Raw genomic sequence first — 115,343 nt, 5'->3', positions numbered from 1 at the left:
GAGTCCGAAGCTGCAGCCGACTGCGCTGTCGGGCTTCTCGGGAAGGGGCATGGGGGCTACCTCTCTGTGACAGGGGTCGGGCAGATCGGGAGGTGGGCGGCGTCACTCGTTGACCAGGGCGGTCCCGCCGGAGAACTGGGCCAGGCGGAAGACGACGAACTCGGCCGGCTTGACCGGTGCGACGCCGATCTCGCAGAGCACCTGCCCCAGGTCGATGGCCTCGGCAGGGTTCGTCTCGTCGTCGCACTTGACGTAGAACGACTCGTCCGGAGTGCTGCCGAACAGGGCGCCCTTCCTCCACTCGTTGACCAGGAAGGCGCCGACGTCGCGGCGGAGGCGGGCCCACAGCGCCCGGTCGTTGGGCTCGAAGACCGACCACTGGGTGCCGTTGAGGATCGACTCCTCCAGGTAGTTGAACAGCCGCCGGACGTTGAGGTAGCGCCACGCCGGGTCGGAGGACAGCGTGCGGGCGCCCCAGACCCGGATGCCACGGCCGGGGAAGGTGCGCAGGCAGTTGATGCCGACCGGGTTCAGCAGGTCGTGCTCGTTCTTCGTGATCTGCACCTCGAGGGAGAGCGCGCCGCGGATCACCTCGTTGGCGGGGGCCTTGTGCACGCCCCGGGTGTCGTCGTTGCGACCCCATATCCCGGCCATGTGGCCGCTGGGCGGCATGAACATGCTGGCGCCGCTGGCCGGGTTCATGACCTTCACCCAGGGCCAGTAGAGCGCGGCGAACTTGGAGTCGTAGCCGGCGTCCTCGATGCGCCAGTCCTTGATCTGCTGGGCGTTGAGCGCCGGCGGCGGGTCGAGGATGGCCATCCGGTCACCCATCAGCTCGCAGTGGGTGATCATCTGCAGCTGGACGGCCTTGACCGCCTCGAGGTCCAGGGCCCCCTGCTGGTAGGCGCTCATCAGGTCGGGGACGCAGAGCATCGTGATCTCGTCGATGGCCTCCAGGCCGCCGAACCCGGTGCGCTCGGCGACGTCGCCGACGTAGTCGTCCGGGGACAGCCGGGGTGAGGGGACGGAGGCCGGCGACGGTGGCGCCGGAGGTGGGGTCAACGTCGCCGTGGTCCCGGACGCCGGCCGCTCGAGCTGCCCGGTGGAGGCCTCCTCCAGCTTGATCAGCTTGGACGCGGCGTTGACCATCGTGGCCACGTTGGTCCTGCCCCGGCCGGTCGTGGCCCGGTCGTACTCCTCCTTGACCTCGCCGTTCTGCCGGACGACGAGCTTGAACATCTCCTCGCTCGGCGCGTCGCCGCCGGGGTCGGCGACCTCGACGGTGAGTTCACCGGGCCGGGAGCCGCCGTCCAGGGCGATCACCCGGTAGCCGCCGAGAGCCGCCTGCGGGGCCTGCGGGAGGGCCGCCTGCTGGCGCGGGCCGCTGCCGTTGCCCCGCGCGTGGCCGTTCGACGAGCCGTCCTCACCGATCCGGACGACGTAGCAGTTGCCGCCGCCGTTCTGGAAGTAGGCGTAGACGCTGTGCGCCAGGTACGAACCGTCGACGAAGTCACCGAAGGTCGTCGTGAACTGGTTCCAGTTCGTCACCAGCGTGGCTTCGTTGAACGGTCCCTTGGCGGCCAGGCCCACGAAGGCGGCCACCGCCGTGCCGACGCCCTCGATCGGCCGGGACCCCGACTGCGCCTCTTCGATGTAGACGCCCGGGGACAGATACGTGGGCATGCCCGCCTCCTGCTCGCGTGTGGCTGGTGCAAGGAGCGTGGCGCGGCCACGGTCTGCTGGGCAGGAGCGAGTGGACGCCCACCGGGGCACGGCGACCTGCGCTTACGGGCACGGGCAGTGGGGGCAGGCCGGGTCACCTTTCGAAGCCTTGGTCATGAGACCTGCGCAGGCGGCTGAGGATGTCGATCCGAACCCGCCCCGGGGCGTCGAGGCGTCCGGCTACTTGGTCCCTGCCGTGATCGCGACGACCTTCTGCGCCAGCTCCTGGAGCCGCTTGTCCGGGATCTTGAGTTGCTCCAACACGAAGTTGACGCCTTGCTTCTCGCGGACGTCCTTCTCCGTGCGGCCGCGAGCGACTCCGCCGCCGGTAACGCCTCGCACCCGAATGCCCGCGCGCGAGAAGCCCTCGAGCCTACGATCGATCCCATCCACCAGCAATTGAGCAGGCACCTCGACGCCATCCCTGCCCAGGTCGGGACTCAACCGCTCAAGGTCCTGCCCCGGTTGCCCCAAGTGCTCGGATCCCTCGAACTTCCGCTTCGCCCGGTACTCCAAGTCCTCTTCACTGTGGTTGGCCAGAACGGCCCGTCTGGCCTGCAAATACTGGGCGTTGGTCGCGTCACTTGGATCGACGGAAGGGTGTTCTTTCGCCACCAAGTCGTCGATGGCTTCGGAGCGCGCTTCCTTCTTGTCTGCGGCGCTCGCCTTGTCCCAGGGCTCCCGCACTCGAGACAGCTCCCGCTTCGCACCACCGGACTTGCTCTCCAGGATCTCGAGCACGCGGATGAAGGGCCCGATCTTGTCGGTTCCCAAGATGGCCTTGACGCCATCCCCGAGGTCAGCGCCGCTCGCCTTGACCCGATGGGCTGCGAGTACTTGAGGAAGTGGCGAGTCCCCGGGAGTCTTCGGCTTGCCGATGTCGGCGACGCTTCCAGCTGAGGCATTCTCAGCCGCTGTCTCCGTGACGGCGTGGGCAAGCGCAAGTTCCTCGAGGATCTGCCCCTTGGCTTGCTCCACCCGCGTCTTTGCGAAGATCCGCTCGATGGCCTTGACGTCAAGGCCGAGCGCTGTCAACTCCGACGCTGGTGGGGCCGCGAGATCCAAGGCCGCTTTGCCGGTGTCCTTGCTGCCCTTGGGATTGACCTTGCCCAGGACCTTCCACACCCGCCCCTCGGCAACGACCTCCAGCGAAGACATGCGGTACCGCAGGCGAACGGCCGTCATCAACGGTCGGATCAATGACTGAGGCACGGCCCGCCCAGGCAGCCTGTCGATCACCTTGCTGGCCGTCGTCAATCCTGCCTCGAGCCGCTTCCTCTTGTCCGCCTCGATCTGTTCCGGCGTCTTCTCCTTGATGCCCAGCGTCTTCTTGACCTTGCTGGTCAGCTTCTTGGCGGCGCCCTTGGCCTTCGCCTTGAGCGACCCCAGGAACCGCTTGCCGTAGTGCACGGCCTTGCCGATCACCCAGTCGATGGCCTTGTTGACCGGCTTCTGCACCGTCTCGATGATCTTCTTGATCTTCTCGGAGATCCCGCCGAGGCCCAGCAGCGAGGCGAGGAACCCGATGATGACCGGCAGCATCTTGGCCATCGTCTGCTCGATCTTCGACGCGACCGCACCCACGCCTCCGCCGGCGATCGACTCGACCGAGTCGAGGACCGCGTCGACGAACTCCTTGATCTGGTCGGCCTTCTCCACGAAGAACATGACGACGTCGTAGATCATCTTGCAGGCCTTGATGAAGGCGCCGGCCGGGTTGAGCATCGAGATCAGCCAGGTGATCCCGGCCTTGACGATCTGGGTGACCACCATGTCCTGGATCTGGGTGAGCACCATCTCCTTGAGGTCGCCGACCTTCTCCAGGACGACCTTCCACAGCCCACCCAGGCCCTCGGTCATGAACAGCTTGACGACCTCGAGCCCGCTCTCGATCTTGCCCATCACGCCGGCGCCGATCTTCGCCACGATCCGGGAGCGGACATTGGCCCAGGTGAGGCCGAAGATCGACCCGACGAGCTTGAGGACGCCCTTGAGGTCGAAGGTGTCGGGCAGCTCGATGCCGCCCGCGGCCAGCGCTCCGAACAGCCAGGCCTGCAGACCCTTCTTCAGGTGCTCCCAGATGTTGGACGCGAAGGCCTGGATGCCGCCCTTCACCGCGTTGACGAAGTTCCCGAGGAACCCGATCGGGTCCTTGATGATCTTCCCGACCGCCCCGGCTGCGCGGGCCAGGACGCCCAGCAGCATGTCCTTGAGCTTCAGGACCGTCTGGACGGCGGCCTTGATCGCCCCGACGGCCTTGCCGACCAGCCCCTTGTTCTCCTCCTGCAACTGCTCGATCCGGTCGTCGAGGCCCTTGCGCGACTCGACGTACTTCGACGCCAGGCTGTCGACCAGCGCCTCCTGCTTCGAGGCGACGTCGGAGTCCAGCCGCTCGAACTGGTCGCCGACCGCCGTCGCCGCCTCGGCGCCCACCTTCTGCAGGTCGCCCGGCAGCGTCTTGACGTACGCGGCGATCTCGGCCTTCCCCGCCGCGATGCGGTTCTTCGCGGTGGCCAGCTCGGTGCCGACGATGTCGGCCACCGTGGAGATGACCCCGTCCATCTCCTTCAGGTACAGCTCCCGGCCGGCCACGTAGAACTCGTTGACCTCCGACGGCATGTCGGCGACCTTGTCCTTCAGCCACCGGTAGCCGCCCAGCCAGCCGCCGTACCGGTCCTTCTTGTAGGCCGACATCTTGGCCTCGACGAACGCCTCGAAGGCGGCTCGCGCCCCCTTCTCGCCGTCCTCGAATGCCTTGTCGACCTTGGGGTCGATGCCGTCGAGAGTCTTCTTCACGTCGGCCTCGGTGGCCGCGAAGATCGACTGCACCTTCGCCGAGACCTCCGCCCGCCGCGCCTCGTCCTTCCCCTTCGTCTCGGCCTTGCTCGCCATCACCTGGGACAGCGCGGCCGTCCGCGACCCGTGCATGCCGCCGACGGCCGCCGCGGTCGTCGCGGTGGCCTCGGCGCGGGTCTGGCCGAGGACCGCGGCCTCCTCCTGCCGGAACTGCCCCGGCGCGGTGTCAGCGTGCTGGGCGGCCTCCTGCTTTGCCGCGAGCGCTCCGGTGAACTCCGGCTCGTTGGACCTCGCCAGCTGGTCCTCGGTGACGTCGGCGCCGGCCAGCTCCTGATCCACCTGCTGCTTGCCGGCAGCGAGGTTGAGCTGCTCGGGCGGAGCGGGCTTCGGCACGGCCCCGCCCGCCGGGATGGCGGCGGGCCGGCCGGGGTCCTCCTGCGACAGCGCGCCGACCGGCTTCGGTTCAGCCTTGGAGGTGTCCGGCGCGGCCGACGTGGCGGTCTCGATCTTCTCGGCCGCCTGCGCCTTGTTCCCGCCCACCATGCCCTTCACGTCGTTCTTGACCTCGGCGGCCTTCCCCGACTTCTTGTACTCGGCGGCCTCCTCCAGCGACTTCGGCGACTTGGCCTCGATGGCGGCCTTGACCGCGACGATGAACGCCTTCTTGTCGAACGACCCGGCGGGCTGGGCGTCCATCGTGTCGACCTTGGCGGCCTTGGCCTGGCTGTCGACGTCGTCGGACGGTGCGACCGCGGCGTCCTGGGCCTCCCTGGCCTTGGCGGCGGCCGGGGGGTGCGCCCGCGCCACCGCGGCGGAGCGGGCTGCTGCGCCGGTCACCGCGATGAACGCAGGGTCGGCGGCCGGTGCGGTGTGCGCGGGCGGGACGGGCGGCGCCGAGCGGTCCACCGGGCCGGCCGGGGCCGACGCCGGGCCTGCGGCCGCAGCGGGGGCCGGCGGACGTGGACCGGCCGCCCCCCGGCCGGCAGCGGGGGCCGGCGGCCGGCGCGCACCCTTGGCGAGCGGCGACTTCGCCGGCAGCGGCTTGGGCGGGGGGACGGGACGCTTGTCGGGCACCGCCGCCGGTCCGAAGCCCGTCCGGGTCACGGCCAGCGCTGACGCCGGTGGCTTCTGTGCCGCGCCGTCGATGTCGACCGGCACGCCCACCGCCTTCGCGGCCTCCAGCCCCTTCTCGAGGCGCGGGAGGTCGGGGGTGTCCTTGCGGGCCTCGGCCAGCGCGGCGTCGAGATCCGCGGCGCGCGCGCCTCCGTCGGGTCGCACCTTGGCCGCCAGCAGGGCGTTGACCGCGGCGTTCCCCGCGGACCGCTGCAGGGCGAGCAGCCGGACGGCGCCGGGGCCGCCGGGGTCGGCGGTGCCCACGTCCCGCGCCGCGGGCGGACGCCGGCTGTCCGCCTGGCGCGCGCGCCGGGAGGCGTCGTGCAGGCTGTCGACGATCGCGCGGTCCATGCGTGGCTCCGATGCGGGCGGACGGCCGGGGTTCAGCCGCCCCCGCCCGACTCCTCGTCCTCCTCCGGCGCCTCCTCGCGCTGCACGAACAGCCCCTGCACCGGGGCCTCGCCCTCGTCGGCCTTCTCCTCCTCCGCCGGCGCCTCCTCGCGCTGCAGGGCCGGCGCCGCGGGCGAGGCCACCACCGGAGCGGGAGCCGGCTCGGCCATGACGCGGTCCGCGGTCGCCGCCGCCTCCCGCTCGAACCGGTCTGCCGGGTCGCTCACCCGGATCCCCCCGGGCGCTGGGGTGCCGTCGACCGCCCCCTGCCGCTGCTGCACCACGTGGGTCAGCTCATGGGCCAGGGTGATCCGTCCCGCGGTCGACGACGGGTCGTACCGGTCGCGCTGGAAGACGACGTCCGAGCCGACGGTGTAGGCATGGGCGCCCACCGCCTGCGCGGACTCGTGCGCCCGGCTGTCGGTGTGCACCCGCACCCCGCTGAAGTCGTGCCCCAGCCGGGACTCCATGTCCGCGCGGACGTCGGGTGCCAGCGGTGCGCCGCCGGACCCCACGACGTCGTGCACTGGCGAGCGGTCGTCCTCCAGCAGGGCGCCGGTGGCGCGGTTGCCTGCCGCCCGCTGCAGGCCGAGCACCGTCGGCCCGTCGAGCAGGTCGGGCCTTCCCCCGACGGCCGCCCGCACCAGTGGGCCGGGTAGCGCCCCGTCGAGCCGGGCTGCCTTCGGGCGCAGCGACGGTTCGCCTTCGGTCTCGTGCTCGTGACCGCGCATGGCAGACCTCCTCCGGTGGGTCCGGTGTCGTCCAGCGTCCTCCTCCCCGGGCCGGTCGAGCGGCTCCGGAGGGCGGTCGGTGGAGGCAGCCGGACCTGCCCGATCGGGCACCGGCCCCGGCCCGTCGAGGTCTCAGCGCGGCTGGGGCGCCCAGTCGCCGAACTCGCGGGCCAGCACCAGCCGGCCGAGCTTGCGGTACTCCTGGGTGACGGCGGCGATGACCTCGCCCATGCCCACCCGCCCACCGGCCGCCGCCGCGAGGTAGGCGGCGGTGACCGCCACCGACCGGATGTTCCCGCCGGACAGCTCGAAAGAGCGCGCGCAGAAGTCCAGGTCCAGGTCGTCGCCGCGGGGCAGGGGGGGCGCGAGGCAGCGGTCCCACAGGGCCCGGCGCATGTCCTCGTCGGGCGTCGGGAAGTCGACCACGGCGTCCAGCCGCCGGGTGAAGGCGTCGTCGATGTTGGCGCGCAGGTTGGTGGCCAGCACCGCCAGCCCGTCGAAGGACTCCATCCGCTGCAGCAGGTACGCGCTCTCGATGTTGGCGTACCGGTCGTGCGCGTCGCGGACCTCGCTGCGCTTGCCGAATACGGCGTCCGCCTCGTCGAACAGCAGGACGCCGTTGACCTCGCCGGCCTCCCTGAAGATCCGTTCCAGGTTCTTCTCGGTCTCCCCCACGTACTTGTCGACGACGCCGGCCAGGTCGACGGTGTAGACGTCCAGCCCGAGCTCGGCGGCGATGACCTCGGCGGACATGGTCTTGCCGGTGCCCGAGTCGCCGGCGAACAGCGCGGTGACGCCGTGCCCGCGGCCGCCGCCCCGGCGCATCCGCCACTGCGTGAGCACCAGGTCGCGGTGCCGGGCCCGGCCGGCCAGGTCGTGCAGCTGGGCGAGCACCGACGGCGGCAGGACGAGGTCGGCCCAGCCGACCTGCGGCTCCACCCGGCGGGCCAGCCGGTCCAGCCCAGCCGCGTTCTGCGAGCGGGCGCCGCGGCGCAGGTCCTCGTCGGTCACGGGCCCGCCGTGCAGGACGGCCGCGGTGGTCGCCGCACGCACCGCCCGCTGCACCTGGTCCGGGCCCAGCGCCAGATGGGCGACGACCGGGCCGGGATCGACCTCCCGTCCGGCGCCGTCCAGCTCCCGCCGCCACAGCGCTGCCCGGTCCTCGGGGCCGAGGACGGGCGCGTCCACCAGCAGCGGGACGACGTCACTGCTCGCCGGGTCCCACACCGCCGTGCCCACCAGCAGGACCGGCACCGGCAGCGCGGTCAGCCGGCGCAGCACCGACGGAGCGGCGGACAACGCCTCGACCGGACCGGCCACCAGACCGCTGCCGGTGAGCAGGGCCTCCCGGCCGGCCAGGGTGACCAGCCGGAGCGGGTCGGCCTCCGCGGCGGTCCGGGTCAGGTCGAGGACCAGCGCCGGCCGGTCCGCGGCGGCCAGCGCGGCGGACGCGACGGGGCGGCCCGAGCCACCCCGGCTCTCCCGCAGGTGGACCAGCCGGATGCCGCTGCGGAGGGCGGCGCCCACCCGGTGCGCCACCGGGTCCGCGTACGGCGCGGTGTCAGCCAGCACCGGGGCCAGGTCGGGATCGGGGGTGTCGTCACCGAGCAGGTGCCCGGTCACCCGGTCGGGGACCCGGAGCGCCCTGGTGAGGAACGGCCGGTCGGCGTCCTCGACGTGCAGCAGCCCCACGTCGACGAGCGGGGCGCCGGGCAGCAGCCGGGCCCGCGCTCCCGCCGAGGCGGGGAGGACGCCGGCTAGCTCCAGGGCCAGGCCGGTGCTGGCCCGCCGCCGGGTCACGTCGTCGTTGAGGTAGCCGTAGAACCGCTCGAAGCGGGCGTCGAGGTCGGGCGCCAGGGCGGCGAGCAGCAGGTCGACGTCCAGCGGGCCGAGCGCGGCGGCGCGGGCCAGCCGGCGCAGCCGGGGCGCGCGCCCCGCGGCCTCCGCCCCGTCAGCGGCCGCCTCCAGGACCGCCCGCGGACCGGTGTCGACGGCCGGCGCGGGGGCGGCCGGGCGGAGCAGCGCGTCCACGGTCTCGTCGGAGAGGTACAGACCGCGGAAGGGGTCGTCGGGTGCCGGGTCGGCGGCGCGGCGGACGGCGACCAGCTCCCGGATGCGGTCCTCGAGCAGCCGCGCGCGGCCGAGCAGGTAGGCCAGCCCGGGGTCGGTCACCGGGGAGCCCACGGGGGTGCTCACCGGGCGGGTCCGCCGCGTCGGCGCGCCGCCGGGCGCGGCCGGCCGGGGACCGGCCCGCCGGCCGGCGGGTCCGCCGTCCCGTCCCCGTCCCCGGCCGGCGGGGGCACCGGGCGACCCTGCCGGACCTCCCGGGGCGGCCAGGGCGCGGTGCCGCCGAGCGAGACGCGGGGCGGCTCGGTGACCGGTGGGCCGACCTCCCGGCGCTGGCCGGTGTCGGTCGGCACGCTGACCACGATGTCCAGGGACGGCTTGAGCTCGCCGCCGAGGGCCGACCAGACGTCGGCGAAGGAGCGGTCCTCCGGCGGCGGCAGCGCGACGCTGACCGGGACGGGCAGGCCGAGTGCGGCCAGGGGCCCGGCGAGCAGGTCGGCCGGGACGGCGTCGTGGCGTAGGAAGCAGGTGAGCAGCCCGGACAGCAGCCGGTGCTCGTCCACCGGACGCTGGGTCCAGGCGGTGATCAGATAGGACAGCTTGAAGTGCCGGGGCGGGAGGCGGCGGGCCACCACCCGCCCGTCGTCCCCGAACTCGTTGATCATCCCCCGCTCGCGGCGCCGCAGGTCCTCGCGGATGTCGTAGAGGTAGACGTCGACGGTCGGCCCGTTGCGGCGGCCGGCCCAGTCCTTGGTCGGGGCGTCGAACACTACCTCCGCGTCGGCGCCCTCCAGCCCGTCACGCAGGATGAGCGCGCGCAGCGCCGAGTCCACCTCGTGGATCACAGCGCGACCCTCCCGGGCGCCGTCGAGAACCGGCAGCGTCCCGGGTCCCGCCGTTCGTGCACCGGGCCCTGCCCCCGAGGGCACCGGCCGCCCTGCTGAGGGCGGCCGGTGCCCGGGCGGGTCCTCAGATGAGCCCTTCGCGCAGCGCGTAGGCCACGGCGTGCGACCGGTTGCGCAGCTGCAGTCGGCTGGTGACGTCGTGCAGGGTGTTCTTGACCGTGCGCTCGCTGTAGCACAGCAGCGCGGCGATCTCGGCGGTGTCGTGGCCGTCGGCGACCAGCCGCAGGACCTGCGTCTCCCGCTCGGACAACCCGGTGAAGGCGATGCCCCGGGGCGTGAGGACCTGCCGCTGCAGCCGCCCGACCTGGTCCAGCAGCCGGGCGAGCAGGTCGGCCGGGACCTCGCCCTCACCCGCGGCGACCCGGACGACCACCCGGGCCAGCGCCTCGGGTGTGGCCTCGACCCGGCGGAGCAGGCCGGAGGCGCCCGCCTCGGCCGCCGCCGCGACCGCCGCGTCGTCGAGCGCCCCGGCGACCAGGACGGTGCGCGGAACGCCGCCGCGCTGCACCGCCCGCAGCACCCGCAGGCTCTCGGCGTCCACGACGTCGGTGACGATGACCGCCACCCGGGCGCGGTCGAGATCGGCCTCCTCGACGATGCATATCTCCGGGCGCGGCCGCAGCTGGCTGACCACCCCCGCCTGCGAGATGGGGTCGCCGGCGTACACGTATGTCGGGATGCGTTCGGGCATCTTCCCTGTCCTCCCCCTTCCCCCGCCCGTCGCGAGGGCTGTCCGCACTCTCGGGACGGCGGTCCACAACGGCTCAACAGGAGGTCAACGGCGGCAGTGGGACGGCCGGTCCGTCACGGAGGGCGGTGCATTCGACACGCTGCGCTGCCCTTGACTCAGGACCCGGTCCCGGGCTGGCCGCTGGACAGCCGGATCAGCTGACCGCCCAGGAGGACGAAGAAGCTCAGCACCGTGGCGGCGGTCGCCGCCCCGGCTGCGGCGGTCCCGCTCGCCGCGACCGGCACCACGACGTCGATGGTCCGGGGCACCCGCACCGGCACGCAGACGGCCTCCAGCGGGTACCGGCCCACCCCGAGGCCGGCGAGCCGGACCTCGGCCGAGTAGCTGCCGTCCCGGCGGGCCGTCGGCGTCGCGACCACCTCGCCGTCGATCAGCAGCTGGACGGGCGCTCCCGCCGGGCAACCGGAACCCCGCAGCGTCACCAGCCCGTCGGGCACCGGGGTCCCCTGCACGTCCAACGCCGCCGGGTCCACCGGTTCGGGCTCCACGGGGGCCTCGGGGTCGGCTGCCCACCAGAGGTGCCCGACGGCGTTCTCACCGACCCGGCCGTCGGGCAGGGTCACGGTCGCGCTGACGACGTCCGGGCCGACCGTGTCGCGCCGGTAGGTCCAGCTCGCCCGCCCGTCCTCCCCCGTCGTCACCGTGCCGGTCTGCTCGGGCTGCCCGTCCATGGTCGTGCGGACGGCGACCGCGAGCCCGGGCGCCGGCTCGTCCCCCAACCGCACCGTCACGGTCGCCGTGAAGTCCGTGCCGACCTCGGTCGAGGCGCCGGCCGGCCCGACCTCGAGGGTCAGGCCGGGCACCTGCTGCCAGAAGTGGACGATCGCTGCGCGGCCGGACCGTTCGCCGACCCTCACCTCGGCCAGCACGGTGTCGGTGCCGGCGACCGCCCGGGTGAAGGTCGCCGACGTCTGCCCGTCGGCCCCGGTCGCGCCCTGCTGCTCCACCACCGGCCCCGCGGCGTCGGGCGCGACGACGTCGGACATCGTCGCCCGCACGATGACCTGGGCGTCCTCGACCGGCCGTTGACCGTCGGTGACCAGCACCGTGGCGGTGAAGGGGCTGCCGGTCGTGCTCGTCGTCCCCGCCGGGGTGATGGAGACCTGCAGACCTCCGGTCTCGACCCAGAAGTGCTCCGCGGTCGCGCGCCCCGTCCGCTCGCCGGCGGTGACGACGACGTCGATCCGGTCGGTCCCCGCAGCGTCGCGGCGGTAGGCGGCCGACGCGGTGCCCGACGGGCCCGTCTGCAGGGTCAGCGTGACCGGGGGCTGGTCGGCCGTCGTCACCTGCAGCTCCACCCGGGCGTCCGCGACCGGGGCGCCGGCGGTGTCCCGGACGGTCACGGTGGGCTCGAACGTGCTGCCCACCGGGCTGGTCGTCCCGGCCGGGGCGATGCCCACCTGCAGTGCGCAGTCCTCCCAGACGTGCGGCAGCGGGGCCGACTCGACCGGCGTGCCCCGCACCTCCGCCGTGGCGACCAGGGTCTCCCGCCCGGCGGCCGTTCCCTGGTGGGGCAGCGTCACGTGCCCGTCGGCGTCCGTCGTGCCGCGGAACTCCTGCGGGGCGCCCTCCGCCGGCGTGACGACGAGCCGGACCGGTGCCTGCGCCACCGGCTCCTCCTCGTCGGTGACCGTGACCGTGGGGCTGTACGTCGAACCGGTGCAGGTGGTGACCCCGGCAGGTGCGACGACGACCGCCGGCGGGACGACGGCCGCCCACCGGTGCCGGATCGCGCCGGCGGTGAACTCCAGACCCGATCCGCCGCTGAGGACCGCCGTGACCGTGTCCTCACCCTCGCGGTCCCGGCTGTAGGACGCGGTCCAGCTGCCGTCGGCGCCGTCGTCGCGGAAGGTCAGCGGCCCCCCGGGCCCGGCGACCGAGAAGACGACCGCGCCGGTGACGCCGCTGGGTGCGACCGTGGCCGTGAGGACGACCGTCTCGCCCGTCTTCGACGTCTCGGTGTCCTGGCTCAGCACGACCGTCGGCCGCACCCAGGCGTGGCCGACCTCCGCCGAGGAGTACCGGCGCCCGTTGACGGTGACCTCCGCGGTGATCTGGTCGACCCCCTCGGCCCGGCCGGTGTAGGTGCCGCGCACGGCCGGCAGGCCGCCGGTCCGGTCGACCGTTGCGCCGGCGTTCGCCCCGGCGACCCGGAAGCCCACGTCCCCGGTCCGGGTGCCGGTGACCCGGGCGGTGACCGTGTGCGTGTCACCCACGAGGGACCGGCCCGGGGACTGCTCGAGGACGACGACCGGGGTCGCCCAGCCCTGCGACCCGACATCCGATGGGAAGCTCCCGAACCGCTCGGTCACGAGCGTGGCCCGGATCCGGTCGGTGCCGGGGAACCGTCCGGTGTAGGTGGCCTCGAAGCCGTCCTCGCTGTCCTGGACCTCCAGCGGGCCCCGGTGCGGTCCCTCGAGCACCTCGATCTCCACGGCGCCGCCGAGGGCACCGTCCGGCAGCGCCACGCGGACGGTGGCGGTGTCCCCGAGGTCGGCCGCGCCGCCCCCGGCGGTCAGCTGCACCCGTGGCGCGGTCCAGGTGTGCGTTGCGGTCGCCGGGGTGGCGCCCACCTGGTCGGTCCAGATGACCGTGACGGTGTCCTCACCGGTGCGGGTCCCGGTGTAGCGCACCGTGAACGGGGAGGACTCTCCGGAGATCTCCGGCTGGACGCCGGCGTTCGCACCACCGACCGTGACGCTGGGCCGCCCTCCGCCCCGCCCCTCGCCGCCGGTGACCGTGAGGGTCAGCTCCAGCGGCGTGCCGACCAGCGAGCTGCCCCCTCCAGGACCCAGGAGGACCGTCGGCGGGGGCAGCTGGTCCCAGACGTGCTCGACCGAGTTCCTCGCCTGCCCCACAAGGCGGTCGTCATCGGTCCAGGTGGCGGTGATGGTGTCGGTCCCCGCTGCCTCACCGATGTACTCCGCAGTGACGGACTGGCCGCGCGGCGGCAGCTCCCCGGCACCCAGGATCCGTCGTGGACCGTTGACCCCGGTGACGTCGATGACCCAGTACCCCTCGCCGCCACCGCTCCCGCCGGTGACCGAGGCGGTCACGGTCGCCGTCGACCCGACGATCGATCGGTCAGCCGGACTCACGGTCACCGAGACGACCGCCGGTGGTGGTGCCCGTCGGGTCCAGGCGTGCCGGAGCTCGTCGGATGGTCGCTGGCGTCCCTCGACCCAGGTCGCGACGATGCGGTCCACTCCCTCGACCTCCCCGCTGTAGCTGACCGTCAACGGGTTGGCGCTGGAATCGCTGAGCGTCTGCGCGTTCGGGCCCTCGACCGCGACGATCCAATGGCCGTCGGAACCGGTGTTGTCGGCACTGGCCGTGAGCGTGACCGTCTGGCCGACCTCGGAGGTCTCGGAGTCCTGGACCAGTTGAACCGTGACAGGAGGGGCCAGCGCCGTGACGGTCGTCGAGCCGGGTTCGTTGCCCTCGGCCGTGGCCGTGATCGTGTGCTCGCCGGGCACCTCGACGGCGAAGGTCACCTCGTAGCGGTAGGCGACCAGTAGGTCGGGATCACCGGAGCCGTCCACGTACTCGCCCTCGGCTGACGCATCGGTCTCGCTCTGTGTGCCACCCGGCCCGGTCAGCCGGAAGTCCATCGGCGGCGTCGGCGGCGGTGTGTTGGGGTTGGGAACCGGGATCCGTCCGGTGACCGTGGTCCTGCCGGGAGCCTGGAACGACGGCGGGTCGGCCGACACCGTGATCGTCTCCTGGGCAGTTGCTGGCACGACGAGCGACGGGCTCGCGACGAGACTCGCCACGAAAGCCACGACCAGGAGTGCCCAGCGCCGTGCCCCGCCGCGCGGCCGGCTGGCATCTCGCACTCCACGACTGCCCGTCCGTGCGCGGACTGACGGCCGATCTCTCCCCAGGATCACCGAAGCGACTCTGCCGGTCGTGGCCCGATGCACGCATGACAGGCAGGGCCTCCGTGCAGACCCCGCGCACTGCCCGTTCGGGCACGATTCGCGCGCGGGTGGGCGAGGTCGTCACCGGACCGCCCGGACCGCGCTGCTGCGGTCCTATCGTCCGGCCGGGGGTGAGGGACGATGGCGGACCCCGTGGTGAGCGTGGCGCCGGCCCGGGTCGTGGTGGAGCCCGGCGGGCAGGCCCCCGTGACGGTGACGGTGCGCAACACCGGCCAGCTGGTGGAGGGCTTCCACCTCACGGTGCACGGCGCCGCCGCCGAGTGGGCGGAGGTCGTCGCGACCGGGGAGACCGAGCCCGGGCAACAGGACGTGGTGCGGGTCTACCCCGGCAAAGAGGGCACGGCCACGGTCGTCTTCGCCGCTCCCCCGGTGTCCGCCGGCCTCACTGGAGAGGTGCCGTTCTGCGTCCTCGCCCAGTCGGTCGTCGACGCCTCCTCCTCCGCCGCGGCCGAGGGGGACCTGGAGATCGGCCGCGTCGACGGGCTCACTGCGTCGATCACCCCGGTCACCTCCAGCGGCCGGTGGTCCGGGCGGCACACGGTCAAGATCAGCAACTGGGGCAACGCCCCGGCGACCCTGCGACTGACCGCCTCGGACCCCGACGAGGCCCTCGGCTTCCTGGTGCACCCCGAGCACCTGCGGCTGCCGGTGGGCGCCTCCGCGGTGGCCGCGCTCCGGGTGCGGTCCCGCCGGCCGTTCCTCCGCGGCACCCCGGTCCGCCTGCCCTTCCGGGTCGTGGCCGAGCCGGACCCCACGGCGGGGGCCCCAGGCACCGCGCTCCGGGCTGCCGGGCCACCCGTGGCCGTACCCACCGTCTCCGACCCCGGCCGGCCGGTCCTCGACGGCGCACTGGACCAGAGGCCCGTGCTCTCGAAGTCGATGGTCCTGGCTGCCGCGCTCGCGGTCATGGGGGCAGCGGCCGGGGTGGTCATGCTGGTCACGGCCGACACCGCCCCCGCCGCCGAGCGGGAAGTGGACACGGCAGCGCCCGTCCCGCGGGAGCTCACCGCCGAGACGGCCGGTGACACGTCGATCGTGCTGGCGTGGGCTCAGCTCCCCGTGCAGGTCGACGACATCAGGGTGTTCCGCGTCAAGCCCGGGACCGAAGGGCAACCGATCCCGGTCCTGCAGCACGACGAGACGATCCCGGGCGACCGGCGCGAACACATGGTCGAGAAGCTGAAGCCCGCCACGCGGTACTGCTTCCAGATCGTCGCCGTGCGCGGGGAGAAACAGAGCCTGCGCTCGGAGGCCGTCTGCCAGAGCACCGCCGAGTCGCCGGCCGCGGCCACGACCCCAGGGAACTCCGGGACGGCGACCACCTCACCACCGGCCGAGACGTCGCCGAGCAGCAGCGGGTCGAGCGGCTCGGAGACGAGCGCGCCGACCACCGGCTCCGAGGGCAGCACGACCACGACCGACACCGGCTCACCGTCGACCGACTCCGCCACGACCACGCCCGGGACCGTCGCCCCCGGCGGCGGCCAGGGCGGGGCCACTCCGACACCGACCCCCACGAGCACCGGGCCGGAGGACTTCGGCGAGAGCTGGGTGGTCGGCCGGCTGGTCGTGCCCGGGACCCCGACCGAGCAGGTCGAGGAGCGCGAGGCAGAGCTCACCGCGGCCCTCGCCGCGGCCGGGCGGACGGACCTGGCAGTCGGCCGACTGGACAGCGACCTGTACGAGGGCCTGGGAGTCCAGCCGGGCTGGGTGCTCGTATACGTCGGGAAGTTCGACTCCCGGGAGGCAGCGGAGTCGGCGTGCCCCGATCTCGGCTTGAAGCCCTCGGCGTGCCAACCGCGCCAGCCGGGGAAGCCCAAGGACTCCGAGTGAGCCGGCTCGACAGCTCCGATCGCTCAGTGCGGCGGGCGGCCCCACGGGACGATGTCGCTGATCGCCACCAGGTCCGTGCCGCCGGCCTCGGCGGGGTGGACGTCGACGACGTCGACGAGCAGGACGTCGGTGCTGACCGGCCTGGGCAGCGGCAGGACCTGGGTCGAGGCCACGTCCTGCAGCGGGATCTCCTGACAGGTCCCGTTCGAGGACCGCACCTCGAGGACCTTGGGCCGGTTCTGCAGAGGGCGTCCGTCCCCGTCGGGGAGCCCGGCCCGGATGTGGAGTTCGCGGACGTCGGCGACCCCGCCGCCGAACTCCAGCAGGAGCCGCTGAGCGGTCCGCTGTTCCCCGCTGCAGACGGCGGGGGGCGGGCCCCCCGTCCAGCTGGTCGCCCACGAGGTCTCCGGGTCGCCGTCGACGGCGCGGCCCGGCTCGAAGTCGCGGACGGGCTCCGCTCCCGCCGGGTCCAAGGCCGCGCTGACGTCGGGCACCGGCTGCAGCGTGTCGTGGAAGTCGTACCAGCGGCCCCGAGCCCAGCCGAGCGGATCGGCGTTCACCGCCCACACCGCGGCGGCCACCAGCCCCAGGGCCAGCACTGCGGCCACGCCCCGGAACACCCGGTAGCGGGTCGGCAGGCTGCGCCGGTAGGCCCGCAGCGCCCGGCGCTCGGCCGGGGTGCGGTGGCCGCCGGCCCATCGGCGCCACCACGGGAGCCGGGGCCGTCGGGCCTGGGAGGCCCAGCCGCCGGCGGCGCTCGGTGGGTCGAACTCCAGGGCGCACTTCCGGCAGAACCGGCGCTCGGGCGGGTTGTCCGTGCCGCACCGGGGGCAGCCGCCCGGTCCGGGGACGCTGGTGGCGCGGGGTGCCGGGACGGGCGGTGTGGACCGCACCGGGCCGGCGGACCCACCTCGCCCGGAGGGAGCCGGGGCGGTCGCCGCGGTGGCCTGCAGGGCCGCCCTCCCCTCGGCGGTGGACGCCGTCCGGTCCGATGCCGGTGCGACGCCGACCGGCCGAACTCCCCGACCGCCCTCGATGGCGTCCCAGTCCAGGTACGCCCCGCAGGAGGGACAGAACTCGGCGTCCCGGTCGGCGGGCTGACCGCAGTCCTGGCAGACCGTCGCCTCCATCGCCCACCCCCGGGGTGCCGTCGCTGCTCCGGCATCGTGGCGCACCCGCGCGAGGGCCAACCAGGACCTTTCGGGCAGAGTCGGGCGGCGGCCCGGTGACCGCCGCGCCGACCGCCTGCGAGTCGTGCGGCACCACACAGGAGCCGGCATCGCAGTTCTGCTCGGCCTGCGGGGCCTACCTCGGCTGGGCCGTCGCGACACCGGCGCCCCGGGCACCGGAGCCCCCACCGCCTCCTCCGGTCCCGGTCACCGCACCGCCACCTCCCCCAGCGGCACCTCCCCCAGCGCCGTTCCCGCCCGCACCTCCCCCAGCGCCACCGGCACCGTCGGCGTCCCCGGCCGGCGCCGGCCCTCCGGAGCGCGCCCGCGACCTCGTCGGCGACACCCTGGCCCGGGTCGCGGCGACCGAGCGGCTCGCCCGCGAGCAGTCGCGCCCCGACCTCGCCCTGCGCCTGCGCACGGCGCGCGAGCGGCTGACCGGACTGACCGTCCCGGTCGTCGTCGTCGGCGAGTTCAAGCGGGGCAAGAGCACCCTGGTCAACGCGCTGCTGCGCAGGTCGGTGTGCCCGGTCGATGCCGACGTCGTCACCGCCGTACCCACCGTCGTCCGGCACGGCGACGTCGGCGGCGCGACCGCCGTGTTCGAACCCGACCGCGACACGGCGGAGACGGACGGGCTCCCGCCGCCCCCGCGCACCCGGGAACTGGCACTGGAGGACGTCGCCGACGCCGTCTCCGAGCTCGGGCACCGGTCCGGGCAGGAGCGTCCGGTCTCGGTCGAGGTGCGGCTCCCCCACCCCCTGCTGCGCTCCGGGCTCGCGCTGGTCGACACCCCCGGCGTCGGCGGGCTGGACTCCGCACACGGCGTGCTCACCCTCGGCGCGCTGGACCGGGCCGACGGCGTCCTGTTCGTCACCGACGCCACCCAGGAGCTCACCGCCCCGGAGATGCAGTTCCTGCGGATGGTCCTGCAGCGCTGCCCGGACGCGGCCTGCGTGATCACCAAGACCGACCTGCACGCGTCCTGGCGGCGCATCGCCGAGCTCGACGAGGGCCACCTGGCCCGGGCGGGTCTCCGCCTGCCGGTGATGGGCGTCTCCTCCCTCCTGCGTCTCCAGCCGGTGCAGGACGCCGCCCTGACCGAGGAGTCGGGCTTCCGGCCGGTGGTGCGCTTCCTCGCCGAGCGGGTGGCGGCCGGCACCCGGCGGGCGGTCGACGCCGCCGCCGTCGACGTCCGGTTCGTCGCCGCGCAGCTCGGCCGCCAGGTGGAGGCCGAGCGCCAGGTGGTCACCCGACCGGCGGAGGGGGAACGGGTCGTCGAGCAGCTCACCACCGCCCGGGCCCGCACCGAGCGCCTCGCCGCGCCCGGCGCCGGGTGGCAGCAGGCCCTGTCCGACCGGGTGCAGGACCTGGTGGCCGACGTCGACCACGAGCTGCAGGACCGGATGCGGACGGTGACCAGGGCGATGGAGGAGGTCGTCGACCGCGGCGACCCCAAGGACAGCTGGCCCGACGTGGAGGCCTGGCTCCGCCGGGAGGTCGCCGCGGCCGTGGTCGCCACCTACGACACCATGCGGACGAGGGCCGAGGACGTGGTCAGCGAGATGGCGTCCTACTTCGACGCCGAGGCGGGCGCCCCCGTCGACCTGGTGCAGGCCGTCCCGACCGGCCACAGCGAGGACGTCGAGCTCGGCGCGCTGGGCCCGCTCGGCCCCGGAGGCCGGCTGGCGACGACGCTGGTGGCGGTCCGCTCCGGGACCCTGCTGCCGATGACCCTGATGGCCGCGGCCGGCCACGTCCCGATCGCGCTCAGCAGCCTGGCCGTGCTCTCCGTGCTGGGTCCGATCAGCCTGGCCCTCTTCGGCGTGGTGAGCTGGAAGGTGGTCCGCAACGAGCGGGCCCGGCAGCTGACCCAGCGCCGCCAGCTGGCCAAGGCGGCTGCCCGGGCGTACCTCGAGGAGGTCTCCTTCCGGGTCGGCAAGGACTGCCGGGACTCCCTCCGGCACCTGCAACGCCGGCTACGCGACGAGTTCCAGGACCGGGCCGCCGCGATGCACCGCTCCTCACTGGCCACCCTGGCCGCCGCCCAGGGAGCCACCGGTCTGGACGACGTCCAGCGCCGGGACCGGGCGAGGACCCTCGACCGGCAGTCCGCAGACCTGCGCCGGCTCCAGGCCGAGCTGTCCGTGGCCGCCGCGGCGGCGCCCCAGCGGGCGGCCCGCCGTGGCTGAGCGGCTGATCACCGAGGTCGACGCGTTGCTCCGGGCGGCCGAGCAGGCGGCGACCACGCCGGACGCGGCGGCGTCGCTCGCCGAGGCGCGGAGCCGGCTGGGCGGCCCGCTGCGGCTGGCCATCGCGGGCAAGGTGAAGGCCGGGAAGTCGACACTGCTGAACGCCCTGCTCAGCGAGGACCTCGCGCCCACCGACGCCGGTGAGTGCACCAGGATCGTCACCTGGTACCACCGCGCGGACCAGCCCCAGGCGGTCGTCCACCCGCACCAGGGGCAGCCCCGATCGCGGCCGTTCGACCGGACCGGCGGCGCGCTCGAGGTCGACCTGGGCGGCCTGTCCGCGGCCGAGGTGGACCACCTGGAGATCGGCTGGCCGACACAGCGGCTGACCGACCTCACCCTCATCGACACCCCCGGACTGGCCTCGCTGTCGACCGACCTGTCCGCCGAGACCTACCGCGCGCTCACCGTCGACGACGACCGGCCCGCGCAGGCCGACGCGGTGCTGTACCTGCTGCGGCACGCGCACGCCAGCGACATCCGGTTCCTGGAGGCCTTCCACGACGACGAGCTGGCGCACGGGACGCCGATGAACGCCGTCGGCGTGCTCGCCCGCGCCGACGAGATCGGCTCGTGCACGCCCGACGCGATGGAGGTGGCCGCCCGGGTGGGCCGGCGGTACCAGCGAGAGCCGCGGCTGCGCCAGCTGTGCCCGGTCGTCGTGCCGGTGTCCGGACTGCTCGGGCTGGCCGGGGAGACGCTGCGCGAGCAGGAGCACCGGGCGCTGGCCGACCTGGCGGCCGCGCCGCCGCTGCGGGTCGAGGAGCTGCTGCTGACCGCCGACCGGTTCGCCTCCCGCCCGAGCTCCGTGCCGGTCACCGAGCTGGACCGGCGGCACCTGCTCGACCGGCTCGGCATCTTCGGGGTGCGGCTGGCCGTCGACCTGCTGCGCAGCGGCCGGGTGCGGACGGCGCAGGAGCTGGCGGCCGAGCTGGTGACCCGCAGCGGTCTGACCCGTCTGCGGGAGGTGCTGCTGGTCCAGTTCCGTCGCCGGGCGCAGGTCCTCAAGGCCCGGTCGGCGCTGGCCGCGCTGACCGCCGTCCTCGGCAGCGGCGCCGTGGACGGTGCTGCTCCGCTGCGCGCCCGGGCCGAGGAGGTGGTCGCCGGGGCGCACGCGTTCGTGGAGGTCCGGCTGCTCAACCAGCTGGAGTCCGGTGAACTGCAGCTCCCCGAGGCGCGTGCGGACGAGCTCGCGCGGCTGCTGGGCGCGCTGGGCCACGACCCGGCCACCCGGCTGGACCTGCCGCCGGACTCGCCACCGGAGGACCTGCGCCGGGCGGGCACCGAGGCCCTCGCCCGGTGGCGCCGGCTCGCCGGGCACCCGCTGTCCGACCGCTCGTTGCAGCTGGCCGCCGCGGTGGCCGCGCGCACCGTGGAGGGGCTGCTGGCCGAGCTGCCCCGCTGAGGGAGGTCAGTCCGGCGCGGACGGCCCGTCCGGGTCGAGCCCCGCGAGGGCGTCCACCGACGACCCGGTGCCGGACCCGCCGGGCAGCCCGTCGGCTCCGGTGGCCGGTGAGAGGACCGAGGGGGTCGCCGGGCCCAGGGTGCCCAGGTCCATCTCGGCGCCGTCCACGACGCCGTCCCGGTCGGTGTCGATGCTGCGCAGGTCGCTGCCCAGCGCGTACTCCCAGTCGTCGGAGACCCCGTCGACGTCGGTGTCGGCCTCGTCGCGGTCGCTGCCCAGCTGGGACTCGATGAGGTCGGAGAGCCCGTCGTCGTCGACGTCGGCGGTCGCGGCCCCGCCGAACCCGGCGGCCACGACCTCGTCGGAGAGCCGGTGGGTCCCAGCGTCGGTGCCCTCGGCGACCTCCACGGCGTCCGCGGTCCCGTCCTGGTCGGTGTCGTCGCGGAGGGGGTCGGTGTGCGACCGGGTCGTCTCGTACAGGTCGTCGAGGTCGTCGTCGTCGCTGTCCCGGTCGTCCGGGTCCGTGCCCAGGAGCAGCTCGAACTCGGTGGTCAGGCCGTCGGCGTCGGGGTCGACGGGTTCGCTGAGCGGCTGGACCACCGGCATCTCGAAGGCGCCGACCTCACCGCGGGGGGTGGCGGTCTCGAGCCCCGGGATGGTGGCGGCGTAGTTGAACCGGTCGCCCGCGGGCGCGATCTTCACGCCGTCGCGTGGGTTGGCGGCCTCGACGACCGTGCCGTCGCCGAGGCTGATCGCGACGTGTGCCCGGCTGGGCCGCCCGCCGCCGGGGGTGGGCTTCTCCGAGAAGCTGAACAGCAGCGCCCCGCGGGTGTGCAGCGCCTGCTCGACGTCGGTCTCCGCGCCCTGGCCGGCGAGCTTCAGGTACTGGTTGTACGAGCCGTCCCCGATCTCCACGCCCGCCTGGTGGGCGGCCCACTCGGTGAGCTCCGAGCAGTCGAAGGTGGCCGGGTCCGGGGTGTCGAGGTCGCGAACCTCGGAGCCGAAGACGTAGCTGTCGCCGACCTGGTCGAGGGCGGCCTGCACGAAGCTGTCCACCGCTGAACCGCCGGCGGCGTCGCCCTGGGTGGCGGCGGCCGTAGCGGCCGCCGGGAGGGTCCCGGAGGCGGCTCCGGAGTCGACGGCGACGGCTGCGGCCCTGGCCTCCTCGAGGAAGCGGGCGTACCGGGGGTCGTCGCCGTGGGTCACCGACCACGGCCGGAGCTTCGTCCCGCCGCCGGAGATCTCGTACGCCGCCCGGGCGTTCACCACGGGGTCGTAGAGGGCATCGCCCCACCGGTCGGGGCGTACGCCCGGCGAGACGTTGATCTGCCACAGCCCGCGGGAGTCCTCGGGGCCAGCCGCGTTCGCCCGGGGGTCGCCGCCGGACTCGGCGAGTGCGATGGCGGTGAAGGTCACCGCCTGCTCCGGGGAGAACCCGCCCTGCAGGGCGACGGCGTAGATCTGGGCCGGCGTCAGCTTCGCCACCGCGGGCTCCTGGGCGCCTCCTCGACCCGATCGGCGGGGTGCTCGGTCAGCATCACGAAGTTCGGCTCCGTGCCGGCCGGCTGGTCACCGGCTGCTGTCGCGTCGGCACCGGAGCGGTCGTCGGCGTCGTCCCCCGCCCGGTCCTCCGCCAGGTCCTCCGCCGCGTCCTCGTCGTCCTCCTCGTCGCCACCGGGCGTCGGGCTGAGGTAGCCGGCGGCGAAGCCGAGGACGGCGCCGCCGATGAGCAACGTCGCCCACAGCTCGGGCTCCGGGGAGGCCACGTTCATGGCCGACAACGTGAAGGTGAGCAGGAAGCCCAGCCCCAGGCCGGGGGCGGCCATCGCCGTCCCCCGGAGCCACCGGTCTTGCGACAGCCGGCCGGCGGCCAGCCGCCAGATGACGCCGGCGAGCAGGAGCAGGGTCAGGCCGCCGACCGCCATCCCGAAGACGCGGTACACGGAGTCGGCGTTGCCGGCTATCTCTGCCTGCAGCCGCACGGCTTCGCTCATCGGTGCACCGTCGGCGTCCAGGAGGGTGATCCGTGACGGCAGCAGCCCGCTCGCCTGCTCCGCCAGCCCGAGCAGCCGGAGGTCGAACACACGCTTCTGCTCGTCCCCTGGTGGCACCAGCAGGTCGATCTGCGTCGTGTAGGCGAAGAAGGTCAGGCCGAGGACACGACCCTCCAACTGCACGTACGGCACGGTGACCGGGTCCTTGCTGGTGTTCTGTACCGCCAGCGCGACCTCCACCGGTCGGGAGGCGTCCAGCTTCACGGGTTGTCCGCCGTTCAGGCGGTCGACGTTCTGCCCGTCGAGGGTCGCCGTCCAGGTTCCGACGCCGTCGTGGAGGTCGGCCGCCCCGACAGGGCCGGAGTTGCCGAGCAGGAGGCCACCCGCGACCACCAGCACGACCAGCAGCCGGGGCACGACCCGGGCGGTGGCCGTCGGGGCTGCGGCGAGGGGTCGACGTGAGAGCTGGATGCGCATGGGGACCCCAGGAGCGACGGGTGGGCCGACGTCGTCAGGCTGTCGCCGCCGGGGGCCGCGGTCAATGTCCGTGCGGGCACACCTGAGCGCCCCGTCGTCCGGGCCGCTACCTGGTCTGGACCGGGCGCCTGGACTGCCGGACGGCCGCCTGGAGCAGGGCGAGCAGGCCGCCCGCCGTCGCAGTGAGGACGAGGACGGCCACCAGGACCACCCAGCCCACGTCCCGGTGGAACACCGCCCACGACGCCAGGACGAGCGCGAACCCCAGGACGGCGCCGACGCCTGCCGTCCCGGCGACGTCGACCCCCCGGGCGCGGCGCCGGCGTCGGACGTTGCGGAGCAGCGACTCGGTGTAGGCGGCGGCGAACAACGCCAGACCCAGCGGCGCCCACTGCGCGACCTCCTTGGCGCGCGGGTCCGGCTGCTGGACGAGCACCGTCCCTCCTCCGGGGGCCGTCCGGCGGACGGGTCCGGCCAGGAACTGGTCGCCCAGGACGTCGACGCCCTTGCTGTCCAGGCTCTCGCGCCAGGGCAGGCCCAGGACGGTCACGTCGGTGCCCGCGGGTTGGGGGCTCGCCAGACTCTCCTCGGTCCGGGGCACCCGGTCCTTGAGCGACGGTCCCCCGAAGGCCACCACGACCGCGAGGAGCAGGAGGCCGGCGACCGCTCCGGCCAGCTGCGCGACCGTGGGCCGTCGGGCGGCGGTGGCCGTCTCCGCGGGACGGGCACGGTCCGGGCGCGGGGACGGCGGCGGGGACGGCGGCTGGGACGGCGGTGGGGACGGGGTGTGGCCGGGCGCCGTCCCGTTCCCCGGGCTCCCTCGGCGGCCCTCGACCGCCCCGGGTCCCGTCGGCAGGACCCCACCGGCGAGCATCGCGGCGCCGAGCGCCACGGCGAGCTTGGGCTGCGTGCTCACGGTGACCGGCCGCCCGAAGGCGTTCCCGAGGCTCTCCGCCACGAGCGGGATCCGCGAGGACCCGCCGACGAGCACGACGGTCCGGACGTCGTCAGGCTGGACGCGGGCGGACTCCAGAGCCCGTTCCATGCACCGGACCGTGCGCTCCACCGACGGCCGGACCATGTCCTCGAACTCGGCCCTGGTCACCCGCACCGAGGTCGGCGCGGCGCCCGGGAGAGACACCGGGACGGACGCCTCGCTGTCGGTGGACAGTGCCTCCTTGGCCTCGGTGCACTCCCTCCGCAGCCGGACCAGCGCGGCGAGCACGGCCCCGTCGTCGGGGTCCAGGTCCGCGGCCGCGCCGTCCAGGGACCGCAGGACGTGCCGGAACACGATGTCGTCGAAGTCGACGCCGCCCAGCTGCTCCACGCCCTCCGGGGCACCGAGCAGCCGGAACTCCGTGGCGGTCTTGCGCAGCACGGCCGCGTCGAAGGTCCCGCCACCCAGGTCGTACACCGCCACGACGTCACCGACGTCGGCCCGCTCGGTCGACGAGTAGTGGACAGCGGCGGCCGCCGGCTCGGTGAGGGTGCTGACCGTCCCGACCCCGGCCATCCGGACCGCCTCCAGCAGCTGGCCCCGGCGGTGGTCCCCCCAGTTGGCCGGGTGGGTGAGCGCGATCCGCTCCGGCGGGCGGCCCTGCCTGCGCTGCACCTCCGACGTCACCGTCCGCAGCAGCTCGGCGGTCAGCTGCTCGGCGGTGAGCTCCCGGCCCCCCAGCAGGAACGGGACCCGGTCGCCCAGCCGGCGCTTGAACTCCCGCTCCATCCGCTCGGGCTGCACCGCACCGCGGCGGGCGGCGGCGTCGCCGACCAGCAGCTCGCCGTCCTCCCGGACGAACACCGCCGAGGGGATCTGTGGTGCGTGGTCGCCCAGCTGTACGACCTCTGCCCGGCCGCCCTCCTCGACGGCCGCCGCGGTGTACGTGGTCCCGAGGTCGATGCCGAGCCGGTACGCCATGTCAGCTCCCTCGACGCCGACCGGGCAGCTCCCGTGCACTGGGTCGTCCCGGCGAGGGACACGGCGGAGCCTGCACGTCCGCCGAACGGGGTCCCCGTCCCGAGTCTGGGAGGTCGCGCGGACGGGAGCAAGGGTCCAGCCCCGCCGGGTCGACGCGACCGGCACCGCGCGAGGTGGCGCTACAGCTGGGGCTCTCCGCGTCGTCCCATCGCCCCGGTTCCACTGGCCCCGGCGACCCCCGGCGCGTTCGCCGGTAGCCCGGGGAGGGACCCCCATGTCGCTCACCGGGCGAGTCCTCCCGGAGGGTAGGCCCGCGCGTCGCGGACAGGGTCACCGCCCCCAGCGCGGACCGCGGGTGGCGCACGTGGCCACCAGGCCGCCGGTGATGTGCGGCTCCAACCGCTCCGCGACGGCTGCCTGCCGCATCCGCGCCGCGGCACGGGTGTCGACGAGGAACCGGGCGATCACCGCCCCACGTCGGCTCGCTGGCCGGGCTCCGCCATCGTCTCGAGACCGCCCTCGCTCAGCCAGCTCACCTGCCGGGCGCGTGCGGCCGCGCTCGCCGCCTGCCGCAGCGCGGCACGGACCGTGTCGGAGACCCCGGTGGTGTCCAGTCCATGCTGCGCCCGGGCCAGCAGCTCGTCGTCCAGGTCGATCAGACGCTTGGTCATCGACGCGTCCCCCTGCACCTGTACCGACGTCGCCAGGAGTACGTGCCGGCGCTGCGGTGCGGTCCGGCGGCGGGCCGGACCCCAGGTGGGGACGGCATCCGGGGCTGGTCACCGCTGGAGGGCCGCCCAGAACGCCTCCCGGACCCCGCCGGCGCCCCACGCGTTGGGCTCGATGAGGTTGCAGAACCACAGGTCCCGCTCGGCGGGCCGCGCCTCGCGCCGGGACGGGTCGCCGGCCAGCAGCCCGTGGCCGCGGAAGCGCTCGGCGACCTCCGCGACCGCCGCGCCGTGCTCCGCCGCCGCCCAGCGGAGCGCGTCGTTCAGCTCCGCGATCACCGGCACGGCGTCCGGCCAGGACGGCAGGCCCAGCCGGGCGGCGTCGCCCGTGCCGTCGCTGGGGTCGTACACGGTGCCGACGACGAGCCGGCCGCCCGGACCGAGCGTGCCCGCGACCTCCGGCAGCGCCCGGGCCAGGGCGGTCCGCACCCGGCCGATCACCTCCCGCGCGGCCGCGGTGTCGCCGTACGCCCGGAGCAGGTCGTTGCCGCCGATGGTCAGGGTCACGAGTGTGGGGCGGACCCGCAGCGCCGCGAGCCCGGGCAGCTGGACGTCCAGCAGGCTGCGGGTGGTCGCGCCGTCGGTGGCCAGCAGGGTGAACCCCGTGTCCGGGTCGGCGGTGCGCAGGTCGCGGCCCCGCCACTCCGGGAAGTCGTCGTCGCGGTTGGCGTACAGCAGGCTGGCCCCGCCGCGGCCCGGGCCCCCGGAGTAGTCGTCGATGGAGATGGAGTCGCCGAGCGCGACGTAGTGGGCCGGGGAGTCCGCCATGCGGCCATCGTCGCGCCGGCGCCGCCGGAGCGCCCCCGGTCGGGGGATCCCCCAGCCGGTCACCGCTGCCGGAGCGGCTGCAGGTCGAGCGCGGACAGCCGCTCGGGATCGGCGAGCAGGTCGATGGCGGTGACGACGCCCTCCTCGACGGTGAATGCGAAGACCACCTGCGGGCTGCCGCGCAGCGACCACACCGCGCCCGGGCTGCCGTCGACGAGCACGAGCCGGGCGGCGCGCGCCCGGCCGGAGAGGAACTCCGCGACCGCGCTCGCCCCGCGTACCTCGGGAGCGGACCCCATCCGGGCGGCGGCGGCGTCGGACCGCAGCACCGCGTCGGGGTGCAGCAGCGCGAGCAGCGCGGTGAAGTCCCCGTTGCGCGACGCGTCGAGGAACGCCGCGACCACCTCCCGGCGGCGCTCGACGGCGTCGGGGAGGTCCGCCCCGCGGACCCGGCGGCGGGCCCGGCTGGCCAGCTGCCGGGCGGCGGCGGGCGAGCGGTCGACGATCGGCGCGATCTCGTCGAAGGGCACGTCGAACAGGTCGTGCAGCACGAAGGCCAACCGCTCGGCGGGCTCGAGCCGGTCCAGGACGACGAGCAGCGCCAGCCCGACGGAGTCGGCCAGCACCGCCTCCTCGGCGGGGTCGCCGACGGCGTGCAGGCGGGCCGGCGGCACGTCGTCCAGGGCGTCCTCGCGCCGGTTGCCCCGGGCCCGCAGCTGGTTGAGCGCCACCCGGGCCACGACCGTGGTCAGCCAGCCGCCGAGGTTCTCCACGTCGTCGGCGCCGGCCCGGCTGACCCGCAGCCAGGCCTCCTGGACGGCGTCCTCCGCCTCGGCGCGCGAGCCCAGCAGGCGGTCGGCCACCGCGGTCAGCCGGTCGCGCTGCTCCTCGAACCGCGCGGCGAGGACGTCGTTCCCGCTCATGTCACATCCCTGCGTCGGCGGGTGTCAGAGAGGTGACAGACCTCCGACCCGACGACCCGAGGAGCACATCATGACCACCGGAGTGCGCACCGTCATCTACCCCGTGAGCGACCTGTCCCGGGCCAAGGCGCTGTTCAGCGCCCTGCTCGGCAGCGAGCCGGTGCTGGACGCGCCGTACTACGTCCAGTACGACGTCGACGGCCAGGCGATCGGCCTGGACCCGAACGGCCACCGCTTCGGGCAGTCCGGCCCGGTCGCCTACTGGCACGTGGACGACGTCGCGACCGGCCTGGCCGCGCTCGTCGAGGCCGGCGCGGAGACCGTCCAGGAGCCCACCGACGTCGGCGGCGGCATGCGCATCGCGGTGGCGCGGGACGCCGACGGCAACCTGATCGGCCTGCGCCCCGCCGGGTGACCCCGCAGCGCCCGGGCCGGGCAGTCGCCGATCCCAGTGCACCTCAAGTCGACCGCAAGCACCCCGGGCCAGGCTCGACGGCATGACCACCACCGCCCGCCCCGCCGTCCCCGCTGCGCCACGGACCGCCGTTCGAGGCCCCCGGGACCTGCTCCGCGACGTCCGCCCCGGTGACCGCTGGCTGGCGGTGGTCGCCCATCCCGACGACGAGTCCTTCGGCTGCGGGTCGGTGCTCGCCGCGGCGGGGGCCCGGGGTGCGGTGGTGACCGTGGCCTGCGCGACCCGCGGCGAGGCGGGCGCCCCGGCCGGACCGGTGGACGCCGGCGACCTCGGGGCGGTGCGCGAGGCCGAGCTGCACCGCGCCGCGGCCCTGCTGGGGGTGGCGCGGGTCGAGCTGCTCGGCTGGCGGGACTCCGGCTTCGACGGCGAGCCGCCGGCCGGTTCGCTGTGCGCGGCGCCCGAGGACGCGGTGGCCGGCGTCCTGGAACGGCTGCTGTGCCACCTGCGGCCGCACGTCACCGTCGTCCTCGACGGCAGCGACGGCCACCGCGACCACCTGCGGATGCGCGCGGCGACGGTGGCCGCCGCCCGGCGGGCGGCCCGCACCGCGCCGCCGACCCGGCTCTACGAGCACTGCCTGCCCAACTCGCTGATGCGCCGCTGGCTGGAGGAGACCAGCGCGCTGCGGGGGGACGACGCCTACCACGGGCTGGACCCCGCCACGTTCGGCCGGCCCGACGCCGAGGTCACCGACGTGCTCGACACCGGGCACGTGCTCGGCTGCCGGGAGGCGGCCATCGCCGAGCACCGCTCCCAGTCCTCACCGTTCGACGGCCTCAGCGACGGCCTGCGCCGGGCCTTCCTCACCACCGACCACCTGGCCCGGGTGCCGCTGCCCACCTCCTGGCCCCCCGACCGGGACGCCGGGGCCTGGTGGGACGTCACCGACGCCCGGTGGCGGACCGGTCAGCGGTAGGGCGAGAAGTCCGGCGGCCGCTTCTCGGCGAAGGCCCGGGCGCCCTCCATGCCCTCCTCGCTGGTGGCGTAGTGCGCCAGCCCGTCGAAGGCCAGGTGCGAGATCCCGCTGAGGTGGTCGGTGTCGGCGTTGAACGAGTGCTTGAGGAACTTGATCGCCGTGGGCGAGTAGGAGCCGATCTTCCGGGCCCAGCCGCGGGCGGTGTCCAGCAGCTGCTCCTTGGGCACGACCTCGTTCACCAGCCCCCACCGCTCGGCGGTGGCCGCGTCGTAGCGGTCGAGCAGGAACCAGATCTGGCGCGCCCGCTTCTCCCCCACCACCCGGGCCAGGTACGCCGAGCCGAAGCCGGCGTCGAAGGACCCGACCCGGGGCCCGGCCTGGGCGAACGTGGCGTGCTCCGCGGCGACGGTCAGGTCGCACAGCACGTGCAAGACGTGCCCGCCGCCGATGGCGATCCCGTTGACCGCGGCGATCACCGGCTTGGGGACGTCCCGGATCATCCGGTGCAGCCGCTCGATCTCGAAGGTGCCCCACTCGGTCTCGCCGTACCCGCCGGTCTCGGCCCGCTCCTTGACGTCGCCCCCGGTGCAGAAGGCCCGGTCACCGGCGGCGGTGAGGATGACGGCCGCGACCCGGCGGTCCGCCCAGGCGTGCTTGAACGCCGAGATCAGCTCGTCGACGGTGCGGCCGCGGAACGAGTTCATCCGGTCCTGCCGGTCGATCGTGATGACCGCGTGGTTGTCCTCCTCCACCTCGTACCGGATGTCGGTGAACTCCTCGAGCCTCATCGGCGGGTGCCCTCCTGGTCGTCGTCCCCGGGCCGTCGCCGGCCCCTGGTGCGGCCCGGCGGACCGGGCACCCTGCGAGTATGTCGCCTGGTTGACGGGCGTCAACGGCGAGTGGCAGGCTCCGCCCGTGCCCGCCCGCCGCTGCCTGGTCACGGGCGCGGGGCGCGGGATCGGCGCCGCCGTCGCGCACCGGTTGTCCGCCGAGGGCCACCTCGTCGCGCTCACCGCCCGCAGCGTCGACGAGCTCACCGCACTGGCCGGCCGGCTGCCCGGACCCACGCTGGTCGTCCCGGCCGACCTCACCGACCCCGCCGCCGCGGACCCGGTGATCTCCCGGGTGGAGCAGGAGTGGGGCGGCCCGGTCGAGGTGCTGGTGCTCAACGCCGGCGCCGGGACGTCGGCGCCGCTGGCCCGGACCACCGACGAGGACTGGGCCCGGATGCTGGAGCTCAACCTCACCGCGCCGTTCCGGCTGCTGCGCCGCGCGCTGCCGGGCATGGTCGAGCACGGGTGGGGGCGGGTGGTCGCCGTCGCGTCGATCGCCGCCAAGCGGGGCGACCCCTACGTCAGCGCGTACACCGCGAGCAAGCACGGGCTGCTCGGGCTGGTCCGGTCCGCAGCCGCGGAGGTCGCCGCCACCGGCGTCACGGTCAACGCCGTCTGCCCGGGCTACGTGGACACCCCGATGACCGCGGGCACCGTGGCCGCCATCAGCGCCGCCACCGGACGGACCGAGCAGCAGGCGCGGGAGACCCTGGCCCGCCGCCAGCCGATCGGGCGGCTGATCGACCCGGAGGAGGTCGCCGACGCGGTGCTGCTGTGCGTGCGCAGCGCGGCGATCACCGGACAGGGACTCAACGTCGACGGAGGAGCGGTGCAGTCATGAGCAGTGCGGAACGGGTCAACCCGGGCGACCTGGCCCGGCCGGCCGGCTTCAGCCACGCCGTCGTCGCCGGCCCGGGTCGCACCGTCTTCCTGGCCGGCCAGACCTCGATGGACGCCGAGGGGCGGATCGTCGGCGAGGGCGTCGTGGCGCAGTTCGAGCAGGCGCTGGGCAACCTGCTCACCGCGCTGCGAGCGGCCGGCGGCGAGCCGGCGCACCTGGCCACGCTGACCGTCTACGCCGTCGACCTCGCCGACTACAAGGCCCACGCCCGGGAGATCGGGGGCGTGTGGCGGCGGCTGGTCGGCACCGACTACCCGGCCATGGCCGGGATCGGCATCGCCCGGCTCTGGGACGACGAGGCGCTCGTGGAGGTGCAGGGCATCGCGGTCCTGCCCGACTGAGGCGGGGAGGTCAGGCCCCGATCAGCCGGCGGGCGTGCTCGTGCGCGGGCTCCTCCAGACCGCCGCGGAGCCCGGCGAACAGGTCGGCGGCGCGGGCGCCGTTCCAGTCGGCCGGCAGCAGGTCCAGCGGCAGCGCCGGGTCGGCGTAGGGCAGCCGCCGCCAGTCGGTGAGCAGCCGGACGTAGTCGACGAAGGCCTGCTCCGGGTCGGCGCCGACGCGGCGCACCCGGTCGCGCACCGGCTCCTGGCGGTCCAGGAACTCCGCGTACCGGGCGTGCACCGCGTCCAGGTCCCACCAGCGGGCCACGTTCTCGCGGACGTCGCCGAGGGCCAGCCGCGCGTCGCGGAACAGCTCCACGTAGCCGGCCAGGTCCCGCCGCGCGAGCACCTCGGCGGCCTCGTCGGCCAGGTGCCCCGGCGCCACCCACACCCCCGGGGCGACCGTGCCGAAGCCCAGCCGGGTCAGCTGCGACCGCAGCTGGTGCCGCTTGTCCCGCTCGGACTCGGGCACCGAGAACACCACCAGCAGCCAGCCGTCGGCGTCCTCGGCCCGCCGACGGCCGAAGATCCGCGCGTCGCCGTCGGCCAGGATCTCCTGGGCCACCCCGGTGAGCGCGTAGCCGGCCACGCCGTCCACCCGCCGCGCGTCCAGCCACCCGCGCCGCTTCAGCCGGGAGATCGACGACCGGACGGCGGACTCCTCGACGCCCAGGGCGGCCATCAGCCGGACGACGGCGGCCACCGACAGCCAGCTGCCGTGCTCGCGGGCGTAGAGGCCGTACAGGGTGACGATCAGCTGCCGGGGCTGCAGCGCCCCGACCGCACCCGCCCCCTCGACACCCGCTTCCCCGACGCCTGCCTCCCGGACCACGGTCACCGGCACACGATAACGACGCTGCGCGGTCGTCCGGACCTCGCGCATGCCGCCTTGTTGACTCTCGTCAGCAGATCGCCATAGTTTCCCGGTGGACGCCGGAGCATCGCGCTGCGGCCCCCTCGGGAGAGGTACCTCGATGACGCAGCGCCCCTCCGCCCCGGGTCTCACCCCGCTGAGCCCCTCGGCCCACCAGGACCCGTTCTGCCGCGACGCGCTCCCGCCGCTGGAGCAGTGGCCGGTGATCGACCTGGGCCCGCTCGACTACGGCGACCGGCTCAACTGCGCCACCGCGCTGCTCGACGGCACCATCGACTCCCTCGGTGCCGACCGGCCCTGCCTGCGGACACCGGACGGGACCGTCTGGAGCTACGGTGACCTCCGCGCGCACGCGAACCGGATCGCCGCCGTCCTGGTCGAGGACCTCGGCCTGGTCCCCGGCAACCGGGTGCTGCTGCGCGGGTTCAACGGGCCCTGGCTGGTCGCCTGCTGGTTCGCCGTCCTCAAGGCCGGCGGCGTCGCCGTCACCACCATGCCGCTGCTGCGCGCCGCGGAGCTGGCCACCATGGCCGAGATGTGCCGGCCGGCGGTCGCGCTGTGCGACGCCAGGCTGCTCGAGGACCTGCAGCGGGCGGCGGTCCCGGACCTGACCACGGTGGCCTTCGGCGGGACGGCACCCGACGACCTGTGCGTGCGCGCCGCGGGCAAGTCCGACCGGTTCGACGACGTCCGCACCGCCGCCGACGACGTCGCGCTGCTCGCCTTCACCTCCGGGACCACCGGCCGGCCGAAGGCGACCATGCACTTCCACCGGGACGTGCTCGCCATCGCCGACACCTTCTCCGCGCACCTGCTGCGCCCGGTGGCCGACGACGTCTTCACCGGGACCCCGCCGATCGGCTTCACCTTCGGCCTCGGCGGGCTGGTGGTCTTCCCGATGCGCGTCGGCGCCAGCGTGCTGCTGCTGGAGCGGGCGACCCCCGAGCAGCTGGCCGACGCGGTGGCCGAGCACGGGGTGACGGTGCTGGTCACCGCGCCCACGGCGTACAAGGCGGTGCTCGCCGCCGGCCGCGCCGACCGGCTGGCCGGTGTCCGCCGCGCGGTGTCCGCCGGCGAGGCGCTGCCGGCGTCGGTGTGGCGCGACGTGCACGCCGCGACCGGGCTGCGGATCATCGACGGGATCGGCGCCACCGAGATGCTGCACATCTTCATCGCGGCCGCGGACGACGACATCCGCCCCGGCTCGACCGGCCGACCGGTGCCCGGGTACACCGCCGCCGTCCTGGACGACGACGGCCGGCCGGTGCCCGACGGGACGCCGGGACACCTCGCCGTCCGCGGGCCCACCGGCTGCCGCTACCTGTTCGGGGACCGGCAGGAGGTCTACGTCCGGCACGGCTGGAACGTCACCGGCGACACCTACGTGCGCGACGCCGACGGCTACTACCACTACCAGGCACGGACCGACGACATGATCGTCTCCGCCGGGTACAACATCGCCGGCCCGGAGGTGGAGCACGCGCTGCTCGACCACCCGGAGGTCGTCGACTGCGCGGTGGTGGGGGCCCCCGACCCGGACCGCGGGATGATCGTCAAGGCGTTCGTCGTCCTCGCCCCCGGCCGCACCCGCGACGTGACCGCCGAGGAGCTGCAGGACTTCGTCAGGCAGGCCATCGCGCCGTACAAGCGGCCACGCGCGGTGGAGTTCGTCGACGAGCTGCCCCGGACCAGCACCGGCAAGCTGCAGCGCCACAAGCTGCGCTGAACCGAGCCGTTGCCGCCGGTCAGTGCCCGCGGAAGGCCTCCTCCAGCCACCACGCGGGCTCGTCGTCGGCCACCTTCGCGTGCACGAACAGCGGCGCCGAGCGGGGGCCGGCCACCCAGTCCGCCACCGGCGCCAGGTCCTCGACCCGGCGCACGGTGAGCGCATCGAAGCCGTACCCGCGGGCGATCGCGGCCAGGTCGGTGGCCGGGAACCGCACGGTGTCCAGCGGCAGCCCCTCGGGCCCGAAGTGGTGCACCTCGGCGCCGTAGGCCTCGTCGTCGTAGACGACGACCACCATCGGCAGCCCGAGCCGCACGACGGTCTCCAGCTCCGAGGCGCCCATCAGCGCGCCGCCGTCGCCGAGCGCGGCCACCGGCAGCCGGTCCGGGCGGGCCAGCGCCGCGCCGATCGCGGTGGACAGCCCCAGCCCGACGGACTGGAAGGCCTGGGTGAAGCAGAAGCCGAACTCGTCCGGGACGCCGAGGAACGCGCTGGGGTAGCCCATGAAGTTGCCCGAGTCGACGGCCACGACCCGTTCGGCCGGAAGCAGGTCGTCCAGCGCCACGGTCAGCGCCCGCGGGTCGATCCGCTCCGTCCCGCCGAGGGGCCGGAACGGCACGTCGCGCCAGCGCACCCGCTCGCGGAGGGCCTGCGCCACCTCCGCCGTCCGGTACGCCGGTCCGTCCGGGGCGTCGAGCACGGCGGTGACCGCCTCGGCCGTGGCCCGCACGTCCCCGACCACACCGAAGGTCAGGTCCCGGTGCGCGCCCAGCGCGTCGGCGTCCAGGTCGACCTGCACCACGACGGCGTCGTCGGCGATCAGCCGTCCGTGCCGCATCGTCCACATGTTCAGCGCGCAGCCCCAGCCGACGATCAGGTCGGCGCCGCCGATCAGCTCCGCGGCCAGCGGTGAGGCGAAGCCCCCGGACACGTCCAGGGACCACGGGTTGCCGGTGAACAGGCCCTTGGCCACCGCCGAGGTCGCCAGCAGCGCGCCGCAGCCCTCGGCGAGGGACTCCAGCGCGGCTCGGGACCCCGGCCCCCGGGCGCCGCGGCCGGCCACGAACACCGGCCGGCGCGCGGTCCGCAGCGCCTCGGCCAGCCGTGCGACGCCGTCCGGGTCGACCGGGACCGTCGCCGGCGACGGCGCGGGCACGTCCCCGGCCGGCCCCCCGGCGGTCGGTGCGGCTTCCAGCGCCTGCACGTCGAGGGGGAGGTTCAGCAGGACGACCCGCCGCTCCTCCACCGCCGTCCGCACCGCCCCGGCGGCCTGCGCGACCGCGGTGGCCGCGGAGGTGACCCGCACGGGCACCGCCCCGACCGCCTCGGCCAGCGCCGCCTGGTCGACGGAGAAGTTGGACCGTGGCGCGGTGGCCTCGGCGGCCACCACGACCAGCGGCGTCCGGCTCTTCGCCGCCTCGGTGATGCCGGTCAGGGCGTTGGTCAGCCCGACCCCCTGGTGCAGGGTCACCGCGGCCGGCCCGGCGCTCATCCGCGCGTACGCGTCGGCCATCGTCGCGGCGCCGCCCTCGTGCCGGGCGGCCACGAACCGTGCGCCGGCGGCCACCATCGCGTTGGTGACGACGAAGTTGCCCGAGCCCACCACCCCGAAGACGGCGTCGATCCCGCTGCCGACCAGCGCCCGGCCGACGGCGTGCGCGACGGTCATCCGCGCTCGACCAGGGCCAGCACCCGCGACGGGGACCCGGACCCGCTGACGATCGGCAGCGGGCCGGCGATCAGCAGCGCACCGGTCGCCGGCAGCAGCGCGAGGTTCTGCAGCTGCGTGAGCCCGTACTTCCCGCTGCCCATCAGCGCCGCGTGGCAGGGGAACGGCGGGTCGAAGGAGTGGGCGGCGCCCGCGTCGGTGCCGACCGTCTCCACGCCCAGCCCGACGACCGGCGCCTCCTCCGCCAGCCAGCGGGCGCAGGCGGGCGAGACGCCGGGCGTGTGCGGGCCCGCGTCGTCGGCGTTGAGGAACCGCTCCTGGGAGTCCGACCGGACGTCCCAGCCGGTGCGGTAGAGCAGCCAGCCGCCGGCCGGCAGCGGCCCGTGGACGGTCTCCCACTCCCGGACGTGCTCCACCTCGAGCAGGAAGTCGGGGTCCTCGGCGACCTGCGCGGAGAAGTCGAGCACCACCACGGGCGCGACCAGCCGGCGCGCCGGGACCGAGGCGACGTCCTCGCCGTCCCGGCCGGTCACCCAGTGGTTGGGGGCGTCGAAGTGGGTGCCGGTGTGCTCGCCGGTCCGGAAGTCGTTCCAGTACCAGGCCGGGCCGCGGTCGTCGTACCGGCTGAGCTCCGCCAGCTCGAACCTCCCGGTCTGGGCGAACTCGGGCGGCAACTGGATGACCGGGGTCCGGTCCGACAGCGGCGCGGTGAGGTCGACCACCTCGACCGCGCCGCTCGCCAGACCCTCCACGAGCGGGGCCAGGATCGACATGGGGTGCCCTTCGGGACGGCGGGGGGAGACCGGCCGAGCATCCCGGTCCGGCCGCCCGGGCGGAACCCCTGGACAGCTCCTGTCGCGACGTTGACGACCGTCGCGGGAACGGCATAACCTCGGGGCACGCCCACCGGAGCTGGAGGACGGCCCATGCGCATCGCGGTTGTCGGCGGAGGCCCCGGGGGCCTGTACTTCTCCGCCCTGGTCAAGCAGCTCGACCCCACCCACGAGGTGACGGTGTGGGAGCGCAACGCCCCCGACGACACCTTCGGGTTCGGCGTGGTCTTCTCCGACGAGACCCTCGGCGGCATCGAGCACGCCGACCCCGCCGTCTTCGCCGAGGTGCAGCGGCACTTCGCCCGCTGGGACGACATCGACGTCCACTACCGCGGGACGACGACGACCTCGGGCGGGCACGGGTTCGCCGCGATGAGCCGCAAGGAGCTGCTGGGCATCCTGCAGCGCCGGTGCGCCGACCTCGGCGTGACCGTGCACTTCCGCGCCGAGGCCCCGCACCCCGACCAGCTGCGGGCCGGGTACGACCTCGTGCTGGCCGGCGACGGGGCCCGGTCGCAGATCCGCACCACCTACGCCGAGGTGTTCCGCCCGACCCTGGAGACGCGCCGCAGCAAGTACATGTGGCTGGGCACCGACCTGGTCTTCGAGGCGTTCAAGTTCTACGTCGAGGACACCCCGCACGGGGTCATGCAGATCCACGGCTACCCCTACGACCGCACCGGCAGCACGTTCATCGTCGAGATGCACGAGGACGTGTGGCAGCGCGCCTTCGGCGACGTCGCCGCCACCGACCTCCCGCCGGGCGAGAGCGACACCAAGTCCATCGAGCTGGTCGAGCACCTGTTCGCCGACGTCCTCGGCGGCCACCGGGTGTTCGCGAACAACTCGAAGTGGCTGAACTTCCTGTCGCTGCGCAACGAGACCTGGCGGCACGGGAACCTGGTGCTCATCGGCGACGCGGCGCACACCGCGCACTTCTCCATCGGGTCGGGCACCAAGCTCGCCATGGAGGACGCCCTCGCCCTGGCCGCCTGCCTGCACGAGCACCCCGACCTCGACGCCGCGCTCACCGCCTACGAGGCCGAGCGGCGGCCGGTGGTGCTCTCCACCCAGCGCGCCGCGCAGGCCAGCCTGGAGTGGTTCGAGGACATCGCGCACTACGTGCACCAGCCGCCCGAGCAGTTCGCGTTCAACATCGTCACGCGCAGCCGCCGGGTGACCCACGAGAACCTGCGGCTGCGCGACCCCGAGTTCGTGGCCGGCATCGACGCCTGGTTCGCCCGCTCCCAGCCGGTCCCGGTCGACCCCCGCCCGCCGATGTTCCACTCCTTCCGGCTCGGCCCGCTGGAGCTGAAGAACCGGATCGTCGTCTCGGCGATGGACATGTACTCCGCGGACGACGGGCTGCCGACCGACTTCCACCTGGTCCACCTGGGCGGCAAGGCGCTGGGCGGCGCCGGCCTGGTCATGACCGAGATGGTCTGCACCTCACCCGAGGGCCGGATCACCCCGGGCTGCAGCGGGCTCTACACGCCGGAGCAGGAGGCGGCCTGGACCCGCGTCGTCGACTTCGTGCACGGCGCCACCGACGCGAAGATCGGCGTCCAGCTCGGGCACTCCGGCCGCAAGGGCTCCACCAAGCTGATGTGGGAGGGCATCGACGACCCGCTGCCCGAGGGCGGCTGGGAAGTGGTCGCCCCCTCGCCCCTCCCCTACTCCCCCGCCAACCCGGTGCCGCGCGAGCTCACCGAGACCGAGCTGGTCGGCATCCGCGAGGAGTTCGTCCGCAACGCGGAGGCCGCGGCCCGGGCCGGGTTCGACGTGCTGGAGCTGCACGCTGCGCACGGCTACCTGCTGTCCTCGTTCGTCTCCCCGCTGTCCAACCGGCGCACCGACCGCTACGGCGGCCCGCTGGAGAACCGGCTGCGCTTCCCGCTGGAGGTGTTCGACGCCGTCCGCGCGGTGTGGCCCGCGGAGCGGCCGATGACCGTGCGCATCTCGGCCACCGACTGGTTCGAGGGCGGCACCGACGTCGACGCGGCCGTGGAGGTGGCCCGGGCCTTCGCCGAGCACGGGGCCGCCGGCATCGACGTGTCCACCGGCCAGGTGGTGAAGGAGGAGCGCCCCGCGTTCGGGCGGAGCTACCAGACCCCGTACGCCGACCGGATCCGCAACGAGGTGGGCCGCGAGTACGGCGTCGCGGTCATCGCCGTGGGGGCGATCTCCAGCTACGACGACGTCAACTCGATCCTGCTGGCCGGCCGCGCCGACCTCTGCGCGCTGGGCCGACCGCACCTCTACGACCCGCAGTGGACGCTGCACGCCGCCGCCGACCAGGGCTACACCGGCCCGGGCGCCGTCTGGCCGAAGCCGTTCGCGGCGGGCAGCCGGCCGCCGCAGACCGGGCGCAGCGAGGGCCCGCGCCCGCGCCTGGAGCTGGTCCGGCACGGCGAGACGCGGACCCGGCACGCCCGCTGGCGACCGGAGTCCGCGGGAACCGGATGACCGGCAGCTGACCCGGGTCAGTCCTCCTGCTGCGCCGCCGCCCGTCGTTCCGCGCCGGTCTCCTCCGCGTACCCGACGTCCTGGCCGGCCACCCGCCCGACGAAGGTCCCCGAGTCCCCCGTGCCCGTCGTGGCGTCCGCGTCCGGCTCTTCACCGGCACCGCCACCCGTGGCCCGCGACAGCGCCTGCGCGTCGTCGCGGTCGACGTCGTCCTCTCCGGGGCGTGGGTCGGGCTGCACGGCTGGTCCTCTCTCTCCTCCGGCAACGGGGGTCCGGGACATGCCCGGTCCGGGCACCGACGACACGTCCCCGCCGGAACTGCCGGCACCTCCCGACCGGGGTGAGCATGCACGGGTGGCTCCTTCCCCCGCCGTGTGTCGGCTCACCTCCGCAGCGGTGGCCGTCCCGTGCGTCCTCGCGGTCGCGACGGCAGGCGAGCTGTCCGTCGGCGCGCTCCTCGCGGTCGGGACCGCGGGAGCGATGGTGACCGGTCTGGCGCTGGCCCTGCGGTCGGGCGAGGCCGCCGCGCCGGTGGGCCGGCGGGGTCTGCCCTGGCTCGGCTGGCTCGCGGTGGTGGTGTCCTGGGAGCTGGTGACCCTGGCGGACGACGACGTGCCGACGGTGAGCGACCTGGCCGATCCCCTCCTCGCGCACCCGGTGGTGCGCGGCGGAGCCACCGTGTGCTGGCTGGCGGCGGGGGCGTGGTTGCTCGCCCGCCCACGCCGCCCGCGGCGGACCCGGTGAGCGGCACTGCGGTGGGCATCGCCGTCCTCGCCTGCCTGCTCGTCATCGGGATGGCGCTCGAGGCCTGCGCGCGCGGGCGGCTCGGCCCGGCGACCGCGGCCGAGGTCCTGGGCGCCGCCATGCGCACCACGACCGGCCGCGCGACCGTCCTGGTCGCCTGGCTGTGGCTGGGCGTGCACTTCCTGGCCCGCTGACCCCGCGCCCGGGGAGCGCGGGTGCATCCGGCGCCGTCCCGACGGGTCCTCCGCGCAGTGGTCACTCCGCGGTCGAGGGTCGCCGGAGCCCGCGGCATCGGGCCGGCGCACCGAGCCCGCCGCTGTCCACCGGACCGAGCCGGCGCAGCGGCTCGGTGCGAGCATCAGGTCAGGACCGACGGCCGGGCGGTCCGCGGACCGCACGCCGGGAGGAGGGGCAGGCCATGGACCAGCCGGTCTACTGGGCCCTGCTGTCCGGCGCCGCGGTCCTGGCCGGCGCGGCGCGGCTGGCCGTGCGGCGGCCGCTCTGGCCGGGCCGGGCCGTGCCGGTCGACCGGACGGCACTCGCGGTCGCCGTCGTCGGCGTGCTGGTGCTGGCGTTCCACTGCGCCTCGATGTTCTTCGCCCCCTGGACCGACGCCCTCCCCGCCGGCCGGGCCCTCGGTGCGCCGGTCCGGGAGCTGGGCACGGTCAGCCAGCTGACCTACTGGGCGCCCGCGGCGGCGCTGGTGCTCGCCGTGCGCCGCGTCTGGTGGCCCGGCGTCGTCCTGCTCGCCGGGACGCTCGCCGGCGTGGGCGCGACCATGTTCCGGTCCGCCCCGCTGCCGGTCCACCTGACCTGGCTGGCCGCCGCGGTCCTCGCCGTGGCGTTCGTCGGCAGCGCCCTGGTCGGGCTCCGCGGGGCGGACCGGCCGTCGCCGGCGGTCCCCGGCTGAGCGCCGGTCAGCCCCCGCCGGCCGCGGTCACCGCGGCGACCACCGCCGGGTGTACCTGCTCGGCGGCCGCCCGCAGCTCGGCGTCGGTGCGGTCCTGCACCGGGTGCGGCACCAGCACGTACGGCGCGGGGAACCCCAGCGCCTCGCCCTGCAGCCGGGCGGCCTCGGCGAAGGCCGCGCTGGCCAGGAAGACCCCCACCACGCCGCGGCGCTCGAGGTCGGCGATGTCGTGCACACTGCACGACGTGCACGAGCCCTAGTCGGCGAGCGCCTCGATGACCACCTCGCACTGCTCAGCGATCTCGTGCCGCAGGTCGACCGGCGCGGTCCGGGCGAACGTCGGCTTGCGGTACCGCCGCACGGTGGCGCCGTCCTCGGCCAGCAGCTCGGCGAGCCGGTCGAGCACGACGTCGCCGCGGGCCTTGCTGATGTCCAGCAGGCCGACGGTCCGGCCGCGCAGCGACGCCGGTCGGGGCAGCAGGGCGCGGGCCGACGTCCGCCGCTCGCCGGTCGGGTCCAGGACCGTCCTCATCCGCCCACTCCTCGCGTCACCGGGACACTGCCCGCCTCGCCCGACACCCAACCACCCACGACCGCGCTGAACAGCCCGGCGTCACCGCCGGCGGAGACCACCAGCAGCCCGCCGGGCCGGAACTTGGGGAGCGGCCGGTCCGCCAGGTCGGCGGCAATGCCCTCGGCCATGCCGCCGGCCCCGCGGACCAGCTCGGCGCCGGGCAGGGTGAGCAGCTCGTCCAGCTCGGCCAGCAGCCGGGCGCGGTCCCAGCCGGCCTCGCGGAACACCCGGCCGTGCTCGGGGGACACGATCAGCATCGCGTCGAACCCCAGCGGCAGCTTCGGGTGGGCGTTCACCCGCAGGCAGGCCGCGAAGCTGCGGGCCAGCGACCCCGGGTCGCGGCTGAGCTGGTCCACCACGGGCTGCACGCCGGACCCGGCGAAGACCGTGACCGCGTCCCCGGGCACGCCGCGGTCGGCGGCCAGCGGGGCGAACGGGCTGCCGTCCTCGCGCTCGGCGAAGCAGAACGTGTACTTGCCCGGGTTGCCCAGGGTCGCCCGGTCGACCTCCCCGGGACGGCCGCCGCCCACGTTGCGGACCACCAACTGCAGCGCGCGGCCGATGGTGGCGTTCGCGCGGTTGCCCTGCCCGAGCGCGTTGACCCCGCTGTTCATCCCGATCCGGCGGGCGACCGGCCCGTTGACGACGACCACCGGCCCGGCGAAGTACGTCGTCGCGAGCAGCCCGTGCAGCGCGAACTCCTCGGCGCAGGCGGCCTCCACCGCGGCCAGCACCACCGGCAGGTGCTCCGGCAGGCAGCCGGCCAGCACCGCGTTGACCGCCACCTTCTCCACCGTGCACCCGACCAGGTCCGGGGGCACGACGGCGACCACCTCGCCGGGGTCGCGGGTCGTGCCGCGCAGCATCCGCAGCACCCGCTCCGGCGTCGGCGGGACGACGGGGAGCCCGTCGGTCCAGCCGCGGTCGAACAGCGCCTCGTGCTCGTCCTCCAGCTCGGCGAGCTCGACCCGCCGGCTGCGCAGGCCGCTGCCGCCGTAGCGCGCCTCGAGCTCGTCGACGCGGAAGGGGTCGACCGACATCGAGCCACAGCCCGGCCGGTGGTCCGGCAGCCCCTCCCCCAGCCCCGGGGTCCCGGTCAGCTCCTCCCACTGCTCCCGGCTCCAGCCGACGGTCCGGCCGGTCTCCCGGCCGCCCTCGACCCGCAGCAGCGTGGGGACGGTCTCGACGCCCAGCCGGTAGGACAGCTCCAGGTCGGTGTCGTCGCCGTCGAACCACGTGGCGTCGTCCTGGCACCACACGGCGGCGCCGAGCCGGCGCAGCACCGGCTCGACGAGCCGGCAGGTGGGGCAGTCACGCTTGACCACCGCGACCAGGCCGTCGGGGAGCTGCACCGTCCCGACGCTAGCCGGTCGGCCGCTTGTGTGCCCGGGTGCGCGCCCCTAGCCTCCGACCGCGAGGGCCCGGCACCGGCGCCGACGACAGGAGTCCCGATGAAGAAGCTCATCAACGATCCAGCGGACGTCGTCGCCGACGCCCTGCGGGGCATGGCCGCCGCCCACCCCGAGCTGCGGGTGGACCACCAGAACCGGGTGGTCTTCCGCGCCGACGCCCCGGTGCGCGGCAAGGTCGGCCTGGTCTCCGGCGGCGGGTCGGGCCACGAGCCGATGCACGGCGGGTTCGTCGGCCCCGGCATGCTCGACGCGGCGTGCGCCGGCGAGGTGTTCACCTCACCGGTGCCCGACCAGGTGATGGCCGCGACCAGCGGCGTGGACGGCGGCGCCGGCGTGCTGCACCTGGTCAAGAACTACACCGGCGACGTGATGAACTTCGAGATGGCCGCCGAGCTGGCCGCCGCCGAGTCCGACACCGAGGTCGTCGCAGTGGTCCTCGACGACGACGTCGCGGTGCAGGACAGCCTCTACACCGCCGGGCGCCGGGGCGTGGGCGTGACCGTGCTGGCGGAGAAGATCGCCGGCGCCGCGGCGGAGCAGGGCCGGCCGCTGGCCGAGGTCGCCGACATCGCCCGCCGGGTCAACGGCAACGGCCGCAGCATGGGCATGGCGCTGACCTCCTGCACGGTGCCGGCGGCCGGCCGGCCGACGTTCGACCTGCCCGAGGGCGAGATGGAGATCGGCGTGGGCATCCACGGGGAGCCCGGCCGCCGCCGGGTGCCGGTGGCGCCGGCCCGGGAGATCGCCGAGATGCTGGTCGAGCCGGTCCTCGCCGACCTGGACTTCACCGGCGGCGGCGGGGTGATCGCCTTCGTCAACGGCATGGGCGGCACACCGCTGCTGGAGCTGTACCTGATGTACGCCGAGGTGGTCGCCCTCCTGGAGAAGGCCGGGGTCGGCGTCGCCCGCAACCTGGTGGGCTCGTACATGACCAGCCTGGAGATGGCCGGCTGCTCGGTGACCCTGCTCAAGGCCGACGACGAGCTGCTCCGGCTGTGGGACGCCCCGGTGCGCACCCCGGCGCTGCGCTGGGGCGGCTGACCGTGCCGGACACGGTCGACGCCGCCGCGCTCACCGCCTGGGTCGGCGAGTTCGCCCGGCTGGTGCACGAGCAGCGGGACACCCTGACCGACCTGGACGCCGCCATCGGCGACGCCGACCACGGCTCCAACCTCGACCGCGGGATGACCGCGGCGGTGGCCGCGCTGGACGCCGAGCCCCCCGCGGACGGTGCCGCGGTGCTCAAGACGACGGCGATGACGCTGATCCGCACGGTCGGCGGCGCCAGCGGGCCGCTCTACGGCACGTTCTTCCTGCGCGCCTCGGGTGCGCTGGGCGACGGGGACGGCGCCGGGCTCGCCGCGGCGCTGCGGGCCGGGCTGGACGGCGTCGCCGCGCGGGGCAAGGCGGAGCCCGGCGACAAGACGATGCTCGACGCGCTGGGCCCGGCCTGCGACGCGCTCGACGCGGCGCTGGCCGAGGGGCGGCCGCTGGCCGAGGCGCTGCGGGCGGCCGCGGAGGCGGCCGCGGGCGGGCGGGACGCGACCGTGCCGATGGTCGCCCGCAAGGGCCGGGCCAGCTACCTCGGGGACCGCAGCGCCGGCCACCAGGACCCCGGCGCCACCTCGGCCACCCTGCTGGTCGAGGCCGCCGCGAGCACGCTGGCCCGGGACGGGGGCTGAGGTGACCGTCGGGCTGGTGGTGGTCTCGCACAGCCGCGCCCTCGCCGACGCCGCGGTCGCGTTCGCCCGCGGCATGCTGCCCGGCCGGGAGCTCGCCGTCGAGGTGGCCGCCGGTGACGTCGACGGGGGCCTGGGCACCGATGCCACGGCCATCGCGGACGCGGTGGCCGCCGCGGACAGCGGGGACGGCGTCGTCGTGCTGATGGACCTGGGCAGCGCCGTGCTGTCCGCGGAGACGGCGCTGGAACTGCTGGACGACGACGTCCGCGACCGGGTGGTCCTCTCCCCCGCGCCGCTGGTGGAGGGCCTGGTCGGCGCCGTCGTGCTGGCCGCGGCCGGTGCCGGCCGGGCCAAGGTGGCCGCCGAGGCACTGCGCGGACTGGCGCCCAAGCAGGCCCACCTGGGCGCCGGCGACCCCTGATCCCTGTCGCATCACGTGGTTGTGCCCCACCGATCCGGGGCAGGACCGGGGGCATGACCGATCTGAGAGGCCGCGTCGTCCTGGTCACCGGGGGCAGCGCCGGCATCGGCCGCACCGTCGTCCGCCGGCTGGCCGCGTCCGGGGCGCGGGTGGTGGCCTGTGCCCGGGACCGGGACCGGCTGACCGAGGCGCTGGCCGGCGTCCCCGGGGCCACCGGCGTCCCGGCCGACGTCGCGTCGGCGACCGACCGCACCGCCCTGGTGGAGCGCGTGGTCGCCGAGCACGGCCGGCTGGACGCCGTCGTCCTCAACGCCGCCGTCGGCTACGCCGGGCTGGTGGAGGACACGCCCCAGGAGGCCGTCGAGGCCATGATCGCCACCAACCTCACCGGTGTCGTCGACCTCGCCCGGCTCGCGCTGCCGCACCTGCTCACCGCCGCAGAGCGGCACGGCCGGGCGGACGTGCTGGTCGTCGCCTCCTCTGCGGCGCTGTCCCAGGTCCCGCCGCTCACCGTCTACTCCGCGACCAAGGCCGGCGCGCACGGGTTCGTCAAGGGCCTGCGGCGGGAGGTCACCGCCCGCGGCGTCCGCGTGCACTCGATCACCCCCGGCCCGGTCGCCACCGAGTGGCTGGTGCGCGGGCGCGGCGCGGCACCGGTCTCCGACTCCGACGCCGAGGGCCGGCTGTCCCCGGGGATCCGGCCCGACCGGGTCGCCGAGCAGGTCGCCCGGAGCCTGACCTGCTACTGGTCCCGGACGGTCGCGGTGCCCCGCTGGATGGGGCTGGCCCGGCTCGGCGAGGTGCCGCCGGTCGACCGGCTGCTGGACATGACCCTGTCCCGGCAGACCGGCCGCATCGCCCGGCTCACCGAGCGCATGGTGACCGACCGCACCGCGGAGAGGACCGCCCGATGAGCGGGAAGGGCGCGGAGGACTACGCGGCCGACTACACCGAGCCGGAGCTGCGGGCCCGGCTCAAGGAGGAGATCAAGGCCGGCGACCGGGGCGGCCGGCCGGGCCAGTGGAGCGCGCGCAAGAGCCAGCTGCTGACGCACGAGTACGAGGCGCAGGGCGGCGGCTACGTGCACGAGGGCGAGCGCACCGAGGCCCAGCAGCACCTGTCGGAGTGGACCGGGCAGGACTGGCACACCGCCGACGGCGGCAGCGACGCACGCGGCGAGGACGGCACCGCCCGGTACCTGCCCGACGCGGCGTGGGCGCTGCTCAGCCCCGAGGAGCAGCAGGCCACCGACCGGCGGAAGAGGTCCGGCGACACCCAGCGCGTGCCGAACACCGAGGCCGCGCAGGAGGCCCGCCGGGCCGCCGAGCTGATCGACCTCCCCGCCGCCGAGGCACGCAGGAAGGCGGCCGCCCTGCACGGCGAGACCCAGCTGGACCGGGCCGAGCGCGCCGAGGCGGAGCTCGGCAAGCACCGCAAGACGGTGCTCGAGCAGATCGAACGGCAGCGCGCCGAGGAGTGAGTCCCCTCCCCGCCGGCACCCGCTGACGACGGGTCAGCGGTGCTCGGCAGCCCGGTGCCGGGCGAGCACGTCCAGGCCGAAGTCGGCGTCCGGGTCGCGCCACACCGAGTGGGCGTGGTTGGCCCCGCGCTGCGTGTTGTCCCACTCCACCAGCAGCCGGGGCCCCTGCAGCCGGTAGTAGTGCGGCTCCCCGGGCGCGGTGGACCCCGCCCACGCGACGTGGACGGCGTCGAGGGCGGCGTCGTCGTCGTAGCGGCGCACCGGCGACAGCTCGGCGGGCACCCGGTCGAGGTAGGTGCCCAGCAGCAGCCGGAGCATCGCGCGCTGCTCGGCGTCCAGGTCCGCCGCCGGCACGCCCTTCGGCTCGGCGGTGTAGGCCACGGCTGCGTGCTCCCGGTCGCCGTAGCCGGCGGCCTCGTCGATCCGGTCGCTGAGGGCCTGCAGCTTGGCCTGCTCGGCCGGGTCGGGGAACCGCTCGTCCCGCCAGATCCCGGCCAGCGGGACGACCCGGTCGCCCGGGGAGACCGTCGTGCGGTTGGCGGTGACCAGGTCCGAGGGCGCCCGGGGCAGCAGCACCGCCCGGGCGGCGAGCTCGGGCCGCAGCGACCGGACGAGGTCCCGGGCGAGGTCCTCCACCCGGCCCAGCGGCCGGTTCAGCGCGCCGCCCAGCAGCGGGGAGGTGGCCGGGTCCGCGCCGAGGAAGCACGGGGTGGTCGCCACCACCGCGCCGTCCACGACCAGGTTGTTCAGCGACACGTGGTGGCCGCCGAACCGCCAGCCCCACGCCCCGGTGTCCCCCGGCCGGCCGAAGACCCGCAGGTAGTAGAGGCCCGGGTCCCGGCCCCGCTCCCGGTCGAACCGGGTGACGAAGCCCTCGACCTGGTCCAGCACGTTCTCCAGGCCCATCACCGTCGCCACGGTGACGTACCCGGGGGTGGACAGCCCGGAGGCCACCAGCGCCATCGCCGCCCGCTGCTGGGCCGGGCGCTGGGCGTGGAACGTCAGGCCGCCGTGGTCGGTCGGCGTGTAGAACCAGCGCCGGCGTTCGGCGTCCGACGCCCCGTCCCCGGGCGCCGCCCCGGCGGCCACCGCGCGCTGCTCGGCGTCCAGGGCGTCCAGCCAGGCGCTCGCCGCCCCGGCCATCCGCCGCGCGACGGCGCGCGCGGGCTCGTCCGCTCCGGGGCTCTCCCCACCGGCCATGGCCGGGAACCTAGCGTGCCCGCGGTGGGGTGCGCCCGCCGGCGCGGCTCCGGCCTGCCCGGGCACGCCGGCGTCGGTAGCGTGACCGGCACCACACCCCGGCCGGCACCGTGCCGGCCGCCCCGGAACGGAGGTCCCCTGCGTGCCCACCCCCACCGACGACCGACGCGACCTGCTCACCGTCATCGCCTCCATGCGCGCCGCACCGGGGAAGCGCGAGGAGCTGCGGGCAGGCCTCGAGGCCCTCATCGGGCCGACGAGCCAGGAGAAGGGGTACGTCAACTACGACCTGCACCAGGGCGCGGAGGACCCGGACGCGTTCTTCTTCTACGAGAACTGGGAGTCCGGGGAGGACCTGGACGCCCACCTCGCGGCACCGCACCTCCGGGAGTTCGCCGCGCGGATCCCCGAGCTGCTGGACGAGAACGGACTGACGGTGAACCGGGTGCGCCGGATCGCCTGACGCCCGTGCCGCTCGCGTCCTGCGTGCCGTGGTGAGCGCCGGCCCTCTCGTCCTCGACGGCGAGGCGGTCGGCGCCGCCTGCAGCCCGGCCGCCGCCGTCGCGGCGGTCACCGCCGCCCTGACCGCGGGGCTGGACCCGGCCGCGGACCTGCCGCGCTCGGCCGTCCCGCTGCGCGCGGGCTCGTTCCTGCTGATGCCGTCGGAGGGTGCCGGCGCCGCGGGCGCCGGCCACGTGGGCGTCAAGGTGGCGACCGTGGCGCCGGGCAACCCCGCCCGGGGCCTCCCCCGCATCCAGGCGTGCTACCTGCTCTTCGACGCCGGCACGCTCGGGCTGGTCGCGGTGCTCGACGGCACGGCGCTCACCACGCTGCGGACGCCGGCGGTGTCGGTGGCCGCGGTCCTGCCGCGGCTGCTCGCCGGGTCCGGCCCGCTGCGGCTGGCCGTGATCGGCGGGGGCCCGCAGGCGCGCGGGCACCTGGCCACCCTGGCCGGGACGCTGGCGGGGCACCGCCCGCTCGCCGGCGTCAGCCAGCTGGTCCGCGACCCCGGCCGCGTGCGGCCGGCCGCCGGGGCCGACGTGGTCGCGCTGGGCAGCCCGCGCGCCGACGAGGCACTGCGGACGGCGGACGTCGTCGTGTGCGCGACCTCGGCCCGGACCCCGCTGTTCGACGCCGACCTGGTCGCCGACGGCGCCGTCGTCGTGGCGGTGGGCTCGCACGAGCCGGACGCCCGGGAGGTGCCCGCCGCCCTGTGCGCCCGGGCCACCGTCGTGGTCGAGGACGTCGCCACCGCGCTCCGCGAGGCCGGGGACGTGGTGCTCGCCATCGAGGACGGCGCCCTGCGGCCGGCGGACCTGGTGCCGATGCGGGACGTCGTCACCGGGCACACCGTCGCCGCGACGGACCGCCCGCTGCTGGTGAAGAGCGTCGGCATGTCCTGGCAGGACCTCGTCGTCGCCGAGGCCGTCCTCGCCCGGGCGCGGCGCTGACCCGGGTGCCGGTCCGGCTCAGGACCGCGCCCGCACCCCCGTGGCCGGGGCCGGCGGCACGTGCTCGGGCAGCAGCCCGAACCCGACGGCCCGGGCCGGGATGCCCTGGAGGACCGGGTGCCGGTCCAGCAGCCGCACCGCCCGCGGGGTGCCGACCGGGGTGTCGCCGGCCAGGATCCGGCTGAGCAGCCGCGTCTGCACCTGGCGCTGCACCAGCTGGGTGACCACGGTCGGCAGCAGCCGGCGCCACCGGACCCGGGCCAGGACCCGGGCGGGCACCTCGCCGTTCCGCAGCGGGCCGGCGAGCAGCCGCGCCGCCGCGGCGGCGTCCTGCACGGCCAGGTTGATCCCCACCCCGCCGATGGGCGACATGGCGTGCGCGGCGTCGCCGATGAACAGCAGCCCCGGCCGGTGCCACCGGGTCAGCCGGTCCACGCGGACGCTCAGCACCCGGACGTCGTCCCAGCTGCGCAGCTCGTCCACGGGCGCGCCCTCGGGGAGCAGCCGGGCCAGGTCGGCGCGGAAGGACGCCGTCCCGGCCGCCTGCAGCGCGGCGTAACCGCCCTTCGGGACGAGGTAGGCGCACTGCCAGTAGTCGCCGCGGTCCAGTCGGACCAGCATCCGCCCCCGGGTGATCCGGCCGGCACCGCCGAACGACGGCCGGCCGTCGTCGGGGGGCTTGGGCAGCCGGAACCACAGCACGTCCATCGGGGCGCCGAACTCGCGCAGCCGCAAGCCCGCCTGGTCGCGGAGCGTGGAGTTGCGGCCGTCGGCGGCCACCGTCAGCCGCGCCCGGACCTCGTGCTCGTCCCCGTCGGGGGTGCGGTAGCGGACCCCGGACACCTGCCCGTCCGCGCCGCGGAGGACCCCGACCACCTCGGCGTCCATCCGGAGCCCGAAGTGAGGGGAGCGCCGCCCCTCGTCGGCCAGGAAGTCCAGCAGGTCCCACTGCGGCACGAAGGCGAGGAACGGGAACCGCCCGGGCAGCCGCCCGAAGTCGGCCAGCGTGTAGGTGCCGTCGTCGGTGGTGACGCCCAGCCGGGTCACCTGCTGGTGCGGCAGGGTGAGGAACTCCTCCGCCAGGCCGAGCTCGTCCATCAGCCGCAGCGTCGAGGGGTGCACGGTGTCCCCGCGGAAGTCCCGCAGGAAGTCCGAGTGCTTCTCCAGCACCAGCACCCGCACGCCCTGGCGGGCCAGCAGCAGGCCCAGCATCATCCCCGCCGGGCCACCGCCGGCGATGCAGCAGTCCACCTCGGTCACGGCGACCTCCCGACGTCGGACGGGCTCCGGTCCACCGTGGCCCTCCGGCAGGGAGCCGCGCAAGGGCCCCGGGCCCGGAGACGGAGGAACGGGTCAGGCTGGAGGTGCCGCGGCCGGCGGAGGGCTGCCGGGTCCTGCGGGCCCAGGCGCACCGGGCGGCGAGGTCCGCACGAACCGACCGGTGTGCGGGTCCTTGCGGGCCTCGCCGGCGGGGAACGCGCGGCCGCCCATGCAGACGTACACCCCGGGGGCGAGCGTCTGCGAGGCCATCAGCGCGGCGCCCAGGTTCAGCGCCGCGTCGCTGACGGTCATGGCCGCCGGCTGCAGCGAGCCCGTGAGCACGACGGTCCTGGTCGTCCCCGGTCCGTGGCGGCTCAGGTACTCGGCGGTGTCGGTGAGCGTGTCGGTGCCGTGCGTGATCACGACCGACGGGGTGTCGAGCTGGTCGACTGCGTCGGCCAGGGCCCGCCGGTCGTCGTCGGTGATGTCCAGGCTGTCCTTGCGGACGACGGAGTGCACGACGATGCGCACGTCGGTCCTGAGCGCCTCGAGCAGCCGCTTCGCGGCGGGCGGCCCGATCTCGAGCTCACCGGCGAGGTTGTACACCTTGTCGATCGTGCCGCCGGTCGCCAGCACGGTGACGTCGACCGTGCCGGTCACGGTGTGGGCGCGACGGCCGCGACGGCCGTGACCTCGAGGGCGGCGCCGTAGTGCAGGTCGGCGACGCACGCGACCGCTCGCGCGGGCCGGTGCGCCCCGACCCACTGCGCGTACGCGGCGTCGAACGCGGGCCACTGGGCGATGTCGGTGACGTACACGGTGACCGAGAGCAGCTGCTCGCGACTGCTCCCAGCGGTGCGCAGACACTGGTCGAGGTTGTCGAGCACCTGCGCCACCTGGAGGTCGAACGGCTGGTCGGCCAGCGGGGTGCCGGAAGCATCGAGCGGCAGCTGGCCGGAGACGTAGGCGACGCCGGCGTGGACGGCGACGTGCGAGTAGTGCCCGCGCGGAGGGACCAGTCCAGGGCTGTCACGCAGGTCGATCCCGTCAGCCGCCCCCGCAGCGCCCGTGCCCGGCTGGTCGTGCGTCATGGTCGCGCTCCTCGCTGTGCGGCCGGTCAGGACGCCGGGTCCGGGAACAGGGCCGCCATCTTGTCGGCGGACTTCAGCCCCGAGCCGGTCAGCACCACGACGGTCGTCTGGTCGGGGGTGATCGTGCCGTCGGCGATGAAGTGGTCGAGCGCGGCGACCGCCACGGCGCAGGTCGGCTCGGCGTACAGCCCCCGGGCCGCGATGGCGCGGACCGCGTCGTGGACCTGCTGCTCGGGCACGGCGACGGCCGCGCCGCCGCAGCGACGCAGCGCCTCCACGGTCTCCGGCAGCCGCACCGGGGCGGCGATGGAGGCGCCTTCGGCGATCGTGGGGACGCGCGGGCCGCGGCCGGCCGGGTCGGTGCCGTTGACGGCGTCGGCGATCGTCGCCCAGTGCTCGGGCTGTCCGACGAGCAGCCGCGGGAGGCGGTCGATCTGCCCGGCCGCGAGCAGCTCGGAGAAGGCGAGGTCACAGCCGAGGATCTGGCTGCCGGCGCCGGCGACGAGCACGACGTTGTCCGGGGCGGTCAAGCCGAGGCTCTCCCAGACCTCGTAGGCGATCGTCTTGGTGCCCTGGAGGAACATCGGGTGCCAGTTGTGGCTGGCGTACGGGATCTGCTCGGACTGCCGGACGGCCTCGGCTCCGACCTCGTCCCGGGTGCCCTCGACCAGCTCGATCTCGGCCCCGAAGGCCCGTGCCTGCACGATCTTCGCAGCGCTCGTCGCCGCCGGGACGATGATCTTCGCGCTGATCCCGGCCGCCGCGGCGTAGGCAGCCACGGCGGCACCGCCGTTGCCCGAGCTGTCCTCGAGCACCCGGTCGGCGCCCTGCGAGCGCAGGTGCGACACCATGACCGACACGCCCCGGTCCTTGAACGACGACGTCGGGTTGAACCACTCCAACTTGAACAGGACCCGGTGCTCACCCCAGCCGAGCGGGATCATCGGCGTGAGTCCTTCGCCGAGCGTCACGCGCTGCCCGGGGTCGACGGGGAGCACCGCCTGGTACCGCCAGAGCGAACGCTCCGCCTGCACGATCTGGCCGGGGGTCAGGCCGGGCAGCGGGGACAGGGTCAGGGGCCCGTTGTCGTCGCCGCGCCAGCGACGGTCGCTGAGGGGGTAGCTGCGCCCGCTCCTGTCCAGCAGTACGGGTGCGGCGTCCGCCCGCATGGTCCTCCCCCTTCGAGCGCGGTGCCCCGGCTCCACCGCGGGTCCTCATCGTGAGCGGCGTACAGCAGTGCGCCCCCGACCTGATCGGCCGGGGGCGCACTGTGCGCGCCGCGCCGGTGTCACTGCCGGTGTCCCCGCCGGTGTGACCGGCGGGGACGGCCGGGATCAGGTGAAGGCCTGCTGGACCTCCTCGGACGCCGACGACCGGGTGTCCTCCGCGGGTGCTGCGGGCTCCGCCGCGTCCTCGTGCGGAGCCGACGCCGTCTGCACCGCGACGACCGCGGGGTCGATGCGCATCACCGAGTACCCGGCCACGGCCCCGGCGCCGAAGCCGGGCGCGAACACCCGGACCGGCTCGGTGATGACACCGTCGCGCACCGCGTCGTGGATGGCCAGCGGGATGCTCGCCGAGGACGTGTTGCCCACCTGCTCGATGTTGAAGTAGAGCTGGTCGGCGGTGAGCCCGGCCCGCTCGGCCAGCTGGATCACCATCGTCTTGTTCGCCTGGTGCGGCACGATCAGGTCGATGGCGTCCATCAGGGTCCCGTCCCGCCCCTCCGGCGCGGGCAGCTTGCCCAGCTCGTCGATCATCTGGGACAGGTAGCGGCCGGCCAGCGCCTTGACCTGCGGGCCGAACACGGTGATGTTGTTGTCGAACTCCGGGTTGGGCCAGAGGATCGAGTTGACCTCGCTGGCCGGGCCGCTGGCGTAGGTCTTCATGTAGTCGATGTCGCCGTCGGTCCCCTCGGGCGCCGGGCCCACGACCATCGCCGCCGCGCCGTCACCGAAGATCATCCGGGACGTCCGGACGTTGCCGATCTTGTCGGAGAACTTCTCGACGCAGACGACCAGGACCGGACGCTCGACCTCCTGCAGGATCCGGACGGCGTCGGCGACGCCGTAGGGCATCCCGGCGCACGCCGCGATGATGTCGTACGCGGCGTAGACCTGGTGCATCCCGAGCTGACCGCACAGGTAGGTGGCCAGCGACGGGATCAACCGGGAGCTCGTGCAGGTGCAGGTGAGGACGGCGCCGATCTCCTCCGGCTCCCGCCCGGCCTTGGCCAGCGCGGCCTCGGCCGCCTGCAGGGCGAGCTCCTCGAAGGGCAGCGAGCTGTACTCGCGCTGCTCGATGCCGGTCTTCTCCCGGATCTCGTCGGCACCCATCGGCGACCAGTTGTAGGCGGTGTTGCGGATCAGGTCGTCGTTGGTGCAGCGCTGGTCGCCGTGCACCGCGGCGAGGGACTCCAGCCGGGGCTGCACCCGGAACTGCCGGCGGACGTCGATCTCGGGGAACGGGCGGACCGGCGGGCGGGACTCCCGGGGCGCGGCCGACATCCGGGCCGGCGCCCCGCTGCGCAGCCGGCGCAGGAAGCCCCGCACCTCCTTGTCCCGGGGGTGGAAGGCCACCACGTAGTCGTCGTCCCGCAGCGACGCGGCGTCGGCCAGCTCCACCCGGGACCGGTTCCACGGGTACTGGTTGTGCAGCACCATCGCCCAGCGGTGCAGCGCCTCGAGCTCGGGCACGTCCTCGTCCACGTCGAGGATGTCGTCGTAGTCGAAGACCGGGTAGTCCGGGTCGTAGTCCGGCAGCCGGAAGGTCAGCGCGCCGGGCTGCTCCAGGAACTCCGCCACCGTCGGCTTGACCGCCGGCAGGGTGGTGGCGTGGTTGCGGCGGTTGCCGTAGACGTCGAACAGCACGTCGAAGATCCGGTCCTCGACGTCGGCGTCCCACCGGGCCGGCAGCGCCGGGTAGGCCTCCTGGACGGCGGCGACCTTGGCGTCGCCGTCCTCCCACGGCTCGAGCACCGGCAGGAAGACGTCCGAGCGGGTGCGGGGCACGTCGGCCCAGCGGGTCGGCCGCTTGTCGTACATGGTGATTGAGAACCGGTTGGCCCAGAACAGGTTGAGCGCCAGGTCCCGCATCAGGTCGTAGCGGGTCTCGTAGGCGCCGGTCCGGGCCTTGCCGAGGATGTCGGTGCCGCTGGGGGCCTTGGTCTCGAAGTCCCGGCGGATGACGCTGTCCAGCTGCTCCAGCGTCTCCATGGTCGAGAAGTCCAGCTCGGGCATGATGTTCGAGGGGAACACCATGCGACCGTGCCGGTTCAGGACGAATGCGTTCACTCGTGTCCTCCAGTGCGTCGGTACGGCTCGGGGTCAGGTCCGGGCGGCGCGCTCGATGCCGCGCTCGACGGCGGCGATGAGGCGGGGCCGCAGCTCGGCGGCGGGGATGATGGAGTGCACCGAGCCGACCCGGCGGGCCCGCTCGATGTCGTGGACCGCCTCGAACTCGGCGGCCACCTCGCCCAGCTTCTCCGACCGGACGGCGGCCCGCACGGTGGCCAGCTCCGCGCGCAGGTGCGCCTGCTCGACCGGGTCTGCCGTCTTGATCGCCGCCTCCAGTTCCGCCACCCGGGGGTCGGCGCCGGTGCGCTTGTCGACCTGCCCGGAGAAGACGACCGCGGCCGCCGGCGCCCCGCCGATGACCGAGGCGTAGGAGCCCTCGACCGCCAGCACCTCCATGTTGTCGTTGAGCACGCCGGAGAAGACGACGAAGGCGCCGCCGTGGTAGCGGGACACCACGCAGAAGACGATCGGCCCGTCGAAGTTCACCATCGCCCGGCCGATCTCGGCGCCGTACTCCAGCTGCCAGTTGCGCAGCGACTCCGGCGAGCCGTCGAAGCCGGACAGGTTGGCCAGCACGACCAGCGGCCGGTTGCCGCTGCACGCGTTGATCGCCCGCGCGGTCTTCTTCGACGACCGGGGGAACAGCGTCCCGGCCGTCCACTGGTCCGGCCCGTCGGCAGGGAAGGCGCCGCGCCGCGGGATCGGGTGGGACTCGATGCCCAGGATCGTCACCGGGTGGCCGGCCAGGTGGGCGTCGAAGACGACGGAGGTGTCCGCCTCGGCCATCCCGGCCCACCGCTCCAGCACCGGGTGGTCCTGGTCGCTGACCGCCCGCATGACCGTGCGGATGTCGAAGGGCTTCTTCCGCTCCGGGTTGGCAGTGGCCGAGAAGATGTCGCCGACGGTGGTGAAGTCGCTGGACGCGTGCCGGTGCGGGAAGTCCCGGACGTCCCGGTCGCGGGGGTCGGTGACCGGCGCCGGGCGGGCCCACCGCTCCCCCGGCGCCACGTAGGCGTGGTCGTAGTGCCGGAACAGCAGCTCCACCGCCGCGGTCAGGTTCGGCGCCCAGTACTGCGCCTGCCCGTTGGGGCCCATCACCCGGTCGTAGCCGCCGATGCCGAAGTTGTCCTCGGCCGACACCCCGCCGGAGTAGTCCAGGGAGTGCTTGCCGGTGAGCACCATGGCGCTGTCCGGCGTCATGACCAGGATGCCCTTGGTGTGCAGCAGCATCGTGGCCTCGGCGTTCCAGTACGGCTGGGCGCCCACGTTGATCCCGGCGACGACGACGTTGATCTCCCCGCCGGTCTGGGTGAACTCGATGATCCGGCGCAGCGCGCGGGAGACCCAGTCCATGTTCTCCGTGCCGCTGTCCATGGAGATCCGCGCCCCGGAGGACAGCGCGAACCACTCGACGGGCAGGCCGCGCTCCTCGGCCAGGTCCAGCGCGGCCACGACGCGGGCGCACTCGGGCTCGGCCACGGTGCCCAGCTGCTTGGTCGGGTCACCGAACAGCGCGACCCGGCTGACGCCCTCGGGGTACCGGTCGGTGGGGGTGCTGATCACCGCGGCGACCAGCCCGGCCGTGTTCTGCCCCGGCGGTCGCTGCACCGGGACCAGCCGGCCGGCGTCGTCCAGGTCGTGCTCGACGAAGCTGCCGCCCGGCCCGGCCAGCAGGCCGCTGAGCTCGTACGGGTAGACGGTGCCGCGCGCCCGGGAGCGCATCACCTTCTCGGTGTAGTCGTCCAGCGGCGGCAGCGGCTCGGTCGGCCGGTCCTCGACGGTCAGCACCACCCCGGTGCCCGGCCGGTAGGAGAACCGCAGCGCCACCTCGCGGGGCGGGCGGCCGGCGTCCTCCTGGATCCGGGCGAGCAGCATGACCTCGTCCAGTCCCGCGCCGATGCTCAGCGGCGCGGCCGTGCGGGCGATGCTCTGCAGCTCCTCCAGCGGGAGCTCGATGGAGGGCCAGGCGTAGAGGAAGACCGCGTTGTTCTCCATCCGCCGGCCGCGCCGCTGGGACTGCGCCCGGCGCAGGCCGTCGAGGCAGGAGGTGAGCAGCTGCTCCACCGTCGGGAAGCCGACGATGGCGCCGGACTCGTCGCGGACCGGGGTCAGGTCGCGCACCTCTGCCATCGCGACGAGGCGCTCGTCGTTCGGGTTGTCCTTGGCGACGACGCGCAGCAGGTAGGTGTCCTCGGCCGAGGGCAGCCGCTCCCCGTCGAAGTTCTTCAGCCGCCACAGGTTCAGCCGCTGCGCGGTCAGCGGGTGCATCCCCCGGATGACCCGCTCCTCGGCCGGCCCGTCCGCCGACGGCCGGAAGGTCACCGCCTCCGCGTCGCCGTGCGGGGTGCACACGGTGACCGTGACCCGGCGGACCTGCCGCAGCGCCGGCTCGGCGACCAGCAGCCGGCGCAGCTCGTCGGCCATGGCGTCGCCGTCCGCCGGGCGGTCCGGCCAGGACACGTAGAGGTCCACCAGCAGCCGGCCGGGGTCGGCGACCTCGGCGCCCATCGAGGCCACCGAGGACAGCGCCGTCGCGAGGTCGGCCATCTCGACCATGAGCGCGACCAGGTGCAGCCGGGTCCCGCGCAGGTCGTAGTCCGCGGTGACGCAGGTGTTGCCCGCCTGCAGCGTGGACCGCACGTTCTCCAGGTCCCGGCTGCGGTAGTAGCGCCGGGTCAGCACCTCGAGCACCGGGTCGGGCACCGTGGTCGAGCGGCCGAACCGCTGGGCCAGCAGGCTGATCAGCGGTTCGGGGCTGGCGACCAGCGCCTCGATGCGGGCCAGGTAGGCCTCGGCGTCGCCGCCGGCCGTGTCGTCCAGCTCGCCGAGCAGCCGTTCGGCCTCGGCCTGCACCTGCTGGCGCGCGGAGCGGACCACCGGCTCCTCGAAGTAGCGGAACCGCACGGCCCGGGCCAGCTCGCCCACCGCCGGGAAGCGCAGCTGGGTGGCCACGACCAGCCGCTCCAGCACCTCGGCCACCTCCGACCGGGCGCCCTCGGGCAGCTCGGCGGCGGTCAGCCACCGGTCCAGCAGGGCCAGCACGGCCGGCAGCTGGTCGGCGGCGCGCTGCTGGGCCAGGAACACCCGGTAGACGGCCTCCTCGAGCCGGGGCCCGGGCTCCAGGCCCTCGACGCCGTAGTGCAGCAGCGCGCGGCACAGCCGGGCGCGGAAGCTCTCCGGCAGCGCCTCCCGCTCGACGTCCAGCGAGTGCAGGAAGGAGTGGAAGTACTCCCGCGGGCTGTGCACCTGCTGGTCGGCGTCCTCCTCCTCGGTGGCCGGCCGGTTGCGGGAGAGCTCCGCGAGGTCGGCGAACGTGGTGAGCACGGCCAGTTCCTGGCGCAGCAGGTCCGGGTCGTCGGCCGGCAGCTCGCTGCGGGCCTTGGCGTACGCGGTCTGCAGCTGCTGGGCGTGCGCCCGGCTGACGTCGAAGCCGGTGATCAGCGCCTGCAGCTCGGCCAGCGCGGCCGCCGCGGTCTGCCGGACGTCGCCCGCGCGCTCACCGTCCAGGGCCGGGAGCTCGACCCGCTCGCCGGCGACCTCGGTGGACTCCTCCTCGGTGCGCTCCACGGTCAGCAGCGGCGCCCCGGCGTCCACTTGCGTGTTGACGCTGACCAGGATCTCGCGGACCCGTCCGGCATAGGGGGCGCGGACCGCGGTCTCCATCTTCATGCTCTCCAGCACGGCGACGGGCTGGCCGGCCTCCACCTCCGTCCCGACGGCGGCCGGCATGGCGACGACGACGGCCGGCGCGGGAGCCCGGACGACGCCGGCCTCGTCCCGCGAGATGCGGTGCGAGGACCCGTCCACCTCGACCAGCGAGGACGTGCCGGTGTGCACCGCGATGACGGAGTACCTGCGGCCGCCGATGCGGACCCGGCTCTCCAGGGCGCCGATCCGGTCGACGTCCACGTCGAGGTGCCGGCCGTCGAGGCCGACGCGGTAGCGGTCGCCGCCGACCGTGGCGACGCTCACCCGGTAGACCTGCCCGCGGTGGCCGAGGTCGATGGCCCGCTCGACGGCGTGCACGGCTCGCGGCCGCCCGCCCCGGGCGGAGGCGAGGAACGCGAACCGCTCCCGGGCCTCCTCCGCGTCGGCGACGTCGATCGCCGCCTGGACCAGCGCCACCGCGGCCCGGTCGGGGGGCTCGGCCCCCGCCTCGGCGCCGGTGCGGTCCAGCCAGGCGGTGTCGGCGGTGCCGTCCACCACGTCCGGGCGGTCCAGCAGGTCGAGCAGGAAGGACTTGGTGGTGGTGCCGCCCCGCAGCACCACGGTGGTGTCGCGCAGCGCGCAGCGCAGCCGGGCGAGCGCCTCGGGGCGGTCCCGGCCCCAGGCCAGGACCTTGGCGACCATCGAGTCGTAGGTGGGCGGGATGACGTCGCCGACGCCGATCCCGGTGTCCACCCGCACCCCCGGGCCCGAGGGCAGGCGCATGAGCTCGACGGTGCCGGGGGCGGGCGCGAAGCCCTGCTCGGCGTCCTCGGCGTTGAGCCGGGCCTCGATCGCGTGCCCGGTCTCCGGGGGCGGCTCGCCCTCGAGCCGGCCGCCGGCGGCCACGTGCAGCTGGAGCTTGACGATGTCCAGGCCGGTGGTCATCTCGGTGACCGGGTGCTCGACCTGCAGCCGGGTGTTGACCTCCAGGAAGGTGAACAGCTGCTCGTCGGGCTGGTAGAGGAACTCCACCGTGCCCGCGCCGACGTAGCCGGCGGCGGCGACCAGTGCCTTCGCCGACTCGCGCAGGGCGGAGCTCTGCTCGGCGGTCAGCGCCGGCGAGCTGGACTCCTCGATCAGCTTCTGGTTGCGGCGCTGCACCGAGCAGTCCCGCACCCCCGGCGCCCACACCGTCCCGTGCCGGTCGGCGACGACCTGCACCTCCACGTGCCGGCCGCCCTCGACCAGCCGCTCCATGAACACGACCGGGTCGCCGAACGTGCGCTCCGCCTCGCCCTGCGTCCGGGTCAGCGCCTCGTCGAGCTCGGCCTCGGACCGCACGACGCGGATGCCGCGGCCCCCGCCTCCGCTGCGGGCCTTGACGATCAGCGGGTAGCCGATCGCCGCCGCGTGCCGGCGGCCGTCCTCGGGGCCCTCGACCGGGCCGCCGCTCCACGGCGCCACCGGCACCCCGGTCTGCTCGGCGAGGACCTTGGCCTCGATCTTGGCGCCCAGGCGCCGCATGGCCTCCGGTGGCGGCCCGATGAAGGTCACGCCGAGGTCGGCGCACAGCTCGGCGAAGGCGGGGTCCTCCGCGACGAAGCCCCAGCCCACCCAGGCCGCGTCCGCCCCGCTCGCGCGCAGCGCCCGGCCCAGCTCCGCGTGGTCCAGGTACGGGTTCCCGTTCCCGGTCTCCCGCAGCAGGACCGCCTCGTCGGCGGCACGCACGAACGTGGCCCGGCGCTCGTCCTCGGTGTGCAGCGCGACCACCCGGGTCGCGGTGCCGTGCTCTGCGTTGAGTTCCCGTACGGCCCGGATGAGCCGCATGGCCGGCTCGCCCCGGTTGACGACGGCGATGCGGTCGAACACCCGTGCGCCTCCTCGTGGATCGACGTGGACTGCCGGCGGCCGGCACCTACATGTCCAGGCCCCCGTTGACGCCCCAGACCTGCCCGGTGATGTAGGAGGAGGCGTCGGCGGCCAGGAAGTGCACCACCCGGGCGACCTCCTCGGGCTCGCCCAGCCGGCCGAGCGGGATCTTGGCCTTGAGGTTGGTGAGCACCTTCTCCGGGACGCTGTCGAGCATCTCGGTGGCGGTGTACCCCGGGGTCACGGCGTTGACGGTGATCCCCGGCCCGTCGGTCTGGCCGGAGCGCTGCACGGCCATCGCGGCCTCCCGGGCCAGGGTCTTGGTCAGGCCCAGCAGGCCGGCCTTGGCCGAGGAGTAGTTCGACTGGCCGATGCCGCCCATCTCCCCGATCACCGAGGAGATCATCACGATCCGCCCGCTGCCCCGCTCCATCATGTGCCGCAGCGCGGCCTGGGAGAGGTAGAAGGCCCCGGACAGGTTGACGTCGATCACCCGGCGCCAGTCGTCGTCGGTCATCTTCAGCACGGTGCGGTCGACGGTGATCCCGGCGTTGTTGACCAGGATGTCCAGCCGGCCGTGCTGCTCGATCACCTCCGACACCGTGCGGCGGCAGTCGTCCGCCGACCCGATGTCGCCGCGGTGCACCGAGGCCTTGCTGTCGGGGAAGGACTCGCGGAACTGCTGCGTGAACCGCTCGGCGGCCTCCTGGTTGCCGCTGTAGCCCGCCGCGACGTCGGCGCCCTGGGCCGCCAGGCTGCGGCAGATCGCCGCGCCGATCCCCCGGGTCCCGCCGGTCACGAAGGCGACCCGGCCGGCGAGCTTGTCGCCGCTCCTGGCTGTCGATCGTGTGTCGGTCGCTGTCACCGGATCCTCCTCGAGAGGGTCGTGGCCGCCTCGTCGGGGACCCGCGCCGTGACCCGCACGGTGCCGTGTCCCCGCCCCCGGCGGCGGTACCCGGCGAGCATCCTGCTGCGGCCCCGTCTTGGCAAACGAAGGCGGTCCGGACCGGCCGCTCAGCGCCAGCGGTACTCGAGCTCGGGACGTCCGGTGCCCCCGTACCGGGGTGCCCGCTGGGCCAGCCCGGTGTCGGCCAGGTGCTCCAGGTAGCGCCGGGCGGTGATCCGGGAGACCCCGATCAGCTCGGCGGTCTCGGCGGCGGACAGGCCGCCGGCGCCGCGGACGGCGGACACGACCGCGTCCATGGTCTCCCGGCCCATCCCCTTGGGCAGCGGCGCCGAGCGCTGCGGCCGCACGGCGTCCAGCACCCGGTCGACGTCGGCCTGCCCGCCCGCGCTGCCGCCGCCGCGCAGCGTCTGCCGGTAGTGGGCGTAGGCCGCCAGCCGGTCGCGCAGCGCGTCGTAGCTGAACGGCTTGAGCAGGTACCCCACGACCCCGTGCGCCGCCGCGGCCCGGACCGTGGACAGCTCCCGGGCCGAGGTGACCGCCATGATGTCGACGTCGGCCCCGGCGCCCCGGATCCGCCGGCACAGGTCGATGCCGTGGACGTCGGGCAGGTTCATGTCCAGCAGCACCAGGTCGACGGCCACCCGGGCGAGCGCGTCCAGGGCGACCGCCCCGGTGCCGGCCACGGCCACGGTGGTGAACCCGGGCGTGCGGTCGACGTAGGCCCGGTGCGCGTCCGCGGCCACCGGCTCGTCCTCCACCACCAGCACGCGGATCACGGCGCCTCCCGCGCCGGGACCCGCAGCGGGAGCGAGATCCGGAACTCCGCGCCGGGACCCGGCCGCACCGCGATCGTGCCGCCGTTGCGCCGCACCGCCGAGGCGGCCAGCGCCAGCCCGAGCCCGCGGCCGAGGCCCGCCGGCGCGGCGCCGGACGCCTCCTTGGTCGACCAGCCGCGCTCGAAGGCCCGGTGCACCCCGTCGGCGGGCAGCCCGGGGCCGGTGTCCTCCACCCGGATCTCCAGCCGGTCGCCCTCCTCCCACAGCGCCAGCTGCACCTCCCGTGGAGGGTCGCCGGCCAGCGCCGCCTCGATGGCGTTGTCGAGCAGGTTGCCGATGATCGTGACCAGGTCGCCGCCGGGGATGCCGGTGCTCCCCACGGCCGTCGCCGGGTCGATCTCCAGGGCGACGCCCCGTTCGTGCGCCGTGGCGGCCTTGCCCAGCAGCAGGGCGGCGAGCACGGGCTCGTCGACGCCGTCCACCACCCGGTCGGTCAGCCGCTGGGCGGAGGCCAGCTGCGCGGTGGCGAACTCCACCGCCTCCTGCGTCCGGCCGAGCTCGACCAGCGAGACGGTGGTGTGCAGCCGGTTGGCCGCCTCGTGGGCCTGCGCGCGCAACGCCTCGGCGAAGGCCCGGACGCTGTCGAGCTCCCCGGTGAGGGCCTGCAGGTCGGTGTGGTCCCGCAGGGTGACCACGCTGCCCGCCGAGCGGCCCGACGGCCGCGCGCCGGCCTGGTTCACCACCAGGACCCGGCTGCCGGTCAGGTGGACCTCGTCGACCACGGTGTCCTGCCGGGTCAGGGTCGCGGTCAGCTCCGCCGGCAGGCCCAGCTCCGACAGGTGCCGCCCCGTCGGGTCGCCGTCGATGCCCAGCAGCCGGCGCGCCTCGTCGTTGGCCAGCTGGACCCGCCGGTCGCCGTCCACGAGCAGCAGCCCCTCCCGCACGGCGTGCAGCGCGGCGTGGTGGTACTCCGCCATCCGGGCCAGCGCGGCCGGCGACAGTCCGTGGGTCTGGCGGCGCACCCGCCGGCTCAGCGCCCAGCTGCCCAGCGCACCCACGGCCGAGGTGGCTGCCGCGGTCCCGGCGATGCCGGGCACCGCCGCCGCCAGGTCCTCGCCGATCTCGTCCACGGTGAGGCCGGCCGACACCAGCGCCAGGACCTCCCCGTCGGCGCCCAGCACCGGGCCGGTCGCGCGCACCGAGGGCCCCAGCGTGCCGGAGTAGGTCTCGGTGAACGTGTCCCCGGCCAGCGCCGGGGCGATGGTGCCCTGGAAGGGCCGGCCGATCTCGTCGGGGTCGGGGTGGGTGTACCGGGTGCGGTCCGGGGCGAGGACGGTGATGAACGACGTCCCGGTGTCCGCGCGGACCTCCTCGACGTAGGGCTGCAGCACCGCCGTCGGGTCGCTCCCGCGCACCGCGTCGACCACCAGCGGGCTGTCCGCCAGGCTCGCCACGATCGCCGTCGTCTCCTGCTCCGCGGACTCCCGGACCGCCTGTTGCGCCTCCCGGTAGGCCACCACCGTGGAGGTGAGCACCACGGCGCCGACCATCAGCCCCTGCAGCAGCAGCAACCGGACCGCCAGGCTGGTCTCGCGCCGGCGGCGGGTCGGAGGAGCGGGCACGCCGCCGAGTCTCCCGCGTGCGGCGCCGGCGCAGACCCCGCCCGTGTACGCAATGAACGAATGCGTGACGCCGCTCACGGCGGCGCGGAGTGTGATCGGCGTCGCCCCTCCCGGGACCGACACCGATGCAGGGGCACCGCCCCGGCCGACTCTCCAGGAGCAGTCATGGCTCACGGCACCACAGCAGGGAGCCCCCCGGCGACGGGGCGGCGGGATCGGACGCACTGGCTCTACATCGCGGTGATCGTGGCGGTGTTGGCCGGGATCGCGGTGGGGTTCGCGTTCCCGGAGTTCGCGGTGTCGTTGAAGTGGCTGGGCACGGCGTTCGTGGCGTTGATCAAGATGCTGATCGCGCCGGTGATCTTCTGCACCATCGTGTTGGGCATCGGGGCGATCCGCCAAGCGGCCAAGGTCGGGCGGATCGGTGGGCTGGCGCTGGGCTACTTCATCCTGATGTCGACCATCGCGCTGGCCATCGGGCTGGTGGTGGGCAACATCGTGGACCCCGGCAGCGGGCTGGAGCTGTCCGACGAGCTGCGCGGGCAGGGCTCGGAGCTGGCGTCCTCGGCTGAGGAGTCCGGTGGCACGGTGGACTTCCTGCTCGGGCTGATCCCCACCACCCTGCTGTCGGCGCTGACCGAGGGGTCGGTGCTGCAGGCGCTGCTGGTCGCGCTGCTGGTCGGGTTCGCCATCCAGGCCATGGGCCGGGCCGGGGACCCGCTGCTGCGCGGGGTCGGGCACCTGCAGAAGCTGGTCTTCCGGGTGCTGTCGATGATCATGTGGGTCGCCCCGATCGGGGCGTTCGGCGCGATCGCGGCGGTGGTCGGGGAAACCGGCATCGACGCCCTGAAGTCCCTGGCGGTGATCATGCTGGCCTTCTACGCCACCTGCGCGATCTTCGTGTTCGGGTTCCTCGGCGCGATCCTGTGGGCCTTCGCCCGGGTCAACGTGTTCACCCTGCTCAAGTACCTGGGCCGGGAGTTCCTGCTGATCGTGTCCACCTCCTCGTCGGAGACCGCGCTGCCCCGGCTGATCGCCAAGATGGAACACGCCGGGGTGTCCCAGCCCGTCGCCGGGATCGTGGTCCCCACCGGCTACTCCTTCAACCTCGACGGCACCGCCATCTACCTGACCATGGCCTCGCTGTTCATCGCCTCGGCCCTGGGTGACCCACTGTCGGTCGGGGAGCAGCTGTCCCTGCTCGCCTTCATGATCATCGCCTCCAAGGGGGCGGCCGGGGTCACCGGCGCGGGGCTGGCCACCCTGGCCGGCGGGCTGTCCGCGCACCGCCCGGACCTGCTCGACGGCGTCGGGCTGATCGTCGGCATCGACCGGTTCATGTCCGAGGCCCGCGCGGTCACCAACTTCGCCGGCAACGCCATCGCCACCGTCCTGGTCGCCACCTGGACCAAGGAACTGGACCGCGACCAGCTCGACGCCGTCCTGGCCGGCCACCGCCCCTTCGACGAGGCCACCATGATCGACGACGACGGCCACGGCGGCGGCTCCACCGACGACACCCTCACCGACCTGCAGCACACCCAGCCCGAGACCGCCCGCCGCTGACCGCGGCACCACCGGGCGGACAGGTGCCCCGGCCGCTCCCGCGGCCGGGGCACCGTCGCGTCCGCTCAGCCGGGGCCGCCGCGCTCCAGCCGGCGGAGCTCCTCGAGCATCACGTCCGGGTACTGCAGCGGCACGAAGTGCGTGCCGCGCAGCTCCACGTAGCGGGCCCCGGGGACGGTGCGGGCGGCCCGGCGCACGTCCTGGACGTCCACCAGGGAGTCGTAGCGGCCGGCCACGAAGGTGACCGGGCAGCGCACCGTCGAGACGTCGAGCGGAGGGTGCTCGGCGACCCCGACGGCCAGGTGCCGGTACCACCGCCAGTCGTGCCGGGAGAACTCCCGCACCACCGCGCCCAGCGTGCCCAGGTGGGCGAACTCCCGGCCGACGCCGCGGAGCGCCGCCGCGGAGAGCGCGTCCTCCGAGGCCGGCAGCGTGGCGGCGGCGAGCGGCGCCAGCGGGCCCACCACCGGCAGCAGCCAGCTGCTGGCCCGCCCCACGGGCGCCCGCAGCGGCCGCGGGACGCCGAGGGCGCCGAACAGCGAGCCGAAGCTGCCGCCGGGGACGCCGGCGACGGCCATCACCCCCCGCACCCGGGCCGGGTCCTCCAGGGCCAGCTCGAAGGCCACGTTCACGCCCAGCGACCAGCCGATCAGGGTGACCCGGTCCAGGCCGAAGGCGTCGAGGACCGCCCGGGCGTCGTCGACGTGGTCCTCGACCCGGACGCGTTCCCGGTCGGCGGGCCGCTCTGAGCCGTGCAGCCCCCGGTGGGACCAGGTCACCACGTGGTGGCCGCTGTTGCCGTCGACGATCCGCGGCCAGGCGGACGGCGGGGCGCCCAGCCCGTTGCACAGCAGGACCGGGTCCCCGAACCCGTCGTTGGACCAGGCCCGGATCAGGGTCCCGTCGCCGCTGCGGACCGTGCGGGTGCTCACCGCAGCAGCATGGCCCACCAGCGGGCGGGCCGGTGGCGGGCGGCCCGGTCACCCGGTCTCAGGAGGCGTCGGCGGTCCAGCTGCCGTGGAACCCGAGCGGGACCCGGGCCGGCAGGTGGACGGTGGCGACGGGGTCGCCGGTGAAGTCCTGCGCGGCGAGCACCACCAGGTCGGCGGCCCCCCGGTCCGGGTCGTGCACGAACGCCATCACGTAGCCCTCGTCCTCGCCCGCCTCCGGGGACGCCGGCGCGAACACCGCCTCCCCCACGACGGCGTCCCGGCCGAACCGGTGCGCCTGCACCGTCCCGGCGACCAGGTCGTGCTTGAGCAGCGTGTCGGCGAACGCGTCGTCCCGGAAGTCCCCGCCGGGCCGCACGGTGGCCGGGCTGAGCTCCCCGAGCGCCGCGCTGTAGCCGTAGCGGTGCGGCCGCCCGGTCACCCGGTCGTCGACCCGCGGGAACTCCTGGGGGCGGTCGTCGAGGACCTGCCGGCCCACCCGGCCGGCGGCCGGGTCGAGGGTCCAGCGCTCGAGGGTCAGCGCGCCCTGCTCGGCCAGCACCGCCATGTCGTAGGGGCCGTCGTACCGGCACAGGTCGACGACGACGCGGTCCCCGTCGTCGTGGGCGTTCAGCGTGTGGAACACCCAGCAGGGGTCCACCTCAAGCCAGCGCACGTCCCGGGCGGCGCCGGTCCGGGGCAGCAGCCCGACGCGGGCGGGGTGCGCGGGGTCCCACGCGTAGGGCAGCTGCGACCCGGCGGTCGCCGCGGCCATGCTGAAGGTCACCGGCAGGTCCAGCAGCACGACGTACCGCTCGGTCAGCGCGAAGTCGTGCATCATCGGCCCGTCGGCGACCGGGACGTCGGTGGTGCCGCTGACCGTGCCGTCGGCGCCGACCACGACGTGCTGCACGTAGTCCCAGCCCCAGAAGTACGCGACGGCGTGCAGGTCGCCGGTCCGCCCGTCGAGCTTCGTGTGCGCCGCGTAGCCGCCGGGCAGCGTGCCGCCGAAGTCGCACGGCCCCACGGTCTCCAGCTCGTCGGTGAGCTGGTACGGCAGCGGCCCGGCCTCGACGGTGGCCAGCGTGCGGCCGGCGTGCGTGACGACGTGGGTGTTGGCGGCGAAGTCCATGCCGGCGTGCACGGGGCCGGCCGGCCACTCCTCCCCCAGGGCGGCGGCCACCTGCCGCGAGCGGACCCAGCGGTTGCGGTACCACTCGGCCCGGCCGCCCCGCAGCCGGACGCCGTGCACCATGCCGGCCCCGAGGAACCAGTGCGAGCCGGGGTCGTCCAGGCCGAGCGGGTTGGGCCCGTTGCGCAGGTAGCGGCCGTCCAGCTCGGCGGGCAGCCGCCCGGAGACCGGCAGGTCGAACGCGGTGACCTCCTCGGTCACCGGGGCGTACGGGCCGCGGAGGAACGGACGGTCGAGCATCGGGTGGTCGGTCATCGCGGCTCCCCCTCGACGGGTCCTCGGCCCGGACGCCGGTGTCCCGCCGTCCGCCCCTGATCCTGGTCCCCTGCTCCGCGGCTGGACAGCCGGGCTCAGCTGGTGGGCTCGTCCTCCGCGCCCATCGCCTCGTCCACCGAGGACTCCGCGGCGGTGCGGCCACCACCGGGTCGTTCCACGTCCCCTCCCGTGCTGGCGTGCGAGCCCTCGTCGGGCTCCACGGGGTCGTCGGACCGCTCGCTCATCAGGGCCTCCTCCGCTGCCCGTCCCCGGGCCTCAGTGCGACAGTTCGAACACGGTGGTGCTGTCGTACACCTCGCCCGGACGCAGCTCGGTCGAGGGGAAGTCCGGCTGGTTCGGGGAGTCCGGGAAGTGCTGGGTCTCCAGGGCCAGGCCGTCCCCCTGGCGGTACACCGAGCCGCCGGTGCCCACGAGCGTGCCGGCCAGGAAGTTGCCCGAGTAGAACTGCAGCCCGGGCTCGGTCGTGGAGATGGTCAGGGTCCGGCCGCTGGCCGGGTCGTGCAGCACGGCCGCCTCCTCGAGGGCGTCCTCGCCGTCCGAGCCCTCCCGGGCGCCGTCGTCCTCCCGGTCCAGCGCCCAGTTGTGGTCGTAGCCCTGGCCGAACAGGATCTGCTCGTCGGCCTGCCGGATGCGCGCGCCGATCGCGGTGGGCTCCCGGAAGTCGAACGGGGTGCCCTCCACCGGCGCGATCACCCCGGTCGGGATGAGCGTCTCGTCGACCGGGGTGAACCCACCCGCGTGGATCTGGAGCTCGTGGTCGTAGACGGTCCCCGAGCCCTCCCCCGCCAGGTTCCAGTAGGTGTGCTGGGTCAGGTTGACGACCGTCGGCGCGTCGGTCGTGGCCTCGTAGTGGACGGTCAGCCGCGCGTCCGCGTCCAGGGTGTAGGTCACCGTCGTCGACAGGGTGCCGGGGAAGCCCTGGTCGCCGTCCTCGCTGACCAGCTCCAGCTGCAGGGCGGCGACGTCGCCGTCTCCGACGTCGGTCGCCGTCCACACCCGGTCGTCGAAGCCCACGGGTCCGCCGTGCAGGGTGTTGGGGCCGTCGTTGAGCGGCAGCTGGTACGTCTCGCCGTCCAGGTCGAAGGTGCCGCCGGCGATGCGGTTGCCGTAGCGGCCGATGAGCGAGCCGAAGTAGGGGTCGTCGTCGGAGACGTAGCCGGCCAGGTCCTCGAACCCGAGGACGACGTTGTCCACCTCCCCGTCCGCGTCCGGGACCTCCAGCGTCTGGATGACGCCGCCGTAGGTCAGCACCCGGACCGTCGTCTCCCCGTTGACCATCGTCCAGCGCTCGACGGCGGTGCCGTCGGGGGTGGTCCCGAAGGGCTCGCTGGTGGTGCTCGGTCCCCCGCCGTCGGTCGCGGCCGCCGGGACGGCGACGGCGACGGCGAGCAGGCCGGCGCCGGCCGCCGCCAGCACGGGCCAGCGGCTCCGTCGCGGCGACCGGACCCGGGCCGGTCCGCGGGGTGCGGCCGAGGGGGTGGACGGGGTGGGCGCAGGGCGCTCGGGCATGGGGCTCCGATGTCCGTGGTGGTCCACCGGCGTCGTCGCACGGTGGCAGGGCACCCATGGCACGCGGAACGGCCCACGGGGTCGTGCCCCAGCTGCGGTCCTCGATCGCGGTGTCGACCGTAGGGACGCCCCCGGACGGGTGTCAACGGCGGTCCGGCAGGAGGGCTTGTGCGCGGCCGGGGGCCGCGAGGAGCCTCGGGCGATGGACCGCCGCCCCGAGCAGCCGACCCGGCCCGCGGACCCCGCGGTGACGCTGGACGAGGCCTTCTTCGCCGATCCGCACGCCCTCTACCGGCGGCTGCGGGAGGAGTGCCCGGTCGCCCGGGCCCGGACCCCGGTGGGCCTGCCCGTCTGGCTGGTCACCCGGCACGACGACGCACGCCGGGCCCTGACCGACCCCCGGCTGTCCAAGGACGCCGCCGGCCTCTCCCAGGTGCTGGACCAGCACCCGGTGCCGGGCGACCGCCGGATGGTGTTCGCCCGGGAGCTGGGCCGGCACATGCTCAGCTCCGACCCGCCGGACCACACCCGGCTGCGCCGGCTGGTCGGCCGGGCCTTCACCGGGCGGGCGATCGCCGGCATGCGCCCGCGGGTCGAGGAGATCGCCGCCGGGCTCGCCGACCGGATGGCCGCCGGCCCGCCCGAGGTCGACCTGCTCGACGCCTTCGCCTTCCCGCTGCCGATGGCGGTGATCTGCGACCTGCTCGGCGTCCCGGACACCGACCGGGACACCTTCCGCCGGTGGTCGAACACCCTGCTGTCCTCCGACGGGACCCCCGCCGACCGGACGACCGCGGCGGTCGCCATGGCGCAGTACCTCGGGGAGCTGGTCGCCGCGAAGCGGGCCCGGCCGGCCGACGACCTGCTGTCGGCGATCGTCGCCGCGTCGGAGGACGCGGACCGGCTGTCCGCCGACGAGACCGTGTCGATGGCGTTCCTGCTGCTGGTCGCCGGCCACGAGACGACGGTCAACCTGATCGGCAACGGCGTGCTCGCGCTCTTCCGCGACCCGGACCGGCTGGCCGAGCTGCGCGCCGACCTCGGGCTGGTCCCCCGGGCGGTCGAGGAGCTGCTGCGCTTCGACGGGCCCGTCGACCTGGCCACCTACCGGCACACCACCGAGCCGGTCGAGATCGGCGGCGTCACCATCCCGGCCGGCGAGGTGGTGCTGGTGGCGCTGGCGTCGGCGAACCGCGACCCCGCCCAGCACCCCGACCCCGACCGGCTCGACCTGCACCGGGAGCCCGGGCACCTGGCCTTCGGCTACGGCCTGCACCACTGCCTGGGCGCTCCGCTCGCCCGGCTGGAGGGCGAGGTGGCGTTCCGGACGCTGCTCGGCCGCTTCCCGGACCTCGCGCCGGCCGCCGCGCCGGAGGACCTGACCTGGCGGTCGAGCATGCTGATCCGCGGGCTCACCCGGCTGCCGGTCCGGCTGTGGGACCCGGACCACCGCTGAGTCCGCTGCCCCGGGGCGGTCCCCCGGGCGCAGCCGTCCCTCCCACCGGAGGTGTCCCTGTCCGGCGTCCCCAGCCGCACGACCCCGTAGCCCCTCGCCCACGCCGAGCGCGCCGCGCTCGCCGACGACCTGGCCGGACCGACCCGGGAGCGTCTTGGCCAGCGGCACGGGGACCGGGGTCCGCGAGGGCCGTGAACGGCTCGACGAGCTGCTCGCCGCCTGACGTGTCCCCGCCCGGCCGCCGATGTGCACCAGCTGGTCGCCTCGAGCCGATCGAGGCCGCCGTACGTGCACGACGACGTCGGGCTCGACGCTCGCCCTGACCATGGCCGGCCGGGGCGTGTACTGCGACGACCTCACCGGGCCCGGGGGGACCCTGCGCGCCCGCTGCGGGTCGGCGGAGGGTGCGCCGTCCGACCCCGGCGGAGCCCGGTCAGGTCAGCAGGGGCCGGAGGTTCTCCGTCCACACGTCCCAGCCGACCCGGGCGACGAGCGCGGTGACCACCACCAGGAAGGCGATCCGGATGAAGCCGCTGCCCCGCGTCGTCGCCGTCCGGGAGCCCAGGTAGCCGCCGAGCATGTTGGCCGCGCCCATCAGCAGGCCCAGCACCCAGGACACCGACCCGTGCGGCACGAAGAACAGCAGCGCCCCGAGGTTGGTCGCCACGTTGACGATCTTGGCCTTGGCGCTGGCGGCGAGGAAGTCGTAGCCGAGCAGGGACACCATGGCGAACACCAGGAACGACCCGGTGCCCGGACCCAGGACGCCGTCGTAGAAGCCGATGCCGGCGCCGACGGCGGCGGCGACGCCGTGGTGCCGGCGCCCGGCGTGCCGCAGCGCGGTCCGCGCGCCCAGCGCCGGCCGGAGCACGGTGAAGACGGCGATGGCCACCAGCGCGACCACGATCACCGGCTTGAACACGCTGGCCGGCAGCAGCGAGGCGACCGAGGCGCCGACGGAGCTGCTCGCCAGGGCCACTGCGGCCATCGGCAGGGCGGTCCGCAGGTCGGGGCGGACCCGGCGGTGGTAGGTGACGGCGCTGGTCGTGGTGCCGGCGATCGACGCCAGCTTGTTGGTGGCCAGCGCCTGCACCGGGCTGAGCCCCGGGACCAGCAGCAGCGCCGGCAGCCGGAGCAGCCCGCCGCCGCCGACGACGGCGTCGATCCAGCCGGCCCCGAGCGCGGCGACCAGCACGAGGACGAGGACGGTGGCGCCCATCCCCTCGGGGAGGAGGCCGGCCGGCAGCACGTCGGTCACCCGCCTGCCCCGTCGACCCGCCTGCCCGGTGCCCGCGCCGGGTCAGCGGGGATCGGACTCCACCGCCTCGAAGGCCTTGCGCGCGGCGATGAGCACGGGGTCCCACACCGGCGAGAACGGCGGTGCGTAGGAGAGGTCCAGCGAGAGCACCTCGTCGACGCCCATCTCGTTCCAGATGCAGATCGCCAGCGCGTCGATGCGCTTCCCGGAGCCCTCCCGGCCGACGATCTGCGCGCCGAGCAGCCGCCCGCTGCGCCGCTCGGCGATCATCTTGACCCGGATCGGCTGCGCACCGGGGAAGTAGCCGGCCTTCGTCGTGGAGTCGACGACGGCGGTGACGAACGCGTACCCGGCCGTCTCCGCCTCCCGGGAGGACAGCCCGGTCCGGGCCGCCTCGGTGTCGCAGATCTTGGTGATCGCGGTGCCGATCACGCCCGGGAAGGTCGCGTACCCGCCGCCGATGTTGAGGCCGGCGACCCGGCCCTGCTTGTTCGCGTGCGTGCCCAGCGCCACCACCACGGGCTGGCCGGAGAGCCGGTGGCGGGACTCCACGCAGTCGCCGGCGGCCCACACCCCGGGCACCTGGGTGCGCATCCGGGCGTCGACCGCCACGCCCCCGGAGACGCCCAGCGGGATCCCCGCCTCCTTCGCCAGCCGCACGTTCGGCCGCACCCCGAGGCCCAGCACCACCAGGTCCGCGGGCAGCTCCCGGCCACTGGCCGTGACCACGCCGCAGGCGCGGCCGTCGTCGCCGACCTGCACCTCGGCCACGCCGTCGGACAGCACCAGCTCGATGCCCTCGCCCCGGACGGCCTCGGCGACGAAGGCACCGACGTCGGGGTCGAAGGTGCCGATCGGGGTGGCCGACATGTCCACCACGGTGACCTCCAGGCCGCGCACCCGGCACGCCTCGGCGATCTCCAGCCCGATGTAGCCGCCGCCCACCACGACCACCCGGCGCACCCGGCCGCCGTCCAGCTCGGCCCGCAGCGCCGCGCCGTCGTCCAGCACCTGGACGCCGTACACCCCGTCGGCGTCGATGCCGGGCACCGGTGGGCGCATGGGCACGCTGCCCGTCGCGTAGACGAGGTCGTCGTACGGCTCGGTGCCCGACGCGCCGCCGTCCAGCGCCCGCCAGGAGACGGTCCGGCGGTCCAGGTCGATCCCGACGACCTCGGTGCGCATCCGCACGTCGATGCCGGCCGCGCGGTGCTGCTCGGGGGTGCGGGCGACCAGCGCCGCCTCGTCGGGGACCGCGCCGCTGATCCAGTAGGGGATCCCGCAGGCGGAGTACGAGGTCGCGCGACCCCGTTCGAACATCACGACGTCGAGGTCCGGCTGCCGCTTCCTGGCCTGGGACGCGGCGCTGGCGCCCGCGGCGTCCCCTCCGATCACGACGAGGCGTCTGGGCACCCCCCGGACGCTAGGTCACCGCACGGCAGACCGGAACGGGGACCCCGACCGGACGCTCAGGTCCGGTCGGGGCCCAGCTCGCGCAGCCGGCCCTCGAGGAAGGCGCGCTCGACGGCGTTCCCGGTGAGCGCCAGCGCCTCCGCGTAGGCGTCCCGGGCCTCGCCGACCCGGCCGAGCCGCCGGAGGAGGGCCGCGCGCGCCGCGGGCAGGTAGCCGTAGCCGGCCAGCTGGCGCTCACCGGCCAGCTCGTCGAGGGCGCGCAGCCCGGCCGCGGCCCCGCGGGCGAACCCCACGGCGACCGCGCGGTTGAGGGCGACCACCGGTGAGGGCCACAGCCGGGTCAGCACGTCGTACAGGGCCAGGACCTCGCCCCAGTCGGTGTCGTCCCACGTTGGTGCCTCGGCGTGGACGGCGGCGATCGCCGCCTGCAGCGCGTACCGCGTCGGCGGCCGCGCCCGCAGCGACTCGCGGACGAGGGCCACGCCCTCGGCGATGGCCCGGCGGTCCCAGCGGGACCGGTCCTGCTCCTCGAGCAGCAGCAGCCGGCCGTCGGGCCCGGTGCGGGTCTCCCGGCGGCTGTCGGTGAGCAGCAGCAGTGCCAGCAGGCCCGCCACGGCCGGGTCTTGCGGCAGCAGCCGGCGCAGCATCCGGGCCAGCTCGACCGAGCGCTCCACCAGGTCGCGGCGCACCAGTTCCTCACCGGCCGGGGCGGTGTGCCCGGTGGTGAAGAGCAGGTGCACCACGGAGAGGACCGCGTCCACCCGCGCGGGCAGCTCCGCGGCCGGCGGCACCCGGTACGGGATCCGGGCCACCGCGATCTTCTTCTTCGCCCGGGTGATCCGCGCGGCCATGGTGGCCTCGCCCACCAGGAACGCCCGGGCGACCTGCGCGGTGGACAGCCCGCACACCAGTCGCAGGGTCAGCGCGACCTGCGCCGGCCGGTCCAGGGCGGGGTGGCAGCAGGTCACCACCAGCCGCAGCCGGTCGTCGGGCAGCTCGCCGTCCGCCCGGGGGTCGTCGAGGAGGTCGCCGGGTCCGGGCAGCGTCTCGTCCTCGACGAGCAGCGGCAGGTGCCGGTGCTCGACCCCCCGGTGGCGGACGACGTTGAGGGCGCGGCGCCGGGCGGTCGTGGTGAGCCAGGCCCCGGGCCGGGCGGGGACGCCGGAGGTGCACCAGTCGGTGAGCGCCGCGGCGAAGGCGTCCTGGACGCACTCCTCGGCGGCGTCCAGGTCGCGGGTGACGCGCACCGTCGCGGCGAGCACGAAGGCCCACTCGCGACGGTGCGCGTCGGCGACCGCGGCCGCCACGGCCGCGTCGCAGGGGCCCGCGCCGAGCGTGCGAGGCGTGGCGGGCAACGGGGCCCTCTCTCAGTCGAAGGTCATGACCGGGCGGACCTCGACCCCGCCGAACCTCGCCGGGCAGAGCCTGGCGACGGCCAGCGCGGTGTCCAGGTCGGGTGCGTCGAGGACGTAGTAGCCGCCGAGCGCCTCCTTGGTCTCCACGAAGGGGCCGTCGGTCACCTCCGACCCCGCGCGCACGCTGGTCGCCGTGCTGGTCGACTGCAGCGCCTCGCCACCGACCAGCTTGGCGCCGTGCTGCTCCACCTGTGCCGCGAAGTCCTGGTGGGCCTGCATGACCTCACCGAGGACCTCGGGCGAGGCGCTGGCGTAGGCGGCCTCGTCCTCGTAGATCAGGATCAGGTACTGGGTCATCTCGTCCCCTCGGGTCCCGGGCCCGCCGATCGGGCCCACACCTCCTCGACACGCACCACCTCACCGGATCGACAGGGAGCGGGGAAGGAGTTGCGGGCTCCCCGTCCCCGGCTGCCTGGGACCCCCGGACCGCCCGGCCGGGAACGGCGGCCGGACGTAGGCTCGGGGACGTGAGCGTCGCCCCGCCACCGACCGTCCTCCTCTCCGACCGCTTCGCCCGCGAGCTCCCCGAGCTGGCCGTCCCCTGGCAGGCCGCGGAGGCGCCGGAGCCGCGGCTGCTGGTGCTCAACGAGCCGCTGGCCACCGAGCTCGGCCTCGACCCCGGCCGGCTGCGCGCCGACGGGCTGGGGCTGCTGACCGGCACCGACGTCCCCAGCGGCGCCACCCCGGTGGCGCAGGCGTACGCCGGGCACCAGTTCGGCGGGTTCGTCCCGCGGCTGGGCGACGGGCGCGCGCTGCTGCTCGGCGAGCTCGTCGACACCGGGGGCCGGCTGCGCGACCTGCACCTCAAGGGCTCCGGACGGACGCCGTTCGCGCGCGGCGGGGACGGCCTGGCCGCCGTCGGCCCGATGCTGCGCGAGTACGTGGTCAGCGAGGCGATGCACGCCCTCGGCATCCCGACCACCCGCTCCCTCGCGGTGGTCGCCACCGGGCGCCCGGTGCGCCGGGAGACCGTGCTGCCCGGAGCGGTGCTCGCCCGGGTGGCCAGCAGCCACCTGCGGGTGGGCACCTTCCAGTACGCCCGCGCCACCGGCGACGTCGACCTGCTGCGCCGCCTCGCCGACCACGCCATCGCCCGCCACCACCCGGACGCCGGTCGGGCGGACCGGCCGTACCTGGCGCTGTTCGAGGCGGTGGTCGCGGCGCAGGCGTCGCTGGTCGCCCGCTGGATGCTGGTGGGGTTCGTGCACGGCGTCATGAACACCGACAACACGACCATCTCCGGCGAGACCATCGACTACGGGCCGTGCGCCTTCCTCGACGCCTTCGACCCCGCCACGGTCTACAGCTCCATCGACCAGGGCGGGCGCTACGCCTACGGCAACCAGCCGGTCGTGGCCGAGTGGAACCTCGCCCGGCTCGCCGAGGCCCTGCTCCCGCTGGTCGCCGACGAGGAGGAGCAGGCGGTCGAGCTCGCGGTCGCGGCACTGGGCGGGTTCCGGCCGGCCTACAACGCCGCCTGGTCGGCCGGCATGCGGGCCAAGCTGGGCCTGTCCGACGGCCTGTCAGACGGCCCGGACGACGCGACGCTCCTCGCCCTGGCCGGCGACCTGATGGACCTGCTCAAGGAGAACCACGTGGACCACACGTCGTTCTTCCGGGCCCTGGGCACCGCCGCCCGCGGGGACGCCGAGCCCGCCCGCCTGCTCGTCCTGGACCTGGCCGGGCTGGACGGCTGGCTCGAGCGGTGGCGGGCGCTGCGCCCGGACCCGGCCGGGATGGACCGGGTGAACCCCGTGCACATCCCGCGCAACCACCTCGTCGAGGAGGCGCTGGCCGCCGCGACGGAGGGCGACCTGGCCCCGCTCGGCCGCCTGCTGGAGGCGGTGACCGCACCGTTCGACGAGCGGCCGGGCTTCGAGCGGTACGCCGCGCCCGCCCCGGCGGACTTCGGCGCCTACCGGACCTTCTGCGGCACCTGAGCCGGCCGGGCCCCGGGGCCCGGCCCGAGGGTCAGCCCCGGTAGTTCACGTGCGGGTGGTCCATGTGGTTGGCCGTCGCGCTGCCGCGGTCGGACATGCCCTTCCACGACCCGGAGGGCGAGGAGAGCATCCGCTGCTCCCAGATGACGTAGTCCACGCCCAGCTCGTCCCAGTGGGCGATGTGGTACTCGACGATGGCGTCCCCGAGGGAGCTGTTCGACCCGACCATGTAGTCCACCGCCAGGCCGGACGGGTGGCCACCGGGGTCGGCGGCGCTGGGCCGGGTCCCGCCGAGGGTGATGCCGCCGGCACCGGGAACGTTGCTGACGACGGCGTCGGCCGCGGCCTGGGCCTGCGGCCGGATGCTGCCGGCGGAGTTGGAGATGCGGGCGACCGCGGAGGCCGACGTCGAGCCCGACACCGCACCGCCCGCGGCCCGGGCCGCCGCGGCCGGTGCGGCCCGCCCGGCGGCGCCCGCGGCGGCCTGCTCGGCCTGCCGGCGGGCGGCCGCCTCGGCCTCGGCCTTGGCGGCTGCCTCGGCGGCGGCCGCTGCCTCGGCGGCCGCGCGGGCGGCGGCCTCCTCGGCCGCGCGCCGGTCGAGCTCGGCCTGGTCGGCGGCTGCCTGCGCCTCCTGCGCCGCGGTCTGCGCGGCCTCGCGGGTGCCGCGGCTGGCGGCGAGCTCCTCGAGCGGCCGCAGGTCCTCGGTGACGTCGAGCGGGCGGGCCTGCGCGCTCAGCCCGAGCTGGGCGGCGACGCTGACCGGCTCGGCCGCCGCGACGTCGGCCTGCGCGGGGGGCTCGGCGCCGGCGAGCACGTTGACCAGCACGGCGCCGGCCACGGCCGCGCCCAGGTAGACCCCCGGGCGGCGGACGGGCGGACGGAGGCGTGCGCGGGCCCGGCCGCGGCGCTCGGCGGCGCGGCCGGGAGTGGTGCGGGGGTGCATGGGGATGGTGGCTCCGGGTGCGGGGGCAGCCACGTCCGAGGTGGACGGCTGCGGGGTGCGGGCAGGGGCGGTGGCGTCCCGGGCGCGCGACAGGGCCCCGCCAGGTCAGGCGGCGGGGAGCTCGGGCCGGGGTGACCGAGGTCGGGGGCCCGGCGGGCGTCGGTCCGGGACGGCCGGTGCGGTCAGCTGCGCAGGCGCAGCCTCTGCCGGAGGCGGAGCGGGGGTGCAGTGGTGCAGGGGCGCGCCATCGGGCGGCTCTCCGTTCTCCCGGTTGCCGCCTACCGAGTCAGCTGACGGGTTCGGGCGGGAAGCAGCCCTACCCGCACCGGACGGACGTCCGGCGCAGGATTCACCCCAGTGGTGCGGTGGGTCCCCGGCTCGCCCCGGAGGGCGACTCGGCGGCGTCCAGCCGGACTCCCCGAGCGGGGACGTGACGGTCGACCGGACCCGGCCACCCTAAACGCGTTATCGACTCGTGACAATCAGCGGCCGCAGATTCGTCGGGTGACGAGCGTCGCGCGGCCCCCGCAGGCGGGCCCGGGGGTATAGGGGCCGGCCGGGTCAGCCGGCGTCCGCCCACGAGGTCACCACGGCGACGTCCAGCGGGAAGTCCACGGGGAAGGACCCGAAGAGCAGCCGGCCCGCCGTCGCCGCGGCGCGCTGCACCTCCGCCACCACCTCGGCGGCCAGGTGCTCGGGGGTGTGCACGACGACCTCGTCGTGCAGGAAGAACGCCAGGTGCGGCCGCTCCGCCAGCGTCCCGGTGCCACCCAGCCGCCACAGCCGGTTGCGGAGGTCGGCGAGCCAGCACAGGGTCCACTCGGCGCCGGTGCCCTGGACGACGAAGTTGCGGGTGAACCGGCCCCACGCGCGGCGGTGCCGGTCCCGCTCCTCCCGGGAGCCGCCCTCGTCCGGCGGCTCTCCCAGCCCGACGGCCCGCTCCGCCCACTCCCCCCGCGGCGCCGGCGAGCCACGGCCGAGCAGGGTGTGCACCACCTCCCCGCGCTCCCCCGCCCGGGCCGCCGCCTCCACCAGCGCGATGGCCCGGGGGTAGCTGCGGGCCAGCCGGGGCATGAGCCGGCCGCTCTCGCCGCGGGTGCCGCCGTACATGGCGCCGAGCATCCCCACCTTGGCCTCGGCCCGGCTGGCGACCGCCCCGGCGGCGACCATGCCCGCGTAGAGGTCGGCCGACCGCGCGGCCCGGGCCATCGCCGTGTCCCCGCTCATCCCGGCCAGGACGCGCGGCTCCAGCTGGGCGACGTCGGCGACCACCAGCCGCCATCCGTCGTCGGCGACCGCCGCACCGCGCACCTGGGCCGGGACCGACAGCGCCCCGCCGCCGTTGGACGCCCACCGTCCGGTCACCACCCCGCCGGGCACCAGGTACGGCCGGAACCGGCCGTCGCGCACCCAGCTGTCCAGCCACGCCCAGCCGTTCGCCTGCAGCAGCCGGCTCAGCCGCTTGTGCTCCAGCAGGGCCGGGATGCCGGGGTGGTCCAGCTGCTCCAGCGTCCAGGACCGGGTGTCGGCCACGGGCAGCCCGGCGCCCTGCAGGGCGCGGAGCAGGTCGCCGGGCGAGTCGGGGTTCAGGCCGGGGGTGCCGAAGGCGGCGCGGACGTCGGCGACCAGCTGCTCGAGCACGGCCGGCCGCGACCCGGCCGGCGGGCGGGGACCGAGCAGCGCGGTCAGCAGCCGGTCGTGGACGTCGGCCCGCCACGGCAGGCCGGCGTGCGTCATCTCGGCCGCGGCCAGGGCACCGGACGACTCGGCCGCCAGCAGCAGCCCGAGCCGGGCACGCTCGGGCGAGGCGGCGAGCGCCGCCTGCTGGCGCCTGTGCTCGGCGACCGGGTCGAGGGAGTCCGCGGGGTCGGCGAGCGGGAAGAGCGCCGGGTCGGCCGCGGTCACCGGCTGGAGCGCGTCCCACCCGTCGGCGGCGGCCGGCAGGGACCGGTCGACCAACGGCGACCGCCGCAGGACGGCGGAGCCCAGCCGCAGGTCGGTGCAGCGCTCCACCCGGACGCCGGCGTCCAGCAGCGCCGGGTACCACCGGCTGGTGTCGTCCCACACCCAGCGGACTCCCCGGCCCTCCCCTTCGCGGACGAAGCCGGGGAGCGCCTCGGCCGGGAACGTGGTCACCCGGTCCGGCCCGCCCGTGCCGCCGTCCTCGCGCGCCTCGACGTCCCGCCCGCGGCGCACCAGGACCACCCGGTCGGTGCTCACCGGGCGGGGCCCTGCCAGCGCAGCACCTCCAGCGCGGCGGCCACGCCCACCACGTCGTCGGCGAGCGGGCGCGGCAGCAGCTCGTCGGCCCGGGCCAGCCGGCGCAGGACCGTGTTCCGGTGGGTGAACAGCCGCTCGGCGGTCCGGGAGGCGTTGCCCAGCTCACGGACGTAGGTCAGCACCGTGTCCCGGGTCGAGGCGTCGGCGTGCCGCAGGCCACCCAGCGTGCCGGTGAGGAACTCCTCGGCCGCGGCCGGCTCGCTGGTCAGCACCGCGACGAGCTGGACGTCCTCGTAGCGGGCGACCTGCCGGGGGGACGTGAGGCGGGCCAGCATCCGCTGGGTGGTGGCGGCGTCGAGGTGGCTGCGGCGGAAGCCGTCGACGTCGGTCCCCGGGCGTCCCAGGGCCACCCGGACGTCGGGATGGGCGGACAGCGGCCCGGCCAGCAGCTCTGGCGGGGGCGCCGCACTTACCGGCAGCCACACCCACAGCGCGGCGGCGCTGGCCACCACGGTCAGCCGGTGCGGAGCGCCGCCGGCCCGCACGACCGCCTCGGCCACCGCCTCCAGCTGGTCCGACCCGCCGGTGGTGCTCCAGACGACGGCCGCGGTGTGCGGTCCGGCGAGGGCGTACCCGAGCTGGGCCTCGGCGCGGGCGCGGCTGATCGGGGCGCCCTCCAGCAGCAGGCTGACCGCCGCCCGGCGCTCGGCGTGCGCACCCCGGGTCAGCTCGGCGCGCTCGGCGGCCATCCGCGCGGACACGGCGGCGACAGTGTCGTCGATGAAGGTGGCGATGGACAGCGCGGACAGGTCCAGCAGCTCGCGCAGCTCCGCGGGGTCGTCGGTCAGCCCGAAGCAGATGTCCATCCAGCGCCGCCAGGCGACGCCCTGCGCCGTGCGGTACGCGTCCAGGGCACCCTGGTCCAGGCCGCGGCGGACCAGGTCCCGGGCACCGGCCAGCGCCTCCGGCCCCACGTTCGCCGGCACCCGGCGGCCGGGGTGCTGGACGTTGGCCGCCGCCCAGTGCAGCAGGTTCGCCAGGTTCGCCCGCCGGGTGCCCTCGGCCAGCACCGGGTCCTCGGCGACCGGCCGCATCCGCTCCCCGCTCAGCGAGGCCGCGTGCAGGTCCGCCACCCAGTCCGCCCGGGGGTCCAGCGCGATCTCCGCGCCGCGCCGGAACAGCTCGGCCACCCGCCGGGTGGGCCGCGGCCAGTGTTCGGTCACCGCAGCATCCTGCACCACGGACCGGGGCAGTCCGGTGCAGATCGGACTGGCGCGCGGGACCCGCGGCCACGCATGGTCAGGAGGAGCCACACGGGTGGCCCGAGAGGGGACGCTGTCCATGACCCGAACGCAGACGCCGGTCGAGCACCTGGACGTGCTGATCGTGGGTGCCGGCATCTCCGGCATCGGCGCCGGCCGCTACCTCCGCACCGAGCACCCGGGCAGGACCTTCGCCGTCCTGGAGGCCCGGGCCGCCTCCGGCGGGACGTGGGACCTGTTCCGCTACCCGGGCATCCGCTCGGACTCCGACCTGCACACCTTCGGGTACGAGTTCAAGCCCTGGCGCGACGAGGAGTCCATCGCCTCCGCGCCGCGGATCCTCGCCTACCTGCGGGAGACCGCCACTGAGAACGGCCTGGACCCGCACATCCGGTACCACCACCGGCTGGTGGCCGCCGCCTGGTCCAGCGAGCAGGCCCGCTGGACCGTCGACGTCGAGCGGACCGACACCGGGGAGCGGCTGCAGCTCACCGCCGGCTGGCTGTTCGCCGGCGCCGGCTACTACCGCTACGACGAGGGGTACACCCCGCACTTCGAGGGCCGCGAGCGCTTCCGGGGCCCGGTGGTGCACCCGCAGGCCTGGCCGGAGGACCTCGACACCACCGGCAAGCGGGTGCTGGTCATCGGCAGCGGGGCCACCGCGGTGACCCTGGTGCCCGCCCTGGCCGGGACCGCGGCGCACGTGACGATGCTCCAGCGCACCCCCTCCTACGTGCTCCCGGTGCCCCGGCACGACGCGCTGGCCAACCGGCTCCGGGCGCTGCTGGGCGAGGAGCGCGGGTACGCGCTCACCCGGCGCAAGAACATCGCCACGGGGACGGCAATCTGGCAGTTCTGCATGCGCTTCCCCCGGACCGCGCGCCGCCTCATCCGCTGGGTCAACACCAGGCAGCTCCCCGCGGGCTATCCGGTGGACGAGCACTTCAACCCGCCCTACGACCCGTGGACGCAGCGGCTGTGCGCCGTCCCCGACGGCGACCTGTTCCGCGCCATCCGCACCGGCGGGGCCTCCGTCGTCACCGACCGGATCGTCAGCTTCACCGAGGACGGCGTCCTGCTCGAGTCCGGCCGGGAGCTCACCGCCGACGTCGTCGTCACCGCCACCGGCCTGAACGTGCAGGCCTTCGGGGGCATGGCGCTCACCGTCGACGGCCGGCCGGTGGACCTGGCAGCGACGGTCGCCTACAAGGGCATGATGCTGTCCGGGGTGCCGAACTTCGCCTACGCCATCGGCTACACCAACAGCTCCTGGACGCTGAAGGTCGGCCTGCTCTGCGAGCACTTCTGCCGCCTGCTCGCCCACATGGACGCGCACGGGTACGACATCTGCCGCCCGGAGGTCGCCGACCCGGCGATGCCCACCCGGCCGCTCCTGGACTTCGGTGCCGGCTACGTCCAGCGCGCCGTCGCGCTGCTGCCCCGGCAGGGCGACCGGGCGCCGTGGCGGACGTCGATGAGCTATTCCGCCGACGTCGCGCTGCTGCGCGCCGGCAGCGTCGTCGACCCGGAGCTGCACTTCTCCCGCGCCGGGACGCCGTCCGCGTCCCCCACCGCAGCAACGGCGGCGACGGCATGAGCGCGCCCGACGAGGACCTGTTCGTCGACCTGCCGGCCGGCCCCCGCATCTGCTCCCGCGTCTCCGGGCCGCCGGACGGGGCGCCGCTGCTGCTCGTCGCCGGCCTGGGCCTGGACCTCACCTCCTGGCCGCAGCGGATGGTCGACGGGTTCGCCGACCGCGGTTTCCGGGTGGTCCGGTTCGACAACCGCGACGTCGGCCGGTCCAGCCGGATGCCGGTCCGGCCGCCGGGCACCCTCCGCCGGCTGCTCGCCCGTCCCCGTCCCGACGCCTACGACCTGGCCGACATGGCCGCCGACGGCTTCGGGCTGCTGGAGCACCTCGGGATCGAGCGGGTGCACCTGGTCGGCATGTCGATGGGCGGGATGATCTCCCAGACGCTGGCCGCCCGGCACCCGGACCGGGTCGCCAGCCTCACCTCGATCTTCTCCACCACCGGGCACCGGGGCGTCGGGCAGCCCGCGCGGTCGACGATCGCCCGGCTGGGCAGGCGCCCGGCCCGCACCGTCGAGGAGTCGGTGGACCGGCACCTGTCGATGCTGCGGCACATCGGGTCGGCCACCTTCGCCCCCGACGAGTCCCTCGAGCGGGCCTGGGCCACCGCCGTCTGGGACCGCGGCGAGGGCCTGCGGGGGCCGGCCGGGGTGGCCCGGCAGATCGGTGCCATCCAGGCGTCCGGGGACCGCACCGAGGAGCTGCGCCGGATCACCGCACCCACGCTCGTCGTGCACGGGGACACCGACCGGATGGTGCACCCCAGCGGCGGCCGGGCCACCGCCGACGCCGTCCCGGGCGCCCGGCACGTCGAGATCGCCGGCATGGGGCACCACCTGGCGCCCGGCGTCCTGGACCGCCTGGTCGAGCTCACCACCGACCTCGCCCGCAGCACGGACCTCGCCCCGGCCACCGGGGCACCGACCGGCACAGGAGACCCCCGATGAGCAGCGTCCGCGGCAAGGTCGCCGTCGTCACCGGCGCCGCTTCCGGCATCGGCCGGCAGCTCGCCCTCGAGCTCGCCCGCCGCGGCGCCCGGCTCGCCGTCTCCGACGTCGACGACGACGGGCTGGCCGCGACCGCGGCGCGGGTCCGGGCCCTGGGCGCCGAGGTGCTGGCGGCCCGGGTCGACGTCAGCGACCGGAAGGCGGTCGAGGAGCACGCGACCGCGGTGGCCGGGCACTTCGGCGTCGTCCACCAGGTCTACAACAACGCCGGCGTGGCCGGCGGCGGCACGGTGCTCGACTCGGACTGGGCGGACTACGAACGGGTGCTCTCGGTCAACCTCTTCGGCGTCCTGCACGGCACCAGGGCGTTCCTGCCCCACCTGGTCGCCTCCGGCGACGGGCACGTGGTCAACGTCTCCAGCCTCAACGGCTACCTGGCGCAACCGGGTCTCAGTGCCTACTGCACCAGCAAGTTCGGCGTCCGCGGGTTCACCGAGACGCTGCGCGGCGAGATGCTGGCCGCCGGCGCCCCCGTGCTGGTCAGCGTGGTCCACCCCGGCGGCGTCCGGACCAACATCGCGACCGCGGCCCTCGAGGACGCCCGGGCGCGGGGCCGGGAGGTGACGCCGGAGCTGCAGGCGCGGACCGACACCTACAACGAGAAGCTGCTCCGGATGCCCGCCGAGCAGGCCGCGCGGATCATCGTGGACGGCGTCGAGGCCGGCGAGCCGCGGATCCGGGTCGGCACCGACGCGAAGGTCGCGGACCTGGTCGTCCGGCTGGCCCCCCGGCGGTACCCGGCGCTGGCGGCGTTCCTCGCCCGGCGGTTCACCGGCACCGGCTGACCCGCGCCGCGGGGCGGCTCCGCCCTCCTCCGGCCTGGTGAGGAGGGCGGCGTCCGGCGGGCACCGGGTCGGGTCGTTCCGCCATGCTGTCCCGGTGCCGCTGCCCGCCGGGAGGTCGCCCGCCCTCCCCGACCTGCCCCCGGAGCTGTCCGGTCCGGTCGGGGTGGCGCTGACCAAGGCGGTGGAGCGGGTCCCCGCCGCCTCCGCGCTGCCGGGTGGCTGCCGGTACGAGCCCAAGTGGGACGGGTTCCGCCTGGTGGTGGTGCGCGCTGCCGGCGGCACCCGGGTGTGGTCCCGGCAGGGGCGGGACCTGTCCGCGCGGTTCCCCGACGTGGTGGCGGCCGCCCGCGCGCAGGTCCCGGCGGGGACGGTGCTCGACGGCGAGGTCGTGGTCTGGTCCGGCGACCGGCTGGAGTTCTCGCTGCTGCAGCGGCGGATGGTCACCGCGACAGGCCGGATCGCCGCGCTCGTCGCCGCCCATCCGGCGTCCTACGTGGCCTTCGACGTCCTGGCCCTGCGCGGGGAGGACCTACGCGGCGCCCCGTTCACCCGGCGGCGGGCCGCCCTCGAGCAGTTGGCCGGCGGCTGGAAGCCGCCGATGCAGCTGTCCCCGGTGACCGCGGACCCGGAGGAGGCGGCGGCCTGGGCGGCGGCCTACCGGCCGGCCGGGGTGGAGGGGCTGGTGGTCAAGGGCGCAGCGGGCCGCTACACCCCGGGCCGGCGGGACTGGCTGAAGGTGAAGTCGCGGGAGACGACCGAGGTGGTGGTCGGCGGGGTCATCGGCCCGATCGGCGCGCCGCAGCAGCTGGTCGCCGGCCGGTACCGGGGGCCGGAGCTGGTGCTCGTCGGGCGGACCAGCCCGCTGGACCCGCGGCAGTCCGCCGAGGTGGCCGCGGCCCTCACGCCGGCCGGTGCCGACCACCCCTGGCCCGAGCGGGTGGGCACCGGCCGCTTCGGCGGCGGCCGGCTGTCGGTGCCGCTGACCCGCGTCGCGCCCACCGTGGTGGCCGAGGTGAGCGCGGACTCCGCGCTGTCCGCCGGGGTGTTCCGGCACCCGCTGCGCTACCTGCGGCTGCGACCGGACCTCTCCCCCGGGGACGTCGACCGCCTGCCCTGACCGGCCGGCGTCGCGGTCAGCCCTGCCGCCGGGTCCCGACCGCGTCGGCGACCGCGTCGTGCGCCTGCTCCGCCAGCCGCTCGGCAGTGCTCACCGGCTCGTGCGGCGCACGGGGCGCGGGCGGCATGAGCACCCAGAGCGCCAGGTAGACCAGGACGCCGGAGCCGCCGGCGACGGCGAGGGCGACGAAGCCGATCCGCCACAGCAGCGCGTCGACGCCGGTGTGCTCGGCGAGGCCGCCGCAGACGCCGCCGACCATCCGGTCGGTGCTGCTGCGGCGCAGCGGCGGGGTGGAGGGCCGGCCCGGCTGGACGGCGGCCGGCCGGCCGGCCGGGGACTCGAGGGGCAGGGGCGCGGGGAACGCTGGTGTGGTCATGGCACGAGCCTGGCGGGCACCCGGGTCCCGGGACCATCGGGGAACACCCGGATCCGTCCCTGGTCCGACCCTGGTCCGTCCCCTGGGCCGCGCCTGGCCGCGGGGACGAGCGCGCGCAGGATTGCGGGGGACGCCCCCGCGCGGTGGGATGTGCCATGGCGGACGACGGGGCCCCCACCGGCTCCTCCACCGGGGTGGCGGCACGGGACCGCGCTGCCCCGGCGAGCGACGCGGGCTCCCCGCGTGGCATCCCGGCCCACGGGTGGCGCCAGGTGCTGCGGCGGGTCGGCCGGCACGTGCTCACCGACCGGCTGATGGTGCAGAGCGCGGCGGTCGCCTTCTTCGCCGTGCTGTCCATCGCCCCGGTGCTGGTGACGGCGATCTCGGTCTACGGGGCGGTCAACACCCCCGCCCAGGCGCTGGAGCAGCTGTCCGGCGTGGCCGGGATGCTGCCTCCGGACCTGGAGGCGATCGTCGCCGACCAGCTGACCACGATCACGGCCGCCTCGGCGCAGGTGCTCACCTGGCGCGGGCTGACCGGGCTCGCGGCGGCGCTCTACACCGCGACCACCGCCATGACCTACCTGATCGACGGGCTGACGCTGGCCTACCACGAGCAGGAGACCCGGGGCTTCTGGCGGCGCACCGGCCTGGCGCTGGTGTTCGTGCTCGGCGGGGCGGTCCTGCTGGGCGCCGTCCTCGCCGGGGCGGGGCTGGTCTCCCGGGTGCTGGCCCGCGCGCCCGGGGCGGTGCGGGCCGTGGCGCCGGTGGCGAGCTGGGTGGCGCTGGCCCTGCTGATGGCCCTGGTGCTGTCCGTGCTGTACCGGTTCGCGCCGGACCGCCGGCAGGCCCGGTGGCGGTGGGTGACCGGGGGCGCGGCCGTGGCGACGCTGCTGTGGCTGGCGACCTCGATCGGGCTGTTCGCCTACGTGACGAACCTGGGCAGCTACCAGAGCACGTACGGCTCGCTGGCCGGCGTGGCGATCAGCATGTTCTGGCTGTGGATCACCGTCTTCCTGGTCATCGTCGGGGCGGCGGTCAACGCGGAGACCGAGCGCCAGACCGTCCGGGACTCCACCGTCGGTCCCGACCAGCCGCTGGGCCGGCGCGGGGCGGTGGTGGCCGACAGCGCCCCGCCCTACCCGGGCGAGGAGTGACCCGGCCGGCTCAGCCGGTCGGGGCCGGCTGGGGGAAGCGGCCCGGCCCGAACGGCGCGAGCAGGGGGTCGACCTCCCCGGTGAGCACCTGCCCGGCCAGCAGCTCCCCGGCGACCAGCCCGAGCGTCGCCCCGCTGTGCGAGAAGGCCACCGAGCAGCCGGCCACCCCGGGCAGCGCCCCCAGCACCGGGGCGCCGTCCCCGGGGACCGGCTTGGGACCCACGCCGCAGGACTCCACGGTCAGCACCGGGTTCCCCTCCAGGACCGCCGAGGCCTCGCGGAGCAGCCCCTGCACCGTGGACGGACGGACCCGGTACGTCCCGTCCTCCCGGACGACGACCTCCCGCTCCGACCAGCCCGAGTCCAGCACGATCGAGCCGCCGGGCGCCGGGCGCAGGGACACCCGCGGGGTGTTGAGCACCACCTGCGGCCGGGAGCGGACCGGCCGGGTGCGGACCAGCAGCGCGACCGGGGTCGCCTCGGGCAGCTCGAACCCCAGCCGGGCGACGGCCCCGGGCACGGCCGCGCCGGTGGCCAGCACGGCCGCGTCCACGGGCAGCACGTCGCCCGGGCCGGTGCGCACGCCGGTCACGGTGCCGCCGTCCACGACGACCTCGCAGCGCCCGGCGCCGGTGCGCACCGCGCCGCCGGCGGCCGCGACCTCGGCGGCCAGGGTGCCGACCAGGGACGGCAGGTCGACCCAGCCCTCGCCGGGGGCGAGGACGGCGCCGTCCTCGGGGACGGCGGCCCGGTCCACCCCCGGCGCGCGGTCGGGCACCTCGTCGGGACGCAGCCACTCCGCCGGGTAGCCCACGCGCCGCATGTGCTCGAACGCCGCCCGGTGTCCCCCGGCGTCCCCGGGCGCGGCCCAGCTGAGCCCGCCGTCGAACCGCAGGTGGGGGTGCCCCGTGGCGGCGAGGTCCCGGTAGCGCTGCAGGCCGACCATGCGGAGCCGGTGGTACTCCGGCGAGCGCTGCCCGGAGGAGTTGAGCCAGGACAGCGAGCGGCCGGACGCGCCGCTGGCCAGGCCGGCCTCGGTGAGCAGGGTGACCCGGGCGCCGCGCCGGGCCAGGTGCGCCGCGGTGGAGACGCCGAGGACCCCGCCGCCGAGGACGGCCACCCGGAGCCCCGCGCCTGCACCGCTCACCCCTCCCCCGTGCCCCGGCCCGCTCCGCCGCACACCCGCCCGCGGCACACCCGCCCGCAGCGGCCTGGCCGGTGCGACGGCACACTGGGGCGGTGACCTCCCCGGCGTCCTCGGGACCCGCTGCACGCGGCGTCGTCCGGCTGCTCAACACCGCGGGCGGGCCGGTGCTGTGCCTGGCCGGCGAGGTCGACGGCGCCGCCGTCGAGTCGTTCCGACGGCGCTACGGCCTGGAGCCGGCCCGGGTCGACGGCATCGACGCCGGCTCGGTGACCTCGCTGTCGGCGCCCGGCCTCGAGTTCCTGGTCGACCACCTCGACGCCGCCCGCATGGCGGGGCGGCCGGTGGCGCTCTCCCGCTCCGCCGCGGTCGGGCGGCTGCTCGACCAGGCCGCCGCGTCGCCGGCCCGGGCCTAGGCGCCCGGCCGTGGCAACGCCCCCGTGGTGGCAGCGCGGCGCCGTCTACCAGGTCTACCCGCGGTCGTTCGCCGACGGGGACGGCGACGGGGTCGGCGACCTCGCGGGCATCCGGGCGCACCTGGACCACCTCGCCGACCTGGGCGTGGCGGCCGTGTGGCTGTCCCCGGTGTTCCCCTCGCCGATGGCCGACTTCGGGTACGACGTGGCCGACTTCTGCGACGTCGACCCGCTGTTCGGCACCCTCGGCGACCTGGACGGGCTGATCGCCGACTGCCACGCCCGCGGGATCCGGGTGCTGCTGGACTGGGTGCCCAACCACAGCTCCGACCAGCACCCGTGGTTCCTCGCCTCCCGGTCGGGCCGGGACGACCCGAAGCGGGACTGGTACGTCTGGCGGGACGGCGCCCCGGACGGCGGGCCGCCGAACGACTGGCGGTCGGAGTTCGCCGCCGTGGGACCGGCGTGGAGCCACGACCCGGCCACCGGCCAGTGGTACCTGCACTCCTACACCCCGCAGCAACCCGACCTGAACTGGGAGAACCCCGAGGTCGAGGCGGCGATGCACGACGTCGTCCGGTTCTGGCTGGACCGGGGCGTGGACGGCCTGCGGATCGACGCGCTGCAGCGGCTGGCCAAGGACCCGCTGCTGCGCAGCAACGCGGGCGCGGCCCGCCGGCGCGACCAGGACTGGGAGACCGCGCACGACCGGCTGCGCGGCATCCGTCGGGTGGTGGACGAGTACCCGGACCGGATGGTCGTCGGCGAGGTGTACCTGCTGGACCTGGAGCGGGTGGCCGCCTACCTCGGGGACGGCGACCAGCTGCACCTGGCGCACAACTTCGTCTTCCTGCACCTGCCCTGGGACGCCGGCGCCTTCCGCGGGGTGATCGACCGGTTCACCGCGCTGACCGGGCCGGACGTCTGGCCGGCGTGGTTCCTCGGCAACCACGACCACTCACGGATCGCCACGCGGTACGACGAGGGCGGCTCGGGGCCGGCCCGCGCGCGGGCCGCCGCCCTGCTGCTCACCGCGCTGCGCGGCACGCCGTTCCTCTACCAGGGCGACGAGCTGGGCCTGCCCGATGCCTCCATCCCGCCCGACCGGGTCGTCGACGTCGACGGCCGGGACCCCGAGCGGGCCCCGCTGCCCTGGCGCCCGCCGTCGGTCGCCGGCCCGGGTGCCGGCTTCACGACCGGGGACCCGTGGCTGCCGGTCGGAGCCGACGCCGAGCGGCTGTGCGTGGAGCGCCAGGCCGGCGACCCCCGGTCGACGCTGTCGCTGGTCCGCCGGCTGGGCGCGCTCCGGGCCGCCTCCCCGGTCCTGCAGTCCGGCGGGCAGCAGGTGGTCGACGGCGGGCCGGGGGTGCTGGCCTGGGTGCGCTCCGACGAGACCGGACGGCTGCTCGCCGCGGTCAACTTCACGTCCGGGCCGAGAGAGCTGACCGGGGACGACCTGCCCGGCGGGCCCGCCGAGGTGCTGCTGTCCACCGACCCCGACCGGGCGGCGGGGTCCGCCGGCTCCTCCGTGCGCGGGTTCGTGCTTGGGCCGGACGAGGCCGTGCTGCTGCGGCCGGCCGACGGCGGGCCGGAGCAGAGCGGCAGGGCCGGCGGCCGCTGGTGAACGGACCGGGCCGCACCTACGGGCCGGTGAGCCACCAGTCCAGGGCGGCGGTCACCGCCCGGGCCGGCACCTCGTGGCCGCCGGCGAACTCGTCGTAGCCGACCTGGTACCCGGCGGTCTCCAGCTCGCGCACCACGCGGCGTCCGCACCGGTCCACCGGCAGCACCCGGTCCTCGGTGCCGTGGGACACCCACACCCGCGGAGCGCCCTGCCGGCCGGGCGGGGCGATGAAGCCCGGGGAGAACGCGAGGACGGCGTCGAACAGGTCGCCGTTGGCGATGCCCAGGCTCAGCGCGTAGGACCCGCCGTCGGAGAAGCCGCCGATCGCCGTCCGGGTGACCTCCTGCCGGGCGTACACCGCCGCCAGCGCCGCGTCGAGGGCGGCGACGTCGCGGCCCAGGCCACCGGTCAGCAGGTCCCAGGTGGCCGCGGCCGAGGTGGGCGCCAGCACGTGCACGCCGTGCTCACCGGCGAGCCGACCGACCCGGGTCAGGCTGTCCGCCGCCGATCCGCCGGCGCCGTGCAGGAACACCAGCAGCGGCCGGGGCCCGGGTGGTCCGGGCGCGACGGCGAGCACCGCCTCCGCGCCGGGACCGAGGTCCACCGGGTGGGCACCGGGCGGGTACGGCGGAGCGGACGCCGGACCCGGCCGGCTCTCCAGCCGGCCGTCCGCGGCGGGCCGCCCCGGGCGGGCCACGGTCAGGACCGCCGGCGGCCGGCCGCCATCCGCTCGGCGAAGAACGCGGCGATCAGATCGGCGACCCGCTGCACGCAGACCTCGCCGATGGCGCCGGAGAACCCGTGCGGGTCGCCCATCACCCCGGTCTCCGACAGCGCCTTGATCCCACCGGTGAACAGCCGGTCGAGCACCGCGTCGTCCACCGGGCCGGTGTAGCCGCGGGCGAGCTGGTCGGCCCGCACCTCGCCGGGCCGGAGGTGCTCGTAGACCGAGGACTCGGCGACGTCGGCGTGGCCGCCGACGGAGCCCGGGTCGCCGCCCGCGTCCGCCACGGCCGACCGCCACACCTCGATGAGGCCGCGCAGGTCGGCGAAGACGACCACCCGGCAGTCCGGGCCGACCAGCTCGTCCAGCCGCTGCTCCATCTCGGCCAGCGGGGCGAAGTTCCCGCCGTGCCCGGAGAAGCACAGGATGGTGCGGAAGCCGTGCGCGGCCAGGCTCCGGCAGTAGTCGGCGTAGACGGCCTCGAAGGTGGCCGGCTGCAGGCTGATCGTGCCCGGGAAGGCCATGTGGTGCGGGGAGATGCCCACCCGGATGGTCGGGGCCACCAGCGCCGTCCCCAGCCGGGCGGCCACCTCCTGGCCCAGCCGCTCGGCGTGCACGGCGTCCACGTCCAGCGGCAGGTGGCGGCCGTGCTGCTCGACGGCACCGCACGGGACGACGACGTCGCGCCGTCCCTCGGCGAGCGCCGCCTCGATCTCGGCGGAGGTCATCTTCTCCAGCAGCACGGGGCCTCCCGGTCGGTGTGGTGGTGGGTCAGCCGGCGGCCGGAGGCGACGCGGGCGCCACCCGGACGACGGCCTCGATCTCGACGGCGATGTCGAAGGGCAGCTCGGCCAGGCCGACCGCGGAGCGGGCGCCCCGGCCGCGGTCGCCGAGGACCTCGACGAGCAGGTCCGAGCAGCCGTCCACGACGGCGGGGGTGGAGCTGAAGCCGGGACGGCAGTTCACCATCCCGAACAGCTTGACCACCTGGACCACCCGGCCGAGGTCGCCGAGCTCGGCCCGCAGCGTGGCGAGCAGCTGCAGGCCGGTGAGCCGGGCCGCCTCCCGGGCGGTGTCCAGGTCCAGCCCGCCGTCCCCGACCTTGCCGGTCACCAGGCTGCCGTCCGGGCGGACCGGGCCCGCGCCGGACAGGAACAGCAGGTCCCCGGCGGCCATGGCCGGGACGTAGTTGCCACCGGGCGCCATCGGGGCCGGTAGGTCGATCCGCAGCTCTCGCAGCCGCCCGTCGGGGTCCACCCGCCGATCGTGGCCCGTCGCCCGGCGGAGCGCGAGGTGCGGCGGCCCGGCAGCCGGCTCCCGGCGGGACGGGGACCGGCTGCCGCGCCCGGTCCGGCTCAGCCGGGCAGCAGCCGCCCGAGCACGCCCCGGGCGGTCGACCCGGCCCGGTAGGACTGCACCAGCCAGGAGTTGCACACGATGTTCGCCCCGGCCAGGACGGGGACCACGAACTGGGTCACCCGCTGGCGGCGCTGCCACGCGGCGATCTCCGGCGGCGTGGCGGCGGTCGGGATCGTGGCGTCCTTGGTCTCCACCGGCGTGCCCTTCGCGTGGGCCTCCTCGGCCAGCGCGCCGATCCGGCTCCCGCAGTAGGCGGCGTAGCCGGTCGCGCCGGCACCGGCCACGGCCAGCCCCGCCTTGAGCGCGCCGACCGTCCCGAACCCCTGCTGCAGCGCGATGCGCCGGCCTCCGACCCGGGTCAGCTGCAGGCCGGCGAGCAGGGTGGCGCCGACCCCGGCCCACTGGGCCGGGGCGAAGCGCCCCCAGGCCGCGCTGGCCACCCGGATCCGGTCGATCCCCTGGGTCAGGTCGCTGCCGGACTTGTTGACGCCGGCGACGCCCATGACGGTGCCGCCGAACCACAGTGCGGACCCCAGGTCGTGCACCGCCTGCGCGACGTAGTGGTTGTCGGTGTTGCGCATGTCCGTCTCACCCTCGTCGGAGTGACGCAGCCCTCGCCTCGGGCCCCGTCCACTCCCGCCTACCCCACCGCGCGGCGCGGTAACAACGACCGGGCCGGGCACCGACCTCGCGGCGGCGGTCAGCCCCGGTCGCTGCCCGGGCCGCCGCCGAGGAGCCGGCCCAGGCAGCGGACCGGCTGCCGCACCGACCACCGCGCCACCCGGCCCGGGACGCCCACCGCGGCGCGGGCCAGGTGCCGGCCGATCCGCAGCAGGTCCCCGTAGTCCGCGGGCCGGGGCGCGGCTGCGGCGTCGGGCGGCGGAGGCGCGGCCGGAGCAGGCTCGGCCGGGGCGGGGACCGGGTCCGGGAACAGCACGTCGACCGGCGTCCGGCCGCCCGGGGACCGCAGCGAGGCGAACGACGGGATCGCCGGCGCGGCCGGCGACTCCTGCTCGGCCGGCGGGGGCACCCGGCGGGCCGCTGCGCCGCCGGCGTCCGGCCGGCTCGTCCCGGCGGGGTCCGGCCGGGGCGGGCCGGGCGCCGGTTCCGGGACCACGAGCCGGATGGCGGCGATCAGGCCGGGCCCCAGGCCGGGGACCGCGGCCAGCTCCCGCCGGGTGAGGACCGCCAGGTCCTCGATGCTGGTGACGCCCGCACGGGTCAGCGCGGCGACCGCCCGCCCGGGGAGGGAGAGGTCCCGGACCGTCCTCGCGGACACGCCTCCCGGCGTGGTGTTCGGCATGGCACCCGACCCTACGTGCGTCCCCCGGACCGGCCCGCGCGCACCTCAGCGGTCACCGGGTCGGCGCTGTGGGCACGACCCACCTGCTCCGCCGGACGACGCAGCTCGTACGGCACCGTGCCTCCACGGGCGCGCAGCAGCAGCTGGGTCATCTGGCCGGTCGGCGCCACGCCCAGTTCGTCGGCGAGCAGCGTCCGGAAGGACTCGTAGGCCCGTACCGCCTCGGCGAGGTTGCCCTCGGCGAGGTGCACCCGCATCACGGCGCGGTGCGCGCTCTCCCGCAGCGGCTCGGTGCGGACGGCGGCGTACGCGGCCTGCACCGCCTCGCCGTAGCGCCGGGCGACGGCCAGCTTGTCGGCCAGCACCTCCAGCGCGTGCATCCGCAGCTGGCGCAGCCGCTCGCGCTCGAGCAGCACCCAGTCGTCGTACCAGCCCGGCAGCAGCTCGCCCCGCAGGGCGACCGCCGGCGCCGCGACGTCCTCCACCCCGGTACCCGGGTGCAGCACGCGCTCGGCCCACTGGGTGAACTCGCGGACGTCGACCCGGACGCCGGGAGCCAGCGCCAGCGCGCCCCCGGAGACGTCGACCAGCCCGGGCACGGCCTTCTGCACCCGCCACAGGGCCGACCGCAGGCTGCCGTGGGCGTGGTCCTCCGGGACGTCGGGCCACAGCTGCCCGGCGATGGCGCCGCGGGCCGGGCGACCGCACAGGCCCAGGTGGGCGATGAGGCGCTGGGCGCCGCGCGGCAGCTCGTCGGCCGCCGCGCCGACCCCGGCGCCGGTCACCTGGAGCGCGAAGCCGTCCAGCAGCGCCACGCGTGTTCCCTGACCTCGGTCCACGGGGCATCACCTCAGCCGGCGCCCCTCGGTCCTCTCGCCGGGACCCGTGGGGACGGAGTCGCCGCGGAGAAATGGTCTCGGCAGCCGCTCTCCGCTGTCAATCCGCTTGCGGTGCGTCACCGACGAAGGCCTGCAACCAGTTCCGCACCGCATCGACGACCTCACCGGGGGACGCGGCCACGGCCACCGTCACGCCGGCGTCCGGATCGGCGGCGCCGGAGGTCCCCACGGCCGTCAGCCGCGCGCGGAAGGAGTCGACGCCGTCCTCCAGCCACACACGCACCAGCAACGCCGCGCTGCGGTCCTGCTCCACGGTCACCGTCCGTCCGATGGGTGGCAGCGCCGTGCTGCCGTCGACGCGGGCTCAGGGGCCGACCCGCATCCGTCCCATCGTCGTCGTCACCGACCGTGAGCACAGTCCCCCAGGAGGATGAACCGCTCCCGGGGGGCAGGGACGGGAGCGGACCCGGCCGCCCTCAGCCCAGGACCAGCGCGATGCCGACGAGGACCGGCACGGACAGCACCGTGCTGAGCAGCACCACGTCCCGGGCCAGCAGCGTGCCCCGGTCGTAGGCCGACGCGTACACGAAGACGTTCTGCGCCGTCGGCAGCGCCGAGGTGACCGTCACCGCGAGCAGCGCGACCCCGTCGAGACCGGCTCCCCAGCGACCGAGGGCGTAGGCGGCCGCGGGCTGGACGGCGGTCTTCAGCAGCACCGCCAGCCAGACCTGCCCGGCCAGCGGCCCCGCCGCCGGGCGCGGTGCGCCGTGCAGGCTCATCCCGTAGGACAGCAGCGCGGCCGGCACCGCCAGGGCCGCGATGAGCTGCACCGGCTCCAGGACCAGGGCCGGCAGGTCCCACCCGCCGGCGGCCAGCAGCAGGCCCAGCGCGCAGCCGACCACCACCGGCGTCCGCAGCGGCCGGGTCGCCGTCCGCCACCGGGAGGTGGCCGCCGCGGCCGTCCGGGAACCGGCCAGCACGGCGAGCCCGACGGGGGCCATGACGAGCACCTGGAACAGCAGCACCGGCGCCACGTACGAGGCGTCCCCCAGCACGTACACCGACACCGGGACGCCGAGGTTGCCGGCGTTGACGTAGGACGAGGCCAGGGCACCGGTGGTGAGCTCCGCGGCCGGCAGCCGCCAGCGCCACCACGCCAGCCCGGCGTACAGCAGCGCGACCAGCGCGGCGCTGCCCGCCGTCCCGACCAGGGCCAGGGACACGACGGTGGCGGCGTCGGCCGCCCCGAGGGTGAGGAAGAGCAGTGCCGGGGTGGCCACGAAGAACGACAGCCGGGACAGCATCCCGGCCGCCCCGGGGCCGAGGAGGCCGATGCGCCCGACGAGCCAGCCGACGGCGATCACCACCGCCAGGGCGGCGAAGCCGCCCAGCACGCCGCTCACGCCGCGAGTTCCGCCTCCACCGCGCGGACCAGTGACGCGGCCGCCGCCGGGGCCTGCGGCAGGAAGAGGCTGGGCTCGGTCAGCTCCAGCTCCAGCAGCACCGGCCGGCCGGCGTCGTCCTGGACCAGGTCGACCCGGGCGTACAGCGGGGCGGCGACGCCGGGCACCAGGTCCCCGATCGCGTCCAGGACCGCGCCGGCCAGGTCCAGCTGGGCCGACGTGGGGACCACCGGGGTCAGGTCGCCGCGGCTGTCGCGGTCCTGCCGGACGCCCTCCCCGCGCCGGAGCAGCGGCCCCTTGCGCACGGCGTGCGAGAACCGCCCGCCGAGGAAGAGCACCGCCGTCTCACCGGCGGTGTCCACGCCGGCCAGGTAGGGCTGCACCATCGCGGTGCGGCCGGCAGCGGTCAGCTCGGCCACGTGCGCGAGGACCGCGGCCGGCTCCGGCCACCGCGCGGTGTCCCGGGAGCCGGCCGAGACCGACGGCTTCACCACCCACTCCTCGGCGGCGGGCAGCTCGCTGGCGGCGGCCGGGTCCCAGACCGTCGGCAACACCGGCAGACCGGCCCGGCCCAGGTCGCGGACGTAGGCCTTGTCGGTGTTCCACCGGAGCAGCTCCACGGCGTTGCGCAGCCGTGGCACCGACGCCGCCCAGGCGAGGAACTCCGGACGCCGCCGGGAGTAGTCCCAGCAGGACCGCACGACGGCCAGGTCCGGGGCCGCCCAGTCGACGGCCGGGTCGTCCCACCGGACCAGGTCGACCGCGTGCCCGGCGTCCCGCAGGGCGCGCGCGGCGAGCGGCAGGTCGGGGTCGACCCGGAGCCCGCGCTCCGAGCCGACCAGGGCGACCCGCTCAGCCACCGGGCAGCTGGAGCGCGCCGTCGATGCGCCGGGGGATGCCGGTGAAGTCCTCGGTCAGCTCCTCCGGCAGGACCTCCGGCGGGGCGCCCTGCCAGGTGACCGGCCGCAGGAACCGCCGGATCGCGGTGGTGCCGACCGAGGTGTGCTGGGAGTTGGTCGAGGGCCACGGGCCGCCGTGGTGCTGGGCCCAGGAGACCGCGACACCGGTCGGGTAGGCGTCGTAGACCAGCCGCCCGGCGCGGGTCCGCAGCTCCTGGGACACCGCGAGCGGCAGGTCGGTCTCGCCCTCCCCGCGCAGCACCGTGGCGGTCAGGGACGACGGCATGGCCTCCAGCGCGGAGAACAGCGCCTTCTCGCCGTCGTACCGGGCGACGACGGCGACCGGGCCGAAGCACTCCTCGGTCACCTCGTGCGGGAGGTCCGCTGCCGACGTGGTCAGCAGCAGCGGCGCGGCCTGGAACCCCGGACCCTGCGGTTCACCGCCGGACGCGACCGTCGAGACCCCGGGCAGCTCCGCCAGCGAGGAGGAGATCCGGCCGTAGGAGGCCGCGATGCCCTCGTTGAGCAGGGTGGGGGCGGGGGTCTCCCGGACGGCGTCGGCCATCGCGGTGAGGACGGCGTCCCCGTCGGCGCCCTCGGGGACGAAGGCCAGTCCGGGCTTGGTGCAGAACTGGCCGGCCCCGAGCGTGAAGGAGCCGACGAGCTCGCGGCCGAGCCGGGCGGCGCGCTCGCGGGCGGCCTGCGGGGTCACCACGACGGGGTTGAGGCTGCTCAGCTCCCCGAAGAAGGGGATCGGGTCCGGACGCCGCTCGATGATCTCGACCAGTGCCTTCCCGCCGTTGACCGACCCGGTGAAGCCGACCGCCCGGACGGCGGGGTGGGCGACCAGGTCGGCGCCGGCCTGCAGGCCGTGCACGACCGCGAGCGTGCCGTCCGGTGCGCCGGCGGCTCGCGCGGCCTCGACCATGATCCCGGCGCAGAGCTGGGAGGTGGCCGGGTGCGACCCGTGCGCCTTGACGACCACCGGGCACCCGGCGGCCAGTGCCGAGGCGGTGTCGCCGCCGGGGACGGAGAAGGCCAGCGGGAAGTTGCTGGCCCCGAAGACGGCGACCGGGCCGATCGGCACGAGCATCCGGCGCAGGTCCGGTCGCGGGCCCATCGGGGTGTCGCCGGCGTGGTCGATGGCCGCCTCGAGGTAGCTGCCCTCCTCGAGCACCTCGGCGAACAGGCGCAGCTGGTAGCAGGTGCGGGTGAGCTCGCCGTTCAGCCGGGTCGGGCCCAGGGCGGTCTCCCGGTCGGCGACGGCGACGACGTCCTCGCGGCGGGCCTCGAGGGCGTCGGCCAGCCCGCGGAGCAGTGCGGCGCGGCCGGCGCGGCCCAGGGCGTCGAGCGCGGGGGCGGCGGCGAGCGCGGCGGCGCACAGCCGGTCCACCTCCGCCGAGCTGGTCTGCTGGGCGACGACCTCGACGGGCTCTCCGGTGCGCGGGTCGACGCTGACGACTCCGCCGTCGGTGGGGGTGTCCATGGGGGTCCTCCTGGGGTGCGGGCTGTCGGTCGGGGTGCGTGGGCGGCCGGGCTCAGTACGGCGCGGCGACGACGGCGCGGTCGACCGTCCAGGCCCGCGCCTGGTCGGTGAGGGTGACGCCGAGGCCGGGGCGGTCGGAGAGGTGCATCCGCCCGTCGCGGGTCTCCAGCCGCTCGTTGAACAGCGGGTACAGCCAGTCGAAGTGCTCGACCCACGGCTCGTGCGGGTAGGCCGCCGCCAGGTGGACGTGGATCTCCATCGCGAAGTGCGGCGCCAGCTGCAGGTTCGCGGCGTCGGCCAGGGTCGCCAGCTTGAGGAACTGGGTGATCCCGCCGATGCGGGGGGCGTCGGGCTGGAGGACGTCGACCGAGCCGTGCCGGATGAGCTCGGCGTGCTCGGCGACGCTGGTCAGCATCTCGCCGGTGGCCACCGCGGTGTCCAGGGACCGGGCCAGCTGGGCGTGCCCCTCGGCGTCGTAGGCGTCCAGCGGCTCCTCGATCCAGACCAGGTCGAACTCCTCCAGCCGGCGGCTCACCCGCATGGCGGTGGGCCGGTCCCACTGCTGGTTGGCGTCCACCATGAAGGGCACCCCGTCGCCCAGGTGCTCGCGGACGGCCCGGACCCGGCGCAGGTCCTCGGCCGAGTCCGGCAGACCGACCTTGATCTTGATGCCGCCGACGCCGGACTCCAGGGTCCGGGTGGCGTTGTCCTTCACCTGCTCGACGGACTCGTGCAGGAACCCGCCGGAGGTGTTGTAGCAGCGCACCGAGTCCCGGTGGGCGCCCAGCAGCTTGGCCAGCGGCAGCCCCGCGCGCTTGGCCTTGAGGTCCCAGAGGGCCACGTCCATGGCCGCGATCGCCTGGGTGGCGGCGCCGCTGCGGCCCACCGACGCCCCGGCCCAGACCAGCTTGGTCCACAGCCGGGCGATGTCGCTGGGGTCCTCCCCGATCAGGTCGGGGGCGACCTCCCGGGCGTGCGCGAACTGCGCCGGCCCACCGGCCCGCTTGGAGTAGCTGAACCCGAGGCCCTCGTGCCCGCCCTCGGTGCGGATCTCGGCGAACAGGAACGCGACCTCGGCCATCGGCCGCTGCCGCCCGGTGAAGACCTTGGCGTCGCTGATCGGGTTCGGCAGCGGCAGGGTGACCGAGGACAGCGTCACCGACTCGATCCGGTCGAGCACCGCCGGGGCGGTCGTGCGGGCGTACTGGGTGGCGGTCACAGCGTCTCCAGAGGTGGTCGGGCCGTCAGCGGACGAGACAGGGGCGCTTGGGGTCGAACCGCCACCCCGGCACCAGGTACTGCATGGCCACGGCGTCGTCGCGGGCGCCCAGCCCGTGCTCCAGGTAGAGCTGGTGCGCCGCCTCCAGGGCCGCGCGGTCCAGCTCGACGCCCAGGCCCGGCGCGGTCGGCACCGCGATGGCGCCGTCCCGGATCTGCAGCGGGGACCGGGTGAGCGGCTGCCCGTCCTGCCAGATCCAGTGCGTGTCCAGGGCGGTGATCGCGCCCGGCGCAGCCGCTCCGACCTGGGTGAACATCGCCAGGGAGATGTCGAAGTGGTTGTTGGAGTGCGATCCCCAGGTCAACCCGAAGTCCGCGCACAGCTGCGCCACCCGCACCGAGCCGCGCATCGTCCAGAAGTGCGGGTCGGCCAGCGGGATGTCCACGGCGTCGGACCGGATCGCGTGCGCCATCTGCCGCCAGTCGGTGGCGATCATGTTGGTCGCCGTGCGCAGGCCGGTGGCCCGGCGGAACTCCGCCATCGTCTCCCGCCCGGAGTAGCCGCCCTCGGGCCCGACCGGGTCCTCCGCGTAGGCCAGCACGCCGTGCAGGTCGCGGCACAGCTCGACGGCCTCGCGGAGCAGCCACCCGCCGTTGGGGTCCAGGGTGATCCGGGCGTCGGGGAACCGGCGGGCCAGCGCGCGCACGGCCGCCACCTCCTGCTCGCCGGGCAGCACGCCGCCCTTGAGCTTGAAGTCGCTGAACCCGTACCGGGCCTGTGCCGCCTCGGCCAGCGCGACCACCGCCTCGGGGGTCAGGGCCGGCTCGCGGCGCAGCCGCTCCCAGTCGTCGGCCGGGTCGGGCTCGGCTCGGTAGGGCAGGTCGGTGGTCGTCCGGTCGCCGACGTAGAACAGGTAGCCCAGCATCGGCACCGAGTCCCGCTGCTGGCCCTCGCCGAGCAGCTCCGCGACCGGCACCCCCAGGTGCTGGCCGAGCAGGTCCAGCAGCGCGGACTCCAGCGCGGTGACCGCGTGGATCGTCGTCCGCAGGTCGAACGTCTGCAGCCCGCGGCCGCCGGCGTCCCGGTCGGCGAACGCCTCGGCCACCGTGCGCAGCAGCCGGCCGAAGTGCGCGACGGGCTGCCCGGTCAGCAGCGCGCCGGCGTCGGAGATCGTGCGGCGGATCGCCTCGCCCCCGGGCACCTCGCCGAGACCGGTGCGCCCCTCGGAGTCGGTGACGATGGCGATGTTGCGGGTGAAGAAGGGCCCGTGCGCGCCGCTGAGGTTGAGCAGCATGCTGTCGTGCCCGGCGACGGGCACCACCTCGACGGTGGCCACGGTCGGCATCGCGCCGGTCATGTCGTCCTCTCCAGCGCTCACCACCGTGGGCTCCGCGCGACGTAGCTGGGGTCGGTCCGCTGCATGTAGCCGGTGTCGTCGCGCTCCCGCAGCCCGCAGGCCAGGTACTGCTCGTGCAGCCGGCCGAGCGCGTCCCGGTCGAGCTCGATCCCGAGGCCGGGGGCCGTCGGCACCGCGACCGCGCCTCCGCGGAACTCGAGGGCACCGGGGACGACGACGTCCTCGGCCGGGTCCTTCCAGGGCCAGTGGGTGTCGCAGGCGTAGTCCAGGTTGGGGGTGGCCGCGGCCAGGTGGGTCATCGCGGCGAGGCTGATCCCGAGGTGGGAGTTGGAGTGCATGGACAGCCCCATGCCGAAGGTCTCGCAGACCGCGGCCAGCGACTGGGACCGACGGAGGCCGCCCCAGAAGTGGTGGTCGGAGAGCACCACCTGCACGGCGTCCTGCCGCACGGCGGGCGGCAGGTGCTCGAACGCCACGACGCACATGTTGGTCGCCAGCGGCATCGGCACCTCCCGGGCCACCGCCGCCATGCCCTCGATCGTCGGGGTGGGGTCCTCCAGGTACTCCAGCACCCCGTCCAGGGCCTGGCCGACGCCGATCGAGGTCCCGACGGTCCAGGCGGCGTTGGGGTCCAGCCGCAGCGGGTGGTCCGGGAACTCCGCGCGCAGCGCCGTGATCGCCGCGACCTCCTCGTCCGGCGGGAGCACCCCGCCCTTCAGCTTGATCGCGGTGAACCCGTACCCGTCGACCATCCGGCGGGCCTGCGCCACCAGGGCGTCGGGGTCCAGGGCGGCGCCCCACTCGTCGTCCTCGGCGCCGGGGTGGCCGGCCCACTTGTAGAAGAGGTAGGCGCTGAAGGGCACCTCGGCGCGGACCGCGCCGCCGAGCAGGTCGCTGACCGGGCGGCCGACCAGCTTGCCCTGCAGGTCCAGGGCGGCCACCTCGAACGGCGACAGCACCCGGTCGGCGGTGGCCGAGCCGGTGACCATGCCGCTCATGCCGTGCCCGCCGCTGCCGTCGTCCGCCGCGAGGGACCGGAGCACCCGCCGGCGCAGACCCGGCAGGTCGAAGACGTCGGCACCGACCAGCTCGGCCGCAGCGCGGTGCAGCCGCTGCAGGTGCGGCAGGTCGCCGTAGGACTCGCCCAGTCCGTAGGTGCCGGCATCGGTGACCACCTCCACGACGGAGCGGAGGGCGAACGGCTCGTGCACGCCGACGGCGTTGAGCAGCGGCGGGTCGTGGAAGGCCACCGGGGTGACCCGCACGCCGACGACGCGCCCGCCGTCGCTGGTCGTCCCGGAGCCGGGCCGGGAGCCGGTCACGAGACCTTGCCGACCAGCGCGGTCAGCTCGGCCAGCTCGGCCTCGGTGAGGTCGGTCAGCGGCGGGCGGACCCGGCCGCCGTCCCGGCCGACGGCGGTCAGCCCGGCCTTGACGATGGACACCGCGTAGCCCTTGGCGCGGTCCCGGACGTCGAGGTAGGGGATGACGAAGTCGTTGAGCATCCCGTAGACGGCGGTCCGGTCCTGGGCGCGCACGGCGGCGTAGAAGCGCAGCGCGAACTCGGGCAGGAAGTTGTACAGCGCCGAGGAGTAGGTGCTCACCCCCAGCTGGAGCAGCGGCAGCGCGAAGGTCTCGGCCGTGGGCAGCCCGCCGACGTAGATCAGCCGGTCGCCGACCTTGGCGTAGGTGCGGGTCATCTGCTCGATGTCGCCCACGCCGTCCTTGAGCCCGATCAGGTTCGGGTTGCGGTCGGCCACCTCGGCGACCGTGGTGTCGGTGAGCACGGCGTTGGCCCGGCTGTAGACGATGACGCCCAGGTCGGTGGCCCGGCAGACGGCCCCGATGTGCTCGACCAGGCCGGCCTGGCTGGCCTCGGTCAGGTAGGGCGGGAAGAGCAGCAGCCCGGACGCGCCGGCCTCCTGGGCGGCCTGCGCCTGGGCCACCGCCTGCGCGGTGCTGCCGGTGGCCGGGGCCAGCACCGGGACCCGGCTGCCGGCCTCCTCCACGGCCATCCGGACGACGCGGTCGATCTCCGCCGAGGTGAGCGAGAAGCCCTCACCGGTGCCGCCGGCAGCGAAGAGCCCGGCGACGTCGAAGCTCGACTGCCACGCCAGGTGCTCGCGGTACCGGGCCTCGTCGACCTGGAGGTCGGCGTCGAAGTGGGTCACCGGGAAGGAGAGCAGGCCGGACTCCAACCGGTGGGCGAGGGCGTCCGGGGGCAGCAGCGTCACGGTTCGAGTCCTTGGGTCCGACGGGTCCGCGCCGCGCTCGCCGAGCGTCCGGGGCGGTGGTCGGCATCACCGTAGGAACGACTGACGATGCATGTCCAAGAGCGGTTTCGCATCGCGCGATACCCGCAGGGCATCAGCCCTCCGGCGCCAGCCGCCGCAGGACGGCCAGCGCCCGCCACAGCGCCGGGTTCTTCGACTGGCGCGCCCACAGCAGGTGCAGCTCCACCGGCTCGGGCACCGGGGTCTGCAGCCGGACGAAGCCGACCCCGTCGATCGACAGCCGGGCCGCGGACGCGGGCACGAACGCCACACCCCGGCCGGCCGCCACCAGCCACAGCATGGTCAGCACCTGGCTGACGGTGTGGACGGTGTTCTCCGAGGCGATCGGCACGATCCCGGCGACGAGGTCGTAGAAGTACCGCGCCTTGGTGGGCGAGTGCATGACCACCGGTTCCGCGGCGAGGTCCGCGGCCTCGACGGCGCGGCCCAGCTCCAGCAGCCGGTGACCGGCCGGGGCGGCCACGAGCAGCGGCTCGCGGTGCAGCAGCGCGGAGCCGAACGCCTCCTCGTCGAAGGGCGGCCGGGCGAGCCCGAGGTCGACCTCTTCGTTGAGCAGCCCGGCGACCTGCTCGCGGGTGACCATCTCGGCCAGGTCCACGTCGACGTCGGGCAACGCGCGGGCCAGCTCGTTGAGCAGCCGGCCGAGCACGCCGTAGGTCGAGGCCGCGGTGAAGCCGATCCGCACCACACCGCTGGAGCCCGAGGACACCCGCCGGGCCAGCTCCGGTGCCGAGTCGGCCAGCGACAGCAGCCGGCGGGCCTCGACGAGGAACACCTCCCCCGCGGCCGTCAGGGTGACCCGCCGGTTGTCCCGCTCCAGCAGCTGCGCACCGACGACGCGCTCGAGCTTCTGGATCTGCCGGCTCAGCGGCGGCTGGGTCATCTTCAGCCGGGCCGCGGCACGGCCGAAGTGCAGCTCGTCGGCGACCGCGATGAAACCGCGCAGCTGCTCCAGGGTGAACGCCATGCCGTGACGGTATCAATCAATGCCGCATCAGTCTTGGACAGGCATGACATCGCGTTCCTAGGCTCCCCATCGTCCCGGTGTCCGTGACGCCACTCACAGCTCCACCCGCCGGACCGCCGGCAGTTCGAAGAGGAGACCCACATGACCACCAACCACCGTGCGCGCCGCTGGGCGACGACCGGCGCCGGACTTGCTCTGGCCCTCTCGCTCGCCGCCTGCGGCGGCAACGTCGGGGGCGGGTCGGCCTCCGGCGACGGTGCCGAGTTCCCCGACGGTCCGATCACGATCCTCGTCGGCGCCGACCCGGGTGGCAGCACCGACCTGATCGCGCGGGCCGCCGCCGAGGGCGTCGCCGAGGAGCTCGGGGTGGCCGTGACCGTGGAGAACAAGCCCGGCGCCAACGGCGCGCTCTCCCTCCAGGAACTCGCCAACGAGGACGCCGACGGTCAGACCCTGGCCGTCTTCAACGGCAGCCTCGCCTACATCACCCCCTTCGCCGTGGCCGAGGACGAGGCCGTGAGCATCGAGGACTACGAGGTCGTCACGGGCCTGTCGCTGGACGACTACGTGCTCGTGACCGCGCCCAGCTCGGGCTTCACGACCGTCGAGGACCTGGCCGGCGCCGGTCGCCCGATCACCTTCGGCACGACCGGCGTGGGCACCGGCAGCCAGCTCTCCCAGGAGCTGCTGTTCGCCCAGGCGGACATCGAGGCGACCTCGGTCCCCTTCGACGGCGGCTCGCCCACCCTCACCGCCGTGCTCGGTGGCCAGGTGGACGTCGGATCGATCCAGCTCGGCGAGGCCATCGAGCAGATCGAGGCCGGCGAGCTGACCGCGATCGTGACGTTCGCCGAGGAGCGACCGTCGTACCTGGCCGACGTCCCGACCGCCGTCGAGGCCGGGTACGACGTGCCGGTGCAGCAGGCCCGGGCCATCGTGGCGCCGCAGGGCACGCCCGAGGACGTCGTCCAGACGCTGGACGACGCCTTCACCGCCGCCTTCGCGACCGAGGCCTACCAGGCCTTCAACGAGGACAACCAGCTGACCCCCTGGGAGGTCGACGGCGATGAGGTCACCGCGACGTACACCGAGAACCTGGACAAGTACCGCGCGGTCATCGAGGAGTACGGCATCCAGCTGGGCGACGCCTCGTGACCTCTGAGCACGACGGGGTGCACACCCCCGGGAGCCCCGGCGGCCGCACGGCCGCCGGGGCCGCCCCCCGGGGGGAGGTCGACCGCACCGGTGCGACCGCCTCCACCCCCGTCGCAGAACCGGTGCCCTCGAGCCTGCACGACCTCGAGGAGGCGGTGCACCAGCTGGAGGTCGAGGCGGAGCACCGCCCGCCGCCGGCGGGACCGGTCACGAACGTCGTGGTCGCGGTCGTCGTCGTGGCGCTGGGTGCCGCGGCCCTCGTCGGGTCGCTCTCCCTCGGAGCCGGCAGCGCCCGTCAGCCGGGTTCGGGCACGTGGCCGATCCTCGTCAGTCTGGCCATGATCGTGCTGGGGCTGGCGCTGCTGCCCGCCGTCCGCCGGACCGCCGACGCCGAGCGCTTCGCCGGGCCCAGCTGGCTGGTCCTGATCGGCCTGGTGACGATGGTCGTCTTCGTCGCCCTCATCTCGGTCATCGGCTTCGAGATCCCCGCCGCCCTGCTGGCCTTCGTCTGGCTGCGGTTCCTGGGCCGCGAGAGCTGGCGCTCCTCGATCATCACCAGCCTCGCCGTGGTGGTCGCGTTCTACCTCATCTTCGTGGCGGCCCTCTCGGTCCCCATCCCGCACCTGTTCTGAGGAGGGTCCCGTGGACCTCGCCCCGGTGCTCGACGGGTTCACCGTCGTCCTGGAACCGACCAACCTGCTCTACTGCCTGATCGGTGTCGTCGTCGGCATGCTCGTCGGCGTCCTGCCCGGCCTCGGCCCGGCCGCCACGATCGCGATCCTGCTGCCGATCACCTTCGGGATCGAGCCGGTGACCGCGATCATCATGCTCGCCGGCATCTTCTACGGAGCCCAGTACGGCGGGACCATCACCTCGGTGCTGTTGAAGCTCCCCGGCGAGGCGTCGTCGGTGGTCACCGTCTTCGACGGCCACGCCCTCGCCCGGCAGGGGAAGGCCGGCACGGCACTGGGCATCGCCGCCATCGGCTCCTTCGTCGGCGGCACGATCTCGATCGTCGCGCTGACCTTCCTCGCCCCCGTGGTGGCCGGCTTCGCCCTCGACTTCGGACCGCCGGAGTACACCGCGCTCGCCCTGCTGGGCATCCTGCTCGTCAGCACGGTCAGCAGCGGCAGCAAGGCCAAGGCGATGATCGCCGCCGTCCTCGGGCTGCTGCTGGCCACCGTGGGACGGGACGCCTTCACCGGTGGGGAACGGTTCACCTTCGGCAACCTGAACCTGGCCGACGGGCTGGACTTCGTGCCCATCGCGATGGGCCTGTTCGGCCTCGGCGAGATCCTCTACAACCTGGAGGAGCGGCACACGACCGTCCCGGCGCCCGCCAAGGTGGCGAACGTGTGGCCCTCCCGCCAGGACCTCCGGCAGTCCTCCGGCGCCATCGGCCGCGGCTCGGTGCTCGGCTTCGTCCTCGGGATCCTGCCCGGCGGCGGGGCCACGCTGTCCTCCCTGGCCGCCTACGCGCTGGAGAAGAAGCGGTCGAAGACGCCGGAACGGTTCGGGCAGGGGGCGGTGGAGGGCGTCGCCGCGCCGGAGACGGCGAACAACGCCGCCGCGACGTCGTCGTTCATCCCGTTGCTGACGCTGGGCATCCCGGCCAACGGCACGATGGCGGTGATCCTGGGTGCGCTGCTGCTCCAGGGCGTCAACGTCGGACCGCGGCTCGTCCAGGACGACCCCGAGCTGTTCTGGGGCGTGGTCAACTCGATGTACATCGGCAACATCCTGTTGCTGATCATGAGCATCCCGCTGGTCGGCCTGTTCGTGAAGATCCTGCGGATCCGGCCGGCGATCCTCGCGCCGATCACCGTGCTGATCACGCTGATCGGCGTCTACACGGTGAACAACAGCGTCTTCGACATCGTGCTCGTCATCGTCTTCGGGGCCCTCGGGTACCTGATGAAGAAGCTCGGCTTCGACCCCGGTCCACTGGTGCTGGCCTTCGTCCTGGGCACCCTGCTGGAGGACTCGCTGCGCCGGTCGCTGCTGATCTTCGACGGCGACCCCACCGGGTTCTTCGTCCGGCCGATCTCCGGGACGCTGCTCGCCGTCTTCCTGTTCGTGGCCCTCTTCCCGGCCATCCGGGCAGCCCTGGGCCGCCGGCGGGGCACGTCGCGCGCAGACGCCGACCCCGCCGACACCACCGCACCCAAGGAGCACGTGTGACCGTCCTCGTCGCCTACGTCCCCACCCCCGAGGGCGAGGCCGCCTTCGCGGCGGCCGTGGACGAGGCCGGCCGCCGCGCCGAGCGGCTGGTCCTCCTCAACACCCCGCGCGAGGGCGCTCCGGTGAGCACGGCGGTCGCCGACGAGCGCACCGTCGCGGCGCTGCTGCAGCGCGCCACCGCCGCCGGGGTGGACGTCGACGTCCGGCAGGACGCGCACGCCGGGGACCTCGCCGACGAGGTGGTGCGGGTGGCCGGCGCCGTCGACGCCTCGGTGATCGTCCTCGGCCTGCGCCGCCGCTCACCGGTCGGCAAGCTGCTGATGGGCAGCACGGCCCAGCGGATCCTGCTCGACGCCGACCGCCCGGTGCTCGCCGTCAAGCCCTGAGCACCCGCCCGGCTGCCGCGGGCGTCCCCGGCCGCATGCCATGCTCGTGCTCCGGCGGGGAGCCCACCCCGGCCAGGTCGCGGGCGGCCTGGACGCAGGCCGTGGACGCCGGCCGAGGGAAGGCAGCGGGATGGACGTGCAGCAGACGGGCGCGGAGCAGGCCGCTCCGCCCGGCGCCGGACCGCAGGGGCTGTCCCGGGCGGAGGCGGAGGCCCGCCGGCGGCGCGGCGAGGCGAACGTCGCCGACGGCGGGTCGTCCCGCAGCTACGCGCAGATCCTGCGCACCAACGTCTTCTCCTTCTACAACACCATCCTGTTCGTCATCGGAGCGGCGCTGCTGGCGCTGGGCCGCTACAACGACGCGTTCGTCAGCGTCGGGCTCGGGCTGGTCAACGCGGCGATCAGCGCGGTGCAGGAGATCCGGGCCAAGCGCCAGCTGGACCAGCTGCAGCTGCTCACCCGCGGCGTGGTCACCGTCGTCCGCGACGGCGCCGAGGTGGCGCTGCCCCCGGCGGAGGTCGTCCGCGGCGACGTGCTGCTGGTGCGCCCCGGTGACCAGGTCGTCGTGGACGGGCCGGTCCTCGACGGCGGCCGGGTCGAGGTCGACGAGTCCCTGCTGACCGGCGAGTCCGAGCCGCTGGTCAAGCGGCCCGGCGACGACCTGATGTCCGGCAGCTTCTGCGTCGGCGGCGGCGGCTCCCAGCTCGCCCGGGACGTCGGCCCGGCCAGCTACGCCAACCGGCTCACCGCCGAGGCCCGGCAGGCCAGCACCGACACCACCCCGCTGCAGCGCCGCATCGAGTTCGTCGTCCGGCTGGTCATGCTGCTGGTGGCGCTGATGAGCGCGACGATCCTGCTGCAGGCGGCCCTCGAGGGCCTGTCGCTGGTCCGGGTCGTGCAGACGACGGCGGTGCTCTCCGGCCTGGTCCCCTACGGCCTGTTCTTCCTGGTGGCGGTGGCCTACACCGTCGGGGCGGCGAAGAGCGCCCGGGGCGGGGCGCTGGTGCAGCGGGTCAACGCCGTGGAGTCGCTGAGCAACGTCGACGTCGTCTGCACCGACAAGACCGGCACGCTGACCACCGGGCGGCTGACCGTGGCCGAGGTCGCGCCGGTCGGCCCGCTGGACGCCGCCGCGGTGGAGGCGCTGGTCGGCTCGCTGGCCCGCAGCGTCGCCGCGCCCAACCTGACCAGCACCGCGCTGGCCGCCGCGCTCCCCGGCGCCGCCTGGGAGGTCCGCGAGGAGATCCCGTTCTCCTCGGCGCTGCGGTGGAGCGCGCTGCGCACCGACGACGGCGTGTACGTGCTCGGCGCACCGGAGGCGCTCGCCGGGCAGCTGACCGGTGTCCCGCTGACCGGGCTGGTGACCGAGCGGACCGCCGGGGGGCTCCGCGTCCTCGCCGTGGCCCGTGCCGTCGACCCCGGCGCGCCCCTGCGGGACGCCGCCGGGCGGGCACAGCTGCCGCCCCTGGAGCCGCTCGCGCTGGTCTCCCTCGCCGACGAGCTGCGCCCCGACGTCACCGCCACCCTCGCCGGCTTCGCGGCGGACGGCATCGCGGTCAAGGTGGTCTCCGGCGACGACCCCCGCACGGTCGCCGCGCTCGGCCGGCAGGCGGGGCTCGACGTCGGCGGCGTGGTGGCCGGCGCGGACCTGGCCGGCCTCACCGGGCCGGAGCTGGACCGGGTGGTCGCCCGGACCACGGTGTTCGGCCGGATCGCCCCCGAGCAGAAGGAGCAGCTGGTCGACTCGCTGCGCCGGCAGGGCCGGTACGTGGCGATGATCGGCGACGGCGTCAACGACGCCCGGGCGCTCAAGCGGGCGCACGTGGGCGTGGCGATGCGCAGCGGCAGCTCCGTCGCCCGGGACGTCGCCGACATCGTGCTCACCGAGGACTCGCTGTCCGCGCTGTCCCCGGCGCAGCGGGAGGGACGGCGGATCATCAACGGCATCGGCACGTCGATGCAGGTCTTCCTGGCCCGGGTCGGCACCCAGGGGCTGGTCATCCTGGCGGTGACCATGCTGGGCCTGGGGTTCCCCTACTCCCCCGCGCAGGTCGGGCTGACCCTGCTCACCGTCGGGGTCCCCACGCTGTTCCTCACCGCCTGGGCCCGCCCCACCCCGCCGGACCCGCACCTGCTGGCGAACGTCGGGCGCTTCGTCGTCCCGGCCGCGGTGGTCACGGCGGCCGGCGGGGTCGCGGTCTACACCACGCTCTACACAGCCCTCATCGACGCGTTCGACGACCCGCGGTTCCCGGACTTCGTCGCCGCGGAGTTCGAGCGCTACACCGGGCTGTCCTCCGACGACGTGGGCTTCGCCGAGGCCGCGGCCACCATCGGGGCGCAGACCGGCCTGTCGACCTTCGTGTCCTACGCCGCGTTCCTGCTGATCCTCTTCCTCAAGCCGCCGAACCGGTTCCTCGCGTCCTGGACCCGGCCCGACGGCGACAAGCGCCCGGCCGTGCTGGTCGCCGTCCTGGTCGTCGCGTTCAGCGGCGGGCTGAACGTCCCGTGGTTCAGCGACTACTTCGGTCTCACCAACGCGGCCGGGCCGGTGTTCCTGGCCGTGGTGCCCGCGCTGGTGGTGTGGTTCGTCGTGCTCAGCGCGGTCTACCGCAGCCGCTTCCTGGACCGCACGCTGGGACTGGGGGCGCTCGCCGAGCCCGGTGCGCCCCGCCCCTGACCGGCGGGCTCAGCCGGCCGGCGGGACCACCCGGTCCAGCCAGCGCAGCAGGTCGGCGACCACCTCGTCCCGGTTGGTCTCGTTGAACACCTCGTGCCGGGCGCCCTCGTACACCCGGAGCGTGACGTCGGTCAGACCGGCGTCGCGCAGCCGCTGCACCAGCCCGCGCACCAGCGCCAGCTGCCCGTTGACCGGGTCCTGGTCGCCCACCGCGACGTAGACCGGCAGGTCCGGCCGCAGCCGGCCGACCCGGGCCGGGTCGGCCAGCTGCCGCGCCGACACGAACATCTGCCGGCCGTCCTCGGTGGTCAGCCCGAACCCGCAGCGCGGGTCGGCCACGTAGGCGTCGACCTGGGCCTCGTCGCGGGACAGCCAGTCGTAGTCGGTGCGGGCCGGCTCGAACGGCGCGTTGAACGCCGACAGGTCCAGCGGCTGGTCGAGGTCCAGGGCCGGCTCGAGCAGGTCGAGCGCCGCGGTCCCGGTGAGCACCAGCCCGGCCAGCTCGTCGGAGTGGTCGAGGACGTGCTGCTGCGCGGCGAACGAGCCCATGCTGTGGCCGAGCAGCACCAGCGGCAGGTCCGGCAGCCCGCGCCGCACCTCCTCGGACAGCCGGCCGATGTCGCGCACCAGCTCGTCCCACCCGCCGGGCCCGAGCGCGCCCCAGCCGCCCTCGCCGGCCGTGGCGCCGTGCCCGCGGTGGTCCTGGCCGACGACGACGAAGCCGGCTCCGGTCAGGTCCCCGGCCAGCGCCTCGTAGCGCAGCAGGTGCTCCCCCATGCCGTGCGTCAGCTGCACGATGCCGCGCGGCGGGCCCGCCGGGTCCCACCGGTAGGCGGTCACCGGCACGTCGTGCGCGGACCGGATCGTCATCGTCTGCGGCGGCATGCCGGCACCCTACGACCGCCGGCGCGACTCAGACCCCGGCCACCCGGGGGACGACCTCGGTCCCCAGCAGCTCGATCCCGCGGAGCAGGTCGTCGTGGGCCAGCCGCGGGTTGGTCATCTGCAGCGCGATCCGGTCCACCCCGCCCAGCTGCTCGGACACCCGGGCGATCTTGGCGGCCACGGTGTCCGGGTCACCCATGAAGAACGCCCCGTCCGGCCCGCTGGTGGCGTCGAACTGGGCGCGGCTCGGCGGGGCGAACCCGCGCTCCCGGGAGACCTTGGTGAACATCTCGTGCCAGCCCGGGTAGATGGTGTCCGCGGCGGCCCGGGTGCTCTCGGCCACGAAGCCGAACACGTGCAGCCCCACCCGCAGCGCCTCCGGCGGGTGCCCGGCCTGGGCCCCGGCCCGGCGGTAGAGGTCGACCAGCGGCGCGAACTGGCGGGGCTGCCCGCCGATGATCGCCACCATCAACGGCAGCCCGAGCAGCCCGGCCCGGGCGAAGGACTCCGGGCTGCCCCCGACGCCGACCCAGATGGGCAGCGGGTCCTGCAGCGGACGCGGGTAGACGCCCTGCCCGGTCAGCGCCGGCCGGTGCCGCCCCGACCAGGTGACGTGCTCGGAGTCCCGGATCTGCAGCAGCAGGTCCAGCTTCTCGGTGAACAGCGAGTCGTAGTCGGACAGGCTCAGCCCGAACAGCGGGAACGCCTCGGTGAACGAGCCGCGCCCGACCACCAGGTCGATGCGCCCGCCGGAGATCAGGTCCAGGGTGGCGAACTGCTGGAACACCCGGACCGGGTCCGCGGCACTGAGCACCGCCACCGCACTGCCCAGCCGGATCCGGGAGGTCCGCGCCGCCGCCGCGGCCAGGATCACCGGCGGCGCACTGTCGTAGTACTCGGGACGGTGGTGCTCGCCGATGCCGAAGGAGTACAGCCCCACCCGGTCGGCGAGCTCGATCTCCTCCAGCAGGTGGGCCATCCGCTCCTCGGGCCCGACGACCCGTCCCGTGGCGGGGTCGGTCACCGCCGAGACGAAGCTGTCGACGCCGAGGTGCATGGACCGTCCTCCCGAGGGGCCGCCGGCGCCGGGACCGGCCGCCGCGCGGCCGCCAGTCAAGCAGGCAGCCGGCGAGGACGACGATGCGCCCGGCGGCGCGCCCGCGGCTGCCACCATGGGCGCCGTGCTGCTCGCCGACGTCGTCGCCGCCTCCGCCGCCGTCGCGGCCACCCGGTCGCGGACCGCCAAGGCCGCGGCGCTGGCCGGGCTGCTGCGCCGGGCCGACCCGGACGAGGTCGAGCCGGTCACCGCCTGGCTGGCCGGGGAGGCGCGGCAGGGACGGCTGGGGACCGGCTGGCGCACGCTGTCCCGGCTCACCGGACCGCCCGCGGCGACCCCGGGGCTGACCGTGTCCGCCGTCGACCGGGCGCTGGCCGACCTCGCCGCCACCGGCGGCCCGGGGTCGGCGGCCCGGCGCGACACGCTGGTGGGCGACCTGCTGGCGGCGGCCACCGCCGAGGAGCAGCAGTTCCTCGTGCGGCTGCTGACCGGCGAGCTGCGCCAGGGCGCGCTGGAGGGGGTGGCGCTGGACGCCGTCGCGGCCGCGGCCGAGGTGCCCGCCGCCGCCGTCCGCCGGGCGTTCATGCTCTCCGGCCGGCTTCCCGCCACCGCCGCCACCGCGCTGGGCGGCGGGGTCGAGGCGCTGGCCGCGGTGCGGCTGGAGGTCGGCCGGCCGGTCCGCCCGATGCTCGCCTCACCCGGGTCCTCCCTGGACGCCGCGCTCGCCGACCTCGGCGGCGAGGTGACCGTGGAGCACAAGCTCGACGGCGCCCGCATCCAGGTGCACCGGGACGGCGACGAGGTCCGGGTCTGGACCCGCACGCTGCGCGAGGTCACCGACGGCGTGCCGGAGCTGGCCGACGCCGTCCGGGCGCTGCCCTGCACCACCGCCGTCCTGGACGGCGAGACCCTCGCCCTGGACGACGACGGCCGGCCGCGGGCCTTCCAGGACACGATGAGCCGGTTCGGCAGCGACGCCCCCGACCCGGGCGTGCTGCTCAGCCCGTTCTTCTTCGACCTGCTGCACCTGGACGGCCGCGACCTGCTCGACGAGCCGCTGCGCGACCGGCTGGACGCGCTGGCCGGCCTGCTGGCCGCCGAGGAGCACGCGCCGCTGCGGATGCCCGGCGTGCGCCGCCCGGACCCCGGGCAGGCGGCGGACGTGCTGGACGCCGCCCTGGCCGCCGGCCACGAGGGCGTCGTGGTCAAGGCGCTGGACGCCCCGTACGCCGCCGGCCGCCGCGGCCGGGCGTGGCAGAAGGTCAAGCCGGTGCACACCCTGGACCTGGTCGTGCTCGGCGCGGAGTGGGGGTACGGCCGCCGGTCCGGGACGCTGTCCAACATCCACCTGGGTGCCCGTGACCCCGACGGCGGCGCGCCGGTCATGGTGGGCAAGACCTTCAAGGGGATGACCGACCAGCTGCTGGACTGGCAGACCCGCACGTTCCCCGACCACGCGGCCGCGACCGCCGACTGGGGGCTGACCCTGCGCCCGGAGCTCGTCGTGGAGGTCGCCCTGGACGGCGCCCAGCGCAGCACCCGCTACCCCGGCGGGGTGGCGCTGCGGTTCGCCCGGGTGCTGCGCTACCGGCCGGACAAGACCGCCGCCGAGGCGGACACCATCGACGCGGTGCGCGCCCTGGTCGCCGGCCCCTGACCGGGGCCTCCCGGCCGTCGCCGGCCGGGAGGCGGGCGGGTCAGACCCCGGCGAGCAGGACGTCGTCGATCTGGCCCATGGCCTGGGTGATCCCCTCGACCATGCCCATCTCGACCAGCTGCGCCATCTGCTCGGCGGTCGCGAACTGCGACCGGACCGTCATGCGCGTGCCGCCGTCGACGTCCGCCAGCTCGACCCGGCCGCGGATGGTCGGCATGTCCGGGGACGGGTTGCCCTCGCGGTCGGCGAAGCCGTCGTCGAACTCCAGCGAGTGCGGCTCGTCCAGCGCGACGATGCGCCACCAGCCGTGCGCCTCGTCGCCGTCCGGCCCGGTCATGTGGTACCTGGACGTCCCGCCGACCCGGACGTCGTGCTGCTCGAACGTCGCCGGCCACCCGGGCGGCCCCCACCAGCGCTCCAGCTGGCGCGGGTCGGCCCACAGCTGCCACACGCGGGACGGCGGGACGGCGAACTCGGCGACGATCGTGAAGGTGAGGGCCTGCGGGTCCTGTTCGGTGCTGACGACGGTCATGCTGCGTCTCCTCCAGGTGAGGTGAGGACCTCCTCCATGCGCCCGATGCGGTCGCGCCAGAGCTCCTCGTACCGGCCGAGCAGCCGGGCGGCCGCACGGAGGGTGTCGACGTCGCCGCGGACCAGCTGCTCGCGGCCGCGGCGTTCCTTGCGCACGAGACCGGCCCGCTCGAGCACGGCCACGTGCTTCTGGACCGCGGCGAAGCTCATCTCGTAGTTCCGGGCCAGCGCCGAGACCGACGCCTCCTGCCGCAGCACGCGGGTGACGATGTCGCGGCGGGTGGCGTCGGCGAGCGCGGCGAAGACCCGGTCCACGGTGGCCTGCTCCGGCTCATCTACAACCACGAGGTTGTACGTTAGCCCGCTCCCCCGCCCGGCACAAGACCCGGACCGACGCCGGTCTGCGCCTCCCCAGGCCCCGGGGGCAGGATGGGGGCCCCGGCCGCTCAGGAAGGACAGGCGATGTCCGCTTCGACCACGTTCCAGCCGGCTTCACCGGAGAGCGTCTTCACCTACGGCGCCCCGCGCCTGAAGTTCGGGGTGGGTGCGGCCGACGAGGTCGGCTACGACCTCGCCCAGACCGGGGCGCGACGGGTCCTGGTGGTGACCGACCCGGGGGTCGCGGCCACCGGCCACCCGCAGCGGGTCGCCGACCAGATGGCGCAGTTCGGCATCGAGGCCTCCGTCTTCGACGGGGCGCACGTCGAGCCCACCGACGAGAGCCTCCAGCACGCCGTCGACTGGGCCCGGGACAACGGCCCCTGGGACGCGATCGTCGCGGTCGGAGGCGGGACGAGCATCGACACCGCCAAGGCGGTGGACCTGATGATCACCAACCCCGGCGACCTGATGGACTACGTGAACAAGCCGGTCGGCGGCGGCAAGGCTCCGGAGAACCCGCTGCTCCCGCTGGTCGCCGTCCCCACCACCACGGGCACCGGCGCGGAGAGCACCACCATCTGCGTGCTCGACGTGCTGTCGCTGAAGGTGAAGACCGGGATCAGCCACGCCCGGCTGCGCCCGACGCTGGCCGTCATCGACCCCTCGCTGACCCGCACCCAGCCCTC

At 75.4% G+C, this 115,343-nt stretch carries 100 protein-coding genes, 1 pseudogene and 1 riboswitch (2 of these 102 running past the window's edge); of the genes and pseudogenes, 36 read left to right on the top strand and 65 right to left on the bottom strand.

Translation table 11 applies throughout. The features are described 5' to 3' along the window. From ACWIX6_RS11385 to ACWIX6_RS11350, 8 genes are all read right to left on the bottom strand, one after another. On the bottom strand, positions 1-51 hold the 5' portion of the coding sequence (locus tag ACWIX6_RS11385; RefSeq protein WP_448612536.1) for a phage tail protein. It extends 396 nt beyond the left edge of the window; only the first 51 of its 447 coding nucleotides appear in the window; the start codon lies at positions 49-51; its stop codon lies beyond the left edge, outside the window. 51 nt (positions 52-102) lie between these two features. Next, the gene (locus ACWIX6_RS11380) at positions 103-1,683 is read right to left on the bottom strand and encodes a phage tail sheath family protein (RefSeq protein WP_448616968.1); all 1,581 of its coding nucleotides are present in this window, start codon (positions 1,681-1,683) and stop codon (positions 103-105) included. A gap of 219 nt (positions 1,684-1,902) precedes the next feature. After that, positions 1,903-5,982: a hypothetical protein gene (locus ACWIX6_RS11375; RefSeq protein ID WP_448616967.1), complete on the bottom strand. Its 4,080-nt coding sequence runs from the start codon at positions 5,980-5,982 to the stop codon at positions 1,903-1,905. A gap of 32 nt (positions 5,983-6,014) precedes the next feature. Then, the gene (locus ACWIX6_RS11370; protein WP_448616966.1) at positions 6,015-6,752 is read right to left on the bottom strand and encodes an eCIS core domain-containing protein; all 738 of its coding nucleotides are present in this window, start codon (positions 6,750-6,752) and stop codon (positions 6,015-6,017) included. A 132-nt stretch (positions 6,753-6,884) separates the two neighbouring features. After that, complete coding sequence (locus ACWIX6_RS11365) at positions 6,885-8,948, bottom strand: ATP-binding protein (protein WP_448616965.1); 2,064 nt, start codon at positions 8,946-8,948, stop codon at positions 6,885-6,887. Next, the gene (locus ACWIX6_RS11360; RefSeq protein ID WP_448616964.1) at positions 8,945-9,664 is read right to left on the bottom strand and encodes a DUF4255 domain-containing protein; all 720 of its coding nucleotides are present in this window, start codon (positions 9,662-9,664) and stop codon (positions 8,945-8,947) included. The genes ACWIX6_RS11365 and ACWIX6_RS11360 overlap by 4 nt, the downstream gene beginning before the upstream one ends. Positions 9,665-9,788: 124 nt before the next feature. After that, positions 9,789-10,415, bottom strand: coding sequence for a response regulator transcription factor (locus ACWIX6_RS11355; RefSeq protein ID WP_448616963.1), 627 nt, complete (start codon positions 10,413-10,415; stop codon positions 9,789-9,791). A gap of 155 nt (positions 10,416-10,570) precedes the next feature. Then, entirely contained in the window at positions 10,571-14,215 is a 3,645-nt protein-coding gene (locus tag ACWIX6_RS11350) for a hypothetical protein (RefSeq protein WP_448616962.1), read from the bottom strand. Positions 14,216-14,536: 321 nt separating this feature from the next. On the opposite strand from ACWIX6_RS11350, the gene ACWIX6_RS11345 reads away from it, so the two are divergent. Continuing rightward, positions 14,537-16,249, top strand: a complete 1,713-nt coding sequence (locus ACWIX6_RS11345; protein ID WP_448616961.1) for a fibronectin type III domain-containing protein — start codon at positions 14,537-14,539, stop codon at positions 16,247-16,249. Between the two features lie 23 nt (positions 16,250-16,272). Here ACWIX6_RS11345 and ACWIX6_RS11340 read toward each other — a convergent pair whose 3' ends face one another. Further along, positions 16,273-17,379 (bottom strand): hypothetical protein, encoded by a 1,107-nt coding sequence (locus tag ACWIX6_RS11340; protein WP_448616960.1) that lies wholly within the window; start codon positions 17,377-17,379, stop codon positions 16,273-16,275. Positions 17,380-17,474: 95 nt separating this feature from the next. On the opposite strand from ACWIX6_RS11340, the gene ACWIX6_RS11335 reads away from it, so the two are divergent. Beyond that, the gene (locus ACWIX6_RS11335; RefSeq protein WP_448616959.1) at positions 17,475-19,610 is read left to right on the top strand and encodes a dynamin family protein; all 2,136 of its coding nucleotides are present in this window, start codon (positions 17,475-17,477) and stop codon (positions 19,608-19,610) included. Then, on the top strand, positions 19,603-21,075 hold the full coding sequence (locus tag ACWIX6_RS11330; protein WP_448616958.1) for a dynamin family protein: 1,473 nt from the start codon (positions 19,603-19,605) through the stop codon (positions 21,073-21,075). The genes ACWIX6_RS11335 and ACWIX6_RS11330 overlap by 8 nt, the downstream gene beginning before the upstream one ends. A gap of 6 nt (positions 21,076-21,081) precedes the next feature. Here ACWIX6_RS11330 and ACWIX6_RS11325 read toward each other — a convergent pair whose 3' ends face one another. The 7 genes from ACWIX6_RS11325 to ACWIX6_RS11295 all read right to left on the bottom strand — a co-directional run bounded on the left by ACWIX6_RS11325 (position 21,082) and on the right by ACWIX6_RS11295 (position 27,883). Beyond that, positions 21,082-22,560 (bottom strand): NlpC/P60 family protein, encoded by a 1,479-nt coding sequence (locus ACWIX6_RS11325; protein WP_448616957.1) that lies wholly within the window; start codon positions 22,558-22,560, stop codon positions 21,082-21,084. Continuing rightward, entirely contained in the window at positions 22,548-23,546 is a 999-nt protein-coding gene (locus tag ACWIX6_RS11320; protein WP_448616956.1) for a hypothetical protein, read from the bottom strand. The genes ACWIX6_RS11325 and ACWIX6_RS11320 overlap by 13 nt, the downstream gene beginning before the upstream one ends. 106 nt (positions 23,547-23,652) lie before the next feature. Next, entirely contained in the window at positions 23,653-25,464 is a 1,812-nt protein-coding gene (locus ACWIX6_RS11315) for an Hsp70 family protein (RefSeq protein WP_448616955.1), read from the bottom strand. Positions 25,465-25,794: 330 nt separating this feature from the next. Then, positions 25,795-25,932 (bottom strand): hypothetical protein, encoded by a 138-nt coding sequence (locus ACWIX6_RS11310; RefSeq protein WP_448616954.1) that lies wholly within the window; start codon positions 25,930-25,932, stop codon positions 25,795-25,797. Next, the gene (locus ACWIX6_RS11305; RefSeq protein WP_448616953.1) at positions 25,929-26,135 is read right to left on the bottom strand and encodes a DUF2191 domain-containing protein; all 207 of its coding nucleotides are present in this window, start codon (positions 26,133-26,135) and stop codon (positions 25,929-25,931) included. Before ACWIX6_RS11305 ends, ACWIX6_RS11310 begins: the two co-directional genes overlap by 4 nt. A gap of 108 nt (positions 26,136-26,243) precedes the next feature. Continuing rightward, a complete protein-coding gene (locus tag ACWIX6_RS11300) occupies positions 26,244-26,960 on the bottom strand; it encodes a GDSL-type esterase/lipase family protein (protein WP_448616952.1) in 717 nt (238 codons plus the stop codon). A 59-nt stretch (positions 26,961-27,019) separates the two neighbouring features. Then, positions 27,020-27,883, bottom strand: a complete 864-nt coding sequence (locus ACWIX6_RS11295; protein WP_448616951.1) for a sigma-70 family RNA polymerase sigma factor — start codon at positions 27,881-27,883, stop codon at positions 27,020-27,022. Between the two features lie 70 nt (positions 27,884-27,953). On the opposite strand from ACWIX6_RS11295, the gene ACWIX6_RS11290 reads away from it, so the two are divergent. Beyond that, positions 27,954-28,298, top strand: a complete 345-nt coding sequence (locus ACWIX6_RS11290) for a VOC family protein (RefSeq protein ID WP_448616950.1) — start codon at positions 27,954-27,956, stop codon at positions 28,296-28,298. Positions 28,299-28,380: 82 nt separating this feature from the next. Then, entirely contained in the window at positions 28,381-29,274 is an 894-nt protein-coding gene (locus tag ACWIX6_RS11285) for a PIG-L deacetylase family protein (RefSeq protein WP_448616949.1), read from the top strand. Here the strand turns inward: ACWIX6_RS11285 and ACWIX6_RS11280 are convergent. Then, entirely contained in the window at positions 29,265-30,062 is a 798-nt protein-coding gene (locus ACWIX6_RS11280; protein ID WP_448616948.1) for an enoyl-CoA hydratase-related protein, read from the bottom strand. The genes ACWIX6_RS11285 and ACWIX6_RS11280 overlap by 10 nt on opposite strands. A 127-nt stretch (positions 30,063-30,189) precedes the next feature. On the opposite strand from ACWIX6_RS11280, the gene ACWIX6_RS11275 reads away from it, so the two are divergent. Further along, complete coding sequence (locus ACWIX6_RS11275; RefSeq protein WP_448616947.1) at positions 30,190-30,948, top strand: SDR family NAD(P)-dependent oxidoreductase; 759 nt, start codon at positions 30,190-30,192, stop codon at positions 30,946-30,948. After that, positions 30,945-31,349, top strand: a complete 405-nt coding sequence (locus ACWIX6_RS11270; RefSeq protein ID WP_448616946.1) for a RidA family protein — start codon at positions 30,945-30,947, stop codon at positions 31,347-31,349. Before ACWIX6_RS11275 ends, ACWIX6_RS11270 begins: the two co-directional genes overlap by 4 nt. 10 nt (positions 31,350-31,359) lie before the next feature. Here the strand turns inward: ACWIX6_RS11270 and ACWIX6_RS11265 are convergent, their stop codons facing one another. Further along, positions 31,360-32,226 (bottom strand): PaaX family transcriptional regulator, encoded by an 867-nt coding sequence (locus ACWIX6_RS11265; RefSeq protein WP_448616945.1) that lies wholly within the window; start codon positions 32,224-32,226, stop codon positions 31,360-31,362. 136 nt (positions 32,227-32,362) lie between these two features. On the opposite strand from ACWIX6_RS11265, the gene ACWIX6_RS11260 reads away from it, so the two are divergent. Continuing rightward, a complete protein-coding gene (locus ACWIX6_RS11260) occupies positions 32,363-33,988 on the top strand; it encodes an AMP-binding protein (RefSeq protein ID WP_448616944.1) in 1,626 nt (541 codons plus the stop codon). 19 nt (positions 33,989-34,007) lie between these two features. On the opposite strand, the gene ACWIX6_RS11255 is transcribed toward ACWIX6_RS11260, so the two are convergent. Further along, a complete protein-coding gene (locus ACWIX6_RS11255) occupies positions 34,008-35,657 on the bottom strand; it encodes a thiamine pyrophosphate-binding protein (protein ID WP_448616943.1) in 1,650 nt (549 codons plus the stop codon). Continuing rightward, positions 35,654-36,430 carry a cyclase family protein gene (locus ACWIX6_RS11250; RefSeq protein ID WP_448616942.1) on the bottom strand — a complete coding sequence of 259 codons (777 nt, stop codon included), beginning with the start codon at positions 36,428-36,430 and terminating at the stop codon, positions 35,654-35,656. Before ACWIX6_RS11250 ends, ACWIX6_RS11255 begins: the two co-directional genes overlap by 4 nt. Positions 36,431-36,583: 153 nt before the next feature. Between ACWIX6_RS11250 and ACWIX6_RS11245 the strand changes: the two genes are divergently transcribed. Then, complete coding sequence (locus tag ACWIX6_RS11245; protein WP_448616941.1) at positions 36,584-38,956, top strand: bifunctional salicylyl-CoA 5-hydroxylase/oxidoreductase; 2,373 nt, start codon at positions 36,584-36,586, stop codon at positions 38,954-38,956. Between the two features lie 17 nt (positions 38,957-38,973). On the opposite strand, the gene ACWIX6_RS11240 is transcribed toward ACWIX6_RS11245, so the two are convergent. Then, a complete protein-coding gene (locus ACWIX6_RS11240) occupies positions 38,974-39,195 on the bottom strand; it encodes a hypothetical protein (RefSeq protein ID WP_448616940.1) in 222 nt (73 codons plus the stop codon). Positions 39,196-39,310: 115 nt separating this feature from the next. On the opposite strand from ACWIX6_RS11240, the gene ACWIX6_RS11235 reads away from it, so the two are divergent. The 3 genes from ACWIX6_RS11235 to ACWIX6_RS11225 all read left to right on the top strand — a co-directional run bounded on the left by ACWIX6_RS11235 (position 39,311) and on the right by ACWIX6_RS11225 (position 40,610). Further along, on the top strand, positions 39,311-39,700 hold the full coding sequence (locus ACWIX6_RS11235) for a hypothetical protein (protein ID WP_448616939.1): 390 nt from the start codon (positions 39,311-39,313) through the stop codon (positions 39,698-39,700). Further along, on the top strand, positions 39,697-39,894 hold the full coding sequence (locus ACWIX6_RS11230; RefSeq protein WP_448616938.1) for a DUF6186 family protein: 198 nt from the start codon (positions 39,697-39,699) through the stop codon (positions 39,892-39,894). Before ACWIX6_RS11235 ends, ACWIX6_RS11230 begins: the two co-directional genes overlap by 4 nt. Positions 39,895-40,118: 224 nt before the next feature. Next, complete coding sequence (locus tag ACWIX6_RS11225) at positions 40,119-40,610, top strand: hypothetical protein (protein WP_448616937.1); 492 nt, start codon at positions 40,119-40,121, stop codon at positions 40,608-40,610. A 7-nt stretch (positions 40,611-40,617) separates the two neighbouring features. Here the strand turns inward: ACWIX6_RS11225 and ACWIX6_RS11220 are convergent. Both ACWIX6_RS11220 and ACWIX6_RS11215 read right to left on the bottom strand, forming a co-directional pair. Beyond that, a pseudogene (locus ACWIX6_RS11220) lies at positions 40,618-41,142 on the bottom strand (UGSC family (seleno)protein). After that, positions 41,139-42,536, bottom strand: coding sequence for a thioredoxin family protein (locus ACWIX6_RS11215; protein ID WP_448616936.1), 1,398 nt, complete (start codon positions 42,534-42,536; stop codon positions 41,139-41,141). Before ACWIX6_RS11215 ends, ACWIX6_RS11220 begins: the two are co-directional and overlap by 4 nt. Before the next feature lie 99 nt (positions 42,537-42,635). Here ACWIX6_RS11215 and dhaK point away from each other — a divergent pair, with 99 nt between their 5' ends. From dhaK to ACWIX6_RS11190, 5 genes are read left to right on the top strand one after another with little or no spacing between them, the layout of a single operon-like run. After that, on the top strand, positions 42,636-43,637 hold the full coding sequence (gene dhaK, locus ACWIX6_RS11210; RefSeq protein WP_448616935.1) for a dihydroxyacetone kinase subunit DhaK: 1,002 nt from the start codon (positions 42,636-42,638) through the stop codon (positions 43,635-43,637). Further along, positions 43,592-44,278 (top strand): dihydroxyacetone kinase subunit DhaL, encoded by a 687-nt coding sequence (gene dhaL, locus ACWIX6_RS11205; RefSeq protein WP_448616934.1) that lies wholly within the window; start codon positions 43,592-43,594, stop codon positions 44,276-44,278. The genes dhaK and dhaL overlap by 46 nt, the downstream gene beginning before the upstream one ends. Before the next feature lies 1 nt (position 44,279). Further along, the gene (dhaM, locus tag ACWIX6_RS11200; RefSeq protein ID WP_448616933.1) at positions 44,280-44,699 is read left to right on the top strand and encodes a dihydroxyacetone kinase phosphoryl donor subunit DhaM; all 420 of its coding nucleotides are present in this window, start codon (positions 44,280-44,282) and stop codon (positions 44,697-44,699) included. Positions 44,700-44,752: 53 nt separating this feature from the next. Beyond that, positions 44,753-45,613 (top strand): SDR family oxidoreductase, encoded by an 861-nt coding sequence (locus ACWIX6_RS11195; protein WP_448616932.1) that lies wholly within the window; start codon positions 44,753-44,755, stop codon positions 45,611-45,613. Beyond that, positions 45,610-46,179: a hypothetical protein gene (locus tag ACWIX6_RS11190; RefSeq protein ID WP_448616931.1), complete on the top strand. Its 570-nt coding sequence runs from the start codon at positions 45,610-45,612 to the stop codon at positions 46,177-46,179. Before ACWIX6_RS11195 ends, ACWIX6_RS11190 begins: the two co-directional genes overlap by 4 nt. A 33-nt stretch (positions 46,180-46,212) precedes the next feature. On the opposite strand, the gene ACWIX6_RS11185 is transcribed toward ACWIX6_RS11190, so the two are convergent. Then, positions 46,213-47,379, bottom strand: coding sequence for a DUF3500 domain-containing protein (locus ACWIX6_RS11185; RefSeq protein WP_448616930.1), 1,167 nt, complete (start codon positions 47,377-47,379; stop codon positions 46,213-46,215). Between the two features lie 142 nt (positions 47,380-47,521). Here ACWIX6_RS11185 and ACWIX6_RS11180 point away from each other — a divergent pair, with 142 nt between their 5' ends. Both ACWIX6_RS11180 and ACWIX6_RS11175 read left to right on the top strand, forming a co-directional pair. Continuing rightward, the gene (locus tag ACWIX6_RS11180; RefSeq protein WP_448616929.1) at positions 47,522-47,842 is read left to right on the top strand and encodes a putative quinol monooxygenase; all 321 of its coding nucleotides are present in this window, start codon (positions 47,522-47,524) and stop codon (positions 47,840-47,842) included. A gap of 31 nt (positions 47,843-47,873) precedes the next feature. Beyond that, positions 47,874-48,830, top strand: coding sequence for an ornithine cyclodeaminase family protein (locus tag ACWIX6_RS11175; protein ID WP_448616928.1), 957 nt, complete (start codon positions 47,874-47,876; stop codon positions 48,828-48,830). Positions 48,831-48,848: 18 nt separating this feature from the next. Here ACWIX6_RS11175 and ACWIX6_RS11170 read toward each other — a convergent pair whose 3' ends face one another. The 9 genes from ACWIX6_RS11170 to ACWIX6_RS11130 all read right to left on the bottom strand — a co-directional run bounded on the left by ACWIX6_RS11170 (position 48,849) and on the right by ACWIX6_RS11130 (position 63,299). Continuing rightward, positions 48,849-50,090 carry an FAD-dependent oxidoreductase gene (locus tag ACWIX6_RS11170; protein WP_448616927.1) on the bottom strand — a complete coding sequence of 414 codons (1,242 nt, stop codon included), beginning with the start codon at positions 50,088-50,090 and terminating at the stop codon, positions 48,849-48,851. A 93-nt stretch (positions 50,091-50,183) separates the two neighbouring features. Further along, entirely contained in the window at positions 50,184-50,750 is a 567-nt protein-coding gene (locus ACWIX6_RS11165; protein ID WP_448616926.1) for an asparaginase domain-containing protein, read from the bottom strand. After that, positions 50,747-51,181, bottom strand: coding sequence for a RidA family protein (locus tag ACWIX6_RS11160; protein WP_448616925.1), 435 nt, complete (start codon positions 51,179-51,181; stop codon positions 50,747-50,749). Before ACWIX6_RS11160 ends, ACWIX6_RS11165 begins: the two co-directional genes overlap by 4 nt. Positions 51,182-51,207: 26 nt before the next feature. Continuing rightward, positions 51,208-52,350: a pyridoxal-phosphate dependent enzyme gene (locus ACWIX6_RS11155; RefSeq protein WP_448616924.1), complete on the bottom strand. Its 1,143-nt coding sequence runs from the start codon at positions 52,348-52,350 to the stop codon at positions 51,208-51,210. Positions 52,351-52,515: 165 nt separating this feature from the next. Continuing rightward, positions 52,516-54,474, bottom strand: a complete 1,959-nt coding sequence (locus tag ACWIX6_RS11150) for a 3-oxoacyl-ACP synthase III family protein (RefSeq protein WP_448616923.1) — start codon at positions 54,472-54,474, stop codon at positions 52,516-52,518. Positions 54,475-54,507: 33 nt separating this feature from the next. After that, complete coding sequence (locus ACWIX6_RS11145; protein ID WP_448616922.1) at positions 54,508-59,994, bottom strand: ATP-binding protein; 5,487 nt, start codon at positions 59,992-59,994, stop codon at positions 54,508-54,510. A gap of 46 nt (positions 59,995-60,040) precedes the next feature. Then, a complete protein-coding gene (locus ACWIX6_RS11140; RefSeq protein WP_448616921.1) occupies positions 60,041-60,859 on the bottom strand; it encodes a beta-ketoacyl-ACP reductase in 819 nt (272 codons plus the stop codon). Positions 60,860-61,008: 149 nt separating this feature from the next. Beyond that, a complete protein-coding gene (locus ACWIX6_RS11135; RefSeq protein WP_448616920.1) occupies positions 61,009-61,677 on the bottom strand; it encodes a response regulator in 669 nt (222 codons plus the stop codon). Next, entirely contained in the window at positions 61,674-63,299 is a 1,626-nt protein-coding gene (locus tag ACWIX6_RS11130; protein ID WP_448616919.1) for a sensor histidine kinase, read from the bottom strand. The genes ACWIX6_RS11135 and ACWIX6_RS11130 overlap by 4 nt, the downstream gene beginning before the upstream one ends. Positions 63,300-63,464: 165 nt before the next feature. On the opposite strand from ACWIX6_RS11130, the gene ACWIX6_RS11125 reads away from it, so the two are divergent. Continuing rightward, positions 63,465-64,865, top strand: a complete 1,401-nt coding sequence (locus tag ACWIX6_RS11125) for a cation:dicarboxylate symporter family transporter (protein WP_448616918.1) — start codon at positions 63,465-63,467, stop codon at positions 64,863-64,865. A 65-nt stretch (positions 64,866-64,930) separates the two neighbouring features. On the opposite strand, the gene ACWIX6_RS11120 is transcribed toward ACWIX6_RS11125, so the two are convergent. From ACWIX6_RS11120 to ACWIX6_RS11105, 4 genes are all read right to left on the bottom strand, one after another. Then, on the bottom strand, positions 64,931-65,797 hold the full coding sequence (locus tag ACWIX6_RS11120; protein ID WP_448616917.1) for an alpha/beta fold hydrolase: 867 nt from the start codon (positions 65,795-65,797) through the stop codon (positions 64,931-64,933). Between the two features lie 58 nt (positions 65,798-65,855). Next, positions 65,856-67,241 carry a carotenoid oxygenase family protein gene (locus tag ACWIX6_RS11115; RefSeq protein ID WP_448616916.1) on the bottom strand — a complete coding sequence of 462 codons (1,386 nt, stop codon included), beginning with the start codon at positions 67,239-67,241 and terminating at the stop codon, positions 65,856-65,858. A 95-nt stretch (positions 67,242-67,336) separates the two neighbouring features. After that, complete coding sequence (locus ACWIX6_RS11110) at positions 67,337-67,486, bottom strand: hypothetical protein (protein ID WP_448616915.1); 150 nt, start codon at positions 67,484-67,486, stop codon at positions 67,337-67,339. Between the two features lie 31 nt (positions 67,487-67,517). Further along, a complete protein-coding gene (locus ACWIX6_RS11105) occupies positions 67,518-68,678 on the bottom strand; it encodes an aldose epimerase family protein (protein WP_448616914.1) in 1,161 nt (386 codons plus the stop codon). 295 nt (positions 68,679-68,973) lie between these two features. On the opposite strand from ACWIX6_RS11105, the gene ACWIX6_RS11100 reads away from it, so the two are divergent. Next, a complete protein-coding gene (locus ACWIX6_RS11100; protein ID WP_448616913.1) occupies positions 68,974-70,227 on the top strand; it encodes a cytochrome P450 family protein in 1,254 nt (417 codons plus the stop codon). A gap of 433 nt (positions 70,228-70,660) precedes the next feature. On the opposite strand, the gene ACWIX6_RS11095 is transcribed toward ACWIX6_RS11100, so the two are convergent. The 4 genes from ACWIX6_RS11095 to ACWIX6_RS11080 are packed head-to-tail and all read right to left on the bottom strand — an operon-like array spanning position 70,661 to position 74,610. Beyond that, positions 70,661-71,485 carry a sulfite exporter TauE/SafE family protein gene (locus tag ACWIX6_RS11095; protein ID WP_448616912.1) on the bottom strand — a complete coding sequence of 275 codons (825 nt, stop codon included), beginning with the start codon at positions 71,483-71,485 and terminating at the stop codon, positions 70,661-70,663. Between the two features lie 42 nt (positions 71,486-71,527). Beyond that, the gene (locus ACWIX6_RS11090) at positions 71,528-72,898 is read right to left on the bottom strand and encodes an FAD-dependent oxidoreductase (protein ID WP_448616911.1); all 1,371 of its coding nucleotides are present in this window, start codon (positions 72,896-72,898) and stop codon (positions 71,528-71,530) included. A gap of 56 nt (positions 72,899-72,954) precedes the next feature. Then, positions 72,955-74,253 (bottom strand): RNA polymerase sigma factor, encoded by a 1,299-nt coding sequence (locus ACWIX6_RS11085; RefSeq protein WP_448616910.1) that lies wholly within the window; start codon positions 74,251-74,253, stop codon positions 72,955-72,957. Between the two features lie 12 nt (positions 74,254-74,265). After that, complete coding sequence (locus tag ACWIX6_RS11080) at positions 74,266-74,610, bottom strand: YciI family protein (RefSeq protein ID WP_448616909.1); 345 nt, start codon at positions 74,608-74,610, stop codon at positions 74,266-74,268. A gap of 170 nt (positions 74,611-74,780) precedes the next feature. Here ACWIX6_RS11080 and ACWIX6_RS11075 point away from each other — a divergent pair, with 170 nt between their 5' ends. Further along, complete coding sequence (locus ACWIX6_RS11075; protein ID WP_448616908.1) at positions 74,781-76,253, top strand: protein adenylyltransferase SelO; 1,473 nt, start codon at positions 74,781-74,783, stop codon at positions 76,251-76,253. Positions 76,254-76,284: 31 nt separating this feature from the next. On the opposite strand, the gene ACWIX6_RS11070 is transcribed toward ACWIX6_RS11075, so the two are convergent. The 3 genes from ACWIX6_RS11070 to ACWIX6_RS11060 all read right to left on the bottom strand — a co-directional run bounded on the left by ACWIX6_RS11070 (position 76,285) and on the right by ACWIX6_RS11060 (position 80,639). Next, positions 76,285-77,229, bottom strand: coding sequence for a hypothetical protein (locus ACWIX6_RS11070; RefSeq protein WP_448616907.1), 945 nt, complete (start codon positions 77,227-77,229; stop codon positions 76,285-76,287). Between the two features lie 226 nt (positions 77,230-77,455). Then, a riboswitch (cyclic di-AMP (ydaO/yuaA leader) is annotated at positions 77,456-77,607 on the bottom strand. Positions 77,608-77,757: 150 nt separating this feature from the next. Beyond that, complete coding sequence (locus ACWIX6_RS11065) at positions 77,758-79,416, bottom strand: bifunctional 3'-5' exonuclease/DNA polymerase (protein ID WP_448616906.1); 1,659 nt, start codon at positions 79,414-79,416, stop codon at positions 77,758-77,760. Continuing rightward, the gene (locus ACWIX6_RS11060) at positions 79,413-80,639 is read right to left on the bottom strand and encodes a PucR family transcriptional regulator (protein WP_448616905.1); all 1,227 of its coding nucleotides are present in this window, start codon (positions 80,637-80,639) and stop codon (positions 79,413-79,415) included. The genes ACWIX6_RS11065 and ACWIX6_RS11060 overlap by 4 nt, the downstream gene beginning before the upstream one ends. Before the next feature lie 118 nt (positions 80,640-80,757). On the opposite strand from ACWIX6_RS11060, the gene ACWIX6_RS11055 reads away from it, so the two are divergent. The 4 genes from ACWIX6_RS11055 (at position 80,758) to ACWIX6_RS11040 (ending at position 85,178) form a co-directional block, all read left to right on the top strand. Continuing rightward, positions 80,758-82,275, top strand: coding sequence for a flavin-containing monooxygenase (locus ACWIX6_RS11055; protein ID WP_448616904.1), 1,518 nt, complete (start codon positions 80,758-80,760; stop codon positions 82,273-82,275). Then, positions 82,272-83,216: an alpha/beta fold hydrolase gene (locus ACWIX6_RS11050; RefSeq protein WP_448616903.1), complete on the top strand. Its 945-nt coding sequence runs from the start codon at positions 82,272-82,274 to the stop codon at positions 83,214-83,216. The genes ACWIX6_RS11055 and ACWIX6_RS11050 overlap by 4 nt, the downstream gene beginning before the upstream one ends. Next, the gene (locus ACWIX6_RS11045) at positions 83,213-84,061 is read left to right on the top strand and encodes an SDR family NAD(P)-dependent oxidoreductase (protein WP_448616902.1); all 849 of its coding nucleotides are present in this window, start codon (positions 83,213-83,215) and stop codon (positions 84,059-84,061) included. Before ACWIX6_RS11050 ends, ACWIX6_RS11045 begins: the two co-directional genes overlap by 4 nt. Positions 84,062-84,155: 94 nt before the next feature. Next, complete coding sequence (locus tag ACWIX6_RS11040; RefSeq protein WP_448616901.1) at positions 84,156-85,178, top strand: ATP-dependent DNA ligase; 1,023 nt, start codon at positions 84,156-84,158, stop codon at positions 85,176-85,178. 16 nt (positions 85,179-85,194) lie between these two features. Here the strand turns inward: ACWIX6_RS11040 and ACWIX6_RS11035 are convergent, their stop codons facing one another. Then, the gene (locus tag ACWIX6_RS11035; protein WP_448616900.1) at positions 85,195-85,554 is read right to left on the bottom strand and encodes a PspC domain-containing protein; all 360 of its coding nucleotides are present in this window, start codon (positions 85,552-85,554) and stop codon (positions 85,195-85,197) included. A 155-nt stretch (positions 85,555-85,709) separates the two neighbouring features. Between ACWIX6_RS11035 and ACWIX6_RS11030 the strand changes: the two genes are divergently transcribed. After that, complete coding sequence (locus ACWIX6_RS11030; RefSeq protein WP_448616899.1) at positions 85,710-86,711, top strand: YihY/virulence factor BrkB family protein; 1,002 nt, start codon at positions 85,710-85,712, stop codon at positions 86,709-86,711. 10 nt (positions 86,712-86,721) lie between these two features. On the opposite strand, the gene ACWIX6_RS11025 is transcribed toward ACWIX6_RS11030, so the two are convergent. Then, the gene (locus ACWIX6_RS11025) at positions 86,722-87,858 is read right to left on the bottom strand and encodes an NAD(P)/FAD-dependent oxidoreductase (protein ID WP_448616898.1); all 1,137 of its coding nucleotides are present in this window, start codon (positions 87,856-87,858) and stop codon (positions 86,722-86,724) included. A 92-nt stretch (positions 87,859-87,950) separates the two neighbouring features. Between ACWIX6_RS11025 and ACWIX6_RS11020 the strand changes: the two genes are divergently transcribed. Then, positions 87,951-88,271 carry a hypothetical protein gene (locus ACWIX6_RS11020; RefSeq protein WP_448616897.1) on the top strand — a complete coding sequence of 107 codons (321 nt, stop codon included), beginning with the start codon at positions 87,951-87,953 and terminating at the stop codon, positions 88,269-88,271. Positions 88,272-88,281: 10 nt separating this feature from the next. Continuing rightward, the gene (locus ACWIX6_RS11015) at positions 88,282-89,895 is read left to right on the top strand and encodes an alpha-amylase family glycosyl hydrolase (RefSeq protein ID WP_448616896.1); all 1,614 of its coding nucleotides are present in this window, start codon (positions 88,282-88,284) and stop codon (positions 89,893-89,895) included. Between the two features lie 16 nt (positions 89,896-89,911). On the opposite strand, the gene ACWIX6_RS11010 is transcribed toward ACWIX6_RS11015, so the two are convergent. The 15 genes from ACWIX6_RS11010 to ACWIX6_RS10940 all read right to left on the bottom strand — a co-directional run bounded on the left by ACWIX6_RS11010 (position 89,912) and on the right by ACWIX6_RS10940 (position 103,744). Beyond that, entirely contained in the window at positions 89,912-90,592 is a 681-nt protein-coding gene (locus tag ACWIX6_RS11010) for an alpha/beta hydrolase (RefSeq protein WP_448616895.1), read from the bottom strand. A 2-nt stretch (positions 90,593-90,594) separates the two neighbouring features. Then, the gene (locus ACWIX6_RS11005) at positions 90,595-91,362 is read right to left on the bottom strand and encodes a creatininase family protein (protein WP_448616894.1); all 768 of its coding nucleotides are present in this window, start codon (positions 91,360-91,362) and stop codon (positions 90,595-90,597) included. Positions 91,363-91,390: 28 nt separating this feature from the next. After that, positions 91,391-91,876, bottom strand: a complete 486-nt coding sequence (locus ACWIX6_RS11000) for a RidA family protein (RefSeq protein WP_448616893.1) — start codon at positions 91,874-91,876, stop codon at positions 91,391-91,393. 98 nt (positions 91,877-91,974) lie between these two features. Then, the gene (locus ACWIX6_RS10995; protein WP_448616892.1) at positions 91,975-92,559 is read right to left on the bottom strand and encodes a hypothetical protein; all 585 of its coding nucleotides are present in this window, start codon (positions 92,557-92,559) and stop codon (positions 91,975-91,977) included. A 119-nt stretch (positions 92,560-92,678) separates the two neighbouring features. Then, positions 92,679-93,281, bottom strand: a complete 603-nt coding sequence (locus ACWIX6_RS10990) for a DNA-directed RNA polymerase subunit alpha C-terminal domain-containing protein (protein ID WP_448616891.1) — start codon at positions 93,279-93,281, stop codon at positions 92,679-92,681. A gap of 11 nt (positions 93,282-93,292) precedes the next feature. Beyond that, positions 93,293-94,096 carry an AfsR/SARP family transcriptional regulator gene (locus tag ACWIX6_RS10985; RefSeq protein ID WP_448616890.1) on the bottom strand — a complete coding sequence of 268 codons (804 nt, stop codon included), beginning with the start codon at positions 94,094-94,096 and terminating at the stop codon, positions 93,293-93,295. Between the two features lie 121 nt (positions 94,097-94,217). After that, a complete protein-coding gene (locus ACWIX6_RS10980; RefSeq protein ID WP_448616889.1) occupies positions 94,218-94,439 on the bottom strand; it encodes a hypothetical protein in 222 nt (73 codons plus the stop codon). Positions 94,440-94,596: 157 nt separating this feature from the next. Beyond that, entirely contained in the window at positions 94,597-95,523 is a 927-nt protein-coding gene (locus ACWIX6_RS10975; protein WP_448616888.1) for an AEC family transporter, read from the bottom strand. Further along, positions 95,520-96,383: an ATP-grasp domain-containing protein gene (locus tag ACWIX6_RS10970; RefSeq protein ID WP_448616887.1), complete on the bottom strand. Its 864-nt coding sequence runs from the start codon at positions 96,381-96,383 to the stop codon at positions 95,520-95,522. Before ACWIX6_RS10970 ends, ACWIX6_RS10975 begins: the two co-directional genes overlap by 4 nt. Next, positions 96,376-97,908: an aldehyde dehydrogenase (NADP(+)) gene (locus ACWIX6_RS10965; protein WP_448616886.1), complete on the bottom strand. Its 1,533-nt coding sequence runs from the start codon at positions 97,906-97,908 to the stop codon at positions 96,376-96,378. The genes ACWIX6_RS10970 and ACWIX6_RS10965 overlap by 8 nt, the downstream gene beginning before the upstream one ends. Positions 97,909-97,960: 52 nt before the next feature. Continuing rightward, positions 97,961-99,127 carry an L-talarate/galactarate dehydratase gene (locus ACWIX6_RS10960; protein WP_448616885.1) on the bottom strand — a complete coding sequence of 389 codons (1,167 nt, stop codon included), beginning with the start codon at positions 99,125-99,127 and terminating at the stop codon, positions 97,961-97,963. A gap of 25 nt (positions 99,128-99,152) precedes the next feature. After that, positions 99,153-100,505, bottom strand: coding sequence for an enolase C-terminal domain-like protein (locus tag ACWIX6_RS10955; RefSeq protein WP_448616884.1), 1,353 nt, complete (start codon positions 100,503-100,505; stop codon positions 99,153-99,155). Next, positions 100,502-101,806 (bottom strand): glucarate dehydratase family protein, encoded by a 1,305-nt coding sequence (locus ACWIX6_RS10950; RefSeq protein ID WP_448616883.1) that lies wholly within the window; start codon positions 101,804-101,806, stop codon positions 100,502-100,504. Before ACWIX6_RS10950 ends, ACWIX6_RS10955 begins: the two co-directional genes overlap by 4 nt. Beyond that, a complete protein-coding gene (kdgD, locus tag ACWIX6_RS10945) occupies positions 101,803-102,717 on the bottom strand; it encodes a 5-dehydro-4-deoxyglucarate dehydratase (RefSeq protein ID WP_448616882.1) in 915 nt (304 codons plus the stop codon). The genes ACWIX6_RS10950 and kdgD overlap by 4 nt, the downstream gene beginning before the upstream one ends. Positions 102,718-102,850: 133 nt before the next feature. Next, the gene (locus ACWIX6_RS10940) at positions 102,851-103,744 is read right to left on the bottom strand and encodes a LysR substrate-binding domain-containing protein (RefSeq protein WP_448616881.1); all 894 of its coding nucleotides are present in this window, start codon (positions 103,742-103,744) and stop codon (positions 102,851-102,853) included. Positions 103,745-103,885: 141 nt separating this feature from the next. Between ACWIX6_RS10940 and ACWIX6_RS10935 the strand changes: the two genes are divergently transcribed. From ACWIX6_RS10935 to ACWIX6_RS10915, 5 genes are all read left to right on the top strand, one after another. Further along, the gene (locus tag ACWIX6_RS10935; protein ID WP_448616880.1) at positions 103,886-104,899 is read left to right on the top strand and encodes a tripartite tricarboxylate transporter substrate binding protein; all 1,014 of its coding nucleotides are present in this window, start codon (positions 103,886-103,888) and stop codon (positions 104,897-104,899) included. Beyond that, on the top strand, positions 104,896-105,531 hold the full coding sequence (locus tag ACWIX6_RS10930; protein ID WP_448616879.1) for a tripartite tricarboxylate transporter TctB family protein: 636 nt from the start codon (positions 104,896-104,898) through the stop codon (positions 105,529-105,531). The genes ACWIX6_RS10935 and ACWIX6_RS10930 overlap by 4 nt, the downstream gene beginning before the upstream one ends. 10 nt (positions 105,532-105,541) lie before the next feature. Continuing rightward, positions 105,542-107,080 carry a tripartite tricarboxylate transporter permease gene (locus tag ACWIX6_RS10925; protein ID WP_448616878.1) on the top strand — a complete coding sequence of 513 codons (1,539 nt, stop codon included), beginning with the start codon at positions 105,542-105,544 and terminating at the stop codon, positions 107,078-107,080. Further along, positions 107,077-107,466: a universal stress protein gene (locus ACWIX6_RS10920; RefSeq protein WP_448616877.1), complete on the top strand. Its 390-nt coding sequence runs from the start codon at positions 107,077-107,079 to the stop codon at positions 107,464-107,466. The genes ACWIX6_RS10925 and ACWIX6_RS10920 overlap by 4 nt, the downstream gene beginning before the upstream one ends. A 130-nt stretch (positions 107,467-107,596) precedes the next feature. Further along, entirely contained in the window at positions 107,597-110,146 is a 2,550-nt protein-coding gene (locus tag ACWIX6_RS10915) for an HAD-IC family P-type ATPase (protein WP_448616876.1), read from the top strand. Between the two features lie 9 nt (positions 110,147-110,155). On the opposite strand, the gene ACWIX6_RS10910 is transcribed toward ACWIX6_RS10915, so the two are convergent. Both ACWIX6_RS10910 and ACWIX6_RS10905 read right to left on the bottom strand, forming a co-directional pair. Continuing rightward, positions 110,156-111,031, bottom strand: a complete 876-nt coding sequence (locus ACWIX6_RS10910) for an alpha/beta fold hydrolase (protein WP_448616875.1) — start codon at positions 111,029-111,031, stop codon at positions 110,156-110,158. Between the two features lie 28 nt (positions 111,032-111,059). After that, a complete protein-coding gene (locus tag ACWIX6_RS10905) occupies positions 111,060-112,088 on the bottom strand; it encodes an LLM class flavin-dependent oxidoreductase (RefSeq protein ID WP_448616874.1) in 1,029 nt (342 codons plus the stop codon). Here ACWIX6_RS10905 and ACWIX6_RS10900 point away from each other — a divergent pair. Continuing rightward, positions 112,087-113,745, top strand: a complete 1,659-nt coding sequence (locus ACWIX6_RS10900) for an ATP-dependent DNA ligase (RefSeq protein WP_448616873.1) — start codon at positions 112,087-112,089, stop codon at positions 113,743-113,745. The two genes, ACWIX6_RS10905 and ACWIX6_RS10900, sit on opposite strands and share 2 nt — an antisense overlap. 40 nt (positions 113,746-113,785) lie before the next feature. Here ACWIX6_RS10900 and ACWIX6_RS10895 read toward each other — a convergent pair whose 3' ends face one another. Both ACWIX6_RS10895 and ACWIX6_RS10890 read right to left on the bottom strand, forming a co-directional pair. Then, on the bottom strand, positions 113,786-114,277 hold the full coding sequence (locus ACWIX6_RS10895) for an SRPBCC family protein (protein WP_448616872.1): 492 nt from the start codon (positions 114,275-114,277) through the stop codon (positions 113,786-113,788). Next, positions 114,274-114,621, bottom strand: a complete 348-nt coding sequence (locus ACWIX6_RS10890; RefSeq protein ID WP_448616871.1) for an ArsR/SmtB family transcription factor — start codon at positions 114,619-114,621, stop codon at positions 114,274-114,276. Before ACWIX6_RS10890 ends, ACWIX6_RS10895 begins: the two co-directional genes overlap by 4 nt. Before the next feature lie 117 nt (positions 114,622-114,738). Here ACWIX6_RS10890 and ACWIX6_RS10885 point away from each other — a divergent pair, with 117 nt between their 5' ends. Then, positions 114,739-115,343, top strand: partial view of a hydroxyacid-oxoacid transhydrogenase gene (locus tag ACWIX6_RS10885; RefSeq protein WP_448616870.1) — the start only. The gene runs 691 nt beyond the window's last position; the window shows 605 of its 1,296 coding nt (coding positions 1-605); it begins with the start codon at positions 114,739-114,741; the stop codon falls past the right edge of the window.

It is taken from the genome of Modestobacter sp. URMC 112 (genome assembly GCF_053502575.1).
This window is presented reverse-complemented; position numbering and strand designations above follow the sequence as displayed.

Bases quoted from the DNA above. Each gene is read 5' to 3' on its own strand.
- ACWIX6_RS11380 (WP_448616968.1), bottom strand. From the start codon at position 1,683: ATGCCCACGTATCTGTCCCCGGGCGTCTACATCGAAGAGGCGCAGTCG.
- ACWIX6_RS11375 (WP_448616967.1), bottom strand. From the start codon at position 5,982: ATGGACCGCGCGATCGTCGACAGCCTGCACGACGCCTCCCGGCGCGCG.
- ACWIX6_RS11370 (WP_448616966.1), bottom strand. From the start codon at position 6,752: ATGCGCGGTCACGAGCACGAGACCGAAGGCGAACCGTCGCTGCGCCCG.
- ACWIX6_RS11355 (WP_448616963.1), bottom strand. From the start codon at position 10,415: ATGCCCGAACGCATCCCGACATACGTGTACGCCGGCGACCCCATCTCG.
- ACWIX6_RS11345 (WP_448616961.1), top strand. From the start codon at position 14,537: ATGGCGGACCCCGTGGTGAGCGTGGCGCCGGCCCGGGTCGTGGTGGAG.
- ACWIX6_RS11340 (WP_448616960.1), bottom strand. From the start codon at position 17,379: ATGGAGGCGACGGTCTGCCAGGACTGCGGTCAGCCCGCCGACCGGGAC.
- ACWIX6_RS11320 (WP_448616956.1), bottom strand. From the start codon at position 23,546: ATGCGCATCCAGCTCTCACGTCGACCCCTCGCCGCAGCCCCGACGGCC.
- ACWIX6_RS11315 (WP_448616955.1), bottom strand. From the start codon at position 25,464: ATGGCGTACCGGCTCGGCATCGACCTCGGGACCACGTACACCGCGGCG.
- ACWIX6_RS11305 (WP_448616953.1), bottom strand. From the start codon at position 26,135: ATGACCAAGCGTCTGATCGACCTGGACGACGAGCTGCTGGCCCGGGCG.
- ACWIX6_RS11300 (WP_448616952.1), bottom strand. From the start codon at position 26,960: ATGGCGGACTCCCCGGCCCACTACGTCGCGCTCGGCGACTCCATCTCC.
- ACWIX6_RS11295 (WP_448616951.1), bottom strand. From the start codon at position 27,883: ATGAGCGGGAACGACGTCCTCGCCGCGCGGTTCGAGGAGCAGCGCGAC.
- ACWIX6_RS11290 (WP_448616950.1), top strand. From the start codon at position 27,954: ATGACCACCGGAGTGCGCACCGTCATCTACCCCGTGAGCGACCTGTCC.
- ACWIX6_RS11285 (WP_448616949.1), top strand. From the start codon at position 28,381: ATGACCACCACCGCCCGCCCCGCCGTCCCCGCTGCGCCACGGACCGCC.
- ACWIX6_RS11280 (WP_448616948.1), bottom strand. From the start codon at position 30,062: ATGAGGCTCGAGGAGTTCACCGACATCCGGTACGAGGTGGAGGAGGAC.
- ACWIX6_RS11270 (WP_448616946.1), top strand. From the start codon at position 30,945: ATGAGCAGTGCGGAACGGGTCAACCCGGGCGACCTGGCCCGGCCGGCC.
- ACWIX6_RS11260 (WP_448616944.1), top strand. From the start codon at position 32,363: ATGACGCAGCGCCCCTCCGCCCCGGGTCTCACCCCGCTGAGCCCCTCG.
- ACWIX6_RS11255 (WP_448616943.1), bottom strand. From the start codon at position 35,657: ATGACCGTCGCGCACGCCGTCGGCCGGGCGCTGGTCGGCAGCGGGATC.
- ACWIX6_RS11250 (WP_448616942.1), bottom strand. From the start codon at position 36,430: ATGTCGATCCTGGCCCCGCTCGTGGAGGGTCTGGCGAGCGGCGCGGTC.
- ACWIX6_RS11245 (WP_448616941.1), top strand. From the start codon at position 36,584: ATGCGCATCGCGGTTGTCGGCGGAGGCCCCGGGGGCCTGTACTTCTCC.
- ACWIX6_RS11225 (WP_448616937.1), top strand. From the start codon at position 40,119: ATGGACCAGCCGGTCTACTGGGCCCTGCTGTCCGGCGCCGCGGTCCTG.
- dhaK (WP_448616935.1), top strand. From the start codon at position 42,636: ATGAAGAAGCTCATCAACGATCCAGCGGACGTCGTCGCCGACGCCCTG.
- ACWIX6_RS11195 (WP_448616932.1), top strand. From the start codon at position 44,753: ATGACCGATCTGAGAGGCCGCGTCGTCCTGGTCACCGGGGGCAGCGCC.
- ACWIX6_RS11190 (WP_448616931.1), top strand. From the start codon at position 45,610: ATGAGCGGGAAGGGCGCGGAGGACTACGCGGCCGACTACACCGAGCCG.
- ACWIX6_RS11185 (WP_448616930.1), bottom strand. From the start codon at position 47,379: ATGGCCGGTGGGGAGAGCCCCGGAGCGGACGAGCCCGCGCGCGCCGTC.
- ACWIX6_RS11160 (WP_448616925.1), bottom strand. From the start codon at position 51,181: ATGACGCACGACCAGCCGGGCACGGGCGCTGCGGGGGCGGCTGACGGG.
- ACWIX6_RS11155 (WP_448616924.1), bottom strand. From the start codon at position 52,350: ATGCGGGCGGACGCCGCACCCGTACTGCTGGACAGGAGCGGGCGCAGC.
- ACWIX6_RS11125 (WP_448616918.1), top strand. From the start codon at position 63,465: ATGGCTCACGGCACCACAGCAGGGAGCCCCCCGGCGACGGGGCGGCGG.
- ACWIX6_RS11115 (WP_448616916.1), bottom strand. From the start codon at position 67,241: ATGACCGACCACCCGATGCTCGACCGTCCGTTCCTCCGCGGCCCGTAC.
- ACWIX6_RS11110 (WP_448616915.1), bottom strand. From the start codon at position 67,486: ATGAGCGAGCGGTCCGACGACCCCGTGGAGCCCGACGAGGGCTCGCAC.
- ACWIX6_RS11100 (WP_448616913.1), top strand. From the start codon at position 68,974: ATGGACCGCCGCCCCGAGCAGCCGACCCGGCCCGCGGACCCCGCGGTG.
- ACWIX6_RS11080 (WP_448616909.1), bottom strand. From the start codon at position 74,610: ATGACCCAGTACCTGATCCTGATCTACGAGGACGAGGCCGCCTACGCC.
- ACWIX6_RS11055 (WP_448616904.1), top strand. From the start codon at position 80,758: ATGACCCGAACGCAGACGCCGGTCGAGCACCTGGACGTGCTGATCGTG.
- ACWIX6_RS11050 (WP_448616903.1), top strand. From the start codon at position 82,272: ATGAGCGCGCCCGACGAGGACCTGTTCGTCGACCTGCCGGCCGGCCCC.
- ACWIX6_RS11045 (WP_448616902.1), top strand. From the start codon at position 83,213: ATGAGCAGCGTCCGCGGCAAGGTCGCCGTCGTCACCGGCGCCGCTTCC.
- ACWIX6_RS11035 (WP_448616900.1), bottom strand. From the start codon at position 85,554: ATGACCACACCAGCGTTCCCCGCGCCCCTGCCCCTCGAGTCCCCGGCC.
- ACWIX6_RS11030 (WP_448616899.1), top strand. From the start codon at position 85,710: ATGGCGGACGACGGGGCCCCCACCGGCTCCTCCACCGGGGTGGCGGCA.
- ACWIX6_RS10995 (WP_448616892.1), bottom strand. From the start codon at position 92,559: ATGCGCAACACCGACAACCACTACGTCGCGCAGGCGGTGCACGACCTG.
- ACWIX6_RS10990 (WP_448616891.1), bottom strand. From the start codon at position 93,281: ATGCCGAACACCACGCCGGGAGGCGTGTCCGCGAGGACGGTCCGGGAC.
- ACWIX6_RS10965 (WP_448616886.1), bottom strand. From the start codon at position 97,908: ATGGACACCCCCACCGACGGCGGAGTCGTCAGCGTCGACCCGCGCACC.
- ACWIX6_RS10940 (WP_448616881.1), bottom strand. From the start codon at position 103,744: ATGGCGTTCACCCTGGAGCAGCTGCGCGGTTTCATCGCGGTCGCCGAC.
- ACWIX6_RS10935 (WP_448616880.1), top strand. From the start codon at position 103,886: ATGACCACCAACCACCGTGCGCGCCGCTGGGCGACGACCGGCGCCGGA.
- ACWIX6_RS10915 (WP_448616876.1), top strand. From the start codon at position 107,597: ATGGACGTGCAGCAGACGGGCGCGGAGCAGGCCGCTCCGCCCGGCGCC.
- ACWIX6_RS10910 (WP_448616875.1), bottom strand. From the start codon at position 111,031: ATGCCGCCGCAGACGATGACGATCCGGTCCGCGCACGACGTGCCGGTG.
- ACWIX6_RS10900 (WP_448616873.1), top strand. From the start codon at position 112,087: ATGGACCGTCCTCCCGAGGGGCCGCCGGCGCCGGGACCGGCCGCCGCG.
- ACWIX6_RS10905 (WP_448616874.1), bottom strand. From the start codon at position 112,088: ATGCACCTCGGCGTCGACAGCTTCGTCTCGGCGGTGACCGACCCCGCC.
- ACWIX6_RS10895 (WP_448616872.1), bottom strand. From the start codon at position 114,277: ATGACCGTCGTCAGCACCGAACAGGACCCGCAGGCCCTCACCTTCACG.